Raw genomic sequence first — 115,343 nt, 5'->3', positions numbered from 1 at the left:
ACTAGATATATCTCTTACACCAAAGGCATTTTTAACAGATGATGTCATGGTTAGTTCAACCAGAGCCGGAGACCATTCCCCGCTGGCATATACAACTATTGGAAATGATCTTATAAGAAAGCAGAATTCAGGTTATGATATGCCCTATTTGTTAAGTCTCACACCGTCGCTTGTTGAGACATCTGAAGCGGGTAACGGAATAGGGTATACATCTCTGCGGATCCGCGGGACCGATGGAAACAGAATAAATGTTACAATAGATGGGATACCTCTTAATGATCCTGAATCGCAGCAGGTATTCTGGGTCGATCTGCCTGATCTGGCATCGTCAGTTGAAAACATTCAGGTTCAGAGAGGAGCCGGAACATCAACTAACGGAGCCGGAGCATTCGGGGCGACAATCAGTATACAGACCACCAATCCGAAAAATGAGCCTTTCGCAGAGGTTAATTCATCTGTTGGGTCCTTCAATACATTTAAGAATGTGGTCTCGGCGGGCAGCGGACTGCTTGGAGGTAAATTTGCACTTCAGATGCGTTATTCAGATATTAAGAGCGACGGCTATATATCCAGAACAGGTTCTGATCACAGATCAGCATATATAAACGGAGTTGTGAGAACAGGACGGTCGATGCTGAAAGCCAATCTTATACTTGGTGAAGAACACACCGGAATCGGCTGGTGGGGTGTACCAAAAGAGATGCTCTCAATTGACAGAAGGTATAATCCTGCCGGCGAATATACTGACCCGGATGGAGTTACGCGCTACTATTCAAATGAGAGCGATAATTATACACAAAACCATCTTCAACTCATTTATAGTTTGAAAATAAATGATTTACTGTCATTCAATACAGCACTTCATTATACAAAAGGTAAAGGATACTATGAAGAATACCGCGAAGATCAGTCATTTTCAAAGTACGCATTGCCTTCGGTTACCATAGGCGATTCGGTAATAAAATCAACTGATCTTATAAGAAGAAAATGGATGTCAAATGATTTCTATGGTGCTGTTTATTCACTCAGGTATCAGAAAGATAGGGTTGAAGCAGTTGCAGGAGGAGGAATAAATGTTTATCATGGTGATCATTTCGGAAGAATCATCTGGATGAGGAATGCAGGTAATACTGAGAAGGATTACCGTTGGTATATAAACAATTCCTCTAAAGCTGAAATAAGTCTTTATGGAAAGATAAACTATTCCTTAACAGATAAAGTAAGTGTATTTGGAGATCTTCAGTACAGATATATCGATTATCTAATGGTTGGTCCCGATGATGATCAAAAGGATATTACCCAGTCACATCGTTTCAGTTTCTTTAATCCCAAGGGCGGCCTTTTTTATTCTATATCAAAGAACCAGGATGCATATCTCAGTTTCTCTGTTGCTAACCGGGAACCAACCCGTTCCGATTTTAAGGAAGCTTCAGGAGATGCAACTGCTACTCCGGAATCAGAGACCCTTTATGATACGGAAATCGGATATAAATTGCGTACAGAGAAGAGTATTATCGCTGTAAATGTGTATGCCATGATATATAAAGACCAGCTTGTCCCAACAGGTGAACTCAGTGATGTTGGCTATTCAATAATGACTAATGTATCAAGAAGTTACAGAGCGGGAGTTGAGCTTGCAGCGGGTGTTAAGCCTGCTGAATTTATTGATTGGAATATTAATATGACACTCAGCAGAAACAGGATCCTCGATTTTACTGAACATTATGTCGAATATAGCACGACAGACTGGTCTGAGGCAAATAAGAGCAACGACCTGGGGCAGGTTGATATTGCATATTCACCTTCCGTAACAGGGTCAAGCGACCTCTCCTTCAGGATCGCAAAAAATCTCAATACCCATATTATAAGCAAATATGTAGGACTACAGTATATTGACAATACAATGGATCCTGAGCGGGCAATTGATCCCTATTTCGTTAATAACCTTAGGATAGACTTTAATCCTGATATAAAAAATCTGAAGGGGCTTGAACTTCAGTTGCTTATAAATAATATTCTGAATAACAGTTATGAAAGTAATGGCTATGGAGGCAACTGGTATGAGGATGGGGTTGAAAAAAGCTGGTCGTACTACTTCCCTCAGGCTGGAATTAATTATATGTTCAGAGTTGGCGTAAGATTCTGATAATCAATACATTATAATGGTTGTAAGTAATTGGATATCAGATAATTACATAGAGGTCTTCGGTGCAATAACCGGAATAATATATGTATTTCTCGAGATCAGGCAGAATATATGGCTCTGGCCTGTCGGGATTGTGACATCAGCTGTTTATATACTTGTCTTTTTTACAAGTAAGTTCTATGCCGATATGTCGTTGCAGGGGTATTATCTGGTGATAAGTGTTGTGGGGTGGTATTGGTGGAGAAGGGCTAAGGGCGAAGGGCACGGAGCACAGGGCAAAGAGCAAGGGCAAAGGGCCAATGGCGCAATGGCGCAAAGGCCTAACGGCAGAAGAGGAGAATGGGAGAGGGGGAGACCCGGAGACGGGAGACAGAAGACCGCAGACCAAAGCGACAAGGGGATTGGTTGTTAGCAGATTAAAGCTGAAAACCGGATTAATTCTGGGGTTAGTGTTTGTTTTTTTATACACCGGAATGTGGCTGGTTCTGTCGAAGCTTACTGATTCGCCTGTACCGGAATGGGATGCTTTTATTACCTCTTTATCGATAGTTGCAACCTGGATGCTGGCCCGCAAGATATATGAACACTGGTATTTGTGGATTATTGTTAACTTCGTTTCAGCAGTTCTTTTTATTACACGGGGACTTTACCCAACAGTAATTTTATATCTGGTTTACGGAATTATGTCGTTTGCCGGACTTATAGCATGGAAGAAAACAATACTAAAATGAGTGCACACACGATAATTATCGCCGACGGAACTTTCCCTACCCACGCGATTCCTCTCAGCTATATAAGGAATGCGGAGAAGATTATCTGTTGCGATGGCAGTGCAGATAATACGGTTCTGTCCGGATTCACTCCCGATGCCATTGTGGGCGATATGGATTCGCTCAGCAGTGAGTTGGCTGACAGATTTGCTGACCGTATATTTCCTGATGATGACCAGGCAACAAACGACCTTACAAAGGCAGTCACCTGGTGCAGGGAGAGTGGTCTGAAAGATCTTGTTATTGTTGGTGCTACTGGTAAACGGGAAGATCATACAATAGGAAATATTTCACTTCTGGCAGAGTATGTCGAAGACGTTAAGGTAATTATGGTTACAGATACGGGTCTGTTTATGCCACTGCTGAAAACCACATCAATTAGTACTTTTAAAGGTCAGCAGGTTTCGCTTTTTGCTATTGATCCTGATACAGAGATAACAACCCATGGATTAAGATATCCGCTTAACAGAACAAAAATAAAAAACTGGTGGTTTGCTACTCTGAATGAAGCCCTTGGAGATACATTCACTATAGAGTTCAGTTCCGGAAGAGTGATTGTTTATCTGAAATTTGCCCCCATGCCCCCCTGAAGGGGGGTTAATTCGACTCATTATTTTAGCAGGTAACAAATAGTATATAAGAATGTTAGCCCCCCTTTAGGGGGGTTGGGGGGCGATTAAAAGAAATTGCTTCCTTCACCAGATTTATCAGCTGTACCCTGCTTTTAACATTAGTCTTTATGTAAATGCGGTGGGTATGGTCTTTAACAGTCTGGAGACTTATAAAAAGCTTATCCGAGATCTCTTTGTTACTTAGCCCGTTGCATATTTCACGTACGATATCTGTTTCCCTGGGTGATACTTCGAATTGTTTGCAGAATTCTTCAAATGATAAATCTTTCATTGGCTCTTTGATGAATGCTGAAAGAAGTGTTCCGTAGTTCAGGTAGATGGGCAGGAAGGTATTTCCTGCGAAAAAGGCCAGAATGAAAGCAGCTGCAAGTGAGATCTGTGTTGTGTAAAGGAGAAGAAGCACACACTGTATTATCATGATCATGATTATTACAGGGGCAATAATCCGGCGGTCAAAATCGTGAATAAACGATTTCCCTTTATTCGGAAAGTATATTATCAGTGCAGTAATAATTGAATAGAGCATATTCATGACAATAAAGTAATTCCTGATAAGCGATACAGGTTTTACGTCATTTGCTTTTGCAATAAAATATCCAACAACAATTATGATAGTGAAATTAAAAAGCAGAAACCAAAGTACCAGCCATTTATTACTTTTTCTTCCCGAAATACCGCATGCAAACTGAATAAGCATTAGCCATGCAAAAACCAGGAATGGGAGACCAAGAAGCATGGCAATATCGGAAAATCTCGACATAAGGTCCTCAGAAATATATGATTCAAGCAACACTTTGATAACCGCTTGTCCCCAGATCCCATAAAACCCGAAAGCAAAAATAAAGACCTGAAAATATAGAAGTGTTGAGAATATTTCATGGTGGAATTTGTCACGCAGTCTGGTGGAGAGCACTATCCCCCCGGCAGCCATGGCAACTGATAAAATGAATATTAAATAGATAAAATACTGCAACATTATATAAAGGTATAAAATTTGGTTAACCAACGGTTCAAAAATAGACACAACCAAAGTAGTGTACTAAATACTAAAGTAGTATATTTTAAAATCACTACTATAGTATGAAGGCTGAGAATAAGAGCAGATGTAAATTTGCTTCATAACAACCGGTTTATACTTTTAAAAAAAATGAAAAAAATGGAAACAAATAATGATTACAGGTTAGTACCATCTTTTGGAAACAGTTTTGGTACAGGATGGCAGGTTATGTTTGATAATTTTCTCAGGTTATTCCTGGTGATTATTGTATTAGCTATAGTTACTGCCCCATTTAAAATGTTCAACTGGCATATGGATATGTCAGATCTGCACAAATTGCCTTTTAATTTTGGTAATGGATTTGACTTTGGCCACAATATGAAAAGTGCATTAACTTTAGGTTCGCTTGGCATTTTTGCAGCATTTTTTGTACTTATCGGAATTCTTTATGCCTTTCTTATTGCACCAGTATTTGAGTTCGGCGGAGATATGATATTTGTTCAGGCAGTGAGAAAGATCAAACCCGATTTTGAATATCTTATTAAGGGCTTCATGGAGAACTATCTGAGTATTGTTCTTGCCAACCTTCTGGTCTTTGCTCTGGTTGTAATGGGATTCTTTGCATTGATTATACCGGGTATCATAATCGCATGCAGGCTGGTATTTGTATCATACATTATTATGGACAAAAAACTTGATCCCATTGAAGCAGTTGAAATGAGCTGGAGGCTTACAAGGGGACATGGATGGCAGATCTTCTTTATGGCTATTGCCTCATTCTTTATCTGCATATTCGGATTGATGTTGCTTATAGTTGGTATTTTCCCAGCAATTATCTGGATATCAAGTTCATTTGCAGCACTTTATGAGTCAGTATTGAGAGAAAAGGAAAAGCCTGCTGAAGCTGTTGCAGCATAAAAACTGATTAATCTGAGCCCCTCATCAAAAAGTGAGGGGCTTTTATTTTGGTACAAGGTTTGTATGTGAAAGGAAAAAATCTTTAACTTTATCTTGAATTTTAACTTATAAAAAAAATGAAAACCAGAACTCTATTCTTATTATTTGCCTGCATGCTTATTCTGCCTGCAACTTCGAGTGCCCAGGTCGGAAATTTGCTCAAGAACAAAATGAACAAGGTAGTAAATGCAGGTGCTAAAACCGTTAATAAAGAAATTGATAATCAGATCGATACGGCCGTTAACAAGGAGGCTGACAAGGCACGGGAAAAAGCTGCTGTCAGAACAGAGGAGAACAAAGCCAAGAACCAGCCTTCACAGCCATCAGGCGGTAATACAGGACAGGACGAGCAGGCTTCTGGCGGTGCTGCTTTGAGCGGTCTATTCGGTAACAAAATAGACCTTAAATACAAAGAAGATTACAGCTTCACTTCAAGGATATATATGATAACTGAGGTGTATGACAAAAAGGATGTAACCAAGATGGACTTCTTTATGTTCTACAGCAGTAGTACACCAAGTATCGGGATTGAAACAAATACTATAAATACCAAGGAGGAGGGTTCAATACCTGTGGTTGCCCGGATGGTTATGGATGGTGAAAATAAGTGTTTCATTATGCTGACTGATGTTAACGGAATGAAAATGGGAATCATCTCTGCAATACCAGATGAGAATAGTGCCAACGGCCAGGATGGTAAGAAGAAAAAGGATAATCCTCCGAATTTTACAAAAACAGGTAATTCAAAAGTAATTGCCGGGTATAAGTGTGATGAATACACTTATAAAGATATTGATGATAATTCCACAGGTAAAGTATGGTTCACAAAAGATGCAAAGCTTAAAATTGATAAGAAAGGCTGGCAGAACTCAAACATGGCAGCATATTATGGAAATCCCGACTTCAATGAAGGTATAATTCTTGCCAGTGAATCATATGATGACAAGGGTAAACTTACAGCAAAAACAGAAACCAAGGAAATCAATGAAAATTTCCCTCAATCTATTTCTGTAAAAGGATACACCCTGCGTCAGATGAATATGGGGAAATAATTTAAATTCAGACTGATTCTATCCTTAAACCTTACAAAGTACACTTGAAAAAAATGTACCAGAATCAAGGAGATTCCTCGCTATCGCTCGGAATGACAGAGCTTTAGTTGTGAGGGGGGAAAAGAAATGGCGATTCGCAAGATAAATTTGAACTGTCCGAAATTATCAGCGAATCGCCATTTCTTTTCCTCTTATGATTCCATAAGAACCTGTCATCCTGAGCGATAGCGAAGGATCTCCAGGATTCATATGAATTTGTCATAGACCTATAATTTCTTAAGTTTCGCAAACCGCAGCAGAAGTTTTTTACTTCCCTCTTTTTCAAATTCGACAGTTGCCGTGGTATTGGGTGGCTGACCTTCAATGGTAATAATAACTCCGTTCCCGAATCTTTCGTGCTGAACAGAATCGCCTTCTGAAAACAGAGAGGCATCACTTGCAGCAAATACTTCTCCTGATCCGGATGAAGAAACCGCCTTACTTATCTTTTTCAGTTTATCTTCCCTGAGATACGACTTTGGTTCCTCTCTGATTATTATGGGCTTATCAGTTTTTTGATTGTTGCTGTTAAATGGTTTCCCCCCGGTTTGAGGATATTGAAGATATTTCTGATCTATCTCTTTAAGGAAGCGGCTCGGACTGCATCTTTCAAGATTACCCCATTTATACCTGTTGAGGGCATAACTCAGAGTAGCCTGCTTTTCAGCCCTGGTAACTGCTACATAGAATAACCGTCTCTCCTCCTCAAGCTCCCGTGCACTTCCCGACGACATTGGTGAGGGAAACAGGGTGTCCTCCATTCCCACTATGTATACATGTTTGAATTCCAGACCCTTGGCAGAATGCATAGTCATAAGCGTGATTTTGTTGCGGTCCTCATCATTCTCAGTATCCTGATCTGTGAGCAGTGCCACATTCGCCATATATGCCTCAAGGGTTGCAGGATCCCCGTTCGTCTCGGCTGCCTCGGTAAATACCTTTATAGCATTGAGAAGTTCTTCAAGGTTTTCATAACGACTCACTTCTTCCGGAGATTTCCCCTCCTTCAGTTCTCTCATGATGCCAGACCCCATTGCTATCTCCCTTGCTTTGGTAAATGCATCGGTTGAATCAGAGTTGAGACGGAGGTTATTAATAACATCGGCATATAGCTTTAGTTTTTTAGCTGTTCCCTGATTGAAATGGTCGGGGTATTTTGCTGCCTCACCAAGTATACTCCAGGCTGTTACATTCAACGATGCCGAGAGCTCAAATATTTTCTGAATCGAAGTATCTCCGATACCCCTTTTAGGATAGTTTATAGATCTTTTCAGTGCCTCCTCATCTTCAGGATTAATGACCATTCTGAAATAAGAAAGAACATCTTTTATTTCCTTTCGCTCGTAAAATGACAAACCGCCATAAATCTTATATGGTATGTTCTTTCGGCGCAAAGTCTCCTCAAAGATCCTCGACTGCGCATTGGTCCGGTACAGAATAGCAAAGTCTGACCAGTTGAGCTGTTGTGAAAACTTCTTTTCAAATATGTCTGAAGCAACATTGAATCCCTCTTCTGAGTCTGTGACAGACTGAAAGACCTGAATCTTTTCTCCGGTCTCATTCATTGAAACAACATTCTTCTGGATCTGTGCTTCATTATTCGCTATAATCGTATTTGCAGCATTGACGATAATCTGTGTCGACCTGTAGTTCTGTTCAAGCTTAAAAAGCTGATAGTCGGAATAATCGTTCTTGAACTCAAGGATATTTTCAATACGTGCTCCCCTGAAAGAATAAATACTCTGGGCATCGTCGCCTACAACACAGATGTTATGATGAGATGCTGCAAGTTTTTTAACTATCAGATATTGAGAGTAGTTGGTGTCCTGATACTCATCAACAAGTACATAATTAAATCTCGACTGATATGATGCCAGTACTGCCGGGAAATCCCTGAACAGTATGTTTGTATTCAGAAGCAGATCGTCGAAGTCCATTGCATTTGCCTTGAAACATCGCGCTGCATAAGTTTTGTAAATGTCAGCCAGCAAGGGCATCCTGCTGGCTCTGTCATATTCCTGTAAAGAACTGTCAGCTGCATACATGTTTGCGGTAACAAGGTTGTTCTTTGAGGCTGATATCCTGGATGATATTGCTCCCGGCTTGTAAATATTGTCATCGAGATTTAGTTCCTTTATTATTGAGCGGATCAGACTTTTTGAATCTGATGAATCATATATTGTAAAATTTGATTTATATCCGAGTTTATCTCCCTCCATCCTGAGGATCTTTGCAAAAATAGAATGGAACGTGCCCATCCATAGATACCTGGACACCTCAGGGCTAACGATCCGGGTGATCCTTTCCTTCATCTCTTTGGCAGCCTTATTTGTAAAGGTGAGCGCAAGTATTTTCCCTGCGGGAACACCCTTCTCCAGGAGATGTACAATACGGTAAGTAAGAACCCTGGTTTTGCCTGCGCCAGCTCCTGCTATGACAAGGGATGGCCCCTCAGAATTTATAACTGCTTGTTTCTGAGATTCATTCAGATCGTTTAGGTAATTGCTAGTCATGTTTAATTTTGAATTACAGCATTCAGGGTCGGCAAATTTAGCAATTCCATGGTTTTTATTAATATTGTGTTAATATTTAACTGATTAATATTATGAGACGATTTGGCCAGGTAATAGGAGTAAGACCCGAGCACTTTGAAAGGTATAAGAAATATCATGCAGCCGTATGGCCTGAAATACTTGATATGATCAAAAAATGCAACATGCAGAATTATTCCATCTTCCACAAAGACGGGATGTTATATGCATATTTTGAGTATACAGGTACTGATTTTTCTGCCGACATGGCTAAAATGGCTGCCGATCCAAAAACACAGGAGTGGTGGTCAATCATGGAGCCAATGCAGGATCCGGTTGCCAACCGCAAAAAAGGTGAATGGTGGGCAAATATGGAGGAGGTATTTCATCTTGACTGATCCCTATGAGACAAATCTATGGATTGATAATTGCTGCTTCACTTATATTTTCAGGCTGCAGTAAGAAGAATAGTCCGGAAACTCCCGTGAGTTTCAGCGGAATTTATCCTCATCTTGCTTATTATAATAATGAAGGCGAATGCGGTACAGGAGCTGTTGTTCCATGGGCCGGCAAGCTGTGGGTAATTACCTACGGACCTCATCTTCCCTTTGGCTCGTCGGATAAACTTTATGAAATCTCTGAGGATTTTGTCAGGCAGATTCGCTCAGAGAGTGTTGGAGGGACGCCTGCCAACAGGATGATACATAAGGAAAGCAATCAGTTGTTCATAGGCCCGTATGTTATTGATAAAGAAAAAAATGTAAGAGTCATCTCTCCATCGGTTATGCCCGGCAGGCTGACCGGTAATGCCCGGCATCTTACTGATCCTTCCGGCAAAATATATTATGCCACCATGGAGGAGGGTTTGTATGAAGTTGATGTTAATTCTCTTGCGGTAAGCTGTCTCTTCAGGGACGGGAATGTGAAATCTGAAAGTGATAATCCTACAGCACAGTTTCCCCTTTCACTTTTAAAGGGAGCTCATGGGAAAGGTGTTTACTCCGGACAGGGGGTTCTTATTTATTCTAATAACGGAGAATTATCAGACAAGGCTCAGACCCAATTTGATATAGAATCAGGATCATTGAATGAGTGGGATGGTAAAGAGTGGAATATTGTAAGACGCAATCAGTTTGTGGAAGTAACAGGTCCTGGAGGAATTTATGGAAATCCTGATCCTGCTGCCGATCCCATCTGGGTTACCGGCTGGGATCATAAATCACTGCTTGTGGGGGTACGTGATATTAAGGGATGGCGATTCTACAGGCTCCCCAAAGCAAGTCACAGTTACGATGGTGCCCATGGCTGGAACACTGAGTGGCCACGGATAAGGGATATCGGAATACCTGGCAATCCTTTCTATCTTATGACAATGCACGGAATGTTCTGGAGATTTCCTGCAACCTTCACATCTGCAAATAGTTCAGGTATTCGTCCTATGTCGGCATTCCTGAAAGTTATCGGTGACTTTTGCCGTTGGAACAATCTCCTGGTTTTTGGCTGCGACGATTCAGCAAATAAAGAATTCCTGAATAAGCGCGGGGAAAAAGGAACTATTGAAGGTCCGGGTCAGTCAAATTCTAATCTGTGGTTTATCTCACCCGATAAGCCTGGTCAGCTTGGTCCGACAACTGCAGAAGGCGCAGTGTGGGTTTCAGAGAATATAAAGGCTGATGAATATTCAGAGCCATTTATCTTCGGCGGCTGGGAACACAGATCATTATGGCTGAAGAATGAAGGGAAACAGACTGTTAATTTCACTCTTGAAACCGATTTAAATGGGTCAGACACATGGAAGTCGTTGAGGAAGATAAGCATAAAGCCAGATGAATCTTTATTAGTACCGTTTGAAGCTGCTGATAAAGGTGAATGGATAAGGCTATTCGCCGACAGACCGACAAAAGTAACTGCACAGTTCTGGTTTTCAGGAAGTGATTCCAGGTCAGATATTCCCGCTTTAATTTTTAACGGACTTACTGATGCAGAAAAGCTATCTTCAACAGGCGGATTGATCTGGGGCATGGGCGGAAATAGTCATAAGCTTGGTGTCCTGTCAGGGACACTCTCTGACAGTTCATTCACTGAATCAGGTTATTATGAGCTTGATTCACTCATGAATCTTGAAAAAAAGGAGAATGCTGAGGCAGCCAGACTGATACGCGATAAAGTATCAATTCCGCATAATGTGGTTACAATCGACAGTGCATCGGTTGTTATTGATGATGACCAGGGAAGACGCTGGCGATTGCCAAAAGGGAAGAGAGAATTCACCAATCTTACAAATAATTCATTGTTACGCATTTGCCGTGAGGTTGCTACTGAACGTGACCTTTTCAACTGCTCGGGTACATTCTACGAGTTGCCTGCTGAAAATGCTGACGGATTCGCGAAGATAAGACCTGTCTCTTCTCATAATTTCAGGATCCACGATTATGCATCATACCGGGGTATGCTTATAATGACAGGAATAGATATTAATAATAATGAGGTGAATAATCATATCGTCAGATCTGTTGATGGAAAAGCAGCCGTCTGGGCCGGAACGATTGACGACTTATGGCTGATGGGAAAACCAACCGGAGAGGGAGGTCCCTGGTACAATACCATAGTAAAGTCAGGGATTCCGTCTGATGCATATCTTATTGGATTCTATGATAAAAGGAGACTTCAGTTATCTCATCATTCCGGAGAAAAGGTAAAATTCCGGATTGAGGCAGATCCGGTAGGAAACGGACATTGGATGAAGTATAGCGAAGTCGTTGTGAATCCGGGAGAAACTTACAGATTTGAGTTTCCTGCAGCATTTCAGGCACGGTGGATCAGATTTATTGCCGGTAATGATTGCATAGCATCAGCTGTTTTAAAGTATGAATAAACGGATCTTTACCTCATCCTCAAGACAGATATATCAGAAATTTACAGGTTTTTATTATACTTGCAGAAGAATATACCAAAGGTTGGGAGATTTCGTTTTTCTTACTAAGAATTGATTACCAGTGCGTTATTTTTTTCTGATCATTGCATTAATACTACCTGTTCTTTCTGAAGCACAGCTTTCTGCGCCCGGGATGAGTGCAATAAGGTATTCTTCGTATCCTTCAGCTCCAACAGCCAACGATCCTGTATTTATCTATTGCAATACTTCCGGAACACAACAGGGCGCACTTACAGCAAATAGTCCTGGCGGAACCGGACCATTCAATTTTACCTGGAACAAGTGGAGCGATATTACCAAAAGTTTTAGTGAATTTATAAAGACTGAAACTGGAGTATTTACATCATCACTGACAAATCTTGATGAAGGAGGCTACAGGGTTACTGTTAGTGGCGGATATAGCGGGACATTAACAGGCTGGATTCATATAGATAAACCATTCTCTCTTGCTCAGCTTCAGAACAGAACCTGCGATTATGTTGCACTTAAGGGGAAGGCGGCTATCGATACCTTTTATTACAGAGATCCTGCAAACGGCATTTCAATTAAACTACCCAATAAGGTAAAGTTTCTCTGGACCTCTGATCCAATATCATCGATCCCATTTCCCGACTTTGAGATTAATCCGCAGACATTTCTGCCGCCACTGGTTGACGTAACATATAAACTTCATGTAAGCGACAGCTTCGGATGCATAAGTGAGTCATCATTCTTCTATGAATCAATTCATGTTAAGGCGGAGTTTTCTGTTGATCCCGATAAAGGTGAAGCTCCACTTGAAGTCTCTTTTACAGACAAGTCGATAAGGGGTGATATTTACAAATGGGAATTTGGTGATGGAAAAGACAGTATATCAGATCTGAAAAATCCCGACCCGCATATCTATTACAAACCAGGGGAGTACTCTGTTAAACTTACAATTGAAAGTCCTCTTCATTGCATTGACTCTATGAGGTTTGATAAGATTGTAGTTGATCCGTCAGATCTTGAAGTCCCTAATGTTTTTACACCTAATGGAGATGGCCTGAACGACTACTTCATGGTTAAAAAAACCTCTCTTCGTCGTATCAGTGTAGAGATATTCAGCAGGAGCGGAATTAAGGTATATAGCTTTTTCGGTGAGGGGGAGGCTCTTAGAACATGGCAGGGTTGGGATGGGAATATCAATAACTCATCAATAAAAGCAGCTCCCGGCATATATTTTTATCTTGTTCGTGGCTATGGCTGGGATGATATTGATTGGAACGGTGAAGAATACAGGGGCTTTTTCTACCTGTATAGGTAGGGGCTCAAAGGCGTAAAGGCACAACGCCTTTGCGCCATTACGCCTTTCACTGCCACACCCCGATAATTAATCCCATGATGGTAAGACTGATTACACTGTAACAAGCGTTTATCAGGAAATGGGCAAGTGATCTTGATTCAAAAAGATAGCTTATTCCTATAAAGGTAAATACCCAACCAAAACCAGCCATGAATCCGGCAAGTGCGCCAAAGGAAGCACCGGCATCAGATCCGATGAACATTGCAAGGAAAAAAGCGGCAATGAATGAAAGGAGGAAAGCAAATCCGAAAAGCTTCACCATGTTGGTATTCTTTGTTGATTCTTCAGTAATACCAGTCTCTTTCATCCATCTCTTTGCAAACATAACGGGTGAATACCATAATCCACCGAGAATAAAAGCACTTACTGCTGCAACAGTAATTGCCAGCCAGTTAAGGTTCTGAAAAGCATTTTGCATATCCATAAAACTAATTTTTAAGGATAACAACTGTTTCAGAAAAATGTTTAGTTATTAAGAAGGGAGATTTTTTTCAAGGAAGTGTATAAAGTTAAAGCTCATTATATTATGAATATCATCTTCCGAATATCCAATATTTTTCAGCATCGCCGGAACCTTCTGAAGATCGGCAATAGTGTCAAGGTCATATGGGCACTGTTCTTTTCCGAAAGCACCATCGAGATCCGATCCGATGCCTGCATATAAAGAGTTTCCGGCAAGCTGGCAGATATGGTCAATGTTATCAACCATCTGCTTAAGTGATACATTCATCATAACCGGATCCGATTTTCCCCTTATCCATCCCGGCACCATCATCCAGGCATCGAGGGCCACACCTATTACTGCCCCGCGACTTATCAGCTCCTTTATCTGGTCATCAGAAAACTGCCTGTTGTGCTCAACGAACGCCCTGCAGTTATTATGGCTTGCCCAAACCGGACCTTTAAAGATTTTCAGCATTTCACGGAAGCTATCTTCTGATAAATGTGTGGCATCCATAATAATACCAAGTCTTTCAATCTCTTTAATGAGCTCGCGGCCCTTGTTACTGAATCCACCTGTGGAGTCAGTACCCTGTGCATAAGTGCCTGGTCCATAGTGAGCAGGACCGATTGCTCTTAATCCATAATTAAAGGCTTTTTCGAGATGCCCGACCGAAACGAGGGAATCAGCTCCTTCGAGACTCAGCACATATCCTATAGGTGAATCAGGTTTTGGGTTTTTCCATGTCTGAAGATGTTTCTTAAGCTCTCCCTTAGTTGCTATTTGGACCATTTCACCTGATTCTTCCATTGTTTTGTACCAGGCAAGCTGGCCCTGGGTTTGTGCCCATGCCTGTTCCGGCGAATTCCATCCGGGAAGTCTGTTGCCTCTCTTAACATATCTTCCTATCTGAGTGGCGACACAAATACCGATGTTTCCCTCGCGCAATGAGGGCAGACTTACAGTCCCCTTTGCCCTGTCGGGTTTATCATTCATACCTTCCTCGCTTTTACGGATCTCCTCCACAGTCCATCTGAGATCGCGGTTCCATTCCAGTGCATTCATCGAAAGGTCGAGGTGAGCATCAAATATTAATTGTTTTTTATGCATATGAATCCTCTTAGATCAAATAGTTATTTTTCTTTTTCTCGCGGCAACAATCCATTGTCCTACAGCACGATTATTTGTAACAATTGTTACATTTTCATGTCTGTCTACGGTCGGGCATATATGCCATGGAATACCATACAAATGGTCCCCTATATTAAACTTATCAGCCTCATTTGTTTTTATAACCATATGTTCTTCATTATGACCAACTACTGAATAGCTTTTGAGTCCCAGTAGTTTAACTCTCGGCTGTGCCATTTCTGAAGCCAAAGCCTTGTGGCCAAGATCAAGACATAAGAGTTCTTTTGCAGGTTTGCTTACTATTCGTGTAAGCAGTATTGCAGCATGTAGAAAATCCATGTCGGTGAAGGATGTACTGTAACCATAATCCCATAGAAGTATTGTACCCGGACTAAGTTCAACACCTTTTCTCTGGGCATGTAAAGGAAAGGAGGGTGTTCCTCCTGCAATAATTTTAACTGGAGTAATCCCTTCATGCTTAAGCTCTTCTATCATGCTTTCAATCGGAGAAAATGCCTCGTCACAAATCAGTTTGCGTTTAGCCGGGTCTGGTTCATGAATATGTCCGTCGTAAACGTGAAGACCCTCTGCCACAAGCATTGGCGAATCAACGATCCTGTTAAATAATCTGATTGTTTTTTCACCGGGAATGACACCGGTCCTGTTCATCCCCACATTGATATCGACCCAGACGTGAGTTTCAAGTCCGGTTTTTCTGGCCATATCAGAAAGCTGTATAATAGTCTCGCCATTGTCAGCAATACAGGATATTTTTATGTTTTCGAATGTTTGTTTAAGCTTAAAAAATCTTTCAAGGTTTGGACCCACAGGTTGCATTGCCAGTAGTATATCAGGAGCTCCGCATTTTGCAACCATCTCTGCTTCAGAGATAGTTGCGCACTTGAATTTGGTAATTCCGTGTTTCATCTGAAGCATAACAACCTCAGCCATCTTATGAGTCTTTACATGTGGCCGGAGGTGTTTTGCCCCTTTGGCAATTTTTATCATTCTGCGTATGTTCTCCTCAATCCTGTCGGGGTATACCAAAAGGGCCGGGGAGTAGACTTCGGTCACGTTTTCGACCTCATACCAGCGATCATTTATGGTCACAGATTCGTTCATTTCAATTCTAATAGAGTTCAAACATAGCTTCAATTTCTACCGCAATATTTGACGGGAGTGTCATTCCAACCGCACTTCTTACCCCAACGCCATTATCCTCCCCGAAAACTTCTGCCATCAATTCGCTGAATCCGTTGATCACTGCAGGTTGTTGTTCGAATGTAGGTGCACAGTTAACCATACCGAGAACTTTAACGATACGCTTTATCTTTTTTAAATCTCCGAAATGAGTTTTTATAGTCGATAACATCGTCAGTCCGACCTGTCTTGCTGCAAGCTTTCCTTCAGCGGTATCGAGGTCAGCACCCACTTTCCCTTTCATCAGTGTGCCATCGGTGTTTATAGGTCCCTGACCTGAGACATACAGGAATTTATCAATTACCAGAACAGGTTTGTAAACGCCTGCAGGTTTTGGAGTTGGCGGTAAAACAAGACCTAACTCAATAATTCTCGATTCGGGATCATACTTCTTTTCCATAGTTTTGTTTTTTACTTTTGTCTTTTGTCTTTTGTCTTTTGTCTTTTCCTCTGTGTCACTCTGTGTCTTCTCCTGAACTCCTCTGTGTAATGTTTTTCTGAAGAACTGACACAGAGATCCACAGAGTAGTCACAGAGTAGTCACAGAGGTCCACAGAGGTGTAATCCTAATATTATACAAATAGTTCTCCTTTCATAATAGTTAGAGCCTGACCTGATATTTCAACCCGGTCATTCTTTAATGATACCTTAAGGATCCCTTCACGTTTCGAAACCTGATGGGAAAGAAAATCTTTCTTTCCTGTTTTTTCCACCCAGAATGGAACAAGTGCGCAATGTGCAGAACCGGTTACAGGATCTTCATTAATGCCTAGTGCCGGAGCGAAACATCTCACACAGAAGTCGAAGTTCTTATCAGATGAAGGTGCAGTTACAATAAGGTCACCGAAAACCGAATCTTTCATTCCGGCAAAATCAGGCATCATATTTTTAACTTCAGATTCATCTTTTAAGAGAGCAAAAGTCCAGCCATGGTCTGTCCGGTGCAGTTCAATTGGTCTTATTCCTGTCAGTGTTTCAAATTCATTTGTTATTTCCATTGCCCTCAGGTGATATGCCGGGAAATTCATTATTATCCAGTCGCCGTCCTTTCTGATTACCAGCTCACCTGCTTTTGAAGAGAATTTAATTTCTTCACCAGTTTTTACCTGCCCCGTTTCATATAAAATATGTGATGCGGAGAGAGTAGCATGTCCGCATAAAGGTATTTCAGCTTCGGGAGAATGGAACCTGATATTTCTGCAATCTTTTCCCGGGAAAACAAATGCAGTTTCAGAGAGATTCATTTCCATTGCTATATTTTGCATCCATTCCTTTTCCGGTTCATTCTCCAGAATACAGACTGCTGCCGGATTCCCCTTAAATGGGCGGGTTGTGAAAGCATCAACCTGAAAAATTGTTTGTTTGTATTTCATGTCTGTCGAAAGTAATTTGACTATAAAATTAAGATGAATTGTTTTTAATGCAACATTTCCACATTGAATTCGTCATTCACCGGTCGATTTTACCCTTTCAGCTAAATTTTACGGTAATTTAACCAATAAAACTTTGTAAACTAATAAAGTTTTCACATTTTTGCATCGTTTATTTTAAAAATGCATGGATAACAGAGATAGAATAATAGAAGGCGCTGCAGAGTTGTTCAAGACTTACGGGATGAGGTCAGTAACCATGGATTTCCTGGCAAATCATCTTGGCATGTCCAAGAGAACTATTTACGAAATCTTTTCTGATAAGGACGAACTTTTGATAGGAGTGTTGAAATGGATGGCCAAGCGTCAGAGGGATTTGGTGAAAAAGATCCTCGATGAATCTGAGAATTCCATTGTTGCAATTTTCAGGATGCTTGAAATAAACAGGGAATACCTTCAGAATATGAGTCCTGCATTTCAGGCCGACCTGAAAAAATATCACCATGATGTTCTTATGAAGAAAGCAGATAAGTGTGACATGCCTGATTACAGGAATAATCAGCAGGTGATTGAGAGGGGGATAAAGGAAAAACTTTTCAGGGAAGATATTAATCCTGATCTGGCTAACAGGTGTCTTTATAATCTGGGCAGCACAATAATGGATGAGCAATTATACCCTTTTGATCTTTTTTCACGACGGGATGTAATCAAAAATATTTTCATCAATTACCTGAGGGGGATATCAACAGCAAAAGGTCTTGAACTTATAGGTGTACTGGAACAAAAGATTTAAATAATCAATAGAATAATAGAGAATAACAGAAAACAATTTATAAACATGAAAAACAAACAATTACAAGCAATTATCATGCTTTTCTTTCTGACAGGGAATCTCGCTTTTTCTCAGTCAGAAAACAGTGAATTAAAATTATCTCTCAAGGAAGCTCAGGATTATGCATTACAAAATAATAAGATGGTAATCTCAGCCCGGATGGAAGTTGCGGAATCTAAAAGAGCTGTATGGGAAACAATTTCTGCCGCATTGCCTGAGGTTAGTGCTTCAGCTTCATTTGCAGATAATCTAAAGCTGATGACAACCCTTCTGCCGGGAGATTTTTTCGGACAGCCCGGGGTAAAGGTTCCTGTTACCTTCGGATCGCAGTTTAATTCAAGTGCAACTATACAGGCAAGCCTGCTCCTTTTTAATGCACCTTTATTAATAGGTATAGAGTCATCAAAACTGGCCGGGAAATTGAGTCAGCAAAACCTCGAAAAATCAGAGCTTGATACAAAGGAATCTGTGAGTACGGCTTATTACCTTATTCTTGTTACGGAAAAATCACTTCAGATTCTTGAAGGTAATATTGCCAACCTCAATGAAACCCTCAAGTCTACTAAGGCAATGTTCTCAGCAGGGATGGCTGAATCGACAGATGTTGACCAGATGACATCAAATCTGACTATGATTGAAAATTCGCGCAGCTCGCTTCAGAGAACAATCGAACTTAATTATAATCTGTTAAGATTTCAGCTGGGAGTGCCTGCCACGACAAAAATCAGCCTGACTGAGACACTTGAGAGCCTGACATCTGATATCAATGTGGAGACGCTGCTTTCACAGGCATTTGATATTAATCAGAATGTCAACTATAAGCTTATTGAGGGAGCAGAACAGATGTCGTCACTCATGCTTAAGACTCAGAAAGCTGCCGTATTACCAACATTAGCCGGATTTTATAATTATGGTACTAATGGAATGGGTGACAAAGTGTCTGAGCTTCAATGGTTTCCAAACTCTATGACAGGACTTCAGCTATCTGTTCCAATTTTTGCAAGCGGACAGAGATATACCAAAATTAAAAAGGCACAGATTAGTCTCGATAAAGCCCGTAATACAAAAGAGATGGTAACTGAGCAGCTTCTTCTGCAGGAGAAACAGCTTCGCTACAACCTTGTAAATGCGAATCTTCAATATAAAAGCCAGAAGGCAAATGTTGATGTATCGAAAAGAGTTTATACCAGTACTGAAAACAAATTCAAGCAGGGTATGGCATCCAGTTTGGAGCTGACACAGTCTAACTCACTTTATCTTCAGGCGGAGAACAACTATGTGTCTGCCCTGATGAATTTGCTGCAGACTAAGCTTGCACTTGATAAGCTTCTGAATAATATGTAGAAGAACTGAAAAAGGTAGAAATATAGAATTAAACAAAAACAAAAATAAAATTACACACGAATGAAATACTTAAGAACACTTCCGGTAATACTGATCAGCGGGCTGTTACTTGCTGGCTGCTCTGCAAAAACTAACAATGCTGCTGCTCCTGCAGGTGATTCAACAGCTGTTGCTGAAAAAGCTGCTATCCCTGTAAAAGTAGCTGTACTGGCGAAGACTAGGATTGCCAGGACAATTGATTATACAGCTACAATACTACCATTCGAGGAGGTAAATATGGCCCCTTCAACTCCGGGCAGGGTAGATAAGATCTATGTTGAAGTAGGAGACAGGGTAAATAAAGGCGATGATCTTTTCCTGATGGACAGGACACAGCTTTATCAGCTTAAACTTCAGCTTAGCAGCCTGGCCAAAGACCTTTCAAGACTTGATACTCTTTTAAGATCCGGAAGTGCAAAGCAACAGCAATACGATCAGCTCAAGACGCAGTATGACGTTACAAAAACAAATGTTGACTTCATGGAGGAAAATACTCTTATGAAGGCACCATTCTCCGGAGTTATAACCGGAAAATATTTTGAAAATGGAGAGATGTACTCAGGAGCCCCGACAACTGCAACAGGCAGATCTGCAATTGTAACAGTAATGCAGGTTAACCCTTTGAAAATTAATGTTAATATTTCGGAACAGTACTATCCTTTAATAAAAAGAGGTTTGAAGGCTGAAGTTACAGCGGATGTTTATGAAAATGAGTTATTTGAAGGAAAGGTTTTTCGTGTTGCCCCGACAGTGAATTCCGGTACGAGGGCATTCATTGCAGAAGTAGAGCTTCCTAATAAAAATGACCTTCTGAAACCTGGAATGTTTGTAAGAGTATCAATGGATCTCGGTGAGGTTGAAACCTTTGTTGTCCCTGCTTCCAATGTTCTTGTCCAGGAAGGAACAAACATCAGATATGTATTTGTGGCGGAGAATAATATTGCCAGGCGGATTGAGGTCTTAATAGGTAAGAGATTTGACGATAAGCTTGAGATAATCTCTGAAACGCTCAAAGAGGGCAGTAAACTGGTAATTGAAGGACAATCAAGACTTATCAATGACGATAAGATTGAAATAGTAAAATAGATAAATAATATAACAATATGAGTATATATAGTACTTCTGTAAAACGACCTGTAACTACCATCCTGATATTTGTCGGTCTGATGGTAATGGGTCTCTATTCCCTGGTTCAGCTTCCGGTTGATCTTTATCCCGAAATGGAACTTCCATTCGTAGTTGTAATGACCACCTATCCGGGGGCAAGTGCATCTGATATTGAGTCAAATGTTACCAGGCCAATTGAAAACACTTTAAACTCAGTAAGCAAGTTGAAGGAAATAACATCAACTTCAAGTGACGGAACTTCAATCGTCTTCATGAACTTTGAGTATGGTACGAATCTCGATGAAGCCTCCAACGACATCAGGAGCAGCCTTGGTTTTGTCGAGAGAGCTCTCCCCGAGGATTGTGAGAAGCCGGCCATTATTAAGTTCAGTACAAGCATGATGCCAATAATATTTTATGCTATAACTGCTGATGAGAGTTATGCCGGACTTGAAAAAATCCTTGATGAAAAGATTGTTAACCCCCTCAACAGGATTGAAGGAGTAGGATCGGTTGCATTAACCGGAGTGCCCGGAAGAAAAGTCTATATTGATGTTGATCCAAGGAAAATGGAGGCTTATAATCTGACCATTGAACAGATCGGAAATATCCTCAGGGCAGAGAATATGAATTTGCCCGCAGGTTATGTTGAGATGGGTGAAACCGATTATCCCTTGCGTATTCAGGGCGAATTTCCCGAGAGTGATGTGGTTAAGAATATTGTTGTCAGCAACTTCAATGGCGCCAGTGTATACCTTAAAGATATAGCCGAAGTAAGGGATACTATCCGTGAATCGAAGTTTGATACAAAGATTAATGGTGCCAAGGGAATGTCGATGTTTGTTCAGAAACAATCGGGTGGTAATACTGTAAAGGTAACCAGGGAGATAGAAAAAAACCTTGAAATCCTTAAGAAGGAACTTCCTCCGGATGTTAAAATTGAGAAGCTCTTCGACAGTGCAACATTTATAAAGGACTCAATAAGCAACCTTTCAGAGACCCTGATGTATGCTGCTATATTTGTGATCCTGGTGGTCTTATTCTTCCTTGGCAGATGGAGGGCTACATTTATAATTATTCTTACAATTCCGATTTCACTAATTGTAGCATTTATTTACCTTTTTGTAACTGATGCATCTATTAATATTATCTCACTTACATCATTGTCAATAGCGATCGGTATGGTGGTGGATGATGCTATTGTGGTTCTTGAGAATATAACAAAACACATTGAACGGGGAAGCCAGCCCAGGGAAGCTGCTATTTATGCAACAAATGAGGTATGGCTTGCTGTTATCGTTACAACATTAACAGTAGTGGCAGTTTTCTTCCCGTTAACATTTGTTACCGGTCTTACAGGAGTACTCTTCAAACAGCTGGGTATGATCGTTACAATTACAATCGTTACATCTGTTTTTGCTGCTATTACTCTTACCCCGACTTTAAGTGCTCTTTTACTTAAATGGTATCCCATTAATAAAAATGCAAAATTCTGGACATATGACGGAAGTATCAGAAAAGGTCTGGATAAACTCGACCACTTTTATGAAAAAACACTCAGGTGGTCACTTCGCCATAAGACTATGGTTTCCATTCTGTCTCTGATAATTTTTATTGCCTCTATGAGCCTATTCAGTGTTATAAAAACTGAATTCTTTCCACAGGCCGATGAATCACGTTTATCTGCAACAATTGAGCTTCAGACTGGTACAAGAGTTAGTCAGACTCTGATTACATCAGAAAAAATAGATCAATTGCTTAAGACCAAATATCCGGAGGTTCAGATTATCTCAACTGCAACAGGTTCGGACGATCAGGGAGGATTCGCATCAATTTTTTCAGGAGGTGGAAGCCATAAGATTACATACAGTCTGAGTCTTGTTCCAATCGAAGAGAGAAGCAAATCCAGTTTTGACCTTGCGGATGAATTGAGGGCTGATCTGGCTAAAATGCCTGAAGTTGTTGACTTTACTGTAAGCACAACTGATAACATGGGAAGCTTCGGAGGAAGCACAGTGGATGTTGAAATATATGGTTACAACATATCTGAGACTAACCTTGTTGCTGAAGAACTTGCAGAAAAAATCAGAAATATTCCAGGGGCAAAGGATGTTACAATCAGCCGTGATAAATCCAAACCTGAACTCCAGATAGTATTTGATCAGAACAAGATGGCCGCTAATGGGCTTAATACGGCGATGGCTTCTATGGCTGTTAAGAACAGGGTTGATGGTATGACTGCAACCAGACTCCGTCAGTTTGGTGACGAGTACGATGTTGTCGTAAGATTTAAAAGAGATGCCACAAGTACTATTACGGATATAGAAAATATTGGCATTACTAATCCGATGGGTCAGATTGTCAGACTAGGTGAGATTGCAGAAATAAAAGAGTTCTGGTCTCCGCCAAGTATAGAGCGTAAACGAAAAGAACGAATAGTAAGGGTGTCATTTACTCCATTTAAAAGATCATTAACTGACCTTCAGGTGGATGTTCAGAAAGCAATCGACGAAACAGTTAAACCCGCTGGAGTTATGGTACAGATCTCAGGTGCAATTAAAGAACAGATGGATGCTTTTATGGATATAGCCATGCTGATCCTAATAAGCCTTGTCCTGGTATACCTTATTATGGCTTCACAATTTGAATCTTTAAAGATGCCTTTCATTATCATGTTCTCAATACCGTTTGCATTCTCGGGAGTGGCAATTGCACTGTTTGTATCCGATACTGCTCTTAGTGTAATTTCCGGTATCGGAGCAGTGATGTTGATTGGTATAGTTGTTAAAAATGCTATCGTACTTGTCGATTTCATTAACCTAATGCGTGAAAGAGGCTATGAACTCTATGAAGCAATTGCGATTTCAGGCCGTTCACGACTCAGACCGGTAATTATGACCTCTGCAACAACTATACTTGGTATGTTCCCTCTGGCGCTTAGTACAGGCTCGGGTTCAGAACTATGGAGCCCCATGGGTGTAGCTGTTATCGGCGGACTAGTATTCTCAACAGTTGTAACACTTGTCCTCGTTCCTGTTATTTATGCTATATTTTCAAAGCACGGGGAACGAAATAAGAACCTAGCTGTCTATTCTCATTTTGATTTCATGAATGGCGATGGGGACAAAAAACAATAATTGATAATTATAAATAATTGATTATGAAAGCAATAATGATAATATATAATCAGGCTCATACCGAAAAGGTTGAATATATGCTTGATAAGCTTGGGATTAAAGGTTATACCCTTTGGGAGAATGTACAGGGGAGGGGTAGTAATACCGGTGTACCTCACATGGGAACACATACCTGGCCTGAAATAAACAAGAGCGTCCTTACTATAGTTGAGGATGATATTGTTGATACAGTCCTTGATAAAGTAAAAAGGATAGATGCTATAAATGAAGAAGTAGGTATCAAAGCATTTGTCTGGGATATACTCAAGATGGTATAGGGTTACCAATCTGCTTTTTTAAAGGCTGACATTAGTGTCAGCCTTTTTTTATCTTTATAAGGTGTACATCAACAGTTATTTATACAAAAAAAGCAACAGTTGAATATGAATAAGTTTGAAAAAAGGGGGTATGAGTTGAAAATAATATAAAATAAGACGATGTACCCCCCTTGAGAAAGGGGTATAAAAGCAAAAAAAGATATAAAATAGATATTGTACCCTAATTTAAATAGGGTCTAAATAAAAAAAGACTATATTTGCATCGAAGTTTTATTAATAATTTAAAATTTAAGAAAATGGAAAAGAAAAAGATGTTTTTTATGGGGTTGGTTATGATGTTGATTTGTTCCTCAATCGGAGTTCAGGCACAGGAAACCATTCAAAAGTCTAAATTCACTGCCGGTGCAGATCTCTACTCTAATTATATATTCAGGGGAACCAAGTTTGGTAAAGGACCATCTGTCCAACCCAGTGTAAAATACATCAACGGAGGATTTACAGCAGGTGTTTGGGGGGCATTTGATGCAAGCGGGTATGCAGAAGCAGATCCATATGTTTCTTTTGCATTTCCCTTTGGATTGAGTTTGGGAATAACAGATTATTACTATCCCGGACTTGAATTGTTCGATTTCTCAGAAGCTACGGGAAGCCAGGCGATAGAGATTAACTCAGGTTTTACAAAAGGAGGACTTTCACTTAGCGCCAACTATATAATTAATGAAGCTGGTGGTGCAGCCTCGGCTGGTGGCGACATGTACTTTCAGGCAGGTTATGCTTTTACCAGTTTCAGCCTTTTTGCAGGTGGCGGTAACGGATGGCATACCAAAGACGGTGAATTTGACCTGTGTAACGTAGGTTTAAGCACATCTAAAGAGATCAAGCTTTCAGACACTTTCTCAATTCCGGTTCTTGGACAGATAATTGTTAATCCCGACAGAGAACAGTTATTTATTGTTGTCGGTTTTTCATTTTAGCAAATAATATAATAGTATATAAACGCTTTACCTGAACCTAAACTATGCAAAAGAAAAGGCTGTCCGATGTGGGCAGCCTTTTCGATATAAAATATGTTGTAGTGTAGGGTCGCGACCCTTCCTTACATATTATTCTTCATCCTCTTCAGCTGAGTAAGCTTTGATAACAGCATCCTGAACATCGCCCGGAACCTGTGCATATTCAGCGAATTTCATTGTGTACATCGCGCGACCGCCTGTAATTGAACTTAAAGCAGTTGAATACTTGTTCATTTCTGCGAGAGGTACTTTCGCCTTTATGACTTCAAAGCGTTTTTCGCTTGCCATACCCAGAACCATTCCGCGACGGCCCTGAAGGTCGCTTATAACATCACCCATACGGTCTGATGGAACAAAGATCTCAACATCATAAACCGGTTCAAGGATCTTCGGTCCGGCAATTTTAAATGCCTGACTGAATGCATTTCTTCCGGCCAGACGGAAAGATATTTCGTTTGAGTCAACCGGGTGCATCTTACCATCATAAACATATACCCTGATATCGCGGGCATATGAACCAGTAAGCGGACCGATCTCCATTTTTTCCATAATACCTTTAAGTATAGCAGGCATAAAACGTGCATCAATAGCTCCACCAACAATACTATTGACATAAACAAGTTTACCTCCCCACGGAAGTGTTATCTCCTCCTTGTCGCGTACTGATATTTTTATCTCTTTGCCATTGATCTTCTGCATTGTGACTTCTTTTGAACCCTCTTCAAATGGTTCAATAATCATATGTACCTCACCAAACTGGCCTGCACCTCCTGATTGTTTCCTGTGACGGTAATCAGCTGCCGCCGATTTCGTAATTGTCTCGCGATAAGGAATTTTGGGTGCATTGAAGTTCGTATGTATCTTATATATATTATCAAGGTGCCACTTCATAATATTAAGATGGTATTCACCCTGGCCATGAACTATAATCTGTTTTAGTTCTTTTGAGTATTCAATTATGATTGTCGGATCTTCAAGGTGTATCTTATTCAGTGCTTCACCAAGTTTCTCATCATCACTCTCACTCTGAGCCTTAATGGCAGTCCGGTATTTTGGCTCAGGAAACTTAACACCTTCAAATTTCCAGTCATTTCCAGGAACACTTAAGGTATGTCCGGTTTTTGTGTTCTTCAGTTTAACAAAAGCACCTATATCACCAACATTAAGTTCAGGAACCCTTGTTCTGTTCTTGCCTGCGCAGACATATAACTGTGAAAGTCTTTCTTTTGAACCGTTGTTTGAGTTGACAACATCAAGGTTCTCAGTAATCTTACCTGAGAATACCCTGAAATAGTTGATCTCACCGATATGCTCTTCAATTGATGATTTGAAGACATAAACTGAGGCTGCTCCGGCAGGATTTGGTTTTATTTCGGCTCCCTTGTTGTTTTTCTGTGCAGGCATATCTGCGATTGACGGGGCTTCATTTATTATAAACTCCATCAGACGATCTACACCAATGTTGTGTTTTGCTGAGATACATAGAACAGGAAACAAACCTCTTTTTGCAATACCTTTTGATATGCCTTTCTTTATTTCATCCTCTGTGAGAGTATCATTTGTAAAGAAAAGCTCCATAAGTGCTTCGTCACTTTCAGCTGCCTTTTCAACAAGCACTCCATGCAGTTCAGCTGCTTTGTCAGCCTGATCTGCTGGAATATCAAGTATTTCAGCTTTGCCGCCGTCTTTTGCATAACGGAGCATCTTCATTTTGAAAACATCAATTACTGAATTGAATCCTACTCCTTCATTTACAGGATATTGTACAATCACAATATTTGAACTCAGGCGTTCCTTAAGCATCTCTATTGCTTTCTCGTAGTTGGCTTTTTCGTGATCGAGCCCGTTTACCACAAGTATTACCGGTTTGTTATCTTTTTCAGTATGTCTGAAATGGATCTCAGTACCAACTTCAACACCATTCTGAACGTTGATTGTCATAACAGCACAATCTGAAGCGAAGAGTGAAGAGATAACCCCCCCGCTGAAATCATCAAGACCCGGTGTGTCTAAAATGTTTATCTTACTATTCAGAAATTCGGTATAAAGTACAGTTGAGAATAATGAGTTTCCATTTTCGTGTTCGATCGGACGATAATCAGAAACTGTGTTTTTTCCTTCGATAGTACCTCTTCTTTCAATTACACCTCCGTTAAAAAGCATTGCCTCTGCAAGAGTGGTTTTACCTGATTCGGAGTTACCCAGCAGTGCAATGTTTTTAACCTGGTCCGCCTGATATGTTTTCATATTTTTCTGTAGATTATATGTTATACTTATTTATTATATATCAAAGTGAGGAGGGACAAAAATAATAATTTTTTAAAAACAGCATAGGAAAGAGGTGATAATTCGAAATTTTTTATTTCCTTTGCACCAGTTTTTTGAAATACAGGAGTACCGGTTTTTCTTTCATCGTAAGTTTACAAAACGTTTTTCGCAGGGAAAGGTCGGGAAGGAACCTGTTAATAACTTACATTTTTAAGTAAGATATATTGTTTTTGATCATGCTCTAATACCTGAGTATTGGCTGTAATCAGGTGTGTGAAACATGCGTAATGGATTGTTTTAAAAAAAATTCCAAACTTGTTTGTGAATTAAGAAATAAAAACAATACCTTTGCAAACCATTTTTTTGAGTAAAATTAATGCTAAAATAAATTGGATATATGCCGACAATTCAGCAATTAGTAAGAAAAGGCAGGAAAAAACTGGTAGATAAAAGTAAAGCACCTGCATTGGATTCATGCCCACAGAGGCGGGGAGTATGCGTGCGTGTTTATACCACAACACCAAAGAAACCTAATTCAGCAATGAGGAAGGTAGCCAGGGTAAGGCTTACCAACCAGAAGGAAGTTAACGCCTATATTCCGGGAGAAGGTCACAATCTCCAGGAACACTCTATCGTACTGATAAGGGGTGGCAGGGTTAAAGACCTTCCGGGCGTTCGTTACCACCTTGTGCGTGGTGCGCTCGACACATCAGGAGTTGATGGCCGTACTCAGAGAAGATCAAAATATGGTGCCAAAAGGCCTAAGAAGTAACAGTTAAAGGTATAAGATAATGAGAAAGTCAAGACCAAAGAAGAGGATTCTGTTACCGGATCCAAAATACAAAGATCCGTATGTAACAAGGTTTGTGAATAATCTTATGTTCAGTGGTAAAAAGAATCTTGCTTTTAAGATTTTCTACGACTCACTTGATATAGTCGGAGATAAGTTTAAAAGCGAAGGCAAGACTCCGCTTGAAATCTTCAAGCAGGCTCTTGATAATGTAACCCCGCAGGTTGAGGTTAAAGCCCGCAGGGTTGGTGGTGCAACTTTCCAGGTGCCGATGGAGATCAGAACCGACAGGAAAGTGGCTATCAGCATGAAAAATATGATATCATTCGCACGAAAGAGAACCGGTCATTCGATGGCTGAGAGGCTTGCCGCAGAACTTATGGCAGCTTACAAGCTTGAAGGCGGTGCATATAAGAAGAAAGAAGATACTCACAGGATGGCTGAAGCTAATAAGGCTTTTGCTCATTTCCGGTTTTAATTGAATAAAGAGGCAGAAGGAACAGAGTAGATGGATAAGAACCTGAAATATACAAGAAACATCGGAATCATGGCTCACATTGATGCCGGTAAGACCACAACTACAGAACGTGTTCTGTTTTATACTGGTCGTACCCATCGTATGGGTGAGGTACATGACGGTAATGCAACGATGGACTGGATGGTTCAGGAGCAGGAGAGAGGAATAACAATTACATCTGCCGCTACAACAACTTACTGGAAATACAGGGGTGATGATTATAAGATTAATATAATTGACACTCCCGGTCACGTTGATTTTACAGTGGAAGTTGAAAGATCATTAAGAGTACTCGACGGTGCTGTTGCAGTTTTCTGTGCTGTTGGTGGTGTTGAGCCGCAGTCTGAAACAGTATGGAGACAAGCAAATAAGTATGTTGTACCAAGGATTGCATTTATTAATAAGATGGACCGTGCAGGTGCTGATTTCTTCAGTGTTGTCCAGCAGATCCAGGAAAAACTCGGAGCTAATCCGGTACCTATACAAATTCCGATAGGTGCAGAGGAGAACTTCAAAGGGTTTATCGACCTTATTACAATGAAGGCAACCGTTTATTATAATGATGAGAACAGCGCTACAAGCTTCCAGATAGAAGATATTCCTCAGAATATGAAAGAGGAAGCCGAGGAGTGGAGAGGCAAGCTTATTGAAGTTGTTGCCGGTGTAGACGATACACTTCTTGAAAGATATCTTGAAGATCACGAATCAATTACTGAAGAGGAGATAATGACTGCTCTGCGTAAAACAGCTATCAGTGGTGTGGCAATCCCTGTTATCTGCGGTGCGGCTTTCAAAAATAAAGGTGTTCAGAGTCTTCTTGATTCTGTTATCGCTTATCTTCCGAGTCCTGTTGACAAAGGCTTTGTAACAGGTATCGATCCCAGAAATGATGAAGAGATTACACGCGAGCCTGACGATGAAGCTCCATTGGCAGCTCTCGCATTTAAAATAGCTACAGATCCTTTTGTTGGTCGTCTTGCTTTCCTCAGAATTTATTCAGGAACACTTAAAGCAGGCGATACAGTATTAAATGTGCGCACAGGAAAAAGAGAACGTATAAACCGTCTTTTCCAGATGCATGCCAACAAACAGAATCCGAAAGAGAGTATTTCGGCTGGCGATATTTGCGCAGGTGTTGGATTTAAAGATCTCAAGACCGGCGATACATTATGTGCCATCAACAAGCCGATCTTACTAGAAACAATGGATTTTCCGGAACCGGTTATTGGTGTGGCAATCGAGCCTAAAACTCAGGCTGACGTTGATAAACTGTCAATGGCCCTCAATAAACTTGCTGAAGAAGATCCTACATTCCAGGTCAGAACTGATCCGGATAGCGGCCAGACTGTAATACACGGTATGGGTGAACTGCATCTGGAGATTCTCGTTGACCGTCTGAAGAGGGAATTTAAAGTTGAATGTAACCAGGGAGCACCACAGGTTGCGTACAAGGAGGCTATTACAACTGTTGCGGAATTCCGCGAAGTATTCAAGAAGCAGTCAGGAGGTCGCGGTAAGTTTGCCGACATGACTTTCGACTTAGGTCCGACTGATGAAGGTGTAAGAGGTCTTCAATTCGTAAATGAGGTTAAAGGCGGACATATTCCAAAAGAGTATATCCCTGCTATTGAAAAAGGATTCCGCGAAGCAATGGTCAACGGACCGCTCGCAGGCTTCCCGCTCGATAACCTTAAAGTAGTACTCAAAGACGGTTCATACCATCCGGTTGACTCTGATGCACTTTCATTTGAGATTGCTGCCAAACAGGCTTTCAGGAAATTCGCATCAAAATGCAATCCTGTTATCCTCGAGCCAATTATGTCTACAGAAGTTGTTACTCCTGAAGAATATGTTGGTGATGTTATCGGCGATTTCAACAGAAGAAGAGGCAGGGTGGAAGGTATGGAATCGAAAGCAGGCGCAAGGGTTGTTAAAGCAAAAGTACCTCTGGCCGAGAAATTCGGTTATGTTACAGTACTTAGGACCCTTACCTCGGGAAGAGCAACTTCAACAATGGAGTTCTCTCATTACGAAAAGGTACCTGCAGAAATATCAAACAAGATTGTAGAAATTACAAAAGGAAAAATTCTTTAAAAGATGAGTCAGAAAATTCGTATTAAACTGAAATCTTACGATCACAACCTGGTGGATAAGTCTGCCGAGAAGATCGTAAAAACAGTAAAATCTACTGGTGCAGTGGTTAGCGGTCCTATTCCGCTTCCTACCCACAAAAAGATTTATACAGTTCTTCGTTCGCCGTTTGTTAACAAGAAAGCAAGAGAACAGTTTCAGCTTTCATCGTACAAGAGGTTGCTTGACATTTACAGTTCAACACCTAAAACAATCGATGCACTGATGAAACTTGAGCTTCCAAGCGGAGTTGAAGTAGAAATTAAAGTGTGAAACCAGTAAAGGAATAAAGAGATGCAGGGATTAATTGGAAAAAAGGTAGGAATGACATCCATTTTTGATGAAAATGGAAAGAATATTCCATGTACGGTTCTGCAAGCCGGTCCATGTGTTGTTACACAGATTAAAACAGTGGAAAAAGACGGCTACTTTGCTGTGCAGTTAGGATTTGAAGATAAAAAGGAAAAGCATACTACAAAAGCTGAACAGGGCCATTTCAAAAAGGTCAATACAACACCAAAAAGAAAACTTGTTGAATTCACAGGTTTCGGTGTTGATCAGTGTAAGGAAGGCGAAGTACTAACAGCAGAGCTTTTCTCTGCCGACTCAATAGTCGATGTAAGAGGATGGTCAAAAGGAAAAGGTTTCCAGGGTGTTGTTAAACGTCACGGCTTTGCCGGTGTTGGCGGACAGACCCACGGACAGCATAACAGGGGCAGGGCACCCGGATCACTCGGAGCTTCATCTTTCCCTTCAAGAGTATTGCCTGGCATGCGAATGGCCGGACGTACCGGAGGAAACAAGGTGATGTCGATGGACCTTAAAGTTGTAAAACTTATGGCCGAGAACGATATAATTATAGTAAAAGGATCAGTCCCGGGTCCAAAAGGTGGTTACGTAATAATTACAAAATAATGGAATTAACGATTCTTAATACTAGTGGTAAGGAAACCGGAAGGAAAGTTAATCTTGACGATTCAATTTTCGGTATTGAACCTAACGACCATGCCATTTATTTGGATACAAAGCAGTTTCTTGCCAATCAGAGGCAGGGTACTCATAAAGCCAAAGAGCGTGGTGAGGTAGCTGGAAGTACCAGGAAGATAAAGAAACAGAAAGGTACCGGTACTGCACGTGCAGGTAATATCAGAAACCCACTCTTTCGCGGCGGAGGCCGTATCTTCGGTCCTAAACCAAGATTCTATGGTTTTAAACTTAACAAGAAGGTTAAACAACTGGCCAGAAAATCAGCACTTTCTTATAAGGCATCCACAAATAATATTATTGTACTGGAAGACTTCTCATTAGAGACTCCTAAAACAAAGGAAATCATCAATATGGGGAAAAACCTGAATTTTACAAATAAAAAATCAGTATTTGTTTTACCGGAACAAAATAATAATATATATTTGTCATCCCGAAATGTACAAGGGGTTGAAGTTGTAATTGCCAGTGAATTAAGCACTTACAAGATAATGAAGGCTTCAACTCTGATACTGGTGGAGAGTGCAGTTGACGTTTTGCAGGCAACTTTTGATAACTAGAAAAATTTGAGTGATGAATATTTTGCTTAAACCGATTGTAACGGAAAAAATGACAAGCCAGGGCGATAAATTTAATCGCTATGGTTTTCTCGTTGCTAGAAACGCTAATAAATTGCAGATTAAGAAGGCCGTGGAAGAATTGTACTCTGTTACAGTTGACTCGGTTAACACCATGCGTTATGGCGGAAAAATAAAATCCCGTAATACAAAATCGGGTCTTCTCATAGGAAAAACAGCAGCAACTAAGAAAGCTGTAGTTACCCTTGCAGAAGGAAACAAGATTGATTTCTATAGCAATATTTAATATCCTATATGGCAGTCAGAAAGATCAAACCTGTAACACCAGGTCAGCGACACAAAATCGCAAGCACTTTTGACACAATCACAAGTGCTACGCCGGAGAAATCCTTACTTCGACCGCTGAGTAAAACCGGAGGAAGGAACGTTAACGGCAAACGGACTATGAGATACATCGGAGGCGGTCACAAGAAGATGTACAGAGTAATCGATTTCCTCAGGGAAAAAGATGGAATGCCTGCAACAGTGAAAACAATTGAATACGATCCTAATCGTACTTCAAGAATTGCACTTGTTGTTTATAAAGATGGTGAGAAGAGATATATTGTAGCTCCTACAGGGCTTCAGGTCGGTCAGACTCTGATGTCAGGTGCAGAAGCTTCTCCTGAAATCGGAAATACATTGTTCCTGAGTGATATACCTATGGGTACTATCATTCATAACATTGAGATGAAACCAGGAAAAGGCGGAGCAATAGCCCGCAGCGCAGGAACATATGCACAGCTTTCTGCCCGCGATGGTAAATACGCTACTATCAAACTCCCTTCAGGTGAAACAAGAATGATCCTTACAACTTGCCGTGCTACTATTGGTACAGTATCGAATGCCGACCATAACCTTGAGAGATCAGGTAAGGCAGGCCGTTCACGCTGGCAGGGACGTCGTCCAAGGGTTAGAGGTGTTGTTATGAACCCGGTTGATCACCCGATGGGTGGTGGCGAAGGAAGAGCTTCCGGCGGACATCCAAGATCACGCAAGGGAATTCCTGCAAAAGGTTTCAAGACCAGAGACAAGAAGAAGTACTCTGCAAAACATATTATTGAAAGAAGGAAAAAATAACTGATATATTATGAGTAGATCAATTAAAAAAGGCCCTTTCATTGATTTCAAACTTGAGAAAAGAGTTGTTGAAATGAATGCAGGACAGAAGAAATCAGTGGTCAAGACATGGTCAAGAAGATCAGTAATCTCACCTGATTTTGTAGGACATACTATAGCAGTTCATAACGGGAACAAGTTTATCCCCGTTTACATTACCGAGAACATGGTAGGCCATAAATTAGGCGAATTTTCACCTACCCGTACTTTCAGGGGTCACTCTGGTAATAAATAAGTAATGTAAACATTGAAAAACATTTAGAAATGGGTGCAAGAAAAAGAAATACAGCTGACCAGAAAAAAGAGGCCGCCAAGAGCAGATATCAGGCGATCCTCAGAAACTGTCCGACTTCTCCGCGGAAAATGAGACTCGTTACAGATCTTATAAGCGGAATGGAAGTTAACAAAGCACTTGATGTCCTCAAGTTCAGTTCACAGGAGGCATCTCGCAGAATGGAGAAGCTTCTCCTGTCCGCTATTGCCAACTGGCAGTCGAAAAATGAAGGTATCAGAGTCGAAGACAGCAACCTGTACGTAAAACTGGTTCATGTCGACGGCGGACGTTCACTTAAAAGACTCCAGACAGCACCGCAGGGTAGGGCTTACAGGTTGAGAAAAAGATCAAACCATGTAACTCTCGTGCTTGACAGTAAGATTAATGAAGTTGAAAAAACATCAAACTAGAACAGATGGGACAAAAAGTAAATCCGATAGGTAACAGATTAGGTATAATCAAAGGATGGGATTCAAACTGGTACGGTGGAAAAGACTTCTCCGGCAAACTGGTTGAGGATACAAAAATCAGGGAATACCTGAATGCCAGGCTCGCAAAAGCCAGTCTTTCCAAGATTATTATTGAAAGAACACTGAAGCTTATCACTGTAACTGTTAACACTGCACGTCCGGGTATTATCATCGGAAAAGGCGGACAGGAAGTTGACAAGCTGAAGGAAGAACTCAAGAAAATTACAAAGAAAGAGGTTCAGATAAACATCTTTGAAGTAAAACGTCCGGAGCTTGATGCCAATATCGTTGCAAACAATATTGCACGTCAGCTCGAAGGTAAAATCTCTTACCGTCGTGCCATCAAAATGTCGATCGCCTCTACAATGCGTATGGGTGCAGAAGGAATAAAAATTATGATCTCCGGTCGTCTGGGCGGCGCTGAAATGGCCAGAAGCGAATCATATAAGGAGGGTCGTATTCCGCTTCATACATTAAGAGCAGATATAGATTATGCTCTTGCTGAAGCTCATACAAAAGTAGGTCTCCTTGGTGTTAAGGTATGGATCTGTAACGGTGAAGTTTTCGGAAAGAGAGATCTCAGCCCGAACATCGGAGCAAGAAATGCCAAGAGCAAGAGCCTTAAAAGGAAAACAAAGAAGTAAGATACTTAGTAAATAATTTTATAACAATATTTGAGCAATGTTACAACCGAAAAGGACCAAATTCAGGAGAGCCCAGAAGGGAAGAATGAAAGGCAATGCACAAAGAGGCAACCAGCTGGCATTCGGGTCATTTGGTATCAAAGCACTTGAAGAGCATTGGATCACAGGAAGGCAGATCGAAGCAGCTCGTCAGGCCGTTACACGTCACATGAAACGTGAAGGCCAGTTGTGGATCAGGATATTCCCCGATAAACCTATAACAAAGAAACCTGCAGAGGTTCGTATGGGTAAAGGAAAAGGAGCACCTGAAGGATTTGTGGTACCAATAACTCCGGGCAGAATAATACTCGAAGCCGAAGGTGTACCATACGAAGTTGCAAAAGAGGCTCTCCGTCTGGGAGCTCAGAAACTTCCGATAACAACAAAATTTGTTATAAGACGCGATTACGTACAGGAATAATAATTAGAGAATAATGAAAACTTCAGAAATAAAAGAATTAAGCACCCCCGATCTTCTCGAGAGGATCGATACAGAGAGGACAATGCTCGTTCGTATGAAGCTTAACCATGCAATCACTCCGCTTGATAATCCACAAAAGGTTAAAGAAGTGAAACTTACGATTGCACGCCTGCTAACCGAATTGCGTACAAGAGAGTTGAATAAAAAATCAAATAGCTAGTCAGCAATGGAAGAAAGGAATCTTAGAAAAGAGCGAATTGGTGTGGTTGTCAGCACAAAAATGGACAAGTCCATCATCGTAGCCGTTAAAAGGAAAGTTAAACACCCTATTTATGGCAAGTTTATTAACAAGACAAAAAAGCTGATGGCGCACGACGAAGAGAATACATGCGGCGTTGGTGATACCGTACGTATATCAGAAACCAGGCCTTTGAGCAAGAACAAGGCTTGGAGACTAATTGAAATAATCGAAAGAGCTAAGTAATCATGATACAACAGGAAAGCAGATTGTCCGTAGCCGATAATTCAGGTGCTAAAGAAGTTTTATGCATCAGGGTACTCGGTGGTAGCAAGAAAAGATATGCTACCGTAGGTGATAAAATTGTTGTGAGTGTGAAATCCGCACTTCCTTCAGGTGAAGCAAAAAAAGGTACTGTGAGCAAAGCAGTTGTCGTCAGAACAACAAAAGAGATCCGTCGTCCCGATGGTTCCTATATCAGATTTGACGATAATGCTGTGGTTCTCCTCAACAACGTAAATGAAGTACGCGGAACTCGTATCTTCGGGCCCGTTGCAAGGGAACTCCGCGATAAGTACATGAAGATTGTTTCATTAGCACCTGAAGTGTTGTAATATATTAAATACACAACGATGCAGAAGAAGACACATATAAAAAAGGGAGACACCGTTATGGTTATAACAGGTGAATCAAAAGGCCAGAAAGGCCGGGTTCTGGAAGTCGACAGAGAAAAGACAAGAGCAATTGTTGAAGGTGTTAACATGGTATCAAAACATACCAAGCCAAACGCAAAAGCTCCTCAGGGCGGTATTGTTAAAAAAGAGGCACCGGTGCATATTTCAAATCTTATGCTCATCGATCCTACTTCAGGCAAACCTACCCGCGTCGGCAAGAGACTGAACGAAAAAGATAAATTAGTGCGTTATTCAAAAAAATCAGGAGAGGAGATCAAGTAATGTACATACCTGCGCTAAAAACCAAGTATAATGACGAGATCGTCCCTGCATTGATGAAGGAATTCGGATATAAATCGATAATGCAGGTTCCCAGGTTAGAGAAGATTGTTATCAACCAGGGTGTAGGACAGGCTATTGCAGACAAGAAGCTGCTGGAATATGGTGTGAAGGAACTATCTGATATAGCCGGACAAAAAGCTGTTCAGACTTTCTCTTCGAAGGATATTTCAAACTTCAAGCTGAGAAAGAACATGCCCATCGGCATAATGGTGACATTACGCAAAGAGAGGATGTATGAGTTTCTTGAGAGATTGATCTCTGTGGCCCTGCCACGTATCCGCGACTTTAAAGGGATAAATTCAAAACTCGACGGAAGAGGTAACTATACTCTCGGAGTTACTGAACAGATCATCTTTCCGGAGATTGACCTTGACAAAATTGCAAAGATCATGGGTCTCCAGGTAACATTTGTGACCTCAACAAACTCTGATGAGGAAGCTTTGGCTCTGCTCAAACATTTTGGATTACCATTTAAAAACAATAAAAACTAGTAATATGGCTAAGATATCCATGGTAGCCCGCGAAGTAAAACGCGCAAAACTGACTGAGAAATATGCTGCTAAAAGAGCAAAGCTTAAAGCCGAAGGAGATTATGTCGGATTAAGCCGTCTCCCAAAGAATTCAAACGCAAACAGAATGCACAACCGTTGCAAACTGACCGGACGTTCAAGAGGCTATATGAGACAGTTTGGTATAAGCAGGATTACATTCAGGGAAATGGCATCATTCGGTCTTATCCCGGGTGTGAAAAAAGCCAGCTGGTAATAAACAGAATAAATTAAAAACTATATTAAATAACAGAAGATGACTGATCCAATTGCAGATTTACTGACCAGAATAAGGAACGCCATTATGGCCGGTCATAAGGTTGTTGAGGCTCCAGCATCCAATCTTAAGAAAGAGGTTGCCAGAATTCTTTTCGAAAAAGGTTATATCCTCAGTTATAAGGTTGTTGAAGGTGATGGACCACAGGGTGTGCTGAAAATTGCTCTCAAATATAATGCAAAGAGCAAGAAACCCGCAATCAAAGAAATTCAGAGAGTCAGCCGTCCGGGACTCCGCCAGTATACCGGATTTGAAGAGATGCCAAGAGTACTTAACGGACTCGGTATCGCAATTATCTCAACCTCAAAAGGTCTTATGACTGATAAAGAGGCTAAAAAAGAGAAAATAGGCGGTGAAGTATTATGTTATGTTTACTAATTAGGAGGATAGCTTAATGTCACGAATAGGAAAATTACCTGTAAACCTGCCAAAAGGCGTTACTGTCAGTGTCAGTGACACCAACATGGTTAGTGTGAAAGGCCCCTTGGGAACGTTAACTCAGGCAGTTGACCCCGACCTGAAGGTGGAAGTGGTGGAGAATGAAGTAATTCTGTCGAGACCATCAGAATCAAAAAGTCATAAATCGTTGCACGGTTTGTACCGCGCACTTATCCACAATATGGTGGTAGGTGTTTCAGAAGGTTATAAAAAAGAACTTGAACTCGTTGGAGTTGGTTACAGGGCAGAGGCAAAAGGACAAAATCTTGAGATGAGCCTTGGTTTTTCTCACGAAGTAATTCTTCAGCTTCCGAATGAAGTTAAAGTTGAGACTAAAACTGAAAGAAGGGCAAATCCGATTATCACCCTTACATGCATCGATAAGCAGCTTATCGGACATGTGGCTGCAAAAATCAGATCACTCCGTCCGCCGGAACCTTACAAAGGAAAAGGAATCAAGTTTGTTGGAGAACAGCTAAGAAGGAAGGCTGGAAAATCTGCTAGTGTTTAATCTGGTAAAAGTAAAAAATCATGGCCTTAACTAAGTTGGAAAGAAGAACAAGGATCAAAATGAGGATCCGCAAGAAAATAAACGGAACTGCTGAAGCACCAAGACTGGCAGTATACCGTAGCAATAAACAGATATATGTTCAGGTTGTTGACGATCTGAATGGTGTTACTATACTGTCGGCATGCTCTAAAGAGAAAGATATTGCTGCCCAGACAGGTATTAAGAAAATTGAACAGGCTAAACTCGTGGGAAAACTTCTTGCTACCAAATGCAAAGAAAAAGGTATTGAGAAAGTTGTTTTCGACAGAAGCGGTTATAAATATCACGGCAGAGTAAAATCATTGGCTGATGCAGCCCGCGAAGGCGGATTAAAATTCTAATGAATTATGGGAAACGGTATAAGAAAAGTTAAAACCAGCGATCTCGAGCTTAAAGACAGGCTTGTTAGCATTCAGAGAGTAACCAAAGTTACCAAAGGTGGTCGTACATTCAGTTTTTCTGCCATAGTTGTGGTGGGAAATGAAGATGGAATCGTCGGACATGGCCTTGGTAAAGCAAGTGAAGTTACTACAGCTATTGCAAAAGGTATCGAAGATGCTAAGAAGAATCTGATAAAAGTACCTGTTCATAATGGTACTATACCTCATGAGCAGATTGCCAAATTCGGCGGTGCTAAAGTATTCATCAAGCCAGCGTCTCCGGGAACCGGTGTTAAGGCTGGTGGTGCTATGCGTGCAGTTCTTGAAAGTGTTGGTGTGCATAATGTGCTTGCAAAGTCGAAAGGTTCATCAAACCCTCACAACCTTGTGAAAGCAACATTCGCTGCTCTTCTCGAAATGAGAGATGCATTCTCGATTGCTGAACACAGAGGTGTTGCAATGGATAAAGTTTTTAACGGTTAGTAAAGAAGATTACGATGGCAAAAATTCGTATCACCCAGGTGAAAAGTAAAAACGGAAAACCAGAAAGACAGAAGAGAACTCTCGAAGCTCTCGGTATCCGTAAATTAAACCATAGCGTTGAACATGAAGCTACTCCCCAGATCTTAGGTATGGTAGTGAAAGTAAGCCATTTGGTTAAAGTTGAAAATATTTAAGGTATTAAACACATTTATAATACAAAGTTATGGATTTGAGTAACTTAAGACCTGCTAAAGGATCGGTTAAAAAAGGTAAGCGTCTCGGTAGGGGCCAGGGCTCCGGTAAAGGTGGAACTTCCACCAGAGGACATAAAGGCGCGAAATCCAGATCAGGTTATAGTAAGAAAGTAGGATTTGAAGGAGGCCAGATGCCACTTCAGAGACGTGTTCCAAAATACGGATTCAAAAATGTTAACCGCAAAGAGTACAAAGGTATTAATATAAGTACCCTTCAGACTATTGCAGATCAGCATAATCTTGAAAAAATCGATTTTGAGATACTTGTATCGGCTGGATATGTTTCAAAAAATGCACATGTTAAAATCCTGGGAAAAGGAACTCTTGAGAAAAAACTCGAAGTTCATGCCCACGCATTCAGCAAATCAGCAATCGAAGCAATCGAAGCAAAAAAGGGAACCGCTGTAATACTGTAATTTCATGAGACTGATTCAGACTATAAAAAATATCTTTAAGATAGAAGACCTCAGGGCGAGGTTACTCTATACTTTTGGAATCATTTTATTGTACAGACTGGGTAAATACATTACCCTTCCGGGCATCGACCCATCACAACTAGCAGGTCTTAAGGATCAAACATCTTCCGGTATAATGGGACTGCTCGATATGTTCTCAGGAGGTGCATTCTCGCAGGCTTCAATTTTCGCCCTGGGTATCATGCCTTATATTTCTGCATCCATCGTGGTACAGCTGCTAGGTATAGTATTCCCTTATTTCCAGAAGTTACAGAAAGAGGGTGAGAGCGGAAGACGTAAGATGAATCAGTATACAAGATATCTAACTGTTGCTATCCTTGTTTTACAAGCTCCAACGTATCTTTTAAATCTTCAGGCACAACTTGACCCATCTGCGTTTGTCCTTTCAGGATTTTTCTTTAAGTTCTCCTCTGTTGTAATTCTTACTGCAGGTACAATGTTTGTGATGTGGCTTGGAGAAAAAATTACTGATAAGGGTATCGGAAACGGTATCTCACTTATAATAATGATTGGTATTGTTGCCCGTATGCCGGCAAACTTCGTTTTCGAAGTAGGTGCAAGGTTAAACGGTGCTGGCGGATTTATTGCTGTAATTGTTGAGGTTGTGTTTCTGTTTGTTGTTGTACTTGGTACAATACTTCTTGTACAGGGAACACGCCGCGTACCGGTTCAGTATGCAAGAAGAATTGTAGGAAACAAGCAGTATGGAGGCGTACGTCAGTATATACCTCTTAAGGTTAATGCTGCCGGTGTTATGCCTATCATTTTTGCCCAGGCAATCATGATGCTTCCTATAATTATTGCCGGATATGCAGATTCTAGTTCAGCATTTGTTGTTGCATTCTCCAATATGTACGGATTCTGGTATAATCTTGTAACTGCAATATTGATTATTGTCTTTACTTATTTTTATACCGCAATTACTATCAATCCGGTTCAGATGGCAGAAGACATGAAGAAAAACGGAGGATTTATTCCGGGTATCAAACCGGGAAGAAAGACTGTGGAATTCTTCGACACAATTATGTCGAGGATCACTTTCCCGGGTTCTATCTTCCTTGCTATAGTAGCTATACTTCCTTCACTGGCGGTAAAGGCTACAGTAACTCCTCAGTTTGCTCAGTTTTTTGGAGGCACATCTCTTTTAATCCTTGTAGGTGTTATTCTTGATACTTTACAACAGATTGAAAGTCATTTGCTTATGCGTCATTATGATGGTCTGATGAAATCAGGCCGTGTTAAAGGCAGATCAGGCGCCGTAACATCGGTATAATATAGTTTAGCGTTCTTTGATGTTGTATTTTAAGACTGATGAAGAGGTAGGGTTGTTAAGAGAAAGCAATTTGCTGGTGTCGAGGACACTTGCTGAAATGGCTTCAATTATCAAACCGGGGATTACCACTCTTTATCTCGATAAAATTGCTGAATCGTTCATTCGCGATAATGGTGCGACTCCGGCTTTTAAGGGATATGGTGGTTTTCCGAATACACTCTGCACATCTGTCAACGACGAAGTGGTTCACGGAATCCCGTCATCCTATGTTCTTAAAGAGGGTGATATAATATCAGTCGATTGCGGAGTGATATTAAACGGATGGTATGGCGACAGTGCTTTTACTTTTCCGGTTGGTGAGATAAGTGAAGAGATAAGACGATTGCTCGATTTTACCCGGGCTTCTCTTGAGGAAGGAGTTAAGGAGGCTGTTGCCGGAAACAGGATTGGAGATATCTCCAGTGCAGTTCAGACTAAAGCAGAAAGCGGAGGTTACTCTGTAGTCAGAGATCTGGTAGGGCATGGGCTGGGGAAGAAATTACACGAACCGCCTGAGGTAGCTAACTGGGGAAAAAAGGGAACAGGACCGAAGATGGAAAAAGGTCTTGTAATCTGTATCGAGCCGATGATAAACTCCGGGAAAAAGGAGACTATACAGATGAAAGATGGCTGGACAATTAAAACAGCCGACGGCAAACCATCAGCACATTTTGAATATGCCGTTGCTGTTGATAAAGGAAAAGCAGACGTATTAACCACTTTTGAGTTTATAGATAAAGTTTTAAATAAATTGTAATCGTATGGCGAAACAAGCATCAATTGAGCAGGATGGCACAATCATCGAAGCCCTGTCAAATGCAATGTTCAGGGTGGAGCTCGAAAACGGACATGTGATAACAGCACATATTTCGGGAAAGATGAGAATGCACTATATCAAGATTCTGCCAGGCGATAAAGTAAAAGTGGAAATGTCACCATATGATTTAACTAAAGGAAGAATAACATTCAGGTATAAATAAGAAATATTAACGGTAATGAAAGTAAGAGCATCTGTTAAAAAGCGCAGCGCTGACTGTAAAATCGTCAGGAGAAAAGGTCGCATTTACGTTATTAATAAGAAAAATCCCAAGTTCAAACAGAGACAGGGATAATTTTAACTAATTTTGCAACTCATTTAAGAAAAGTTTTATATGGCACGTATTGTTGGTGTAGATTTACCAAGAAATAAAAGAGGCGAAGTTGGCCTGACTTACATCTACGGAGTAGGCAGAAGCATAGCTCAAAGGGTACTCGATGAGGCTGGTGTTGACCGGAATGCAAAGGTTCAGGAATGGACCGATGATCAGATCAACAACATCCGTAGAATTCTGAATGATAACTATAAGCTGGAAGGTGAGCTCCGCTCGGAAACTCAGATGAATATCAAAAGGCTTATGGATATTGGCTGCTATCGTGGTGTTCGTCATAGAATTGGTCTCCCGGTAAGAGGACAGAGTACCAAGAATAATGCAAGAACCCGCAAAGGGAGAAAGAAAACTGTTGCAAACAAGAAAAAAGCTACTAAATAAATAGATTATGGCAAAGAAGACTGGAGCATTAAAAAAGAGGGTTGTTAAGGTTGAACCTACAGGCCAGGCACATGTTCACTCATCATTTAATAACATTATTGTTACACTGACAAATAATTCAGGTCAGGTTATTTCATGGGCATCTGCTGGTAAAATGGGATTCAAAGGTTCAAAGAAAAACACACCTTATGCTGCACAGATGGCATCCGAGGAATGTGGAAAGGTTGCTTATGATCTTGGATTAAGGAAAGTAAAGGTATTCGTTAAAGGTCCGGGTTCAGGTCGCGAATCAGCTATCAGATCAATCAGCAATGTTGGTATTGAGGTAACTGAAATCGTCGACGTTACACCAATGCCTCACAATGGTTGCCGTGCTCCCGGAAGAAGAAGAGTGTAAATAATTGCGGAATGCGGATTTGGGATTGCGGATTTTGAAATCCGAAATCGAAAATCCGAAATCCGAAATAATAATAAAAGTAACTAAGTTCAAAAATTTTATACAAATGGCAAGATATACTGGCCCAAAAACAAGAATAGCAAGAAAATTCGGCGAAGCCATTTTCGGTGCCGATAAGCACCTGGAAAGGAAGAACTTTCCCCCCGGGCAGCATGGAATGAACAAGAAGAGAAAGAAGACTTCTGAATATGGCGTTCAGCTCAGAGAAAAGCAGAAAGCAAAATATACTTATGGAATGCTTGAGCGTCAGTTCCGCAATACTTTTGAAAAAGCTTCAAGAAGTAAAGGCGTTACCGGTGAAGTACTCCTTCAGTTGCTCGAAGCACGTCTCGATAACGTGGTATATCGTCTGGGTGTTGCTCCTACAAGAGCAAGCGCACGTCAGCTGGTTTCTCACAGACATATTACTGTGAACGGATCAGTTGTAAGCGTTCCCTCTTTCCAGCTTAAACCGGGTGATATAATTGGGGTTCGCGAGAAATCAAAATCTCTTGAGAATATTGTTGATTCACTTACAACAAGAAAATTTACTAAATTTTCATGGCTCGAGTGGGACGATACACAAATGGCAGGTAAATTTATGAACGTGCCTGAACGTACTGATATTCCTGAAAACATCAAGGAACAGCTTATAGTTGAATTGTATTCCAAGTAATAATATTAAGAAAAATTCTATGGCCATTTTATCATTCCAGAAGCCTGATAAAGTAATAATGCTGGAAGCGGACGAAAAGTACGGAAAATTCGAATTCCGTCCGCTTGAACCTGGCTATGGTATTACTGTCGGCAATGCACTGAGAAGAATTCTTCTCTCTTCGCTTGAAGGTTTTGCCATTACAACTGTTAAGATCGAGGGCATAGACCATGAGTTCTCTACTATAACCGGTGTTATGGAGGACGTTACCGAGATAATACTTAACCTTAAACAGGTACGTTTTAAGAGAACTGTTGAAGATGTTGATCATGAAAAAGTAACAATAAAAGTCAGTGGTCAGGAAGTATTTAAAGCAGGCAACCTTAATAACGCTCTCAGCAGCTTTGAGGTCCTGAATCCAGAACTGGTGATCTTCAGAATGGAAACCGATGTAAAAATGCAGATCGAGGTTACCATAAACAAAGGAAGAGGTTATGTGCCAGCTGAAGAGAATGAACCTGCCGACAGCGAATTCGGTCTCATCGCAATTGATGCTATTTTCACACCTATTAGGAATGTGAAATACTCTGTTGAGAATTATCGTGTTGAGCAGAAGACTGACTACGAAAAACTTCTTTTCGAAATAGAAACTGACGGTTCAATTCACCCGAAAGATGCTCTTAAAGAAGCTGCAAAAATCCTCATATATCATTTCATGTTATTCTCAGATGAGAAAATTACTCTCGACTCAGACGACAAGATGGCTAATGAGGAATTCGATGAAGAAGTACTGCATATGCGCCAGCTGCTGAAAACCAAACTGGTCGATCTCGACCTTTCTGTGAGGGCTCTTAACTGCCTTAAAGCAGCTGAAGTTGATACACTTGGCGACCTTGTAAGGTTTAACAAGAACGACTTGCTTAAATTCAGAAACTTTGGAAAAAAATCACTTACTGAGCTTGATGAGTTGCTCGAAAATATGAGTCTTTCATTTGGGATGGATGTAAGTAAATATAAGTTAGAGAAAGATTAATTTGAAAACTGGTTAAGGAAATAGAGAAATGCGACATTCAAGAGTTATTAACCATTTAGGAAGAACAAGTTCACACAGGAAGGCGATGCTTGCTAACATGGCAACATCACTTATCCTTCATAAAAGGATTACAACAACAACTGCTAAAGCAAAAGCACTGCGTACCTATGTTGAACCTCTTATCACTAAATCGAAAGAAGATTCAACACACTCAAGAAGAGTGGTTTTCAGCTATCTGAAAGATAAGACTGCAGTTGCTGAACTGTTCAGAGAAGTATCCCCGAAGATCGGCGAAAGACCAGGCGGATATACTCGTATATTGAAAACAGGCCACAGGATCGGAGATAATGCCGATATGTGTATTCTCGAGCTGGTTGATTATAACGAAGCTATGCTTGGCGGTGAGGCTGCCAAAACCAAAACTACCCGCAGAAGGAAGACTTCAAAGAAAAAAGATGAGGTAGAAGGCGAAGTTAAAGCACCTAAGGCTGCTAAGGAAAAAGTAAAAAAAGCAGATGAACCTGCAGCAAAGAGTAAAGAGAGTGCCGAAGAGGCCGCTCCTGAAGAGTAAAAAAATGTTTGAAGAAATATTTTAAAGGAAAGGGATAAGTCATAAAGGCTTTATCCCTTTTTTTGTATATTGCATTATTGTTTAATAATAAATAAAAAATTATGGGTCAGATAGTTAGTGTTCATGCTCGTGAGATTCTTGATTCCCGCGGCAATCCGACAATTGAAGTTGAAGTATCAACAGCCAGCGGCTTTTTTGGCCGTGCTGCAGTACCATCAGGTGCATCTACTGGAGAAAATGAAGCTCTTGAATTACGTGATGGCGATAAGGCTCGTTATCTAGGAAAAGGTGTCCTTAAAGCTGTTCATAATGTTAATAACGTTATAGCTGAAGAGGTTATCGGTCTCGATGTAACCGATCAGGCCGGCATCGATAAGAAAATGATCGATCTCGACGGCACCAAAACAAAAAGTAACCTTGGAGCAAACGCTATTCTTGGTGTATCTCTGGCGGTCGCTAAAGCTGCAGCTGCTTACCACGGACTTCCATTATTCCGTTATATAGGTGGTGCAAATGCAGTAACTCTTCCGGTACCTATGATGAATATTATCAACGGCGGATCTCACTCTGATGCCCCAATTGCTTTCCAGGAATTCATGATCAGACCTGTTGGCGCTTCTTCTTTTAAAGAAGGTCTTCGCTGGGGTACTGAAGTTTTCCATTCATTGAAGAAAGTCCTTAAAGAGCGCGGATTAAGCACTGCAGTTGGTGACGAAGGAGGTTTTGCTCCAAAACTCGACGGGACTGAAGATGCTCTGGAGACTATTATCAAGGCAATTACAGCGGCAGGTTACAAGGCCGGTTCCGATATTACTATCGGTCTCGACTGTGCTGCATCTGAATTCTATAAGGAAGGTCTCTACAACTACTCAAAATTCGAAGGTCCCAAAGGTGCCAGAAAAACCTCAAAAGAACAAGTTGATTTTATTGAACAGCTAGTTACAAAATATCCTATCGATTCAGTTGAAGACGGTATGGCAGAAGGTGACTGGGACGGCTGGAAAATGCTTACAGACCGGATTGGAAAGAAATGCCAGATTGTAGGTGATGACCTGTTTGTTACAAATGTGGAATACCTTAAAAAAAGGTATCGATATGGGTTGCGCAAACTCAATCTTGATCAAAGTAAACCAGATTGGTTCACTTACTGAGACCCTTCAGGCAATTGAAATGGCTCACAGGGCTGGCTATACAAGTGTTACTTCACACCGCTCAGGTGAGACAGAAGATACCACTATAGCTGATATCGCAGTAGCAACTAACTCAGGTCAGATTAAAACAGGTTCTGCTAGCAGAACCGACAGGATCTGCAAGTACAACCAGCTTCTCAGAATTGAAGAGGAACTGGGTGCACTGGCTGTATACGGCTATAAAAAATAGACCATATTAAATTCAGATAGAAAGGCTGTCCTCAGGGATGGCCTTTTTTTTGCCCCACAACCCCCCTGAAGGGGGCTAATTCTCAATAAATGAGTAGATTAAGATATGTGACGGAGTTAGTCCCCCTTTAGGGGGATGGCCGCATTGCGGCCAGGGGGCGCACATCCCGACGTTATTAACAATTGTTGATAACATCTGTTGAAACCAGGTTTATAACAACGACCATCTTTCTATTGTTTTTTAAGAATCCTGATGTAAATTTGATTCTATCAGGTGAGCGATAAAAGACTGCTCGAACGATGTGGAAACGGAAAAGGTTACTTAATTGAGACACGATCCGTTTCGGTCAGACCTCCGGGTCTGCGCACCATGAGAGCCGAAGCCTGAACTTAGAGGACTCAACGTCCGCGATGTTCAGTAGGTCAACGAAAACCGGAAACGTTCTTTCAGCGATTGAGTCACAGGGCTTCAGACTGCGACGGGCTTCGGCCCCGGGCTAACTGAAACTGATGCCTGATCCTCCGGGAAATAAGCAACAGCGCCTGAATGACACTTCGTCCCCGAAGTCCCGCCGCAAGGCAGGAAAAAAGGACAGCCCGACGGTTCTGCTGTAACAGGCAAAACCCGAAAGCCATGGGTTGCAAAAAAGGATCCCGTATCCTGAGTAAGCAGCCGGTCACAATAACAGTAATCTGACATCGTTAGCAGCCTCGGCTGAAAACGGTGAATGGGAACTACTCCTAGCGAATAGTTCCCATTATTGTTTTATATATCTTTGAGATTCAATTGTAGACTTATATGGCTTATCCGGGACTGATAACTTTCATCAATGCTCTTGAGAAAAAAAATGAACTCCTGAGAATAAATACATTCGTCGATCCGGTTCTGGAAATAACCGAGATTACCGACAGAATAACTAAATCCTCAGGAAAAGCTCTCCTTTTTGAGAATAACGGTACTGATTTCCCCGTACTGATTAATGCTTTTGGGTCTGACAGCAGAATGGCAATGTCAATCGGAAGAGCAGATCTCGACGATGCAGGAGCAGAGATTGAAAATCTATTCAGCAGGATGACCGATAACAGTGGCGGTATCCTTAAAAAAATATCATCGCTTCCCTCTCTGATCAGGCTGGCAGGTATATTGCCTTCACGTTTACGAAGAAAAGGATCATGCCAGCAGGTAATCCACATGAATCCCGACCTGGGAATACTTCCTGTTCTGAAATGCTGGCCGCATGATGGCGGAAGATTCATTACCCTACCTATGGTGCACACCGTCAATCCGGAAAACGGTAAGACAAATGTCGGTATGTACAGGATGCAGATTTTAGATAAGAATACAACAGGAATGCACTGGCAGCGTCACAAAACAGGAGCAAATCATTTTGAAGCCTGGAAAAAGACCGGAAAAAGGATGCCTGTTTCTGTTGCTCTGGGCGGTGATCCGGTTTATACTTATGCAGCTACAGCACCTCTTCCGGAAAATATTAATGAGTATATTCTTGCAGGATTTCTCAGAGGTAAAAAAGTTAAAATGGTCAGGTGTCTGACAAATGATCTGTACGTGCCTTATGATGCAGATATTATTATTGAAGGGTATGTTGACCCGGCTGAGGAACCTGTGTGGGAAGGACCTTTCGGTGACCATACCGGATTCTATTCTCTGGCAGACTGGTATCCAAAATTCCATGTGACCTGTATCACCCATTCCCGTAAAGCAATATATCCGGCTACAATAGTTGGTATCCCGCCACAGGAAGATGTTTGGCTTGCAAAGGCAACTGAAAGGATCTTCCTCTCTGCTGTAAAAATGGCAATTCAGCCTGAAATAGTTGATTTTCACATGCCGGATGCAGGAGTAGCTCATAACCTTGTGATAGTGAAAATAAAAAAATCATATCCAGGACAGGGCATGAAAGTACTGAATTCTCTGTTCGGGGCCGGACAAATGATGTTTTCAAAATACCTGGTAGTTGTAAGTGGCAATATTGATATAAGAGATTATTCCGGATTGCTCGTTCATATCTTTGAAAATACAGATCTTGGTAAAGACCTGTTATTTACAAAAGGACCTCTCGATGTACTTGATCATTGCTCCGATAACTTCTCATTTGGAGGTAAGGCAGGCCTCGATGCTACAATTAAACATCCGGAAGAACTCAATGGAAGGAAAGCAGCCCCGGATAGGATTAATGAGCAAATCTCAAATTTCAAAACTGATTTTCTCAGAACAGACTTAATTAAAGATTATAACTCCCACCTGGTTTCGTCTTATATTCCTGTTCTGATTCTGTCGGTTAACATTTCTGAGGATGCCGGTGTTATCGACAAAATTCAAATCCTTCTGGAGTCCAATGATCCTGATTCCATTTTCAAACTTGTAATTGTTGTTGATCATACTGTAGATACTTCAGATATCCATACTGTTGCATGGCAGCTTCTTGGCAACTCTGATCCTCAGCGCGATCACAGATATTTTTCCAATGGAACTCTGTTACTTGATGGAACTATAAAAGCATTCAGAAAGGGAGGATTTCCCAGAAAATGGCCGAATGTAGTGTGCTCTGATCCCGATACGATTTCTGCAGTTGATAAGAAATGGAATACTCTGGGAGCAGGAAAATTAATTGAGTCACCATCCGTTAAATACCGCTTATTGCTTGGAAAAGGTAAGGATGAATTGTACATTAGTTAGTTATCATACTTATTTTCAGCGAAGGCAGATAAGAGGTACGGATAAATAGTCTATTTTTGTACTATCTGATGGGACTCTATTTAAGTACATATAGTTACACTCATTATAGCGGCTTTTATTTGATTTCAGCCTTTGGTACTGATGTCAGCACAATTGGTTCTTCCGGCTCTCCGTTCCGTTTTATACTTTATGGTGCTATTGTAATAGCCCTTGTTTATTGGCTGGTTAAGTCGCAGACCAGAATGCTTATCAAGACTAAAAACCTGCTTAAAGAAAAGGAACAGGCCCTGTTGATGATCGAGCAACAGAAAGTAGCACTTGAGTTGCGCGACAAAAATATCACCGACAGCCTTATTTATGCGCAAAGAATACAGGAGGCATTGCTTCCTTCAGAAGAATATTTCAGGAGCCATTTCTCTGATTCTTTCATTCTTTTTAAGCCTAAGGATATTGTCAGCGGAGATTTTTTCTGGATAGGAGAGAAAGGCAATAAAGTATTTGTTGTTGCAGCCGATTGCACTGGTCATGGTGTTCCCGGCGCACTCATGTCTATGATCGGACTTGAAATTATCGAAAAGACTATCAATGAAGACAACATAGAATTACCCTCTCAAATACTCGCTATACTGAATAAAGGATTGGAAAAGACCTTTAGCAGGGAGAAAAATATCGGAACAATTATCAGGGACGGAATGGATATTGGGCTTTGTGTTATTGATAAGGAAAAGAAGAAACTAAATTTTGCAGGTGCATTTTTCCCTCTCTATCTTATCCGTAATGACAGCTTGATAGAGATTAAAGGTGATAAGATCATTATTGGAATGAATCCTGACGGGGTATCATATAACGACAGTGAGATTGACCTTAAAGAGGATGATATAATTTATATCTTCTCTGATGGTTACGTAGACCAGTTCGGAGGATCAGAGAATAAAAAATTCATGTACCGCAGGTTCAGGTATCTTCTGCTTACTATTCACCACTTCCCTGTTAATGACCAGAAAGCGATTCTTGATGAGAATATTAAAACATGGATTGGGCGCAATGAACAGGTTGATGATATTATGGTAATCGGGTTCCGCCCTATGGTTAAATCAACTAAATAATCTTCTTTATTTTTTCAAGAAGAGCTGCAGGCTGAAATGGTTTGCTGATGTAATCATCTATACCTGCAGAGAGGCATTTTTCTTTATCACCTATCATGGCGTTAGCGGTTATCGCAATTATCGGAACATGAGAATTAGTAGTCGATTCCAGTGCCCTGATCTTTTCGGCAGCTAAGAGGCCGCTCATTATCGGCATCTGTATGTCCATAAGAATAAGATCATAGTTTGATGTGCCGAACTTATCAAGTGCCTCTTTACCATTGGAGGCAGTGTCTATACTGTTTACAAGCGGGCTGAGAGTAAGAAGGGTGATCTTCTGATTAATCAGGTTATCTTCAACCAGGAGTATTTTAATGTCTTTCAACTCTTTATGGGTTTTCTCCTTTGGAATAAGCTCTTCCATCTTCGGGGAAACCGTTTTTTGTCGCGGCTCAGTTGCAGAATTAGTGAATGGAAGATATATGTTCAAAATGGTATGATTTGTACCGATCTCCTGACTGAATGTTCCATTGCCTGAAGAAATGAGCCGCGCAGTAAGATTATTGTTTCCGGCCGATTCATTTATAAGCACAATACTCTTATCAGTTTGAATTCTGAATGCAATAATATTTTCCAGTTCACTCTCCCTGGTCTTTTTGAGATTAATTGTAACCTTTATAGCTCTGTCAGAAACCTGGTCCTCAATAGTATTGAATAGATCAAGAAATATTTGTTTGAGTATAATAGGATCTCCTAAATATTCCTGATCGATGAAATCTTTTTTATTCAGTATGAAATCGATGTTTGCTTTATCCTTAAGACTATAGAGTTCGAATGTGTTCTGGATAGTAGATAACAGGTTGAATCTGATTGCTTTTCGCGGTTCATAACTAAGATTACCGGCAGATTGCATCGATAATTCATTCACAGTGGTGACCATGTTATTGGTTGATGCAATAAAAGTCTCAAGCAATTCTTTCTGTTTTTTCTGAAGACCCGATTCCATCAACATATCAGCAATGATAACCAGATTGTTAAGGGGTTCCCTTATCCTGTGAGAGAAATCTGTAATTACATCATCCTTTTTCTCATTCAGGGAATAAAATTCGGAAAAGGAGTCTTTAAATTTCTTATTTACTTCAATTGTTTTCCTGAAAACCATTATTCCCAAAACTGCAGCTGCTATTATCAGACATCCGGCAATTAGCCTCTGGTCAACCGAAATAAGAAGGATTGCCGCGATTAGGCAAAAGAGTGCAACAATTGAATATGTCTCAATTTTCTTCCGGTTCCTGTTAAAAATTTCCTCAGAAGATCTGTTCAATGAATCTGGAATATCTTTTTGCCCGGTTTCGCTAACCATGTATTAAAACATTTAAGGTTCTGTAAAAATAATCAAAATAAGTAATAAATATACATCAACTGATTTTAACAACCTTTAATGGAAAACATTAAATTTGCCCTTTTCGGTACAATATTTGAAATGAGAAGGTAAAACATAGATTAACATGGCAGTTGGGATAAGGAATATTTTGGTTATAAGCTTTTTCATTTCAGCATTTGCATATTTCCCGGTTTCTGCACAGGAAAAGGAGGGAATGGTCAGATATACACCCGATTTCAGGTTCAAAGATGGTATTTATCTGAACTTTGACCAGGTTCGATTGAATAGTCCTATACCTAAAGCCAAACTCTTAACATCTGTTGATTATAACGACAGGGAATTCTTTAAGAAAGTCATGGAGATGGACAAAATCTATTTCTACGATAATATGGGCATCAGACAGGAGATCGCCAAGAACATGATATGGGGTTATTCCCGTAATGGAGTATTATATGTTCAGATCCAGGAGAACTTCAACAGGATAACTTTTGTAGGGAGTATCTGCCATTTCGTTGCCGATATCACAACTTACGATTCGCGTTACAATAATTCTCCGTACGGTTATTATGATCCTTACTATTCCCCTTACGGATACAGTAATTATTATTCACCCTACTCATACTATTCGCCTTACTCACCTTATTCACCATACAGGCAATCAAATGTGAGCCGGAATGAGCTGAAACAATATTTAATTGATTTTGAGAGTGGTAAGGTTATTGAGTTTGACATTGAGAATACTGAACTTTTGCTGATGAAAGATAATCAGCTGTATGAGGAGTATATTCAGCTGTCGAGGAAAAAGAAAAAGGAACAGATGTTTGTTTATATCAGAAAGTTCAATGAGAAGAATCCATTGTATATCCCAGTAAATTAATACGCCAGATATGAAAAAGATTTCATTTGCCCTTGTATTGTTTTTTTACTCACTGTTGCTTACTGCACAGGCCCCTTTCCCGAGTAAAGATGAGATAAAACAGTTTACTGCATCCAAAACCTGTGTTGTTCTGGAAGATGATCCTTTCTCCACGTACAATGCTTATATAACAGAAGCAGTAAAAGCTTACTGGAAAATAACTCCTTATGAGATCATTTCAATTGCAGATTTTAATGTCAAGAGGCTCAATCCTGCATATTCATTTATTGTACTTACACAGACCAATTTTGAGAAGGACAAAACAAATGGCCTTTTTAATTTTGTTAATCTGCTTCAGGGTAAAAACGTTAACAAGCTGGGAGAGAATCCTGAAATCTGTGCAATTCCACTCTCTTTCGCAGGCGAGGACGACCTTGATTACAGCTATAAGCTTGGTGCTATACTTGCTTTTATGCAAAAACATGCTCAGATGATTTCAGAAGATCCTTCATTAACAGGGAGAAAGTATCTGAAGTATTATAATAAGTATATCCCCGAAGTGCAGAATAAAACAATACTTGTAAAACTGGAGGATCTCGCACCTGAAATTTCCTCAATCGATAAAATAAAATCTATTTATAATAATAAGATTGAAATTGTTACAGAGGAAGATATTGTAAAAGCTATTGATAATAAGAGTGCCAATACAGTAATCCTTCATAAAGTCGGTCCTGTTGGCGAAAGAAACTCAGGTTACTGTTTTAAGATGCTTATTGGTACAGATGATGCAAACATGTATTATTATAACCAGCACCTGATAGATAAATCTAATCCAAATGGCTTGTTACCTGCCGATCTTAAGAGGCTTGCTAAATAGAATTGATGCAGCATTGGGGAAATAGATCCGTCTTTTAATAAAACTTGAAGGTCATGGAAGAGAATAAGATATTATCCGAAACAGAAAGAAACTGGTCAATGCTGTGCCACTTGTCAGCTTTTGCAGGTTTCTTCTTCCCTTTTGGGGCAATTTTAGGCCCGATGATTTGCTGGTTATCTAAAAGAGATGAATCCGCCTGGGTTAATATTAACGGTAAGGCATCTATGAACTTTCAGCTCTCTATACTTCTGTATATGGTGCTTGTAGTTCCATTATGCTTCATTATTATAGGCTTCCCGCTGCTTTTTATCCTTCTTACACTTAAAGTTGTCTGTATCACAATTGCAAGCATAAAAGCTTCAAAAGGAGAACTCTTCAGATATCCTTTATCTATTCCGTTTATTCAATAGTTAGGTATTGCGGATTCCTGATTGCGGGTTGCGGATTTTGAAATCCCAAAATTATTTGGTATATTTCTTTCTTATTTTAATATTCTGAATCATGGGACATTCAAAAGGAAAGAAACCCGCTAAAGCAAAAGTTGCTGAAAAGGTTGGTGAATATCGTGATATTGAACCTGAAAAAAGGAAAAAAATCGACAAGAAGGAATATGAAGAACTTCTTCTTAAACAGGAAATTGAGCTGGTTAAGCTCCAGGAATGGGTAAAAGCCAAAAAGCTGAAGATCGTTGTCGTTTTCGAAGGACGCGATGCAGCAGGTAAAGGTGGAGTAATAAAAACAATTGCCGGCTGTCTCAATCCCAGAATATGCAAAATTGTTGCTCTTGGCATTCCTACCGAAAAGGAGAAAACCCAATGGTATTTCCAGAGATATGTCTCCCAGCTTCCCGCAGGAGGAGAGATAGCTCTTTTCGACAGAAGCTGGTATAACAGGGCAGGTGTTGAGAAAGTAATGGGATACTGTACAAATGATGAATATGAGGAATTTCTGCGCTCATGCCCTGAGTTTGAAAGGATGCTAATAAGATCAGGAACAATCCTGATAAAATACTGGTTCTCAGTAAGTGATCATGAACAGGAAAAACGATTCCAGGACAGGATCAAAGACCCCACAAAACGATGGAAAATCAGTCCGATGGATGTCGAATCACGCGATAAATGGGTTGAATATTCTATGGCCAAAGACAAAATGTTTGCTTTCACCGATACCAAACAGGCTCCATGGCATGTTGTTCATGCTGATGACAAAAAACGGGCCCGTCTGAACACTATTGATCACCTTCTTTCGATGATTCCTTATGAGGATCTGACACCAAAACCGTTCAAACTGCCGCCATTAAAGCACAATACGGCTTATGTAAGGCCTCCGGTTACCGACCAGACATTTGTGCCTGAAAAATACTGATTAATCAGGAAATTTATTTGTAGAGACGCCATGCATGGCGTCTCTGCTTATTTTTATACAGATCTCTGCTTGTTTTTATATCAATCTTAGACGCCAGGCAGGGCGTCTCTACATGTGTTATATCAATCTTAGACGCCAGGCATGGCGTCTCTACATGTTTTGACCCAATCTGCATTTCTCCCTTTTAGATTCTGGTTATCTTTTATACTTTTGTCTTTGTTCTTTTATCTTTTATCCTTTATCCTGATAATATGTCCTCAAAACCATCCATTCCTAAAGGAACCCGCGATTTCTCAACAGAGGAGATGCTGAGACGTGAATATATTTTTGAAACAATCAAACAGGTATTCAGATTGTACGGTTATCAGCCTATCGAGACTCCTGCCATGGAGAACCTTACAACCCTTATGGGAAAGTACGGAGAGGAGGGTGATAAGTTGTTGTTCAGAATCTTAAATTCGGGTGATTTCTTATCTTCAGTTAATGATGAAGAGCTGCTTAAGCGCGAAGGAGCAAGACTCTCTTCAAAGATGTGCGAAAAAGGCCTGAGATATGACCTTACAGTGCCCTTCGCCAGATATGTGGTTCAGCACAGGGATGAAATAACTTTCCCGTTCAAGAGGTACCAGATTCAGCCGGTATGGAGAGCCGACAGACCACAAAAAGGAAGGTACCGTGAGTTCTTTCAGTGCGATGTTGATGTAATCGGCAGTGACTCATTATTAAATGAATACGAACTAATAAAGATTATTGATGAGATCTTTGGCAAGCTGAACGTCTCTGTCGTTATAAAAGTCAATAACAGGAAAGTCTTATCCGGTATTGCAGATTTTATAGGTGAGGCTGAGAGAATTACCGATATAACTGTAGCCATTGACAAAATTGACAAAATAGGAATAGATGCTGTTAATGCGGAATTGATTTCCAAAGGTCTTTCTGCTCAGGCAATTGCAGCTCTTAAACCTCTTCTCGAACTTAGCGGTAACACAGCTGTAAAACTTGAAAAATTAAGTCATCTCCTGGCAACCTCTGAAGCAGGCATGAAAGGAATAGCGGAGCTTACTACTCTGTTTAAATACATTGAGAGCTCTCATATGAATTGTCAGGTAGAACTTGATCTTACTCTCGCTAGAGGCCTGAACTATTATACCGGAGCAATTATTGAAGTTAAATCTAAAGATGTAAGTATAGGAAGTATCTGTGGAGGAGGCCGGTATGATAATCTTACCGGAGTATTTGGAATGGAAGGTGTTTCCGGCGTCGGGGTCTCTTTCGGTGCCGATAGGATATATGATGTGATGAATCAGCTCGGTCTTTTTGAGCATTTAAAAGTCTCAGCTACAGAAGTGCTGTTTGTAAATTTCGGGGATAATGAATCTCTTTATGCCATCAGTATCCTAGATCAGCTGCGTATGATGGGTATCCGATGTGAGCTTTATCCTGATGCGGTAAAGTTAAAGAAGCAGATGTCCTATGCCGATTCCAGAAAGATACCGTATATTATAATTGCCGGAGAAGATGAAATAAAAACCAGATCTGTAACTGTTAAGGTAATGTCTACCGGTGAACAGAAAAAGATGTCTGTTGATGATTTAAGTTCATTTATAAAGAATGAGCTTGGTTCCTGATCTTTAATGATTGCTTGAAATTCAACCTAAAACAAAAATCTGATGAACTTCAATATTTCACCTGAAAATCTTGCTCTTGAAACACTCTGGGATATTCTGAATAAAGGTGGAAAACTTTCACTTTCAAAGGAATCAGCAGTTCTTATAAACTCATGCAGGACGTACCTCGACCATAAACTGGAGAACAATAAAACGCCAATTTATGGGATCACAACCGGTTTCGGTTCGCTGCATAAGAAAACAATCAGCAGCGATCAGCTGAATAAGCTTCAGGAAAATCTCGTTATGTCGCACGCCTGTGGAACCGGACCTGTTGTAAAAGAGGAGATTGTACGATTAATGCTTCTTCTGAAGATACATGCCCTGAGTCTTGGAAAATCGGGTGTTCAGATTGAGACTGTACAGAGGTTGATAGATTTCTTCAACGAAGGAATCTCTCCCGTCATTTATGAGCAGGGCTCCCTGGGTGCATCGGGCGATCTGGCGCCTCTTGCTCACCTTGTACTGCCATTGCTTGGTATGGGAGAGGTGACATACAAGGGGGAAACCTGTGAATCGGAAGTTATCCTTAAAAAATTCGGATGGTCACCTGTCGAACTCAAATCAAAAGAGGGGCTTGCTCTTCTTAACGGGACACAGTTCATGGCTTCCTATGGCGTTTATATTATTTCTATGGCTGAGAGGCTTTCATTGTTCGCCGACATTGCTTCAGCAGTTTCGCTGGAAGCATACAATGGAAGACCCGACCCGTTTTTTGAGATAGTCCATACTATCAGGCCGCATAAGGGACAACTGGCTACCGCAAGGGCGATAAGGGAAATGTTAAAGGGAAGCGAGATCTTTTCGCAATACAAAGAACATATTCAGGATCCTTACTCTTTCCGTTGTATACCCCAGGTACACGGGGCCAGCAAGGATGCGATAAGCTATGCCAAATCAGTTATTGTTACGGAAGTTAATTCTGTTACAGACAATCCGACAATTTTCCCGGAAGAAGATCTGATTGTCTCGGGAGGCAATTTTCATGGTCAGCCTCTGGCCCTCATTTTCGATTATCTTGCGATCGCACTTGCAGAACTTGGAAGCATTTCGGAGAGAAGGGTTTACCGGTTAATTGCCGGACAAAGGGATATGCCCGAATTTCTTGTTGCAAATCCGGGCCTGAACAGCGGATTCATGATCCCGCAATATACTGCTGCATCAATTGTAAGCCAGAATAAACAGCTCTGTACACCAACTTCAGTTGATTCAATTCCCTCCTCTAATGAGCAGGAAGACCATGTAAGTATGGGAGCAAACGGAGCAACCAGATTATTAAGGGTAGCGGACAACCTTGAAAGGATACTTGCAATTGAGTTGTTTACTGCCATTCAGGCATTTGAGTTCAGAAGGCCCCTCAAATCTTCAGACTTCATTGAAGATCTGGTAAAATCATACAGAAAAACCGTACCATTTATTAATGACGATAAAGTAATGTATGGTGAGATTGCCAAATCAGTGGAGTTCATCAGGAGTTATAAGGTTAACCTATAGATCGCTTCCGGGATTTAACCTTTGTTGCTGCCTGCCCTGCAATTCATTTAAAAGCTGGACTTTGTACTGATTTTCAGCCTGATAAAATCTGATAACCTTTGCCGGGGGGAATACCTCCTTCAGCTTGTTATGAAAAGTAACTGCCAGAGCCGATTCCTGAACAATTGTAGCAGCAAGTTTGTCTCCCATTTCACTTAGCTGGCTGTCGGAGAGAGTGCCTGCGCTTTGATTGAATTTTCTGATTATCATATTTCTTTCAAACTGAATCCTGGTCTTTTGATCCTGGTAATCATTATATACAGGCCAGAACTTTTCTGCTTCGGCGGAACTGAGATCAAGTTTCTTTGTAAAGAATCCGATCTTATAGGCATTTAATTTCTCAAGATTCTGACCCTGGGCTGAGATCTTAACTAAAGGGGCGAACAGAAAAATTAACAGTATTGATAATCCTTTTTTCATGATTCACTGTTTATAATTGTTCAAAAATATCATTTATATCAATGTTTTCGGAGATAAGATAATCAATAATCTCCTCATTACTTATACCTGATTCCATTTCTGAGGTGGATGAGAGAGCTGCATTTTCTTCAAGAGAATACAGATCTATATCATTAATATACAATTCGGGACTCCCTTCAGACACAATTTCAGAGATATTCAGAATTTGTTTTTTTGCTGTTAATAAATTAACAGCAGTATAAGTAATAATAATAAAACCTGCTATAGATGCTGCAATGGCCAGATACGGTCTGAATCTGATCAGCAAACCACCATTTTTTATTACCTGTATTTTGTCAGAAGTGTCAGTAAGAATTTTTCTGTTTACCTCTTCGAAATAGTTTTCAGGTACTTTAAAAGGACTTTTCCCCGGTATGTCATTTAACTTTTTCATCTTTTATTTAGATAGTCAGAAATTAAAAAGGTTTAATCTTCTTCAAGGATTTTTTCAATCTTTTTTACTGCATGATGGTAAGATGCCTTGAGCGCTCCTTCTGAAGTCTTAAGCACTTTGCTCATATCCTCATATGTCATTTCATCAAAGTATTTAAGGTTAAATACAATTCGTTGTTTGTCAGGAAGTTTGAGTATAGCATTCTGTAGTTTTATTTGCGCTTCATCTCCATCGAACCAGGTATTACCCTCATGGGAATTCTCAAAGTAGCTCCCAAGGTCGTCGATTGATATCGCAGAGTTCCTCTTTCTTTTGTTGATAAGAGTAAGGGCTTCATTTGTTGCAATCGTATAAAGCCATGTGTAAAGCGAGCTTTCGCTCCTGAAATCACCAATACTTCTCCATGCATTTATGAAAGTATTCTGAAGGGCATCATCTGCATCTTCGTGCAGTATTACCAGCCGGCGGATATGCCAATACAGTTTTGAGCTGTATTTCTCAACTAAAAGCCGGAATCCCTTATTCAGATCGGTCTTAAGTAAATCAGCAATATTATCGACAGGCTTAAGATTACTCAATTGCAATTCAGATTTTACTCTTAGATGAAGTATATATTAAAAGGTTTAAAGATAATCCAGGTTTTCGATAGGAAAAAAAATTTTGCCACCAAGACACGAAGTTACGAAGTCACGAAGTCACAAAGTATCACCAGAAGAATTATTCGTATTAGCTTTGTGTACCTTGGCGTCTTAGTGCCTTGGTGGCAAAAAAAATCAGAATATCATAATGTTCCATGTTTTTTGTGATAAATTTGCACCTTAACAAAATAATCTGCTCTGATGGCTTTACAATGTGGGATAATTGGGATAACGAATGTTGGTAAAACAACAATATTTAACTGTATTTCAAATACAAAGGGTGAAACTACCGCTTTTGCCTATAGTGCAACCAAATCAAATATGGGTGTTGTGCAGGTTCCCGATCCAAGGCTGTATGAGCTTGAAAAACATCAGGTTACCGACAGGATTGTTCATGTAACAGTCGAGATTGTAGACATTCCAGGTTTGGCTAAAGGATCTAACAAAGGGGAGGGAGTAGGAAATAAGTTTCTGGGCGATATCCGAAACACCGATGCCCTTATTCATGTGCTGAGATGCTTTGATGATGAATTACTTCCGCATATTGATGGCTCGGTTGATCCGGTAAGGGATCTTGAAACAATTGATCTTGAGTTACAGGTAAAAGACCTTGAGTCGGTAGAAAAGAAAATGCAGAAACTTGAAAGAGCTGCAAAAACAGGGGATAAGGATGCTAAACAGGGTTTGGAAGTGCTGACACGTTTCAAAGATCATTTTGAAAACTTTAACAATGCACGCACACTTGAAATTCGCGATGAAGACAGAAAGTATATTGATGATCTCTTTCTTCTTACAATAAAACCAGTGATCTATGTATGCAACGTTGATGAAAAATCAGCCATCAGCGGTAACAGCTATGTAGAAAGGGTAAAAGAATTTCTCAAGGGCAAAGATGCTGAGATACTTGTAATTGCAGGAGCGATAGAGGCAGAAATTGCCGAACTGGAGAACAAAGAAGACCGTCTGGCGTTTCTTAAGGATGCAGGACTCACAGAACCGGGGGTTGATAAACTTGTCAGAGCAGCATATAAAATGCTGAATCTGCAGACCTTTTTCACAGTCGGACCTATGGAGATCAGGGCGTGGACCATAAAAACCGGAATGACAGCGCCTCAGGCAGCCGGTGTAATTCACAGCGATCTTGAAAGGGGCTTTATCCGTGCAGAGGTTATGAAGTATAATGATTTTATCAGACTTGGATCAGAGCATGCATGTAAGGAAGCAGGCAAATTTTATGTTGAAGGAAAAAATTATATTGTTGAAGATGGTGATATCCTGCATATAAGGTTTAACGTATAAAGTATTTATGATAAGGCGTTTGATACTTATTTTGTTTATTGCACTCTTCCTGGCGCCGGGGAGCTATTCCCAAAATACGGACAATGATAAACGACTTCTTGAAATTGTTAAGCAAAAAGGCGAGGTTCTTGTCACAATACCATACTCCGACAGAAAAAGTATTGACATCCTGACACGCAATGTCTCAATTCTGTCTGCCGATGGGAAAACTATAAATGTAAGTTTATCACCTATTACCGCAGATTGGTTTATAAGTCAGAAATATAACTATGATATTCTGTTTGATTCCGGTCATAAGGGCATAGTTTCTTCAGCAAGTTTAGAGGAGGCAATGGCCTGGGAGACCTATCCATCCTACACACAGTATGATTCTATAATGCAGAGCTTTGCTGCACTTTACCCCGCATTATGTAAGCTTGAGACAATAGGAACCAGTATTTACGGAAAGAAGGTATTTGCAATAAAGATTTCTGATAATGTCTCTTCTGATGAGGACGAACCTGAAGTCTTTTATAGTTCCACAATGCACGGAGATGAGACAGGCGGCTTCATTCTTATGTTACGTCTCACAGATTATCTGCTTAAGAATTATAACACCAGCAGCAGGGTGAAAAATCTTGTTGATAATCTCGAAATCTGGATAAATCCGCTTGCAAATCCTGACGGCACATATAAAACAGGCAATACGATGAGTTCTCCGGTCAGGTATAATGCCAATGGGTATGATCTTAACCGTAATTTCCCTGATCCGGTTACCCCGAATACTGTTAAGCAGAAAGAGACAATCGATATGATTAAGTTCATGCGTAACCACAGGTTTGTACTTTCATGCAACTTTCATGCAGGTAAGGAAGTGGTTAACTATCCATGGGACAGATGGTTATCGAAGTTTCATGCTGATGATATCTGGTTTCGGAACATTAGCAGAGCCTATGCAGATACTGTTCATGTATATTCCGGACCGGCATATATGAATTTCCTCGATAATGGAGTTACCCGCGGCGCAGTCTGGTATGTGGTTTACGGAGGCAGACAGGATTTTGTAACATCAGAATTACAGGGTCGCGAAGTAACTATTGAACTTGATGATATTCATGTTACTCCGGCAGCACAGTTATCGCTTCTGTGGCAGAATAACTGGCGTTCATTACTAGGTTACCTTGAGAATGCATTATATGGAATACATGGCAAAACAATCAACTCAGTAACATCAGCTGGTGTACCGGCTAAGGTTTTTATTACCGGTCATGATAAGGATAGTTCTCATGTTTATTCAGATACACTTAGCGGCAGTTTCATAAGAATGCTTTCACCCGGTTCGTGGAACCTTACATTTTCCGCTAATGGATATAAAGACACTACGATAAGCGATCTTATTTTGCAGGCCTCACAGAGACTTGACCTGACTGTGGAAATGGAACCCAGAACAAGCAGTATCGACACTACAACACCTGGCTCTCCTGCTCTTTATCCCAATCCTGCCAAAAGCGAAATAAAAGCCTTACTCCATGAAATAACAACAGGATCTGTAAATGTCAGAATCTTTAATCAGACAGGTATGCTTCTGAGTGAATTCAAGACCTTTTCCCAGCCGGGAATTCCTGTCAGGATTGATATCAGCAAATTGCCTGCCGGTATCTATTCCGTTGTTTTTACTAATATAAATAGCAGAGCTTCAGAGCATGGCAGGTTCGTGGTTATAAAATAATCTCCTTCATTTGGTTCTGTAATTAAAACAAGTATTTTTGCACCTTACTTCCGTATTAAGAAGAAGCTGTTTAAATAATTCCTATAAGAATTTTCGTTGTCAGTTATGAAAAATCAAGAAACGATAATAAAGAGATTTTCAATTGTTATTTTATTGATATCCATACTTTTTAAAGTGTCCGGACAGGGTGCATATCTGCCTCCGGATAAGCCCCGTCTGGTGATAGGTATAGTTGTTGAACAGCTTAAATACGATCAGCTTGAGAAATTCAGGGACAGGTTAAGCGAGAACGGAATTAAGAGATTAATTAATGAAGGTACTTATTTTAAAAATGCCTCATTTGAATACATGCTTACACAATCAGCCCCTGGCCATGCTACCATATCAACGGGAGCAGAACCATCGTTCCATGGTATAACATCAGACAACTGGTACGTTCCCCTGAAAAATGAGCTGATTTACTGTTCAAAGGATATTGAGGTAAATCCGGTTGGAGGAAGTTATGAGTCAGGATTACATTCTCCGGTGAATCTTCAGGCTTCGACATTTTCTGATGAGCTGGAGATGGCTACAAAAACAGGAGCAAAAGTTTTTGGCATAGGAATGAAAGAGAGTTCTGCAATTTTTTCAGCAGGACATGCTGCTGACGGGGCTTATTGGCTTGATAATACTACCGGAACATGGATGTCCAGTACATATTATGTTGATTCGTTGCCAGTGTGGATAAATGATTTTAATGCAATGAGTTACTCGGGAGGTTACATTAACAGCGAATGGAACCTGTTTCACCCTGTTGCTGAATACAAGGATTGCCTTGCTGACTCCAATCAGTTTGAAGCCGGTTTTAATGGTGTGAATTATTTCCCTTATGATCTTAAGAAAATAAGAGCAAAGGGTTTCAATAATTCCAAAACCGATTACTCATTACTGCGTGAGACTCCCTTTGGTAATTCTTTTACAACGGATTTTGCAATAAGACTTATTGAGAAGGAGAAGTTAGGAAAGGATGAAGTAACAGACTATCTTTCAATATGCTATGCTGCAACTGATAATATTGGACACAGATTCGGACCATCCTCTGTTGAGATGGGTGATGCCATTCTGAGACTGGATGATGAGATAAAAGAACTGTTATCATTTCTGAATGACAGTATCGGAAAAAGAAATGTCCTTATCTATTTCACATCTGCTCATGGTGTTTCTGAGATACCATCTGTCCTCGAAAAGAACCGCATCCCTGCAGGATATTTCAAACAAAATCAGGCATTGCAGCTGCTCAGAAGTTATCTGAACGCAGTTTACGGAGAAGGTGACTGGGTAAAGGGTTATTCTGAAAGGCAGGTGTTCCTTAACCGTACTCTGATCGAAGATGCAAGGTTATCTCTTGAAGAGGTTCAGAAAAAGGTTGCCCGTTTTTTGGTACAGTTTACCGGGGTGGCAGCAGCTTATCCGTATTATGCATTTGAGGCAAATGATTTCGGAAACGGTAATTTGAAGAGGATCATTAATAATTTTAATCCGCAACGATCAGGAGATGTTATTGTTACGCTTAATCCGGGTTGGGTGGAAAAGGAGGTTGATTTTGTGACAAATCATAATTCACCTTATGAATATGATTCTCATGTGCCTCTGATATGGTATGGATGGACAGTAAACAGGGCAACTGTAACACGTAAAGTTAACATGACGGATATTGCTGCTACATTATCTTCGCTTTGCAAGATTCCTTATCCGAATGCCTGTACCGGTGAACCAATGTTTGAATTATTTCGGTAAAGGACTTCTTAAATTGTCCCTTATTTGGCACGCGTCTTTAAGAAGGTTAGGATTTTTCTCAACGCCATTGCCAAGAATTATCATATCGGCACCTGATTTGAATAGATCTTCAACCTCATTAGCTGTTTTTATTCCACCGCCAACAGTCACTGGAATTGATACATTTTCCCTCACAGCTTTTACAATACCTGTTGGTACAGTACTGGTTGCACCGCTTCCTGCTTCAAGATAGATCATTTTTAATCCGAGCATCTCACCTGCAAGAGCTGTGGCAACAACTATATCCGGTTTATCACATGGAATAGCTTCAGTCTGACTTATATATTCAACTGAGGTCTTGTTTCCGCAACTGATAAGAATATATCCAACAGGCAGGAGTTTATCTTTGACATCTTTGAGATATGGAGCAGCAATTACGTGATTACCAATTAGTAATTCCGGATTTCTTCCTGAAATAAGGGAGAGAAGAAGGATAGCATCAGCTTTTTTTGTGAGCTGCAACAGGTTCCCGGGGAAGAGGATTACCGGAATTGAGCAGAGTTTTCGTATGTTTTCAATTAAAGTATCAATACTGTTAAATGTAATGCTTCCGCCTGCAAGAATATAATCAGTATTGCAGTCTGCGGCAATTTTCAGGACATTGACAAGGGAGTCGCCCTTAGCCTTATCAGGGTCAAGTAAAAGAGCAATACTCTTTTTAGCTGGAAAATTGTTTGTTTTCATAGTTTTTCTTTGTCCATACTATTGCGTAATTATCATATTTTGAATAGTAAAGATCAAACGATTCATTTATTTTATCAGTCCGGACCTGACCTTTAATCTCTCCTGATTCCTGAACTTTGAAAGGTTCAATTGTAATGTTTTTTCTGATACTGATTCCCTCTTTGTCGCAAATCTTATACAGTGCTTCTTTAGCGCACCAGTGAATATAAAGATGATATTTTCTCTCTTCCTGTTCCTTTGTGACTTTTTCTTTTCTGTTGAGGAATTTGAATGCAATGGCTGCAATATTGGTGCTCATGTATTCAAGATCTATTCCTACTTTCTCGTTCGTGCTCAGCAGAATGGCAGTAAGTTTATGTGAATGAGATATACTGATAAACCTGGAGCCGTCTTTTAAAAAAGGTTTGTTATTTTTATTATAGACTATTTTTGCTTCTTTCCCTATTAAGTCTGCCAGCAGGGCTCTTACACTCAGAAACTCAAGTTTTCTGGAATTACTGCTGAAACTTTTATATTTTTTCTTTTCATCATTATCAAGTACAACAAGCTGGAGAAGAGAGTCAAGATCTTCCTCTATTTTCCAGACCCCGAGAATGGAGTATTCATTCAGATAATGTTTTGTAATACAACCCATTAATTTAAAATAAGTGTTAGTTATTCCACTTCAGAGTTTCTATAAGATGTATTATATCCTCTCTGAAGAACTCAATTACAGGTGCCAGGGAATCTGCATCAGGCTCGGCAGAAAAGTATAGAGAACCTCTCAGATAGTGCTTAACGCTGTCGGTGGCATAAAACTGAACTGCGGAAGCAGTGTTCCCTTTCAGATCATACAAGACCCCGAAAACTCTGTTTTCCAGGTTATTAAACTGTTGTTCATTAATTGCATCCGCTTTAGCTATATGATTTTTAACGTTCATCTTATATGTCTGTTCCATCAGTCCTGCGAAATCATTCTTTACATCCTTATAAGTAAGATAAATTTTAGCCCTGTATCTAGGAAATTCAATGTCAAACCAGCCTGTCTCATCATTGTTTTCTGTCTGAAAAGAGAGATTCCCGTAAGCCGGGTATTCAAAAGAGAACGGCGTATTACTTTTATCAGACATCCCTGAAAACTTTGTATAATTCTTAGCTGGCAGGTCTATTCTGAAATGGCCTTTAGGTTTTGGAACAGAGACTTCCCTGCAACTGTATGTTGCTAAAAGAGAAACAATTATCAGCAGCAGGTTACTCTTGATTCTTTTCCTCATCATTTTTGACTATTTCAACGCGTATCTCCTTAATCCTTCTCCGGTCGGCCGATTCAATTCTGAAAATAAAACCGTTATGTTTTATTACCTGGTCTTTTTGAGGAATCTCACCTGTTAACTCAAGTATTAGTCCTGCAAGAGTTTCCGACTCACCCCGTACTTCTTCAAAGATTTCCTCCTCAATTTCAAATACTTTGCAGAAGTCGTTTAAGAGTATTTTTCCTTCAAAGATATATGTCTTGTCGTCGATTTTCCTGTACAATAATTCATCCTGATCACTTTCGTCAGTAATCTCACCGACAATCTCCTCGAGGATATCTTCCAGAGTCACAATGCCGGAAGTTCCTCCGTATTCGTCAATTACAACAGCCATGTGAATTTTCCTTGTCTGAAACTCCTTCAGCAACTCATTTATCTTTTTTGTTTCAGGGACAAAGTAGGGGGGCCGGAGAAGTGCCTGCCACTTAAATCCCGAAGGATTATTTACATAGGGGAGAACATCTTTTGCGTATAATATTCCTTTAACAGTATCGAAGGACCCTGAATAAACAGGTATCCTGGAAAAGCCTGATGAGATTATTACAGGCACTATTTTATCGAAACCTGATCTTATGTCAATTGATGTCACGTCCATTCTGGGACACATTATTGCACTTACATTGATATTGCCGAAATTAACAATGCCTTTAAGGATCTTATCATCTTCATTATTCTCATCAGAAGTAAGTTCCAGCGCATCTGAAAGATCATCCATACTGATATTTGAATGTCTGTTGCCGGTTCTTTTTCTTACAAATGATGAGGATAAGATCAGCAGGGAAGTAATAGGCAGAAATAGTTTCTGTAAAAACGTAAGAGGGTATGCCATAAAAAGTGCTACAGCAATATGATTCTTTGAAGCATAAACCTTGGGCATTACCTCTCCAAAAAACAGAAGCAGGAATGTAATTACAATGACATTTACAATAAACCCGATTACAGGTTCACTGCTGAAGTCAAACATTCTGGAGCTTATGAATGCAGCAAGCAAAACAATGGCAATATTGACTGTATTGTTCGCTACCAGGATTGTACTCAGAAGTCTTTCAGGTTTGTTATATAGCTTTAAGGCACTCTTTGACTGTTTGTTTTTGTTTGATTTAAACCGTTCAATATCTTCGGGTCTGAAAGAGAAATAAGCAACTTCAGAGGCAGACATCAGCCCTGAGGCGAATAATAAAATCAAGAGTACTATAAGCCCTGTAATTGTTTTAAAATCAAGAGCATTTACCGGAATGGTTGTAAAAATTGATATAACAGATAGTGTATGGTCAGCTTCCAATTGAATATTTATTTGTGAAATACTCTAAAATGGCAGATCATCTTCATTCTGCGCTCCAGAGTTGTATTCTGCAGGAGGTTCGTTAACTGACTGACCGGGACTGCTCTTGGCCTGCACATCATTTCTTGTAGCTTCCGGTTGCGGAGAACTGCTTCCTGCGCCCTGTTTCTTCTCCAGAGTCAGCAATGTATCTGCAAGAATCTCAGTGATATACTTATTAACACCGTCTTTATCCACATATGACCGTGTTTTTATCTTCCCAACTATATAAACCTGTGCACCCTTCTTTATTGTTTTCTCTGCCACTTCGGCAAGAGCACGCCACAGGACTATATTATGCCATTCTGTTGAAGTTATTGTTTCCCCCTGCTGGTTGGTATATGTTTCGCTTGTGGCAAGAGGAAATGTCGCTTTGGCAACACCTTTGTCAAAATACCTTACAACAGGATCTTTTCCGACATTGCCAACAAGTATAACTTTATTGATTGACATGTAGTTATATATTAATTAGTAAATATGTTACAGGATTGTAAAGTTAAGAAAAAAACCACTTTCTGCAACCACCGGTTATAATTATTGATTAATGCTCAATGCATCAGTTCCTTATGTTCTGTTTTTATGTTTTGAAATTTGATCTGAGTGTATGTTATATATATATAGTACTCCATCTATTTCATTGTATTTAAGGCATTAATAAAAAAAAATTAAAAAAATTATTCTGTAAGTGTTTCTATTTAAACAAATAATATTTTTATATTTGCACAGTTGAAAAAAACGTATTCTCAAAATAATTTGTTGAATTTTAAACTTCACGAAAAATGACTAAAGCAGACATCGTAAATGAAATTGCCAAGAACACTGGTATTGAAAAGGTAACAGTTCAGAAAACTGTTGAAGCCTTAATGGAAACTGTTAAAGATTCTATGGTAAAAGGTAGTAACGTATATCTCAGAGGTTTTGGAAGCTTCATCGTTAAGAAAAGAGCTAAAAAAACAGCAAGGAATATTTCAAAAAATACAACTATTATTATTCCAGCACATAACATTCCTGCTTTCAAACCAGCAAAATCTTTCATTACCAAAGTTAAATCACACGTTAAGAAATAATCCTCTATGCCAAGCGGTAAAAAAAGAAAAAGACATAAAATGGCCACTCACAAACGCAAAAAGCGTTTGAGGAAGAACAGACATAAGAAGAAGTAGCAGATCAGCAAGTGGTCATTCATTGATTATATTAAACCTAAAGATCTGATGGTCTTTAGGTTTATTGTATCAGTATGTCGTGTGTGGTTGGTACATATTAATCCAGATTAATATAGTGAAGTGGTAAACAAGGATTTAATCATTGATGTTGGTGATTCCGAGGTTTCTTTAGCGTTGTTGGAAGACAAGCAGTTAATTGAGTTAAACAAGGAAAAGCGTAATGTTAGGTTTTCAGTTGGGGATATTTACCTTGGAAAGGTAAAAAAGATTATGCCCGGGCTCAATGCTGCATTTATTAATGTAGGCTATGAGCGCGACGCATTTTTGCATTATCTTGATCTTGGTGCCCAGTTCAGAACTCAGCACAAGTACTATCTGACTGCTCTTCAAAAGCAGGGTAAAGTACCTCCTGTTCATAAGTTTAAACCTGAACAGGATATTGACAAGGATGGTAAGATAACAGATGTACTTACCACAGGTCAGACAGTTATTGTTCAGATAACCAAGGAACCTATTTCAACAAAAGGGCCAAGACTTGCTGCTGAGATCTCTCTCGCTGGCAGGAATCTTGTCCTGATGCCTTATTCCGATAAGGTATCCATATCATCTAAAATAGAGAGTGTTGAAGAGAAAAGTCGACTCAAGGCTCTTCTTCAGAGTATTAAGCCGAGAAATTATGGTGTTATTGTCAGAACAGTCGCCGAAGGTAAAAAGGTAGCTGTCCTCGATGCTGAATTAAGAGAACTGGTAAACAGGTGGGAATCAGCTTTTGTGTCAGTTAAAAAGGAAACCAAGACACCAAAACTGTTTATCGGTGAGATGAACAGAACTTCAACAATCCTTCGCGATATGCTGAATGTTACATTTAACAGCATTCACATTAACGATGCTTCCCTGGCTGATGATATTCGTAAGTATATCAGGGAGATAGCACCCGAAAAAGAAAAAATCGTTAAGGAATACAAGAGCACTCTTCCAATATTCGACCACTTTGGTATCAATAAACAGATTAAAGCCCTTTTTGGAAAAACAGTCTCCTTTAAACATGGTGCATATCTGATAATTGAACATACTGAAGCCCTCCACGTAATTGATGTTAACAGCGGAAACCGGTCCAGAACTGGCAATGACCAGGAATCAAACGCACTGGAGGTTAATATGGAGGCAGCAACTGAAATAGCCCGACAGCTAAGACTAAGAGATATGGGAGGGATTATTGTTGTTGACTTTATTGATATGCAGTCGGGTGAGCATAAACAGCTGTTATACGACAAGATGAAGGAAGTGATGGGTAATGACAGAACCAAACACAATATCCTTCCTCTTACTAAATTTGGACTGATGCAGATCACACGCCAGAGGGTCAGGCCGGAAATGAACATTGTAACAGACGAAAAATGTCCTTCCTGCCAGGGCACCGGTGAAACAAAACCGACAATCTTATTTACAGATGAACTTGAGAGAGGCCTATCTTTCATTGTTGATAAGATCAAAACAAGAAAAATAATCCTGAATGTCCATCCATTTGTTGCTTCTTATCTTAAAAAAGGACTTATTCCTGTCTGCAGGAAATGGAATTTTAAATACAAGATAAGTCTTAAGGTTCAGGCAGTTACATCATATCATATGCTCGAATATCATTTCTACGACCGATATGATAATGAGATAGATCTGGCCTGATAGAAGCGTAGAGCGTAGAGCGTAAAGCGTAAAGCTCAGAGCATGGGGGCCAGGGGCTCAGGGCAAAAGGCAAATCACTATTTTAATTTTTCTGTATACCTCTGTGTAACTCTGTGTCTCCTCTGTGTAACTCTGTGTAAGTTCTTTTTTTATCTTTCTTTACGTCCTTTGCGAAAAAACTTTGCGACCTTTGCGGTTAATCGATTTTTTGAATGTTTATAAACCAATACAGGAATGAAAAGGAAATTACTACTTATATCTTTTGTTCTGTTTGCCTCATATGCATCAGGTCAGATCTTCGATCCCGCAACCTGGGATTTCACTTATATAAAGACTGGAGAGAAGCAGTATGAATTGATATTTACTGCAACAATTGAGAAGCACTCGCATATTTATTCGATGGATATCCCCGACGGCGGACCGATTCCAACATCATTCAGGTTCGATTCAGTATCAGGGTATGAACTGGAAGGTAAAACTTATGAAGCCATTGAACCGGTAGAAATGTTCGATGAAGCATTCGGTTTCAAAATAAAGACATTCAGTGACAAAGCTGAATTCCGTCAGAAGATCACTGCAATAGATCCTTCTTTTACTGTTAGAGGTGCAGTAAACTACATGGCATGTAATAACGCCACCTGCTCACCGCCTAAAGACGTTGATTTTGATATTGTTATTGCTGAAAAAGGTACCTCAGTCGCTGCCACAAAAGATAGGGCAGGTGTTGAACCAAAACAGACCGGTACTGACAGCGGACTTCTGAAATTCTTCCTGATTTCTTTACTGGCTGGATTTGCCGGTGTGCTCACACCTTGTGTTTTTCCGATGATACCAATGACTGTAGCCTTCTTTTCACAAGGCTCGCAGGATAGAAGTAAATCCATTTTTAAGGCACTTATTTTCGGGATTTCGATAGTCCTGATTTATTCTTCACTCGGGATAATTGTTTCTCTAACCAGTGCAGGTGCAGGTTTTGCAAATGCCTTAAGTACACATTGGATTCCCAACACCTTGTTTTTCGCTCTTTTTGTAATATTTGCCACTTCATTTTTCGGAGCCTTTGAAATAATTTTACCAAACAAATGGGTTGCAGGAGCCGATTCCAGGGTTGACAAGGGAGGAATGCTGGCTGCATTTTTCATGGGTCTTACAACTGTTATTGTTTCATTCTCCTGTACAGGTCCAATAGTGGGAGCTCTTCTTGTTGAGGCTGCCAGCGGCGATGTGTTAAGACCAACCATCGGAATGATTGGTTTTGGTGTAGCTTTCGCCCTTCCGTTTACCATATTTGCATTGTTCCCCTCTGTGATGAGCAAAATGCCAAAATCAGGCGGCTGGCTTAACTCTATTAAAGTGGTTCTTGGATTTATTATGCTGGCTTTCAGCATGAAGTTCTTAATGACTGTTGACAGTGTTTATTCCCTGGGACTTTTATCGCGCGATCTTTTCCTGGCAATATGGATCGTTCTTTTCTCCCTGTTGGGATTCTATCTTTTAGGTAAGATTAAATTCTCACACGACAGTGATCTTCCCTACATTGGTACTTTCAGATTATTCCTTGTCATAATTGTCTTCTCGTTTGTAATATATCTGATCCCCGGACTGTTTGGTTCTCCGCTTAAGGCTTTATCATCATTCCTACCTTCAGCTTCAACTACAGAACTGAATATCCCGCGAATCATCTCAGAGAACAGATCATTTTCAGGACCAGTTTCTGTTCAGGCAGTGAGTACAAGCGAATTATGCTCCGAGCCAAAGCATTCAGAATTATTTGACATGCCTTTAGGATTGAAAGGATATTTCGACTATAAGCAGGGCCTGGCCTGTGCAAAGGAACAGGGGAAGCCTGTCCTTATCGATTTTAAAGGTCATGCCTGTGCCAACTGCAAACTAATGGAAGCAAAGGTTTGGTCCGATCCGGAGGTGCTCCGCCGGCTGAGGGATAACTTCGTGATTATTGCTCTGTATGTTGATGACAGAACACAGCTTCCTGAAAATGAATGGATTGTATCTTCACTTGATGGTAAACAGAAAAAGACTATTGGTAAGGTAAATGAGGATCTGGAGATCTCATTGTTTAAAACCAATGCGTTACCGTTATATGTAATTGCTGATCATGACGGGAATCCTTTAAATACGCCAACACCTACAAATCTCAATGTTGAAGAATACAAAAAATGGCTCGATGAAGGATTAGCAGCATTCAAGAGATGATTTTTCTCTGTGTAACTCTGTGTCTCCTCAGTGTAACTCTGTGATAGTTCTTTTTTTTATTACACAGAGAGCCACAGAGGAGACACAGAGAGCCACAGAGAAAAGGATCAGAACTTTCCGAATTTTAATGACATTGTGTAACTCATTCCTTCGATTGATTTAGCGTTGGCCGTCGGAGTTCCTGATAAGCCTACATCAAAAGCAGTGGGAAATCTGTAAGAAGCCCCAATGGCTATCCTGAAGAATTTTGTAAGGTTTAGTTCAATCTCTGCTGCCGGTTCAACAATAAGAAATGCCTCAGAATCCTCGATAAGGTTGTTGTTCATATCTGATTCCTTTGATACATAGGAGATTCCTCCTGCACCGAATAATACAGGAAACGACAGGTGAACCGGTAACCTGGGAAGTAAAATCGGTTCAATATAGATACCACCATACCCTCCGGCAAGAAATACATCACGGTCGAGTGATGGTTCATAATGGAATTCATTTATAAATCCGGTTGCTCCCATGCCTATTCCGATTGAGTGACTTGCAAGCCATCCGAATCGTCCACCGAAAAGCACTGCATGATTGTCGTCAATTACTGAATAACCTGCTGATAGCGCCGTATACCCGCCACCAGCCCTGTTACGGCCAAGTAATGTTTTTATTTCCCTGCTTTTATAGTATTCAAATTCAGGATCCTGTGCTGAGGTTGCCAAAAATACAAGGGATAATAATGCTGATAAAATTATACTCTTTTTCATTTATGATTATTTTAAGGTGCTAGAAAACATATGAAACTGAAATTCCCACATCTCCGGGCATTACTTTTACAAAAGATGGAATAGTGAGCTCAACAAAAGGTTTGATGTTTAAACTTATATTGAGAGGGATGTCGTGGAATCTGTATTCAGCCGCTACCCAGCCGTCAGCGCCGACAAGCGGGCAGAATCTGTCTCTCGGGAAATTATATCTTTCTCCCAGAAAACCTATATGGTCAGTGTAAACAAATCCAACATGGCCTCCATAACCCCATGCAAAGTACAGATCAGGTGAGATATCTGTCAGCGGAGTTTCGTAAATTATTTTAAGTCCGGTCAGTTGTATGCCGTTATTATTAAAGCTAAGCAATGCCTGATAGCCTATTTCGGCATTTCCTGACTCACTTGTTACCTGATAGAAAAATCCACCCCTGTAACCAGTCCTGAGTCCGGCCTGTTTATTCAGATACTGTCCATTTACTAAAGATGTTGAGAGAAATGCAAGGGTAAAAAATATAAAATAGAATTTTTTCATATTAAGTATTTTGATCATTTTTTGATTAAAGACACAGGAACTAATTCAAAGTTGCATTTCCGGAATATTATTTCAGATAAATATTACCCCTGGTGGCGTCGATTTTCACTTTTGCATCCCTGGGATTTTTACCAATAGTACCGAAAGTCATGTACTCCTTCTTATCTTCGTTGATCACCTTCTTCTCAGTCTTTGTGTTCTTGTCGGGCAGTACAACGAAAGCATTAATATGCCTTATATCAATGTTGTAAGATGCTCCGTCATCAAATTCAAGTGAAAGATCAGAGTAGCCTGAATTAATGTCGATAGACTCAAATCCCTTATCTATAAGATCTGAATTTACACTTCCATATTTTGTAGTAAGATCTATCTCCCTCTTGAGGTTGTCAATCCTGAAGTCGGTGAAATATGAGTTTCCCTTAAGAACTTCTATACTTCCTATATAAAATTTATCACGGCGCGATTCAGTGCTTATTAAACCAACATCCTTAATATCAAACCTTGATGAAATTGAGTTAATAGTCAAATCTTCTGATTCACCTATTGCTATCTCGCTGAAATTGGCATCGATTCTGCCTGAAACCATTGAGTTGATAGTGGCATCGCAAAATACAAGGTTGAGATCAGATCCTTTGCTCAGTGAGTTGGCTTTAAATGAACCATTTGAGACTGAGACAGAAAAGTTACCTGTTACATTCTCCATATACACATCTCCGTACCTGTTGTCGATGTTAAGATTCATATAATCAGGTATATTGATATAATAATTGATCTCTACTTTTGAATCATAGGGTATCAGTTTACTTGTCATCCCTTTGAAACTTTCAAATAACATATTTATGTTCTGAGTGAATTCAGTATGAGCCCTGATTGACAGTTTAGAGTCTGTGATGTCAATTGAAATCCCATCAAATATTTTTCTTAGTCTTTCCTGGCCTGAGCCTGTAGCTTTTACTTCAACCCTGATAAGTGCAGAATCCTTTTTCCAGGGAGTGATTTCAACTGTACCATATTTATTGATAACTTCAAGGGAAGTCTCCTTAGTTACAGAAAATGATTTTATGTAACTTCTTGTCTCTGAATCATTCTGGGCTGACAAAGGGTAGGCCATGAATAATATCAGACTGATGCATATAATTGATTTATAATTCATAATTTTTCTTTTTTTCAGGATTGGTTTCATTTTCCTTAAGTATCGTCAGGATATCCTCCAGAAGACGGATTTTTATCCTGTAATTCTGGATCAGAGCTTCAACAACCTCCTTATTGGCAACATTGTCCTTTAGATCTTTTTTAATCTCCAGACAGAGACTGTCAATATGGGAGATATCATAACTTAGTTCTTTTTGTACTTCCGGATTAGCAGTCAGCAGCGGTGTTGCTTCGGTGTAAAGTGAATTCAACAGGTTATTATAGTAGATTTCTGATTCCTTCAGCTGTGAATTTCCTTTTGAAGAATTTATATTATTATCCGCTGATAAATTGTAAGTGTTATAGTAGCGTTGTTTGATTATAATCAGTGAAGTACCCAGGATAACAATCACCATAGCAGCAATAGATAACCACCTGGTATAAGGTGAATATCCTTTTCTTATTTTTCTTCTGACTTTAGTCCAGACATTTGAAGAGGGTGTGTATACATCAAACTCCTCTCTGTTCTTTCTGATATGATCTTCTAACTTGTCCATATCTTATTTTGTTAAAATTATACTCCTTAGTTTATCCTTGGCTCTTGAATACTGAGACTTCGAAGTTGACTCCGTGATCCCGAGAATCTGTGCTATCTCCTGATGGTCGTAACCTTCAAGCAGATAGAGTGTTAATATCACCCGGTAGCCATCAGGAAGCTTCTCTATTCCCTTAAATATCTTTGTTGTATCATATATTACCTCATTGTCTTCTTCATGAATATCGACTGGTAGATTTTCGTAAAGTGTCAGATCAATTTTTTTCTTTTTTAACTGGTTAATACATTTATTCACAATTATCTTTTTAAGCCAGGCACCGAAGGTTGATTCAAACCTGAACGTATTCAGGTTCCTGAAACAATCAACGAATGCTTCCTGAAGAATATCTTCCGCATCTTCCCGGTTATTCAGGATCCTGTAGGCAAGGTTATACATAGCTTTAGAGTACTGGTTATAAAGCCTGAACTGAGCCCTGGTACTACCTTGTCTGCACTCCTCAATGAGCGGGGCGTTTATATAAACATTTAAATTATCCACCTGATAAGCTTACCTGATAACAAAGACAACAAGATATTTTAAGAGTTGCACAGATGCATTAAAACATTTTTAATTTTTTTCTTGCAGGTATTGCAATGAATATTACCAGAATGATAATAATTGAGAGCAGAGTTCCTATCCGCAGCAGGTAATCTCCATATCTGACATATGGAGTAACAGCAGATTCAGGAAAAATGTCACCCTTAATAACGTCGCGTGTCCACCATTCGGTCTCCTGCTCTCTTTTTCCCCTGATGTCAATTATACATGAAACTCCGGTATTGCCGGCTCTGGCAACTGGTCGCCTTGTTTCAATTGCTCTGAGTGAGGCATAGGAGAGGTGTTGTTTATAGCCATAAGTACCTTTCCACCAGCCATCATTGGTAATTATAAAAAGCGAATTGGCTCCGTTCCTGACATATCCGGTTACATATTCACCAAAAACTGATTCATAGCAGATAATCGGGGCTGTTTTACCCGAAGTTGTATTGTTTTCAAAAACTGACCTCTCCTCCTGAATACCATAGCCCCATTTCGTACCTCCGAGTTTGGGCAGAATAGCTGCAATAAACCTTCCAGGACCGGTTGAAAACTGCATCTCTATCCCCGGGACCAGCTTAGATTTATGATAAACCTCAATTATATTTCCGGTATCTGTTTTCAAAGCTGAATTGAAATGATCATAGTATAAACCTGTTGAATCGATTTTTCTTGCACTGATTGTCGGGGCTGAGGCTGCCGGCGGATAGATTCTGTATGTGACCAGTCCGGTAACAACCGATGCGGCAGGAAATCCGGTAACAAGATCCTTTATCATCTTTATATATTCGTCGTTATTCAGATCATCAAGGTTAACCGGATCATCAACAGTGGTTTCGGGAGTAATTATCCACCTGGTTTTATCAGTTGCTCTGGTTCCCGCAAGAAATACAACATTGTTAAGCTGTTCTTTAAAGGGGATTTCGAATTTCTGTGTATATGGATCTATATTGGGTTGTACAATTACAACCTCCTCAGGTGCGCCTCTGTTATATTCTATCGTTTTATATCTGATTAGTGAGATTGACGACGGAATAATGATTAACAGGATCCAAAGTGCCAGATACAGACTGGAGCGTGATTTACTTTCCATCGATTTTAAAAGGAAAGTTGCCAGCAGAAGGTTTGAAGCGAGGATCCATATTGTACCTCCTGCAGTTCCGGTAACCTCATACCATTGAATGAATGCTATATCCTTTGCCAATCCGTTTCCAAGATTCAGCCACGGAGATACAATATTGACATTCAGACTCAGATATTCATAGGCAAGCCAGAATGAGAAAAATGAAATCAGACCAACAGTATTGCCGCTTTTTATTCGTGCCACATGAGCCAGCCATAGTGAGAATGACATCAGGAAGGATAGTCCCATGATAACAGCGATTGCCCCGGTGATGCTTGCAACCCTCATCCATCCGATAGCTATTATGCTGAAAATGACAAAACCCGGAAGCAGATATATGAAAAATGCATTTATGCTGAATTTACGGGGGTTATGGAAAAGGTGGTTCTCTATCAGAAAGAAGGGTAAAAATGAAATGAGAAGAATGAGGCCTGAACACCAGCCTGTCCAGGCAAGTCCGGTAAGTATTCCTCCGGTAAGTGACAGTGCTACAAGTACATACTTATTCATTTCTTTTTACCATCCTCATAAGAAAGGCGGGCCTGTTAATAATGTACACCCCGATAAAAATTACACTGACTGAAATAAGCATTGAGTAAGAAAATTGCTCATTATCCAGAAATCCCCAGATAGTTGCCACGATTGGAATGAAATAAGTAACTGTGGCTCCGAAGATTGGAGAAGTATCTCTTATCAGAACATAAAAAAGAGCTAGGGCGAAAGCACTTCCGAATACTGCAAGAACTGCAATATAGCTTAGATTCATCACCCAGTTTGGAGTATGTACTGCCGAGGATATGTCAGAAAACAGCAGGTAAATTATTGCTATTGGACTGGTTAAAAAGAAAGATAAGGCGGCAATCTGAATTCCGTTCATATTCTTTACTTTGGATACTTCATTTGAGCTGAAACCATACATGAGGGTTGCTAAAACAACAAATAAGCCATAATAGTTAATGGTCATGGAACCATTGTAAAGCAAACCAGCTGCTCCGATAAGTCCAAGAAAAATCCCTGCTATCTGTGTTTTTATTGCCTGACGTTTGTAGACAAAAATTCCAAGCAGAAGGGTAAATACAGGAGAAAGAGCATTAAGCATGCCGGCCAGTGAGCTGCTGATCCTTGTTTCGGCAAGCGGGAAGAGAAATGCAGGAATAGCGCTTCCCATGAGCCCAATGAGAAAGATTGATAATATATTTGATCTGTTAAGTTTGCTGAGATTTTTAAGAGCTATCGGCAGCAGACACAGGAACGTGATGAGGATTCTCAGGGACCCGACCTGTAAAGAAGTGAATGACTCAAGCCCCTTTTTCATAAGTATATAACTTGTCCCCCAGATCAAGGACAGAAGAGCCAGTACCAGCCAGTGCCATATTTTTCTTTTTTCAGCCATATAATGAATTGACAAAAATAGCAGATGTTTCTTAAACTCTGTTCATCATTACAATTATGTGGTTCACATAAATTTTTAACATGCCTGTGAAAATCGGTTTGAATTAATTGTTTTTTGGATATAAATAATATAATTTTACAGTGATGATAATTAGATATTGAGAAAAAACCTCATCATGAAACGGTTGATTTTCATTTTATTTGCGATGTTTTCTGTATTCTCTGTTTATGGTCAGGTGAAGCAGGAAGTTATTGCAAGTGCAGGAGGCTATAACACTGGTGGCAACTTATCCATAAGCTGGACACTTGGTGAAACAATAATTCCTACATTTCAGAACGGAAATCTGATTCTGACACATGGGTTTCAGCAACAGCTTATAATCACATCGGTTGAGGAGAATATTGATATCCTTGTAAATATTAAGGTTTTTCCTAATCCGGCCAGTGATAATCTGAATATCAGATTTGAAGAACCGATCGACGGAGAGGTAGTTATTACTATCATTGATTCGCAGGGGAGATTAATTAAAACAGAAACAATTGAGGCAACAACAACAGAAAAGCAGATAAGTCTCCAGGAACTGGGAGGAGGAGTCTATTTTCTCAGAATGACAAAAGGTAAACTTGTAAACGTATATAAAGTTGTGAAACTTTAAAGAAGCTTTTTACTGTCCAAAAGCAAATTTTCCATTCTTTTCATGGCTGCCCCGACCTTCATAAGTCGGGGCTTTTTTTTAGCTCAGATACCCAATTTTATCTGCCAGATAAGTAAGCAGTAGCGCCAGGCTAAATGCGATTATTGGAGAGATCAGCCACATCAGGAAAAACTTCCTGACTTCTGTCTTCCTGAAAATATGATTAGGCCCCAGTTTAGCAACTCCAATACCAAGAATTGCAGCTACATTCAACTGGACGAGTGAGGTAGGTATACCCTTGCTTAATGATGCAAAAAGTAACAGGCTGCCAGAGACAAAAGCAATAATAACAGCCTCAAACTTGCCGAACAGAACTATTTCTTTTCCTGTATTCTGAAGGATCTTGTTTCAAAATATAGAGCTTCCTATTGCAAAATTAGGAGCAATAAGCAATGTGGAGAGTATAAGTATTAATATGAAATTCTTTTCACCGGTAATATTCAGTTCGTTTGCTGACATCGTTGCAATTGGTCCCGAGGCGTTGGCAACATTATTTGATCCTATCGAAAAGGCAACGTATAAAGACATAATAAGAATTAATCCATTCCAGATAGGCTTGAGATTTGCATTTTGAGCTCTCGATTGTGTCAACCCTTTTCTTCTCATTGGTCTGTAAATATATCTTCCTGCAAGGAAACTGATAATATAAGCAAATAGCGGAAGGATAAACCAGGCAGGAATAACTTCAAAAAAAAGTTTATCGCTGTTAAAACTGTTGAAGTATACTGCAGGTGCCACAACTGCAAGAACTGTAGACTGGCTTGTGGACTGTGGAATCCCGGCAAGGTTAGCTATAAGAAGTGAAATTGATACAGAAAAAAGGATAATTGAAACAATCGGGAATGTCATTAGTGCCGGATCGATTATCTCTTTTCCTATAGTTGTTGCAGTATGTTTCCCGGCAAAGATTGCACCCAGAAATACCATTATACCAAATAATCCGGGTATAAGATTTCTCTTAATCACGTTAGCCCCGTAAGCTACAGAAAAAGAAGGCCCTGTTCCGCTTCCTCCCATGTTTATTGCCAGGAACATAGCAATGATGAAAGGTAAAAGAAGATGGTTCATTAATGGTGACATACTTATCAGTTTTACTGGTTATCTGGTTTTACTGATTATTTCACAAAATAGGCACATGCGATTACTTTGCAGTAAGTAAAATGACTTAATACCTGTATGTATATCCTGTCATTTTTGCATCAGTCTTTTGCATTACAACCCCCAGGCGAATCATGGAATGCTTAAGAGAAACAAATCTTGACATTAAGCCCTGATTTTTTGTTATAATCCTTTAGTTAGTATTTTGAAAATGGTACGATTATTGAGGTTTAGAGTAGTCTTATAATTATCAGCAAAATGAGAAAATATATTTTCCTGTTGTTAATTGGCTTTTCAGTCATTTCGTGCAAAAAAGAGGATAACGGAGAATCCGATAATACATATTTCTGGAGTCCTGCAATTAAGATTGAAAAGGGAGATAAAGAAGTAAAATTGTATTTATCTGATCCACGACCATATACCGAGTATTTAATACCGCCTTCAGATCCGGACTATTTTGAGATCTATTATTCTGATGACTTGTCCTCTTTTTCTTTATTTAAGAAAGTGGATATAACCACTACTTCGGTTAGCATAAATAACCTTGTTAATAATGAACCCTATTATATATATGTTACCAGTAATAAGAAAAATTTCGAACCTGGTTTTTCTGATACTCTGATGACAATTCCCTCAGCATATACAGAGCCGGTGGTATTATCACCGGACGTAAATTTCACTCTTAATAGGGTAGATCTTTCTCCTGATAAAGATTATTTTTCGTTTGTAAGTTATAATTGTCCGGTTCAGAATACCAGCACAGACAATCTTTATTATAAATCGATAACCACAGGCTCGATCGGTGTAATAGAAGAGGATGTTTACAATTCAGACTGGTCGCCAGTTTCAAATACTGTAACATATTTAAGCAATATACGAGTTGGAAACTGGATCTATCCCGATGAGCTTAAAACATTCGATTTAGCGACAAAGACGGGAAATGTTTTATTGAAGATTGACTATGATAAATACTATGTTTCATCTCCGGTATTTTCGAATAATGGTAATCTAATTAGCTATTTATCAAGTGAAAACAGTTCCTCAAAATACAATTATGATCTCTGGACAATTGACCCTGCAACAAAGGTTAGGACTAAGATTTCAAACTTCGAAGCAATTGGATTAACAATAAGCGGAACATATACCTGGTCTTCAAATGGGGAATACATATATTTAAGCGGCTATTTTAACAGCGGAAACAGCCGTAATGCGATTTACAAATTCAATGTTTCAAACAGAGAACTATCCCGTGTATTATCATCTGACTGGAGTGATAGTTCACCGTCGGTTTCACCCGACAATACCAAAATTGCGTTTATTTCATCAAGGACAGGAGATGGTGAGATCTGGTTATTTAACTTCGTTTCAGGAAAATATAGTCAGATAACAGGTAATTCCGCATACAACTTCGACTCACGTTATTCTAATGTTCAGTGGATAGGCAACAATGAAATACTTATAACAGCCTATAAGGACAGTACATCGAAAGCATTAAGAATTCATATAGAATAGACCTTTTTAAAACGTACTTTATTTGTCTTCCACAATTCAATGGTTTCTATTCCTGATACTTATAAAATTATCTGGCCGGCTTTAAGAAGGAACTTTCAAGTGAGTCATTTAGATCTGAGACTTAAATAATACTTATTCAAAAAGGTTAACCGGCTTTGTTAAAATAGGTTAAATAGCCTCTGATCTTTATTCACCTGTTTCATTTTAATTATATTGCATCCGAAAAAATAAAAGGATGAAAGTACTCGTATATATTTTTATTGGTCTGTTTTTGCTTTCAGGCTGCCGTTCAAGCGATGAGCAACTTACAAGGAAGGCTGACAGAATTCATGCATCAATTCTCACCGTGGACACACACTGTGACACACCTATGGATTTTTCAGATCCCAATTTTGATCTTGGTGTAAGGCATGACGAAGGGTGTGTAGATTTTCCAAGGATGATCGAAGGTGGTCTGCACGCAGAATTTTTTGCTGTTTTTATTGGTCAGGGACCACGTGATGATTCATCCTTTACAAAAGTGCATAATCAGGCACTTGATATCTTTAATTCAATACATAAGAATGTAGAAAAGAACTCAGCTGTGGCAGAAATGGCATATACCGCAGATGATGCATACAGAATAAAGAAAGATGGCAGGATTGCAGCATTTATTGGTCTGGAGAACGGGTATCCTATCGGAAATGATATTTCCAGAGTGAAACAGTATTACGATCTGGGAGCAAGGTATATAACATTATCACATTCAAGGAACAATGATATTTGTGACTCATCAACCGATCCCGAGGGACCCGAGAGCAATGGCCTTTCCCCGTTTGGGATTCAGGTTGTAAAAGAAATGAACAGGCTTGGTATGATGGTTGATATCTCACACATATCAGATAAATCTTTTTTTGATGTACTGAAATACTCTACTGCTCCTGTAATTGCATCACATTCTTCATGCAGGGCCCTTTGCGGCAGTCCGCGTAATCTTACCGATGATATGCTTCTTGCTCTTAAAGAGAACGGAGGTGTAATACAGATTTGTATCCTCGGAAACTACCTCAGAACCCCCGAACCTAATCCTGAGCTCGATGCGAAGCTAAAGGAGCTTCAAACTAAATATGGTGATTATGGTGCCTTATCGGAAGATTCTAAAAAGATTGTTAGAGCAGAGTACAGGGCAATTCAGAAAAAATATGAGAAGCCGGCAACTGTAATGGATGTTGTTGATCATATCGACCATGCAGTGCAAATAGTTGGTATCGACTATGTTGGTATAGGAACTGATTTTGATGGAGGGGGAGGAGTAGAGGGCTGCAGAACAGCTGCTGAAATGAAAAACATAACAATCGAATTACTTCGTCGCGGATATTCCAAATCTGAAATCACAAAGATCTGGAGCGGCAATATTATGAGAGTAATGCGGAAGGCAGAAGAAGTTAGCTCTTCACTCTCGAGAACCTCAGCGTCTTAAGCATCCAGTCGGGAAGAGATTTGTGAGGATCCCTTTTTCTCAGATCAAGGAATATTCCAAGTTTTTTAAGGACAGGCATCTTGTGAGTCTCAACAAACTCAATCAGAGTACCATCAGGGTCTGAGATGTATGAGAAGTGACCCGCTGCTTCTCCCATATCAAAGCTGTTCCCGTCGTGGCTTTTCTTGCTGTCTACAGTAAAAGGAAATCCCTTACTCTCACAGAATGATTTCAGTTCATCCATTCCACGCATATCATAGCAGAGATGAATGAAACCCGGATCGCCCCAGAATCTGCCTTCATAAATCTTTTTACCCGGTTTCCCTGTTGTGCTTATAAGTTCAATAACACTCTGTCCGAGCATTTTGCTGAAGGGTCCGGCAAATGGTACAGATCGCCTCAGGAGTACACGGCGGAACTCACCTGTTCCACCAGGAAGATCAGCAAGATCAGGAAAAATGCCGGTCTTATCATAAACTACTTCATCATAACCAAGAATGTCAGAATATACTATTCTTGATTTCTCAATATCGGAAACGCCGATTACAGCGCCATAGGATCCGCCTGTATTTTTGTTTTCATTGCTGAACCAGTCAGTTGCTTCAACAAGCTGAAAAATGTTTCCGTATGGATCTTTCATGAAGAAAGACATTTTGCCTGCAGGATCCTCAGTAGTCTGTTTAGGAACAACAATGCCATCAGCGTGATATTTATTAAGTGTATCCTGTACACTTCTTACTTTCATCTTGCAGGCTATAATACCAAGGTCACCGATCATGATCTGCTCCTTGATCTTAAGAGGATCTCTTCCTTTGTATTGCCATATCTCAAATCCTCCTCCGCTCTGAAGGTTCAATGCCAGCACTGCATGCCTTTTTCTCGGCTCTCCACCTGTATAAGGCAGCATCAGGTTAGCAACCGCCTCCTCTTCAAACACCCTGATATCCATTCCAAACTGATCGATATACCATTTCCAGGCCTCTGCCAGATTCATCACTCCGATTCCCATCTGCTGGATCCCACTGATAACATACCCCTTCATAGTCTGAATATTAAAATTTGTTTTATATCTAACTAGTGCCTAAAGTGCCTAAAGTGACTAGAGTGCCTAAAGTGCTTTAAGTACTTTTCACCTTATCTGCAATTCTGAAGAAGAGCCATGGCAGGTATCTCCTTATATGCAACATCAGCATCTCTCCCTGCCCGACAAGTATCTCACGTTTGTTCCTTAAAATTCCTTTAATGATTATTTTTGCAGCTTTATCAGGCAGTAGACCTTTTGCGAGTCCGTCATCCATCTTTCCATGTTCCTTGCCATCGGAAGTTAATGCATGAAATGAAATAGAGGTCCTTACTCTTCCTGGAATAATAACAGAGGATCTGATATTATTTTGTTTGTTTTCGAGATAAAGTGTTTCAAAGAAACCATGCAGCGCCTGTTTGGATGCTGAATAAGCTGAACGCAATGGGAATCCAAATCTTCCAGATATACTGCTTGTTGCAAGTACATGTCCCGATTTCTGATTAATCATATAAGGCAGTACAGCTTTTGTAAGAGCAATTGTTCCAAAGTAATTGATTTCAAATATCTTCCTGTCGAGCCAGATTGGCGTCTCTTCAATTCTGGCTCGCTGGCTTATACCTCCGATATTAAGCAGAAAATCAATTCTCCCGGTCTCGCTTATCACTCTGTCTGCAATCTCATTTATCCCGGAGGTTTCCGAAAGATCAAACGGAACACAAATAATCATAGCTGATCTGTCACCGCAGGCTGCTTTAACTCTCTCCAATCCCGGAAGATCGTTTGAGGAAGCCACTACAAAGGCCCCCCTGTTTATAAAGGCATAAACCAGCGATTCTCCAATTCCTGAAGAGGCACCAGTTATCCACGCTACCTTGTCTTTAAATATTATTTTATTCCCCATTCTATAAAGCTGCAACCAGATTTACCAGTTCATTGTGGCTCTTTTGGAGCGACAGTAAGTTAATGTTTTTCTCCCTGATAAGATTTCTTATCCTGAAACCGCCTTTAATTCTTCTGAACTGTAAATAATAGTTCCAGGCAAACAGACCTGATGCTGGCAGTGTAAAGAATATAAGCAATCCAAGCCACCATGATGAGAAGATAAAAAGAGAAAGTATTAAATAAACCGGAAGAAAAATAAATGCCAGTATTAATGACACAGTATATTTTACAGAAGAATGAAACTGTGGATCCTTAATTTTTCTGATCTGCAGATTTGGAATCTCCAGGAATGTAAGATTAAAGATATTCCCGTAAATGAAAATAGGGAATGTCAGAATAATTCCAACCATTCCGGCAATCAGCCAGCCCAATGGATGTTTCTTTTTTTCCAGCAATCTGTAATCAGTATTAAGTTCTTTGGCTTTATTCTTAACTTCCAGACTAAGGGCACATATTCTCTGATACAAAGGAAGATCTGAAGATTTCAGATTGTTTAACTTGCTGATGAGAATCCTGTCGCGGTTTATTTTCGGGAATTTGATATCATCGCTGAACTTTCCGTTTATCATACTTCTTAGTTCATCAATAGCCTCATAATCCTCTTCTGACTCGATGTGAATCATATTCTTTTTCATCTCCTCCGAAAGTTTAGCCCGCAATTCGTTAAGGGCCCTTTCAGGACTGACTTTGTAAAGTTCATAGAACTCTGACACTTCAACAGGCTTACCGTATACCACTGTCAACACCTGCCTGTACCGGTTGTAGTGAGTATATTCAATACCTACAGGTATTATTTTCAGGTTTAGCTTGAAACCTGTTGCTTCATCTGATTGAAAAGCGAGACGGCAAATTCCTTTTTTCAGCTGTCTGAGTCTTCTGAATCCTGCATGATCGCCCTCCGGTAAAATGACCAGCCCGTTTTTCTTCTGAATTACCTCAATTGTCCGGGCAAAAGTATCATCATTTCCCTTGAGGCTGCTGTAACCGTCGCGCATTCTGTAGACGGGAAGAATCTTCAGGAAATATAGAATTGAAGCGATAAATTTCTTTTTGAATATGTCACCTCTGGCGAGGAAAATAAGCGGCTCTTTCTGTGTGAAGAGAACAGCAAGTGCATCCATCAAAGCATTCTGATGATTAGGAGCAAAGATCTTATGATCTTCAGGATGGATATTTTCTTTTCCCAGAGCAATTACTTTTCTGTAAAAAACATTGTTGTGCCAGAATCCTGCAGTGGCATTAAGCAATGCATACCCGACCGAATAGTTTTCAATATTTTGTTTCCCCATGTAACGAAAAATCTTCACCTGGCTGTTTAACAGTATACAGCCGGCTTTTTAGTATGAGTGCAAGTTAAAAAAAATGGGAAGTTGATGATAAAATCAGAAATATTTTAACTCAGTTTACGGCAATATTAAGTCTTTATACCACCATAATTAATTGTCGTTAAAGCCGTCGTTCAACTTATCAATAAGCCGTCTCTCTTTTTTTGTCGGACGTCCGGTTCCCTTATCGCGGTATCCAATTGCTATGGATTGTTTGATATCGAGTTTTGCTTTTTCCTCTGCAGGTGTAATATCCTCAGCAAACTGATTCACAAGTTTTGCTCCGACACGGTTTTCGATAGGTTCAATTACTCTGTATGTAAAAACAACAGGAGGTTTTTTAACCGTTATTATTTCGTCTTTTGCAATAAATCTAGAAGGTTTCACCTGGATATTGTTGATTGAAACCCTTCCTTTTCTGCATTCATCGGAAGCAATACTCCTGGTCTTGAATATTCTTACAGACCAAAGAAACTTATCAATTCTAACAGATTTATTTTCTGCCATAATACAGGTTATTTCGAAGCTGCTTCCGGAGTGGTTGTCTCTGGCGGGGTGAATTTACCGACTTTGTTAAAAGCTGTCATTGTGCGCTCCAGTCCGGTAAAGGCAAACGACTTTATCATCTCAACAACAATGGAAACCCGATCATCCATTATTTTCTTTTCGTCAGCCGACCATGTCCCGAGTACATAGTCAACCTGCTTTCCTTTGCTGAATCCGTTCCCGATACCTATTCGTATGCGAGGGTATTCAGTTGTGGCCAGTATGCTGCTGATATGCGCCAGTCCGTTATGGCCGCCGTCACTGCCTTTTGGCCTCATTCTTATAGTACCGGTTGGGAGAGCCAGATCATCCACAATAACCAGCATATTTTCAACAGGGATATTCTCCTTTTTCAGCCAGTAATTTACTGAGTTGCCGCTAAGGTTCATATAGGTTGATGGTTTGAGCAGAATAAGCTCGCGGCCTTTATATTTCATCTGACAGACAGCCCCGTAGCGCTTGTCCGTAAAAAAAATATTGGATGCCATAGCCATGGCATCCAATACAGTAAATCCTATGTTATGACGAGTATTCTTATACTCTTCACCTATGTTGCCCAGGCCAACTATCAGATATTTCATCAAGCCTGATTATAGTTAGAACGTGATGGTTATTTTTCTTCAGCAGCAGGAGCAGCGGCTGCATGTGCAGCAGCGTTTGTAGCTTCAGTAGCAGCTTCCGCAGCAACTTCTTCTTCACTCTTCGCAGCAACCCTTGAAGTTGCAATAGTAAGAACCATCGATTTTTTCGGATCAAGTAATTCTATCTTGTCAAATGAGAGATCGCCAACTTTTACTCCTTCATGAATTTTAAGGTTGGTGATATCTATTGTAAGATGCTCAGGAAGATCTTTTGGTAAACCTTTTACTTTTAGGTTCCTTCTTTTAATACTCAGTTTACCTCCGGCGATAACACCAACTGAATCTCCGGTAATTTTTATTGGAATACTTATTACAACTGGTTTGTCGTCAAAAATCTCAACAAAATCGGCGTGTAAAATTTTATCACTTACAGGGTGAAACTGCATATCTTTCAACACAACATTAAACTCTTTATTATCGATAACCAGTTTAACAAGATGTGCTTCAGGTGTATAAACGAGGTTTTTGAAACTCAGTTCAGGTGCCTGGAAATGAATGTTTTCCTCTTTACCATAGATAACACATGGTACATTACCGGCTTTTCTTGACTGTTTAGAGCTTTTTTTTCCTAATTCTGTTCTGAATGAACCTTTGATCTCAATTGTCTTCATTTGTCTTAAAGTTATTGTGCTACTAAATCCCGCTTAACGGGACCCCATTACACGTTTGACATTTCTTATTTTTTTCGGACTGCAAATATAGAACAAAGGAATCAGAATACAAAATTTGTACTTATTGACTGATTTGTTGTAACAGCATCGATTGTTTTTGCGAATATATCGGCAATAGAAAGCACTTTTATTTTTGGAGAAGTTGTGATAAATGGCACCGAGTCGCTGACTACAAGTTCTTCAATAGCAGAATCATTGATCCTCTCCACTGCATTACCTGAAAGAATCGGGTGAGTTGCAAAAGCCCTGATACTGGTTGCGCCTCTCTCTTTCATCATATCCGCAGCAAGTGCAAGAGTCCCGGCTGTATCTACCATATCGTCAATAATTACAACATTTCTACCTTCAACTTCTCCGATTATTGACATCTCTTCTATTACATTCGGCTTCTTTCGAAGTTTATAGCATAAAACCATTTCAGACTGAAGGTGCCTTGAATAAGCGTTAGCCCTTTTTGATCCGCCCATATCGGGTGCAGAGATTGTAAGATTTGAAAGCTTAAGGTTCTCTATGTATGGTGCAAAAACAGCAGATCCGAAAAGGTGGTCTACCGGAACATTGAAGAATCCCTGGATCTGATCAGCATGAAGGTCCATTGTTATTACCCTGTCTACACCCGCTGTACTGAGAAGGTCAGCAGAAAGTTTTGATCCAATTGAAACTCTTGGCCTGTCTTTCCTGTCCTGACGTGCAAAACCATAATATGGTATTACAGCAATTACTTTATAGGCAGAGGCTCTTTTAGCCGCATCGATCATCAGAAGAAGTTCAAAAAGGTTGTCGGCCGGAGGATTTGTCGATTGCACAATAAAAACCATGCAGCCTCTTACAGACTCGTCGAAACATGGTTGATATTCTCCGTCGCTGAATTTGGTAACGGAGCTCTTGCCCAGTTCAATCCCGAGCTTATCAGCAATAGCCTGAGCCAGATGCTGTGAGGATCTGCAGGAAAACAGTTTCATTGGTGCATGTCCAAACATAATCCTTAAATATTAACAGTTATTTTTCCGATCAATTATGTGTACAAAATTAAAAAATCCCGACGATATCAGGCATCATTTGAAAAATTGTTGATAGATTCTTCAATATAGTTCAGAATACCATCTCTTCCTTCTTTTGTTACAGCTGACGAAATAAATGTTTCAGGGAGCGATTCCCAGTTTTCGAACATTACTGAATTGTAACGGCTTATTGAGCTTTCAAGTTCGGTTTTTGTGAGTTTATCGCTCTTGGTAAAGACTCTGGCAAATGGTATCTGATTATTGCCGAGGAACTCCATGAAATCAAGATCAGAAGGCTGTGGTTTATGACGTATATCAAGAAGGACAAAGAGGCACACCAGGTTTTCCCTTTTAAGGATATAGTTCTCTGTCGCCCTTACCCATATCTCTCTTAATTTTACCGGAACTTTAGCATATCCGTATCCAGGAAGATCGACAAGATACCATTCTTCATTTACATAAAAATGGTTAATAGTGCGGGTTTTCCCGGGCTGAACAGATGTTTTTGCCAGCTTAGACCATCCGGTAAGCATATTTATAAGTGATGACTTACCTACATTTGACCGGCCAATAAAACCGAATTCCGGTTTTAATGTTGGCGGACAGTCTTTCAGGGCAGGACTGCTTTTAACAAATGTGGCAGAACGGATGATCATATCTTCAGGCTATTTAAGATCGTTATAAGGGAGATCTATTCTTTTGTAGACCAGATAGTTGTTCCCGAAGCCTGTAAGGATCTCTGCTATTATCCCAACATACTCTGATTTGGCTGATGCTGATTTTTTAAGGTCAAGATATCCAATTCCTTTCACAGTTTTTATTCTTTCGCATCTCGATGTGTCGAAGACGCCGCTGTAAAGTTCACCCCTGAAAAATCTTACTTTTTCCGATTTGTCTGAAAGTTTCAGAGTGATTCTGAATGTGCCGTTTGTCTTATAATTGTCAGTGGTTCCAACAATGAGCTCCGGGTAACCGCCAACCAGTTTGCCCTCTGCTGTAAATTCCTGGAAGAAGGTGGTTCTTAAGCCTTTTTCATAGCCTATTTTTGCTTTAAGTTTACCTGTACGGTAAAATTGTTTCTGAATACCATCGATCGTATCATTCTTATAAGGTGTGGTACGAAATAACTGACCCTCTTCAAAATACCATCTCGAGGAGTCCTGTCTTAAACCATTCTCATACCAGAATGTCTGACGCATTTTACCGCTCTGATAAAATGTCTTCTTCAGGCCATGCCTGACTCCGTTTTTGTAGGTTGTCTCATTTACAATGTATTGTCCGCTCATTCCCTGTGTGATCCCTGTGAATCCGGTGTCCGCAACGGTAGTTGTATCAGTCTCTGCAGAAGCATCTTTCTTTGAATTTCCACTGCCATTGCAACCCGTAATCAGGATAATCGACAGAATTGTAATAATTGATAAATACGTAATTTTCATATTTTCGTTTTTGTGTTTTGTCTTTTGTCACCGGTCTTCGGTCTTCGGCGAAGTCACGACTTCGCCCTACATAATATATATTTCCAGTATCTCCGCTTCCCCGATGGGCTCAAGAACAACCTCTTTTATCATTGCAGGAAGCAGTACCGTCTCACCTTTCACCATGGTTTCTGTCTCTCCGTCCCACCGGATAATGAACTCCCCTTCGGTGCAAATGTACACAACAAATGAATCAATAGAGTAATATTCTTTGGTTAACGTTTTGCTGAACCTTATCAGATTAGTGTTAAAAAATTCACAGCTGACCAGATTTTCAGATTCATTTAATACCGGTGTTTTCCTGATTTTACTTTTGCCATTTGCATTGAAGTCAATGGCATCAAGTGCCAGATCTGTATGGAGTTCTCTTTTTTCTTTACCTGTACTCTTCCGGTTCCAGTCAAATATCCTGTACGTAATATCTGAAGTCTGCTGAACTTCAACAAGTACTGTTCCTGCACCTATTGCATGGATTCTCCCTGCCGGAATAAAGAAGGTATCTCCGGGTTCAGGGTGTTCAACATTTAGCAGATCTGCCATTGTTCCGTCATTTACTGCAGACTGGTAGTTCTCTTTTGTTACACCTTCACGGAATCCTGTATAAATCTTTGATCCTTTTTCACTTTCAAGTATATACCACATCTCAGTTTTTCCATATGCCTTGTGCCTTTCCCTGGCAAGTTTATTACCCGGATGGACCTGGATAGACAAATCTTCGCGTGCTTCTATGAACTTGATAAGCAGGGGGAACTCATTACCGAACTTTTCATAAACCGCATCACCGGTTATATCGCCCATATAAACCTCAATTATTTCCTCAAGATTGTTTCCTGCCAGAAATCCATTGCTGATTACAGACTGTTCACCGGAAACAGCTGATATTTCCCAGCTTTCACCAACATTTGCGGGTTTTGCAGGTTTCTTGTTATAGCGGGAGGCAAGGGCATTTCCTCCCCAGACCTTCTCTTTCAGAACAGTTTCAAACTTTATTGGATATAATTCGGCCATTTGCTATTTTTGATAAATTTTAATTACTGCAAAAATATAAAATTTATGCTGATTGTTGGGATTGCCGGCGGGACCGGATCCGGAAAAACGACCGTTGTCCGAAAAGTTGTGGAAGTATTTCCAAATGACGAAGTTATAGTAATTCCTCAGGATTCCTATTACAAGGACAATGGAAAAATCTCACTTGAGGAGAGGCAGAAAATCAATTTTGACCATCCTGATTCTGTTGAATTTGAGTTACTGATCGATCATCTCAAAAAGCTTAAAGAGGGTGAGGAAGTAGAAATGCCAATCTATTCATATATTACATGTCTGAGGTCTAAAGAGACAATTCCTGTTAAACCCTCCAGAGTCGTAATCATTGAAGGAATTCTGATACTCACCGATCCGGGTCTGCGTGAAATGATGGATATCAAGGTTTTTGTCGATGCCGATGCCGACGACCGCCTTGGGAGGGTAATAAACAGGGATATTGTTGAAAGGGGCCGGTCGGTTCTTAAGGTTCTTGAGAGATACCACGATACCGTAAAACCTTCTCACCTTCAGTTTATTGAACCATCAAAACGATATGCTGATATTATAATTCCCGGCGGTGGTGAAAATCAGGTGGGCATTGAAGTCCTGATCTCAATTATTGAGAAACATCTTTTAAAAAGTAAATCATAAAACCATGCTTGACAATATAAAGGTTGAGGATGTCTTATTCCTTGATATAGAAACTGTTCCCGGGTCTCCTTCCTATGAAACACTTGATCCTTTGTTTCAGACTCTCTGGGAGAAAAAATCAAGACAGTTCAGATCACCCGAACAGGTTGCTGCTGATGTCTATGAAAGGGCAGGTATTTACTCGGAATTTGGGAAGATAATATGCATTTCAGTAGGATTGATAAAAGAAAAAAATCCTTACAGTTTCAGGTTGAAATCATTTTATGGTGATGATGAGAAGGTGCTTCTTTCAGAATTTTCTGACATGCTTTATAAGTTCTGCCGTACGAATAAAGAGGCTCTTTTATGTGCCCATAACGGTAAGGAATTTGACTATCCCTATATTGCACGGCGGATGATTATTAATGGTATGATCATTCCTGAGATACTCGATAATGCCGGGAAAAAACCATGGGAAATAAAACTTCTGGATACTATGGATCTCTGGAAATTCGGTGATTATAAGAACTATACATCACTCGACCTTCTTACATCGATTCTGGGTATCCCCAGCCCGAAGGATGATATTGACGGCAGTATGGTAGCAGGGATTTATTATGTTGAAAAGGACCTGAAAAGGATAGTACAGTATTGTGAGAAGGATGTTCTGGCTATAGGACAGGTTCTTTTAAGATTTATGAATCTGCCAGCGATCAGCGACGATAAGATAGAGTCTGTAACATTTTCATAATAATCGCTTTATATTTTTTATCACCTCATCAGGTCTGTCAGCATGGATCCAGTGACCTGCTTTCTCTGCAATAGCAAACTCTGCAGCGGGAAATATCTTTAAAATATCACCAAAATCCGATGGGAGAATATAATCTGAATCACCTCCTTTAAGGAATATAACAGGAAATCCGGTTATTGATTGTGAATATAAAGCACCTCTGTCTACACCAGACATAATTTTATCAAGATTTTTTAGAAGGGAAGATGCGTTTAACTTCCAGGTAAAATTATTTTTGGTACTCCTTTGAAGATTCTTTAATACAAATCCCCTGATTTTTTCATCACTTATCTTCTCCCTGAGGTTCTCTTCAGCATCATCCCGCCTGGAGATACCAGTCAGGTCAATTGATAACATAGCTTCCAGAATCGATTTATGCTGGCTGTAAGCAACTTTATTATGAGCTTCGCTTATGAATGGAGAAATATCTGCAATAAGCAGACCATTAAGCATTTCCGGATATTTTAAAGCAAATGAAATTGCTGTTTTTCCTCCCATGCTGTGTCCGGCAAGAAAGAATTTTTTCAGTGACAGATCAGCTGCCAGCTCAAAAAGATCTTCGCGCATTGAGTCATAATCATGGATGTCGGAATGAGGTGATTGTCCATGATTTCGCTGGTCAGGAAGATACACAGTGAAAATGTCACTAAGATTTTTAGCAATTGTCGCCCAGTTATCAGATGATCCGTACAATCCGTGAAGTATGATAAGCGGCGGTCCTTCGCCATATTTCCTGCAGAATAGTTTCATACAAGATTAATCAGGCAAGCTGTCTTTTATACATCTGGATTGTATTTTCGAGACCAAGGTACAGAGCGTCTGAGATAAGTGCATGTCCTATTGAAACCTCCTCTAGCCATGGGATGTTCTGATGGAAATATCTCAGATTGTCGAGGTTGAGGTCATGACCTGCGTTTAAACCCAGTCCGGCATTGCGTGCAATCTCTGCAGCTTTTACAAATGGTTCAACTGCTTCCGGAGCATTAACGCTGAATGCTGTTGCGTATGGTTCGGTGTACAGCTCAACTCTGTCGGTTCCTGTTAATGCAGCATTCTCAATGTTAACAGGATTTGTGTCCACGAAGAGTGAGGTTCTGATCCCGGCCTTCCTGAAAGTTGATACAATATCAGTGAGGAAAGCCCTGTTTCGTAATGTATCCCAGCCTGCATTGGAGGTAATTGCATCATGGGCATCAGGTACAAGTGTAACCTGATTTGGTTTAACAGCGAGTACAAGACTTATAAAACCGACAGAAGGATATCCTTCAATATTGAATTCGGTAGTAATAAGAGGTTTTATTTCAAGTACATCATTATATCTAATATGTCTTTCATCGGGCCTGGGATGGACGGTTATCCCGTCGGCTCCGAAAATCTGGCAATTAATGGCGGCATTCAGTACATTTGGAATGTTACCGCCCCTTGCATTTCGGAGGGTTGCTATCTTATTGATATTAACGCTTAACTTTGTCATTATAATAAATGTAAGATTTAACCGTATTTGTAATTGTGTGGCAAAATTACAACAACTGGCTTTTTTTTTACTATTTTAGTTGAAAATAAAAATCTTTATGGTTGCTAAAGACTTAATATCTGAGGTAATTCCTTCACTTAAGACATCAGATCTCGGTCAGACCGCGCTGAATTGGATGGAGATATTCAGAGTGTCGCATCTGCCGATTGTGAATAATCAGGATTTTCTCGGACTTATCTCTGATGCCGATATTTATGATATGAATAAGCCTGATGAACCAATTGGTAATCACGAGCTTACATTATTTAAACCTTATGTCGGTGATGAACAGCATATATTTGAAGTGATAGGACTTGCCTCGCGGCTGAAACTTTCAGTTGTACCGGTTCTTGATAACAAAAACCATTTTAAGGGTGTAATAACAACAAGCGACCTCATACGGCATATAGCTGGCATTTCTTCAATGGATCAGCCCGGCGGCATAATTGTACTTGAGCTGATAGAAAGAGACTATTCTCTGTCGCAGATTGCACAGATTGTTGAAGGTAACAATATCAAGATCCTCAGTATGTACATTACTTCTCCTCCCGAATCAACAAAACTGGAAGTGACACTTAAAGTAAATACCGGCGATCTGGTTTCTGTGATAAAGACTTTTGAACGATATAACTATGAAGTTAAAACATGGGTTACAACAAACGATTCGATGGATCGGTTTTATTCAGAGAGGTTCGATCTTCTCATGAAATATCTTAATATCTGATAATATGCTGAATAAAGTTGCAATTTACAGTAAGGACAGCAATCCGAAAACCAGAGAAGGTGTTAGCAGGCTGGTAACTGAATTCTGCAGGAGAGGTATAAAGATGCTTATTCATCAGAAATCGGAAGATCACAAAATTTGCCAGGGAGGTGATCTTATTGAACATTTTTCTGAACTTTCAGATCTCACCGAGCTTCCTGAGATGGTCTTAAGTGTTGGCGGGGACGGTACTTTTCTTGAGACTGTTCTGAAGGTGAAGGACCTTGAGATTCCTATTGCCGGTGTTAATACAGGGAGAATGGGTTTTCTTGCCAATATACCGGCAGAAGACATATCACATTCGATAGATATGTTATGCAGTGGAGAGTATGAAATTGTTGAAAGATGTCTGCTCGAATTATCACGTCCGTATGGTTTGTTTGAGGGAAATGCTTCATCCGCACTCAATGAGATCACTGTTCAGAAAGCTGATCTCAGTATGATAACTATAAATGTCTATGTTGATGATATTCATCTGAATACATACTGGTGCGACGGACTGATTATATCCACGGCAACCGGCTCAACTGCTTATAATCTGAGTGTTGGCGGACCGATTTTATCACCTGAGGATGAAAGTATTATTATTTCTCCCATAGCTCCTCATAACCTTACCATAAGGCCAATTATTATATCAGGAGAGAGCAGACTCAGGATGGTAATTGAGGGGAGAAGTCATGAATATATGACAACATGCGACTTCAGATCAGCAAGAGTTCCGTTCACTGAAGAGATCCATATTTACAGGGCTCCTGTCAAACTTAAAACAGTTATGCTCAAGGGAAGAGATTTCTATAGTACACTCAGAAATAAGCTGATGTGGGGTGTAGATAAGAGAAATTGAAAAAATTATTATATTTGTAAGGCAATAAAAAGGAAATTATTATGAAACGGTCCCTTCTGATTATATTTCTGGTTTGTCTTATTTATGCGATTAACGAGGGTCAGTCACAGGGTCAGCTATGGAAAATGAGACGATATGAAGCATCTGCCGGATTCGGACCAACCCAGTTTTTTGGCGATATCGGAGGTTTTTCAAAGACTAAAAATATACTTGGGATAAGAGATTTGAGTTTTCTACAGACCAGGTTTGATTTAAACGTCAATTTTAAATACAGGATCACCCAGGATATAAATGTAAGGCTCAGTGGAACATTTGGTTACCTGCATGCTTCAGATGCCAGGGGTTCAAATGAAGCCAGAGATTATGAAACCTCAATTTCTATATTCGAACCTGCTCTGATTGGTGAGTATTATTTTATTAAAAATAAGGCAGAGAACAGTTATCTTTTCGGGAAAGGAAGAAAGCCTGGTATTGGTGGTTTAATAAGATCACTTGATTTTTACGTATTTACAGGTATAGGTGGATTAGCATATTCAGGTAATCCAAATGATAAACTTAAAGCGAAACAAGCCCTTGAAGGGTTTAAACCGTCAGGCTTTACTGCTGTTATTCCTGTTGGACTAGGTACAACACTTGTATATTCACCTGATTTTAACTTTGGAGTTGAAATAGGAGGCAGGTATTCATTTTCTGATAATCTTGATGGCTATACTTCACAATATTCCAGTTCAAATGACGTTTATTATTTTTTCAATTTCACTGTTACGTACAAGCTGAAGACCGGAGCAAACGGATTGCCATCCTTCAGATGATAATGAGCTGGATCAGTTTTGATGAAAAGATTACATTGGTTTTTATTATTCTTAAGTCTTTCTCTTGCCCTATCAGGTCAGCGGAATGCTGATTATGGGCTGTTTGCAGGTGTTTCATCTTACATGGGAGACATAAATCCTGATCGGTTAATGTACGCACCGGGTCTTGCAGGTGGCCTCATCTACCGCTATAACCTGCATCCCCGTCAAGCAATCAGGGCTAGTATTTTCTTTGCAGGGCTGAAGGCTGACGATACGGATTTTAAGAACGAGTTTCAAAAAGAGAGACAGAGTTCGTTTAAGGGAACAGTTGCCGAGTGGGCACTCCAGTTTGAGTTCAATTTTTTCCCGTATTCAACCGCCGGGAAACTATGGGATTATACACCTTACTTCGCTGCAGGTGCTGGAATAGCTTTTATTAATGCATCCACATCATCATATGTACCGGTTCTTCCGGCTGCTGCTCCTGCGGGGGGCCGGACTTTAATGACCAATGAGACATTTACTTATGTTCCCGTTATACCTTTATCGGTTGGTTTTAAAGTCAATATTTATAAAAATATGGGATTGGAAGCTGAATATGGTTTTCGTAAAACATTTTATGATAACTTTGACGGCTTAAAAGATCCGGTAGATCCTTCCGATTATGGATGGATTCATAATAACGACTGGTATTCATTTGCAGGAGTATCAGTTACCTGGAAGCTATTTAACAATCTGGTGGGATGTCCTGCTTACGAGGAAGATAATTCCAGAAAAAAAAGGTAGATTATGCAATTGCGGAACGAGATAAATATCAATAAATTACCTTCCCATGTGGCAATCATAATGGATGGTAATGGCCGTTGGGCAAGGCAACGGGGTCTCGACAGGATTTTCGGACACCAGCAGGGAGTAAATGCACTGAGGGATGTTATTGAAGCCGCTGCAGAAATTGGTATCAAATACCTCACCTGTTATGCATTTTCAACTGAAAACTGGGGCCGGCCAGATGAAGAGGTTTCGGCTCTTATGGGAATAATGGTGCAATCGCTTAGTAAAGAGACAGATACTCTGACAAAAAATAATATAAGACTTATTGCAATTGGTGATGTTGACAGGCTGGCTGATGATGTCAGAAACAGACTCAATGAAACAATTAATCTTACATCGGTTAGTACCGGACTTAATCTTGTTGTTGCACTGAGTTATAGTTCCCGGTGGGAGATAACTGAAGCAGCAAGAAAAATAGCATCAGATGTTAAAAAAGGAATTCTGTTACCGGAAGAAATCAACGAAGATGATTTTGAAAAATATCTTACAACATATGATATTCCCGACCCTGAATTAATGATAAGAACAAGCGGGGAGCTGAGAATTAGCAACTTCCTTTTGTGGCAGCTTGCATATACTGAATTATACTTTACAGAAAAACTTTGGCCCGATTTTGGTAAAGATGATTTCTATACAGCTATAATTGACTTCCAGAAAAGAGAAAGAAGATTTGGAAAAACTAGTGAACAAGTTTCGGAAAAATAATGAAATAATGGTGATTAAGAGATTTAAAAGGACTTTTGTAGCAATATTCCTGACTCTGATGGGTCTTTCGCTGTATGCCCAGGAAGAGCAGGAGATTTATGATTATATGTCTTCCGATGATTATATTATAGGTGGAGTAACAGTTAGCGGTGTAAGATTTCTTGATACTAATGCACTTATAGGTATATCTGGACTAAGACTCGGACAGGAAGTTACAATTCCGGGAGAAGCTGTTACTGCTGCTGCTCAGAAACTTTGGATGCAGGGACTATTTTCAGATGTCAGGATTTCAATAACAAAGGTTTCATCAGATACGGTTTTTCTTGATATTGCTCTGCAGGAAAGGCCAAGGATCTCTTCAGTGAAGTACAACGGGATGAAAAAGTCAGAGACCCAGGATCTTGCTGAAAAGATCAATCTTCCGGTTGGCTCACAGGTAACTGCATTTCTTCTGAATACTGCCAAGAAAATCATTAAAGATCATTTTGTTGAAAAAGGATTCCTCAATACAGAGGTGGAATTCATTCAGAAAGATGATCCCGATCAGCCTAACAACGTGATTCTTAACATTAATGTCGATAAAAAGGATAAAGTTAAAATCGGTGATATAACATTTGTCGGAAACGAGTTTTTTGAGACTAAAAAACTGCGCCGGCAGATGAAGGATACAAAGAAGAAAAACCTTAACTTCTTCAGGGCTTCAAAATATATAGGTGAGAAGTTCAGCGAGGATAAAGACAAGTTATATACATTCTATAACGATAACGGTTTCAAGGATTTCGCAATTCTATCTGATTCTATCTATAAGATTTCAGAGGACCGGATAGGACTGGTAATTAAGGTAGAAGAAGGGAATCAGTACTTTCTCAGGAATGTAGACTGGGTCGGAAATAGTGTATACAGGAAGGAAGATCTGGAAAAAGTCTTTAACATAGAGAAAGGAACCGTTTATAACCAGTCGCTGATAAACGACAGGCTCAATGGAAATTCCGGTGCACAGGACGCTGTTAGCGGTATGTACCAGAATAACGGATACCTGTTTTCCAGACTTACACCTGTTGAGGCCAAGGTAGACAAGGATTCTGTCGATCTGGAAATAAGAATATATGAGGGTGATCAGGCATACCTTAATAATGTTATTATCTCAGGAAATACAAGAACAAATGAGCATATTGCCAGAAGGGAACTTTACACTTTACCGGGCGATTTGTTCAGCAAAGACAAGATTATTAGGTCGATAAGGCAGCTTGGAGTACTTGGACATTTTGATCCGGAAAAAATTAATCCGGTACCGCTGCAGGATATAAACAATGGAACCGTTGACCTGTTATATAAGCTTGAAGAAAAAGCAAACGACCAGTTTGAAGTATCGGGAGGCTGGGGAGCTGGTATGCTTGTAGGTACCGTTGGCGTTAGGTTCAACAACTTTGCAATGCGCAATTTCTTCGACCTTAAACAATGGAAACCTTATCCTTCAGGAGATGGACAGTCGCTCAGCATCAGGGCACAGTCGAACGGAAAGATCTATTCATCATTTAATGTCTCTTTTGTTGAACCATGGCTCGGAGGCAAAAATCCCAATACATTCTCGGTTTCTATGTACAGGTCAATAATGAGACAGGAGGGCGGTCATTCAATGATAATTGACGGTGCTTCGGTGGGTCTTGGTAAACGACTCGAATGGCCCGACGATTTCTTTTCACTCTATGGGGAGTTAAGTTATCAGCGGTATAACCTTGATAATTTTACTCAATACAGCTTCCTGTTCGATGATGGTGTATCAAATCTTATTAGTCTCAGTGCAAAACTGACAAGGTTCTCTACAAGCCCTAACCTTATTTACCCGAGAAGAGGTTCTTCATTTACTCTTTCAGTCCAGGCCACTCCGCCATATTCTTCGATCAGCGGAAAGGATATGTCGATTGCATCTGATCAGGTTAAATACAATTATATTGAATTCCACAAATGGACTTTCAAAGCGGATTATTTCTTCCCGCTTGATGCCAATGATAAACTGGTGCTGAATGCCCGTTATGCATTCGGATACCTGGGGCATTATAATAATGATATAGGTCCATCTCCGTTTGAGAATTTTTATGTCGGTGGCGATGGCATGACAGGCTATAGTTTTTATGGTCGTGAGGTTATATCCCTGAGGGGCTATACCAATGGCTCTCTTACTCCTTATAATCCAAGTATGACAGCGCAGTCTGGAAACGTATACTCAAAGATCACATTCGAGCTCAGATATCCTATTTCCCTTAATCCCCAGGCTACAATTTATGGTCTGACATTTCTTGAATCAGGAAGAGCATGGTATCAGCTTAAAGAATATAACCCTTTCAAAATGAACCGTTCGGCAGGTATCGGCTTAAGAGCTAATCTTCCAATGTTCGGATTACTTGGTATCGACTGGGGATATGGGTTTGATCCTGTTCCCGATCCGGTAAGGTTTACAAATGCTAATAAATCACAGTTCCATTTTGTTATAGGTCAGCAATTTTAATAAGTATATTTTAAATTTGAAGTTATGAAAAAGTTAGGTGTTTTAATAAGTTTACTGGTTCTGACTTCAGCTATGGCTGTAGCTCAGAAATATGCATTCGTCGATTCTGAATATATCAGGAAAAATATTCCTGCCTTCACAACAGCGCAGGAACAGCTTGATAAACTTTCTGTACAGTGGGAGAAAGAGATTGCAGATGGCTATGCTGTTGTTGAACAGATGTATAAATCATATCAGAACGATGCAGTACTGTTATCGCAGGACATGAAAACCAAGAGGGAAGAGGCTATCATCGCGAAGGAAAAAGAGATGAAAGAACTCCAGAATAAATACTTCGGTATGGAAGGCGATCTTTTCAAGAAGAGGGAAGAACTTGTTAAACCAATTCAGGACGAAATAATAAAAGCTATAAAAGAGATGGCTGTTGAAGGTTCTTATGCTGTTATTTTCGATACAGCAGCGGGAGGTAATATTCTGTTTGCCAATCCGAAATTTGACCTCAGTGACCAGGTTCTCGAAAAATTAGGTTATAAAAATTAATTAATTACTTTTGCATTTATTCTTTAAAAAATTATTATGATGAAAAGATTTACAGGAATAGCGGCTTTGATAGTACTGCTGGTGTTTGCGGGAAATAGTGCGATGGCTCAGAGCTTTAAGTTTGGACATATAAACAGCGAAGAACTGATTACTGCTTTGCCGGAATTTGATTCTGCAAATGTCAAACTGGAAGCATATCGCAAGGAGCTTATTAATTATCTCGAACTGATGTCAGTTGAATTAAATAATAAGAGTGACGCTTATAACAAGGAACTCAAAAACCTTACCGATCTCGTAAAACAGACCAAAGAGCAGGAACTTATTGATCTGAACAGGAAAATTCAGGAGTATCAGACTAACGCTCAGGAAAAGCTTCAGCAGAAGCAGGTTGAACTCTTTCAACCGGTATATGCTAAAGTAGATAAGGCAATTAAAGATGTTGGAAAAGAAAACGGATTCCTTTATGTTTTTGACATATCAAAGGGATCACTTCTCTATTTTGATGAGACCAAGAGTACAAACGTTATGGCTCTCGCAAAAGCTAAATTAGGATTAAAGTAATTTACATACCTTAAACAAGTGACCATCCGCCACTTGGCAGATGGTCATTTTTTTAAATATACGGGCAAAGTGAAAGAACAACCTATAGGAATATTTGATTCAGGAGTTGGCGGACTTACCGTTGCACACGCTATTAAGCAGATCCTGCCGGGAGAGAGCCTGGTTTACTTTGGCGACACAGCACACCTTCCTTACGGTGATAAATCGGCTGAATCGATCAGATTCTATTCACAGCGTATTACCGAATTCCTTCTGGATCATAATGCAAAAGTCGTTCTTATTGCCTGTAATTCTGCATCTGCATCCGCTTTCGAATCGCTTAAAGACCGTTTCCGCGATAAGACTATCCTGATAGACGTGATTGATCCTGTGGTTGAGTATATTGGCACAAAAAACTTCAGTAAAATAGGGGTGATCGGCACAAAACGAACTGTCAGCTCCGGAACATATGAAACCAAGATAAAAGAGATCTCACCATCAACATCAGTTGTATCTGTAGCTACACCGCTGCTGGTTCCAATGATTGAGGAAGGTTTTATTTTTGATGATATCAGTAATGCAATCATACGTTCATATCTTTCGAATGAATCACTGGCAGGAATTCAGGCATTAATTCTTGGTTGTACTCATTATCCGATAATCAAGAATCAGATTAGCAAAATTTTCAATTTTAATGTAGAGGTTGTCGATTCGGCAAGAATAGTCGCTATGATTCTCAGGGATACCCTCGAGAAGAATAACCTTCTCAACGATAAAGCCCTGGTAAAGGATCAGTTCTTCATTTCCGATTATACTGATTATTTTGAAAAAATAGCCAGAATGTTTTTTGAGGGTGAGATAAACCTTAAAAAGGCTGATATCTGGAGCTAGTATCAGCGCCGGAGGTAAAACATGATCAATATCATACGGTAAAAGTAGTTTCTATACTATTTTTCATTTTTTAAAAAGCTAATTTTGAGCTTTGTAAGACAACCTACTTAGTTTAATAAATTATTTCTTATATGGGTAAAAAATCACAGGTTATCGAAAGAGAAGAGGTGGTTATCCGTTTTTCCGGTGATTCAGGAGACGGAATGCAGCTGACAGGGACACTCTTCTCCGACACAGCAGCCTTATTTGGAAATGACTTATCCACCTTTCCCGACTATCCGGCTGAAATCCGGGCTCCTCAGGGTACAGTTGGCGGGGTATCAGGATTCCAGGTTCATCTGGGGCATTCCGAAATAAATACTCCCGGGGACTTTTCTGATGTTCTGGTGGCGATGAACCCTGCTGCTATAAAAGCAAATGCAAAGTGGATAAAAAGAGGTGGTACTGTAATTTACGATAAAGATAACTTCACTGAGAAAAATATCGAAAAAGCTGGTTATAAGAAGGATCCTATCGGAGAAGAAAAGCTTGATCATTGTGTTATCATAGATGCGCCAATTTCATCAATGGTGAAAGAAGCGCTGAAAGACTACGGACTTGATCCTAAATCTGTTCTGCGGACAAAAAATATGTTTGCCCTTGGAATGGTGTACTGGCTCTTCGACCGCAAATTAAAATATACCGAGGATTATTTTGATAAAAAATTTCAAAATAAGCCTGGCATTGCCGAAGCAAACAAAGTTGCCCTGCGCACAGGTTATTACTATGCTGAAACAATTGAGGCACTTAGTCCTGTTTATAAGATCCTTCCGGCTGAAATAGCTAAAGGAACATACAGGAACATTAATGGAAATACATCCACAGCATGGGGATTACTGGCTGCTGCAGAAAAATCTGGACTTGACCTGTTCATTGGTTCATACCCTATTACACCTGCAACAGGTATTCTTGAAGAGCTCGCTGCACACAAAGATCTTGGAGTAAAAAGCTTTCAGGCCGAAGACGAGATTGCAGGGATCTGTACATCCCTCGGAGCAAGTTTTGCCGGCAAACTGGCAGTTACTTCTACTTCCGGTCCCGGACTGGCACTTAAGTCAGAAGCTATAGGACTGGCTGTGATGGCTGAATTGCCGATTGTGATTATTGACGTTCAGAGAGGAGGACCTTCTACAGGATTACCTACCAAGACTGAACAGGCCGATCTATTGCAAGCCCTTTACGGACGAAATGGAGAGTGTCCGGTTGTTGTAATTGCCGCAAGTACTCCTTCTGATTGTTTCCATTTTGCTTTTGAGTCAGCCAGAATTGCTCTTGAGCACATGACCCCGGTTTTACTTCTTTCTGACAGCTATCTTGCAAACGGCACTGAACCATGGAGGATACCTTCAATGAAGGATCTGCCAAAAATAAATCCGCCGATCGCTGTTAAGAGCGACCAGCCTTACCACCCTTATCACCGTGATTGTGAAAAACTTGCACGTTCATGGGCTATTCCCGGAACACCGGGGCTTGAACACAGAATAGGAGGATTGGAGAAAACAGCTAAGGGTAATGTTTCTTATGTCCCTGAAAACCATGAAATGATGGTAAACACAAGGGAGGAAAAAGTGCAAAGGGTTGCTAATGAAATCCCTGACTTAAAAGTCTTCGGAGCTCCGAAAGGTGATCTGCTCCTTGTCGGGTGGGGAGGATCATACGGATATCTGATTACTGCTGTGCGTGAATTGCAGGCTGAGGGTTATGATGTAAGTCTGGCAAATTTCAATTATATAAATCCGCTGCCAAAAAATGTTAAGGATGTGTTTAATAACTTCAAGAAGATAGTTGTAGCTGAGCTTAACCTTGGTCAGTTCGCCAATTATCTGAGGATGAAACACCAGGAGTTTACTTATGAACAGATAAATAAGGTTCAGGGTATCCCGTTTACAATAAATGATATAAAGGACAAATGCATTAATATGCTGGAGGGTATGTAATATGGAAGAGACTGTAGTAAATAAATATACTCCTAAAGATTTTAAGAGTGATCAGGAAGTAAGATGGTGCCCTGGTTGTGGTGACCATGCAATATTAAGTTCTGTTCAGAGGGCACTTCCCGAATTGGGAATACCTAAAGAAAAATTTGCGTTTATTTCAGGAATTGGCTGCTCATCGAGGTTTCCTTATTATATGGATACCTATGGCTTTCATAGTATTCACGGCCGTGCTTCCGCTATTGCCTCAGGTGTAAAAACAGCTAATCCTGAGCTCTCAGTCTGGCAGATCACAGGTGATGGTGATGCACTTGCAATTGGCGGAAACCACTTTATCCATGTAATAAGAAGGAATATTAATATCAATATAATTCTCTTTAATAATGAAATCTATGGGCTCACAAAAGGCCAGTATTCACCTACTTCAACAAAGGGGATTGTGACAAAAACTTCACCATACGGGACAGTTGAAGAGCCGTTCTCAGTAGGTGAACTTGTTATTGGCGCTAAAGGCAAATTCTTTGCCAGGACTATCGACACCAACATCGCTCTTTCAACTCAGATTTATACCGAGGCAGCCAGACATAAAGGAACATCCGTTGTGGAAGTACTCCAGAACTGTGTCATCTTCAACGACGGTGTACATGATACCGTTGCGGATAAAGAGGTACGCGACGACCGGACCCTTATCCTCAAACACGGGCAACCAATGATCTTTGGAAAGAATAATGACAAAGGTCTTATACTCGACGGACTTAAACTGCGTGTTGTAAAGATTGGTGAAGATGGCATTACCGAAAAGGATATAATTGTACATGATGCCACAGAACCTAATCCGGGTATTCAATATATGCTGGCAAATATGAGATATCCTGAATTTCCTGTAGCTCTGGGAGTTATCAGAGCTGTTGAGGGTGTCACTTATGATAGCGCAATGACAGAACAGATATCTGAAATTAAGAAAACTTCCAAAATCAAGTGCATGGATGATCTGCTTATGCACGGATCAACCTGGAAAGTGGAATAGATTATTAGTGTAATTATGACACTTATTATATGCTGGCGCGGATCTGTGATCCGTGCCAGTTTTGTTTTTAAATAGCACGGCAGGGATTATAAATTCGCCCCAGCAACGTGATACAAGTAATTTTCGTAATTTTAAAAACTGATCCAACATATTTCTGAATGGTTGATTCAAATCATAACAGTCCCGAATACAGGCGTCTTCTCCATGAACAGCAGGAGAGACTAAAGGAACTTGGCTGTATCAACCGCACAACATACATTCTCAAGGAAGGAAAACCGATTGAAGAATCACTTCAGCAAATAGTGCTTCTTCTTCCTGCCGCCTGGCAATATCCTGAATACACCGTTGCGAGGATCAGATTCATGGGTAAGGTATTTGAGTCAGTTGATTTTGTTGAAACAAACTGGAGAATGGTTCAGGAGTTCGATTCGATCAATGGTGAAAAGGGATACATTGAGATCTTCTATACCAAAGAGTTCAGTCCCGAAAATGAAGGTCCATTCCTGAAAGAGGAAAGAGACCTGATACAAAATATAGGCAGTCTCATGACCGGGTATATAAACAGTTATCTGGCAAGAGACATTATTAGGCTGGCTCAGTCACCGAAAGAGGAAGACGATAATGTAAAAGATACTTCAAGCAGGAAACTGTTGCAGAAATTTCTCGATCGTCACAATGCGGAAAGAGATGTATTTCATGATCTGATGCCCTTCAAAGTAAAAGAGATATTACTTGTGGCAAACCTTTATGATGCCTATTCAATTGAAGGTGAGGGCCGGTTTTCAGATCATATACTTGGTGAGTATTATCAGATGAGCCTTACTTCAATACCCAGGGTTACAGGGGTTTCTGGTGAAGATGAGGCATTTACCCGGCTTAAGGCAAGGCATTATGACATGATTTTTATTATGATCGGCGTGGATAAAGAGAGCCCCATGCTGCTTTGCAAGAAAATCAAGAATAAGTATCCTTACATTCCTACATTCATTTTGCTTAATAACCATGGCGATGTACATTTTGTAAAGAAGCAGAAGGCCCTGGGAATACCTTTTGATAACTATTTTGTATGGACCGGTGAATCGAAGGTGTTTTTTGCAATGGTTAAGCTCCTGGAAGACAAGGTAAATGTCGATAATGATACTAAGAAAGGCCTCACTCGTGTAATTCTTCTGGTTGAGGATTCTGCTGAATATTATTCAAGCTATCTACCGATGCTTTACACTCTTGTAATGGAGCAGACTAAGAATCTGATTGAGGATGTATCAACCGATGAGTTGTATAAGGTGCTTAAACTCAGGGCAAGACCAAAGGTCCTTCTCGCCTCCAACTATGAAGATGCAATAACAATTTATGATAAATATAAGGAGAGCCTTCTGTGTGTCATATCTGATATTCAGTTTCCGCGGAAAGGGGAAATGAGCGATACTGCAGGATTCGATCTTATTCAGCAGATCAAGAAGGATTTGCCTAACCTTCCTGCAGTTCTCCAGTCATCAAATCCGGAAAATGCCAGGTTCGCTCATTCACTTAAATGCAATTTTATAAGTAAAAACTCTGAAAGTCTTCTTCAGGACCTTAAATCCTTCATAAACTACTACCTTGGATTTGGCCATTTTGTTTACCGCGATAATACCGGACGGCAGATAGCCGTTGCGAAGTCAATGAAGGAGTTTGAAGCTTATCTTCAGACAGTTCCTGAAGATTCACTGGTTTATCACTCCATGAAGAATCACTTCTCATTATGGCTTATGGCTAGAGGGGAAGTGAAAATAGCCAAGATGATAAATCCGATCAGAGTCACTGATTTCAAGAGCATGAAGGAGTTAAGGGAGTTCCTGCTCAACATCATCCGCAAGCGCCGTCGGGAAATGAATAAGGGCAAAATTGTCAATTTTGAGGAATCTGCTGTTATTGATGAAACAAATGTAGTGAGTCTTTCAAGCGGATCGCTTGGTGGAAAAGGCCGAGGTCTGGCCTTCATCAATACACTTATCTATAGTTTTGAACTTAGTCGTCTCACACCTGGAATTAACATCAAAACACCTATTACTGCTATTATCGGTACAGATGAGTTTGATATGTTTATGGAGCGTAACCATTTGTGGGATAAGGTAAAAGAGGAGAAGGACTTTGAGAAACTTCAGAACCTGTTCCTTAACGGAAGCCTGAGCTATACTCTTGAAAAAGAACTGAAAGTATTTATAAGGCTTATTAAGACACCTCTGGCTGTGCGTTCCTCAAGCCTCTTTGAAGATTCAATGAGCCAGCCGTTTTCAGGCATCTTCGGTACTTATTTGCTACCTAATGTAAATCCCGATCCTGAGAAACGGCTTAAGCAATTGTCTGATGCAATTAAACTGGTATTCGCTTCAATATACTCCCGTAATTCCCGGACATATTTTGAAGCTATAAGCTATAAGATTGAACAGGAGAAAATGGCCGTTGTAATTCAGGCTGCCGTTGGTAACAGGTTTGAGAATGTGTTTTATCCGCATATCAGTGGAACGGCACAATCATTTAATTTTTATCCTGTGGCACATATGAAGCCTGAGGACGGATTCTCTGTTATCGCTGTAGGACTGGGTCAGTATGTTGTGGAAGGGGAGAGGGCTTATCGCTTTTCACCTTCTTATCCTTCGCTTGACATTGTATCGCAAAAAGACCTTTACAAAAACTCCCAGGTGATGTTTTATGCTGTTGACATGTCAAAAAATGATTTTAACCTCCTTGAGGGGGAGGATGCCGGACTGATATCCCTTGACATCAGTATTGCTGAAAAACATGGAACTCTTAAACATTCAGCTTCGGTATTGAACACTGATAATGACACAATTATACCGGGACTTGACATGCCCGGTCCGAGAGTAATAAATTTTGCTGATATTCTGAAGTACGATTATATTCCTCTGGCTTCAACACTGAAGATTGTTCTGGATGTTGTTAAAGAAGCTTTCGGGACACCGGTGGAAATTGAGTTTGCTGTAGACCTTACAAAAGATGAAGATGGGAAAGCATCATTTTATTTGCTTCAGGTAAAACCTCTTGCAGGCAGCGGAGCGGGGTATTCAATTGATCCCGAAACTATTTATACCGATGACTTGTTACTTGTTACGAAGAAGAGCATGGGGAACGGTGTAATTAGTGATATCACTGACCTTATTTATCTCGAACCCGGGAAATTTAACAATATGCTTACTAACCAGATGGCCTCTGAGATAGATCTGATGAACGAAAAAATGCTGGCAGAAAACAGGCAGTATGTTCTTATTGGTCCGGGCAGATGGGGAACAAAAGACCGCTTTCTGGGAATACCTGTTGTATGGCCGCAGATTTCGAATGCAAAAGTAATCGTTGAAGTGAGCCTGCCTGACTTTCACCTCGATGCATCACTTGGTTCACATTTTTTCCATAATGTCACATCTATGAATGTTGGCTATTTCTCAATTAATGAGGGCACCAAAGATGGAACAGTACTATGGGATAAATTTAAAGATCAGAAAGTTATAGAGAAAGGGAAGTTTTTCAGACATATCAGGTTTGAAAATCCGCTTCTTATCAGAATGGATGGCAAGAAAGGCATGGCTGTGATATCGACACTCCAGGCACTTTAGGCATTTTTAAAATGAAAATTACTATATATGACAATTATAGAGGGAATACTGGATCTGCAGAAATATGACTTTACCGATACCTCATTTGATCTGCTTATGCAGAAAAGAATCCACAGAGTGCTGGTAATATGCAGTAACTATGATAATTACATGCTGGAGGAGGATGGCCGTATTGATGAACAGATTTTCAATGAATATGCATCTCTGAACCTCAGATATCCTCCAACATTTGTCCAGACTGATAATGCCGAGGATGCGTTCAGGATCCTTAAGGAGGGAAATATAGATCTGGTAATTTCAATGCTTAGTCTTAAGGGCACAGATGTTTTTGCACTTGCCAAAAGGATAAAAGCCCAGTATGAACATATTCCGATTGTAGTACTTACATATTTTTCACGGGAAGTCTCTTTGAGACTTGAGGGAGAGGACCTTAGTGCGATAGATTACGTCTTCTGCTGGCTCGGGGATGCCTCGCTTATCCTTGCTATCATTAAGCTGATTGAAGATAAAATGAACGCTGATTATGATATTGAAAAGATTGGTGTTCAGGCTATTATACTCGTAGAAAACTCTATAAGATATATTTCATCCTATTTGCCTAATATTTACAGGATTATTCTCCTTCAGTCTCTTGATTTTCAGCGCGAAGCGCTTAATGAACATCAGCGTATGCTTAAGCTGAGGGGGCGTCCGAAAATTCTCCTTGCCAGCAATTTCAACGATGCTCTCGATCTCTATAAAAAGTATAAGTATAATGTTCTCGGGGTAATATCAGATATAAGTTATAAGCGCGATAATGTAGTGGATGAGGGGGCCGGAATTGAACTCTGTAAGGTTGTTATGGCTGACGATGATAAAGTACCTTTTCTGATCCAGTCATCGAGCTTAACTCATAAGAAGGATGCCGAAGCTCTGGGAGCTGGATTCATCAATAAATATTCAAAATCGTTATCGCTTGAACTAAGGAATTTCATAATTCAGAATCTTGCCTTTGGTCCGTTTGTTTTCAAAAACCCTGATACACTGGAACCTATAGCTATTGCAACTGACCTTCAGAGTCTTCAGCAGAAACTGCTTTCAATTCCTGACAATACACTTGAATATCACGCTACGCGAAACCATTTCTCAAAATGGCTGAATGCCCGTGCTCTTTTTCCGGTTGCTCAAATGTTCAAATATATCCGGAAAGAGGATTTTGAGACTATGGATGAGATGCGAAGATTCCTATATATTGCCATTTCAAGCTTCAGGCTGGGTAAGGGCAGGGGGGTAATAGCAAAATTCGATAAAACAAGTTTTGATGAATATCAGACTTTCTCCAGAATAGGAGAGGGATCAATCGGAGGAAAGGCAAGGGGACTCGCTTTTATTAACAGGATTATCAAAAACAATAAACTGTTTAATAAATTCCCCGATGTACTGATTACTATTCCCAGAACGGTAGTACTTAGTACCGATGTCTTTGACGAGTTCATGGATCATAATAATCTCTATTCAGTTGCCCTGTCTGACCTTTCTGATGATGAGATCCTGAACAGGTTTATTAACGCAGAACTTCCCGGGCATGTTTACCAGGATTTTTATGCATTTCTGGCAGTTTCAAGGAACGTCCCTATTGCAGTCCGTTCTTCAAGTAAGCTTGAAGATTCGCATTATCAGCCATTTGCCGGAATATATTCTACTTACATGATTCCGCGCATCCCTGATAATAAAGAGATGGTAAAGGTTCTGTCCGATGCTATAAAGGAGGTTTATGCCTCCGTTTATTACAAGGCAAGTAAAGCCTACATGACAGCTACTGCAAATGTGATTGATGAAGAAAAGATGGGAATTATACTTCAGGAGGTTTGCGGAAACAGACATGGAGATACCTTTTATCCGACCTTATCGGGTGTTGCCCGTTCAATCAATTACTATCCTATCGGATCAGAGAAAGCCGAAGATGGAATTGTGAATGTTGCTTTCGGTCTTGGAAAACTAATTGTCGAGGGTGGATTATCACTCAGGTTTTCGCCTAAATATCCCCGGAAGATTCTTCAGCTTTCAACTCCCGATACAGCTATCAGGGATACACAAAAAGAGTTCCGTGCTCTTGACCTTAACATTGATAGCTTTGTACCATCAACTGATGATGGTGTGAATATTCTTAAAATCGACATCAAAGATGCTAATAATGAAGCTGCAATGAAGTTTGTAGCTTCAACCTATGACAGGAACAATAACGTACTGCGCGACGGAATCACCCTTCCCGGCAAACGCGTTGTTACCTTTGCCAATATTCTCCAGCATAAGACATTTCCTTTAGCTGAGATCTTAAGTACCCTTCTTGAGATTGGCCAGAGGGAGATGAATAACCCTATCGAAATCGAATTCGCTGCCAATCTGGAGACACCTCCGGGTACTCCCAAAATATTTAATTTCTTGCAGATAAGGCCAATAGTTCATACTGAGGAGTCGCATCATATAAATATTGATCACATAAAAACGGAGGATACTATAGTCTATTCAGACTCAGCACTTGGGAACGGGGTATTCAAGGGTATTCACGATCTGGTTTATATAAAACCCGACTCATTTAATGCAGCCAATAATAAGAATGTGGCAGGTGAAATTGAAAAAATTAATATAAAATTTGTAAAGCAGGGTAATGGATATGTTCTGATAGGTCCAGGAAGATGGGGCTCTACCGATCCATGGCTGGGAATTCCTGTTAAATGGCCGCAGATATCTGCTGCAAGGATAATTATTGAATCGGGACTAAAAAACTACAGAATTGATCCGAGTCAGGGTACTCACTTTTTTCAGAATCTTACCTCTTTCAGAGTAGGTTATTTTACTATTAACCCATATATAAACGAAGGACATTACGATGTCGAATATCTTGATAAATTAAATGTTGTTTATGAAGATGATTATATCCGGCACGTCAGATTTGACCAGCCTCTTGAGATTATGATAGATGGGAGGAACCATAAGGGAGTAATACTAAAACCTTTAATGTAATGGAAACAGCAAAGACAACATACGTAGGAGATCTTAGGACTGAGATAACACATTTAAGATCGGGGAGTGTAATAGTAACAGATGCTCCTGTTGATAATAAGGGAAAAGGAGAAAAGTTTTCTCCGACAGATATGGTTGCATCTGCTCTGGGAAGCTGCATTTTTACAATTATGGGTATAGCTGCAAGGGAACACGGATTTTCAATTGACGGCAGTACCTGTGCAATCACAAAGATCATGACTGACAACCCCAGAAAAATCGGTGAGATAAAAATTGAATTCGACTTCACAGCAAATTCATACACCGATAAGCAGAAGAAGATCCTCAATTATTGTGTAAAAACATGCCCGGTATCACTATCGCTGCATGAGTCGGTTTTTCAAAATGTGACTTTAATATTCAGTTAGAAGAAAACGGCTTAACCGTAAATCACCCTTAGCTCGGCGAAGTCTCCCGACTTCGTCGTAAAATATATGCAGTCTGGAGACTGCAGTTTAAGAAAAGCGAAGTCAGGAGACTTCGCTTAGCAGGGGCAAACCAGTCAATACCATTAAGCTAAAGCGCCTTAAATCTGTAATGCCGTAACGCCGTAACACCGTAACACTGTAAAACCGCTATATCACCGCTGCTTCAGTAACCATATCTTTATTCACCTTCTTAATAAGTCCCTGAAGTACATTTCCCGGACCGACCTCAGTAAATGAGGTAGCTCCGCCGGAGATCATATTAATTACACTCTGGGTCCATTTAACCGGTGATGTCAGCTGCAATACAAGGTTTGCCTTTATTGCAGAGGGATCAGAGTAAGACATTGCGCTAACATTCTGATATACAGGACATATTGGTTTGCTGAATGTAGTATTTTTTATTGCTTCTTCAAGCTCAAGACGTGCAGGCTCCATTAAAGGAGAGTGGAATGCGCCTCCGACCGCAAGTTTAAGGGCTCTTTTAGCACCTTTTTCCTTAAGCATCTCTATAGCTTTGTCGATTCCTTCATTAGAGCCTGAAATAACTATCTGGCCCGGACTATTATAATTTGCCGGTACCACAACCTCTTTAACAGCTGAACAAACTTCTTCAACTATCGAGTCGTCAAGTCCAAGTATCGCAGCCATTGTTGATGGTGTTTTCTCACAGGCTTTCTGCATGGCAAGGGCTCTTTTTGATACCAGCACCAGACCATCTTCAAATGAAAGTGTTTTGTTGGCAACAAGAGCTGAGAATTCCCCCAGTGAATGCCCTGCTACCATATCAGGTTTAAATGAATCTCCAAGTACAGCGGCAAGTATAGTTGAATGAAGAAAGATTGCGGGTTGTGTGACTTTTGTTTGTTTAAGGTCTTCATCAGTACCGGCAAACATCAGATCGGTAATCCTGAAACCAAGTATGGTATTGGCCTTTTCAAACATCTCTTTTGCAACAGGTGATTTCTCGTAAAGGTCCTTACCCATTCCTATAAATTGCGCTCCCTGTCCGGGAAATACATAAGCTTTCATAATTTAAAAATTAGTGATTTTTTTGTGGCACAAAAATATAAAAATTCTATTTACAACCCACCCTCTCTAATTCCTCCTAAGCAGGAGGTTATAGCTCCTTCCCCCCTGGGGGAAGGCTG

The 115,343-nt window shown here is 40.1% G+C and carries 118 protein-coding genes and 2 pseudogenes (1 of these 120 running past the window's edge); 82 read left to right on the top strand and 38 right to left on the bottom strand.

Going from position 1 to position 115,343, the window contains the following annotated elements; all coding sequences use genetic code 11:
• The 4 genes in view from IPJ16_04960 to IPJ16_04945 are tightly spaced (at most 16 nt apart) and all read left to right on the top strand, a layout consistent with a single transcriptional unit that may run on beyond the window.
• On the top strand, positions 1-2,146 hold the 3' portion of the coding sequence (locus IPJ16_04960; GenBank protein MBK7626540.1) for a TonB-dependent receptor. 287 nt of this gene lie to the left of the window's left edge; 2,146 of the gene's 2,433 nt are visible here — the last part of the coding sequence; the start codon falls outside the window, past its left edge; the stop codon is at positions 2,144-2,146.
• 16 nt (positions 2,147-2,162) lie between these two features.
• Positions 2,163-2,558: a nicotinamide mononucleotide transporter gene (locus IPJ16_04955; protein ID MBK7626539.1), complete on the top strand. Its 396-nt coding sequence runs from the start codon at positions 2,163-2,165 to the stop codon at positions 2,556-2,558.
• Positions 2,446-2,877, top strand: a complete 432-nt coding sequence (locus tag IPJ16_04950; protein ID MBK7626538.1) for a nicotinamide mononucleotide transporter — start codon at positions 2,446-2,448, stop codon at positions 2,875-2,877. Before IPJ16_04955 ends, IPJ16_04950 begins: the two co-directional genes overlap by 113 nt.
• Positions 2,853-3,506 (top strand): thiamine diphosphokinase, encoded by a 654-nt coding sequence (locus tag IPJ16_04945; protein ID MBK7626537.1) that lies wholly within the window; start codon positions 2,853-2,855, stop codon positions 3,504-3,506. Before IPJ16_04950 ends, IPJ16_04945 begins: the two co-directional genes overlap by 25 nt.
• 55 nt (positions 3,507-3,561) lie before the next feature.
• Here the strand turns inward: IPJ16_04945 and IPJ16_04940 are convergent, their stop codons facing one another.
• A complete protein-coding gene (locus IPJ16_04940; GenBank protein MBK7626536.1) occupies positions 3,562-4,524 on the bottom strand; it encodes a response regulator transcription factor in 963 nt (320 codons plus the stop codon).
• Between the two features lie 180 nt (positions 4,525-4,704).
• Here IPJ16_04940 and IPJ16_04935 point away from each other — a divergent pair, with 180 nt between their 5' ends.
• Both IPJ16_04935 and IPJ16_04930 read left to right on the top strand, forming a co-directional pair.
• Positions 4,705-5,463, top strand: coding sequence for a hypothetical protein (locus IPJ16_04935; protein MBK7626535.1), 759 nt, complete (start codon positions 4,705-4,707; stop codon positions 5,461-5,463).
• Positions 5,464-5,579: 116 nt separating this feature from the next.
• Positions 5,580-6,554: a hypothetical protein gene (locus IPJ16_04930; protein ID MBK7626534.1), complete on the top strand. Its 975-nt coding sequence runs from the start codon at positions 5,580-5,582 to the stop codon at positions 6,552-6,554.
• Between the two features lie 266 nt (positions 6,555-6,820).
• On the opposite strand, the gene IPJ16_04925 is transcribed toward IPJ16_04930, so the two are convergent.
• The gene (locus tag IPJ16_04925; protein ID MBK7626533.1) at positions 6,821-9,106 is read right to left on the bottom strand and encodes a UvrD-helicase domain-containing protein; all 2,286 of its coding nucleotides are present in this window, start codon (positions 9,104-9,106) and stop codon (positions 6,821-6,823) included.
• Between the two features lie 92 nt (positions 9,107-9,198).
• Here IPJ16_04925 and IPJ16_04920 point away from each other — a divergent pair, with 92 nt between their 5' ends.
• From IPJ16_04920 to IPJ16_04910, 3 genes are all read left to right on the top strand, one after another.
• On the top strand, positions 9,199-9,522 hold the full coding sequence (locus IPJ16_04920) for an L-rhamnose mutarotase (GenBank protein ID MBK7626532.1): 324 nt from the start codon (positions 9,199-9,201) through the stop codon (positions 9,520-9,522).
• 5 nt (positions 9,523-9,527) lie between these two features.
• A complete protein-coding gene (locus tag IPJ16_04915; GenBank protein MBK7626531.1) occupies positions 9,528-11,999 on the top strand; it encodes a hypothetical protein in 2,472 nt (823 codons plus the stop codon).
• 121 nt (positions 12,000-12,120) lie between these two features.
• Positions 12,121-13,344, top strand: a complete 1,224-nt coding sequence (locus IPJ16_04910; GenBank protein MBK7626530.1) for a gliding motility-associated C-terminal domain-containing protein — start codon at positions 12,121-12,123, stop codon at positions 13,342-13,344.
• Between the two features lie 46 nt (positions 13,345-13,390).
• Here the strand turns inward: IPJ16_04910 and IPJ16_04905 are convergent, their stop codons facing one another.
• The 5 genes from IPJ16_04905 to IPJ16_04885 all read right to left on the bottom strand — a co-directional run bounded on the left by IPJ16_04905 (position 13,391) and on the right by IPJ16_04885 (position 17,529).
• Positions 13,391-13,807, bottom strand: coding sequence for a DUF1761 domain-containing protein (locus IPJ16_04905; protein ID MBK7626529.1), 417 nt, complete (start codon positions 13,805-13,807; stop codon positions 13,391-13,393).
• A 48-nt stretch (positions 13,808-13,855) separates the two neighbouring features.
• On the bottom strand, positions 13,856-14,935 hold the full coding sequence (locus tag IPJ16_04900) for a membrane dipeptidase (GenBank protein ID MBK7626528.1): 1,080 nt from the start codon (positions 14,933-14,935) through the stop codon (positions 13,856-13,858).
• 15 nt (positions 14,936-14,950) lie between these two features.
• Positions 14,951-16,078, bottom strand: coding sequence for a D-TA family PLP-dependent enzyme (locus tag IPJ16_04895; GenBank protein ID MBK7626527.1), 1,128 nt, complete (start codon positions 16,076-16,078; stop codon positions 14,951-14,953).
• Between the two features lie 7 nt (positions 16,079-16,085).
• Positions 16,086-16,556, bottom strand: coding sequence for a RidA family protein (locus tag IPJ16_04890; GenBank protein ID MBK7626526.1), 471 nt, complete (start codon positions 16,554-16,556; stop codon positions 16,086-16,088).
• A gap of 172 nt (positions 16,557-16,728) precedes the next feature.
• Positions 16,729-17,529: a PhzF family phenazine biosynthesis protein gene (locus tag IPJ16_04885; GenBank protein MBK7626525.1), complete on the bottom strand. Its 801-nt coding sequence runs from the start codon at positions 17,527-17,529 to the stop codon at positions 16,729-16,731.
• A gap of 184 nt (positions 17,530-17,713) precedes the next feature.
• Between IPJ16_04885 and IPJ16_04880 the strand changes: the two genes are divergently transcribed.
• The 6 genes from IPJ16_04880 (at position 17,714) to IPJ16_04855 (ending at position 25,276) form a co-directional block, all read left to right on the top strand.
• Positions 17,714-18,319 (top strand): TetR/AcrR family transcriptional regulator, encoded by a 606-nt coding sequence (locus IPJ16_04880; protein ID MBK7626524.1) that lies wholly within the window; start codon positions 17,714-17,716, stop codon positions 18,317-18,319.
• 45 nt (positions 18,320-18,364) lie between these two features.
• The gene (locus IPJ16_04875) at positions 18,365-19,702 is read left to right on the top strand and encodes a TolC family protein (protein ID MBK7626523.1); all 1,338 of its coding nucleotides are present in this window, start codon (positions 18,365-18,367) and stop codon (positions 19,700-19,702) included.
• Between the two features lie 60 nt (positions 19,703-19,762).
• Positions 19,763-20,827, top strand: a complete 1,065-nt coding sequence (locus IPJ16_04870; GenBank protein ID MBK7626522.1) for an efflux RND transporter periplasmic adaptor subunit — start codon at positions 19,763-19,765, stop codon at positions 20,825-20,827.
• Positions 20,828-20,844: 17 nt separating this feature from the next.
• Positions 20,845-23,985, top strand: a complete 3,141-nt coding sequence (locus IPJ16_04865; protein ID MBK7626521.1) for an efflux RND transporter permease subunit — start codon at positions 20,845-20,847, stop codon at positions 23,983-23,985.
• 23 nt (positions 23,986-24,008) lie between these two features.
• On the top strand, positions 24,009-24,302 hold the full coding sequence (locus tag IPJ16_04860) for a hypothetical protein (protein MBK7626520.1): 294 nt from the start codon (positions 24,009-24,011) through the stop codon (positions 24,300-24,302).
• Between the two features lie 296 nt (positions 24,303-24,598).
• The gene (locus IPJ16_04855; GenBank protein MBK7626519.1) at positions 24,599-25,276 is read left to right on the top strand and encodes a hypothetical protein; all 678 of its coding nucleotides are present in this window, start codon (positions 24,599-24,601) and stop codon (positions 25,274-25,276) included.
• Positions 25,277-25,405: 129 nt separating this feature from the next.
• On the opposite strand, the gene IPJ16_04850 is transcribed toward IPJ16_04855, so the two are convergent.
• Positions 25,406-27,562 (bottom strand): elongation factor G, encoded by a 2,157-nt coding sequence (locus IPJ16_04850; protein MBK7626518.1) that lies wholly within the window; start codon positions 27,560-27,562, stop codon positions 25,406-25,408.
• Positions 27,563-27,980: 418 nt separating this feature from the next.
• Here IPJ16_04850 and IPJ16_04845 point away from each other — a divergent pair, with 418 nt between their 5' ends.
• The 36 genes and pseudogenes from IPJ16_04845 (at position 27,981) to IPJ16_04670 (ending at position 50,967) form a co-directional block, all read left to right on the top strand.
• On the top strand, positions 27,981-28,355 hold the full coding sequence (locus IPJ16_04845; protein ID MBK7626517.1) for a 30S ribosomal protein S12: 375 nt from the start codon (positions 27,981-27,983) through the stop codon (positions 28,353-28,355).
• Positions 28,356-28,374: 19 nt separating this feature from the next.
• Positions 28,375-28,851 carry a 30S ribosomal protein S7 gene (gene rpsG / locus IPJ16_04840; protein MBK7626516.1) on the top strand — a complete coding sequence of 159 codons (477 nt, stop codon included), beginning with the start codon at positions 28,375-28,377 and terminating at the stop codon, positions 28,849-28,851.
• Between the two features lie 30 nt (positions 28,852-28,881).
• Complete coding sequence (gene fusA / locus IPJ16_04835) at positions 28,882-30,984, top strand: elongation factor G (protein MBK7626515.1); 2,103 nt, start codon at positions 28,882-28,884, stop codon at positions 30,982-30,984.
• Positions 30,985-30,987: 3 nt separating this feature from the next.
• Positions 30,988-31,293 carry a 30S ribosomal protein S10 gene (rpsJ, locus tag IPJ16_04830; GenBank protein ID MBK7626514.1) on the top strand — a complete coding sequence of 102 codons (306 nt, stop codon included), beginning with the start codon at positions 30,988-30,990 and terminating at the stop codon, positions 31,291-31,293.
• 21 nt (positions 31,294-31,314) lie between these two features.
• A complete protein-coding gene (gene rplC / locus IPJ16_04825; GenBank protein ID MBK7626513.1) occupies positions 31,315-31,935 on the top strand; it encodes a 50S ribosomal protein L3 in 621 nt (206 codons plus the stop codon).
• On the top strand, positions 31,935-32,564 hold the full coding sequence (gene rplD / locus IPJ16_04820) for a 50S ribosomal protein L4 (GenBank protein MBK7626512.1): 630 nt from the start codon (positions 31,935-31,937) through the stop codon (positions 32,562-32,564). Before rplC ends, rplD begins: the two co-directional genes overlap by 1 nt.
• 13 nt (positions 32,565-32,577) lie before the next feature.
• Positions 32,578-32,868: a 50S ribosomal protein L23 gene (rplW, locus tag IPJ16_04815; protein MBK7626511.1), complete on the top strand. Its 291-nt coding sequence runs from the start codon at positions 32,578-32,580 to the stop codon at positions 32,866-32,868.
• A gap of 8 nt (positions 32,869-32,876) precedes the next feature.
• Positions 32,877-33,701 (top strand): 50S ribosomal protein L2, encoded by an 825-nt coding sequence (gene rplB / locus IPJ16_04810; protein ID MBK7626510.1) that lies wholly within the window; start codon positions 32,877-32,879, stop codon positions 33,699-33,701.
• A 10-nt stretch (positions 33,702-33,711) separates the two neighbouring features.
• The gene (rpsS, locus tag IPJ16_04805; protein MBK7626509.1) at positions 33,712-33,975 is read left to right on the top strand and encodes a 30S ribosomal protein S19; all 264 of its coding nucleotides are present in this window, start codon (positions 33,712-33,714) and stop codon (positions 33,973-33,975) included.
• A 29-nt stretch (positions 33,976-34,004) separates the two neighbouring features.
• Positions 34,005-34,424 (top strand): 50S ribosomal protein L22, encoded by a 420-nt coding sequence (gene rplV, locus IPJ16_04800; protein MBK7626508.1) that lies wholly within the window; start codon positions 34,005-34,007, stop codon positions 34,422-34,424.
• Positions 34,425-34,429: 5 nt separating this feature from the next.
• Positions 34,430-35,128 (top strand): 30S ribosomal protein S3, encoded by a 699-nt coding sequence (gene rpsC / locus IPJ16_04795; protein MBK7626507.1) that lies wholly within the window; start codon positions 34,430-34,432, stop codon positions 35,126-35,128.
• Positions 35,129-35,165: 37 nt separating this feature from the next.
• Entirely contained in the window at positions 35,166-35,588 is a 423-nt protein-coding gene (rplP, locus tag IPJ16_04790; protein MBK7626506.1) for a 50S ribosomal protein L16, read from the top strand.
• 13 nt (positions 35,589-35,601) lie between these two features.
• Positions 35,602-35,808: a 50S ribosomal protein L29 gene (gene rpmC / locus IPJ16_04785; GenBank protein ID MBK7626505.1), complete on the top strand. Its 207-nt coding sequence runs from the start codon at positions 35,602-35,604 to the stop codon at positions 35,806-35,808.
• Positions 35,809-35,814: 6 nt separating this feature from the next.
• Positions 35,815-36,072, top strand: coding sequence for a 30S ribosomal protein S17 (rpsQ, locus tag IPJ16_04780; GenBank protein ID MBK7626504.1), 258 nt, complete (start codon positions 35,815-35,817; stop codon positions 36,070-36,072).
• 2 nt (positions 36,073-36,074) lie between these two features.
• Positions 36,075-36,440: a 50S ribosomal protein L14 gene (gene rplN / locus IPJ16_04775; GenBank protein ID MBK7626503.1), complete on the top strand. Its 366-nt coding sequence runs from the start codon at positions 36,075-36,077 to the stop codon at positions 36,438-36,440.
• A gap of 18 nt (positions 36,441-36,458) precedes the next feature.
• Positions 36,459-36,782, top strand: a complete 324-nt coding sequence (gene rplX, locus IPJ16_04770; GenBank protein ID MBK7626502.1) for a 50S ribosomal protein L24 — start codon at positions 36,459-36,461, stop codon at positions 36,780-36,782.
• The gene (gene rplE, locus IPJ16_04765) at positions 36,782-37,333 is read left to right on the top strand and encodes a 50S ribosomal protein L5 (protein ID MBK7626501.1); all 552 of its coding nucleotides are present in this window, start codon (positions 36,782-36,784) and stop codon (positions 37,331-37,333) included. Before rplX ends, rplE begins: the two co-directional genes overlap by 1 nt.
• Before the next feature lie 4 nt (positions 37,334-37,337).
• Positions 37,338-37,607 carry a 30S ribosomal protein S14 gene (gene rpsN, locus IPJ16_04760; GenBank protein ID MBK7626500.1) on the top strand — a complete coding sequence of 90 codons (270 nt, stop codon included), beginning with the start codon at positions 37,338-37,340 and terminating at the stop codon, positions 37,605-37,607.
• A 39-nt stretch (positions 37,608-37,646) separates the two neighbouring features.
• The gene (gene rpsH / locus IPJ16_04755) at positions 37,647-38,045 is read left to right on the top strand and encodes a 30S ribosomal protein S8 (GenBank protein MBK7626499.1); all 399 of its coding nucleotides are present in this window, start codon (positions 37,647-37,649) and stop codon (positions 38,043-38,045) included.
• Positions 38,046-38,061: 16 nt separating this feature from the next.
• A complete protein-coding gene (gene rplF / locus IPJ16_04750) occupies positions 38,062-38,616 on the top strand; it encodes a 50S ribosomal protein L6 (GenBank protein MBK7626498.1) in 555 nt (184 codons plus the stop codon).
• A gap of 20 nt (positions 38,617-38,636) precedes the next feature.
• The gene (gene rplR / locus IPJ16_04745; GenBank protein MBK7626497.1) at positions 38,637-38,996 is read left to right on the top strand and encodes a 50S ribosomal protein L18; all 360 of its coding nucleotides are present in this window, start codon (positions 38,637-38,639) and stop codon (positions 38,994-38,996) included.
• Between the two features lie 6 nt (positions 38,997-39,002).
• Positions 39,003-39,518, top strand: coding sequence for a 30S ribosomal protein S5 (rpsE, locus tag IPJ16_04740; GenBank protein ID MBK7626496.1), 516 nt, complete (start codon positions 39,003-39,005; stop codon positions 39,516-39,518).
• A gap of 14 nt (positions 39,519-39,532) precedes the next feature.
• Entirely contained in the window at positions 39,533-39,712 is a 180-nt protein-coding gene (gene rpmD, locus IPJ16_04735; protein ID MBK7626495.1) for a 50S ribosomal protein L30, read from the top strand.
• A gap of 29 nt (positions 39,713-39,741) precedes the next feature.
• Positions 39,742-40,188 (top strand): 50S ribosomal protein L15, encoded by a 447-nt coding sequence (gene rplO / locus IPJ16_04730; GenBank protein MBK7626494.1) that lies wholly within the window; start codon positions 39,742-39,744, stop codon positions 40,186-40,188.
• A gap of 4 nt (positions 40,189-40,192) precedes the next feature.
• The gene (gene secY / locus IPJ16_04725; GenBank protein ID MBK7626493.1) at positions 40,193-41,521 is read left to right on the top strand and encodes a preprotein translocase subunit SecY; all 1,329 of its coding nucleotides are present in this window, start codon (positions 40,193-40,195) and stop codon (positions 41,519-41,521) included.
• 19 nt (positions 41,522-41,540) lie between these two features.
• Positions 41,541-42,317 (top strand): type I methionyl aminopeptidase, encoded by a 777-nt coding sequence (map, locus tag IPJ16_04720; GenBank protein ID MBK7626492.1) that lies wholly within the window; start codon positions 41,541-41,543, stop codon positions 42,315-42,317.
• A 4-nt stretch (positions 42,318-42,321) separates the two neighbouring features.
• A complete protein-coding gene (gene infA / locus IPJ16_04715; protein ID MBK7626491.1) occupies positions 42,322-42,540 on the top strand; it encodes a translation initiation factor IF-1 in 219 nt (72 codons plus the stop codon).
• Positions 42,541-42,555: 15 nt separating this feature from the next.
• Entirely contained in the window at positions 42,556-42,672 is a 117-nt protein-coding gene (gene rpmJ / locus IPJ16_04710) for a 50S ribosomal protein L36 (protein MBK7626490.1), read from the top strand.
• Between the two features lie 39 nt (positions 42,673-42,711).
• Positions 42,712-43,089: a 30S ribosomal protein S13 gene (gene rpsM / locus IPJ16_04705; protein MBK7626489.1), complete on the top strand. Its 378-nt coding sequence runs from the start codon at positions 42,712-42,714 to the stop codon at positions 43,087-43,089.
• Between the two features lie 7 nt (positions 43,090-43,096).
• Positions 43,097-43,486, top strand: a complete 390-nt coding sequence (rpsK, locus tag IPJ16_04700) for a 30S ribosomal protein S11 (GenBank protein ID MBK7626488.1) — start codon at positions 43,097-43,099, stop codon at positions 43,484-43,486.
• Positions 43,487-43,592: 106 nt separating this feature from the next.
• Positions 43,593-44,201 carry a 30S ribosomal protein S4 gene (gene rpsD / locus IPJ16_04695; GenBank protein MBK7626487.1) on the top strand — a complete coding sequence of 203 codons (609 nt, stop codon included), beginning with the start codon at positions 43,593-43,595 and terminating at the stop codon, positions 44,199-44,201.
• A 19-nt stretch (positions 44,202-44,220) separates the two neighbouring features.
• Positions 44,221-45,213 carry a DNA-directed RNA polymerase subunit alpha gene (locus tag IPJ16_04690; protein ID MBK7626486.1) on the top strand — a complete coding sequence of 331 codons (993 nt, stop codon included), beginning with the start codon at positions 44,221-44,223 and terminating at the stop codon, positions 45,211-45,213.
• Positions 45,214-45,241: 28 nt separating this feature from the next.
• Positions 45,242-45,784 carry a 50S ribosomal protein L17 gene (gene rplQ / locus IPJ16_04685; GenBank protein MBK7626485.1) on the top strand — a complete coding sequence of 181 codons (543 nt, stop codon included), beginning with the start codon at positions 45,242-45,244 and terminating at the stop codon, positions 45,782-45,784.
• Positions 45,785-45,885: 101 nt separating this feature from the next.
• Positions 45,886-47,164, top strand: a pseudogene (gene eno, locus IPJ16_04680) (phosphopyruvate hydratase).
• Between the two features lie 798 nt (positions 47,165-47,962).
• On the top strand, positions 47,963-49,861 hold the full coding sequence (locus tag IPJ16_04675; GenBank protein ID MBK7626484.1) for a menaquinone biosynthesis decarboxylase: 1,899 nt from the start codon (positions 47,963-47,965) through the stop codon (positions 49,859-49,861).
• A gap of 56 nt (positions 49,862-49,917) precedes the next feature.
• Positions 49,918-50,967, top strand: coding sequence for a SpoIIE family protein phosphatase (locus tag IPJ16_04670; GenBank protein MBK7626483.1), 1,050 nt, complete (start codon positions 49,918-49,920; stop codon positions 50,965-50,967).
• On the opposite strand, the gene IPJ16_04665 is transcribed toward IPJ16_04670, so the two are convergent.
• Positions 50,960-52,309, bottom strand: a complete 1,350-nt coding sequence (locus tag IPJ16_04665) for a response regulator (GenBank protein MBK7626482.1) — start codon at positions 52,307-52,309, stop codon at positions 50,960-50,962. The two genes, IPJ16_04670 and IPJ16_04665, sit on opposite strands and share 8 nt — an antisense overlap.
• A gap of 145 nt (positions 52,310-52,454) precedes the next feature.
• Here IPJ16_04665 and IPJ16_04660 point away from each other — a divergent pair, with 145 nt between their 5' ends.
• The 6 genes from IPJ16_04660 to hutH all read left to right on the top strand — a co-directional run bounded on the left by IPJ16_04660 (position 52,455) and on the right by hutH (position 58,589).
• Positions 52,455-53,207: a hypothetical protein gene (locus IPJ16_04660; protein ID MBK7626481.1), complete on the top strand. Its 753-nt coding sequence runs from the start codon at positions 52,455-52,457 to the stop codon at positions 53,205-53,207.
• Between the two features lie 10 nt (positions 53,208-53,217).
• Positions 53,218-54,063, top strand: a complete 846-nt coding sequence (locus IPJ16_04655) for a hypothetical protein (protein ID MBK7626480.1) — start codon at positions 53,218-53,220, stop codon at positions 54,061-54,063.
• 53 nt (positions 54,064-54,116) lie between these two features.
• On the top strand, positions 54,117-54,473 hold the full coding sequence (locus IPJ16_04650; GenBank protein ID MBK7626479.1) for a DUF4870 domain-containing protein: 357 nt from the start codon (positions 54,117-54,119) through the stop codon (positions 54,471-54,473).
• Positions 54,474-54,564: 91 nt separating this feature from the next.
• Positions 54,565-55,428, top strand: coding sequence for a polyphosphate kinase 2 (gene ppk2 / locus IPJ16_04645; protein MBK7626478.1), 864 nt, complete (start codon positions 54,565-54,567; stop codon positions 55,426-55,428).
• Positions 55,429-55,679: 251 nt separating this feature from the next.
• Positions 55,680-57,056, top strand: coding sequence for a histidine--tRNA ligase (locus tag IPJ16_04640; GenBank protein MBK7626477.1), 1,377 nt, complete (start codon positions 55,680-55,682; stop codon positions 57,054-57,056).
• Positions 57,057-57,098: 42 nt separating this feature from the next.
• On the top strand, positions 57,099-58,589 hold the full coding sequence (hutH, locus tag IPJ16_04635; GenBank protein ID MBK7626476.1) for a histidine ammonia-lyase: 1,491 nt from the start codon (positions 57,099-57,101) through the stop codon (positions 58,587-58,589).
• On the opposite strand, the gene IPJ16_04630 is transcribed toward hutH, so the two are convergent.
• The 3 genes from IPJ16_04630 to IPJ16_04620 are packed head-to-tail and all read right to left on the bottom strand — an operon-like array spanning position 58,584 to position 60,059.
• Complete coding sequence (locus IPJ16_04630; GenBank protein ID MBK7626475.1) at positions 58,584-59,048, bottom strand: hypothetical protein; 465 nt, start codon at positions 59,046-59,048, stop codon at positions 58,584-58,586. The genes hutH and IPJ16_04630 overlap by 6 nt on opposite strands.
• A 10-nt stretch (positions 59,049-59,058) precedes the next feature.
• The gene (locus tag IPJ16_04625; GenBank protein MBK7626474.1) at positions 59,059-59,481 is read right to left on the bottom strand and encodes a hypothetical protein; all 423 of its coding nucleotides are present in this window, start codon (positions 59,479-59,481) and stop codon (positions 59,059-59,061) included.
• 32 nt (positions 59,482-59,513) lie between these two features.
• A complete protein-coding gene (locus IPJ16_04620) occupies positions 59,514-60,059 on the bottom strand; it encodes an RNA polymerase sigma factor (GenBank protein MBK7626473.1) in 546 nt (181 codons plus the stop codon).
• Positions 60,060-60,320: 261 nt separating this feature from the next.
• Here IPJ16_04620 and ychF point away from each other — a divergent pair, with 261 nt between their 5' ends.
• The 3 genes from ychF (at position 60,321) to IPJ16_04605 (ending at position 64,902) form a co-directional block, all read left to right on the top strand.
• On the top strand, positions 60,321-61,418 hold the full coding sequence (gene ychF, locus IPJ16_04615; protein MBK7626472.1) for a redox-regulated ATPase YchF: 1,098 nt from the start codon (positions 60,321-60,323) through the stop codon (positions 61,416-61,418).
• Positions 61,419-61,425: 7 nt separating this feature from the next.
• Complete coding sequence (locus IPJ16_04610) at positions 61,426-63,126, top strand: T9SS type A sorting domain-containing protein (GenBank protein ID MBK7626471.1); 1,701 nt, start codon at positions 61,426-61,428, stop codon at positions 63,124-63,126.
• A gap of 105 nt (positions 63,127-63,231) precedes the next feature.
• On the top strand, positions 63,232-64,902 hold the full coding sequence (locus tag IPJ16_04605; protein ID MBK7626470.1) for an alkaline phosphatase family protein: 1,671 nt from the start codon (positions 63,232-63,234) through the stop codon (positions 64,900-64,902).
• Here the strand turns inward: IPJ16_04605 and IPJ16_04600 are convergent.
• From IPJ16_04600 to ssb, 5 genes are all read right to left on the bottom strand, one after another.
• Positions 64,891-65,625, bottom strand: a complete 735-nt coding sequence (locus tag IPJ16_04600; protein MBK7626469.1) for a geranylgeranylglyceryl/heptaprenylglyceryl phosphate synthase — start codon at positions 65,623-65,625, stop codon at positions 64,891-64,893. The two genes, IPJ16_04605 and IPJ16_04600, sit on opposite strands and share 12 nt — an antisense overlap.
• The gene (locus IPJ16_04595) at positions 65,600-66,259 is read right to left on the bottom strand and encodes a 4'-phosphopantetheinyl transferase superfamily protein (protein MBK7626468.1); all 660 of its coding nucleotides are present in this window, start codon (positions 66,257-66,259) and stop codon (positions 65,600-65,602) included. Before IPJ16_04595 ends, IPJ16_04600 begins: the two co-directional genes overlap by 26 nt.
• 16 nt (positions 66,260-66,275) lie before the next feature.
• Complete coding sequence (locus IPJ16_04590; protein MBK7626467.1) at positions 66,276-66,881, bottom strand: gliding motility lipoprotein GldD; 606 nt, start codon at positions 66,879-66,881, stop codon at positions 66,276-66,278.
• Complete coding sequence (gene gldE / locus IPJ16_04585; protein MBK7626466.1) at positions 66,856-68,100, bottom strand: gliding motility-associated protein GldE; 1,245 nt, start codon at positions 68,098-68,100, stop codon at positions 66,856-66,858. The genes IPJ16_04590 and gldE overlap by 26 nt, the downstream gene beginning before the upstream one ends.
• Before the next feature lie 123 nt (positions 68,101-68,223).
• On the bottom strand, positions 68,224-68,691 hold the full coding sequence (ssb, locus tag IPJ16_04580; protein MBK7626465.1) for a single-stranded DNA-binding protein: 468 nt from the start codon (positions 68,689-68,691) through the stop codon (positions 68,224-68,226).
• A 326-nt stretch (positions 68,692-69,017) separates the two neighbouring features.
• Here ssb and IPJ16_04575 point away from each other — a divergent pair, with 326 nt between their 5' ends.
• The 3 genes from IPJ16_04575 to IPJ16_04565 all read left to right on the top strand — a co-directional run bounded on the left by IPJ16_04575 (position 69,018) and on the right by IPJ16_04565 (position 73,295).
• Positions 69,018-69,305 (top strand): integration host factor subunit beta, encoded by a 288-nt coding sequence (locus IPJ16_04575; GenBank protein ID MBK7626464.1) that lies wholly within the window; start codon positions 69,018-69,020, stop codon positions 69,303-69,305.
• Between the two features lie 216 nt (positions 69,306-69,521).
• Complete coding sequence (locus tag IPJ16_04570) at positions 69,522-71,081, top strand: Rne/Rng family ribonuclease (GenBank protein MBK7626463.1); 1,560 nt, start codon at positions 69,522-69,524, stop codon at positions 71,079-71,081.
• 234 nt (positions 71,082-71,315) lie between these two features.
• Positions 71,316-73,295 (top strand): thioredoxin family protein, encoded by a 1,980-nt coding sequence (locus IPJ16_04565; GenBank protein ID MBK7626462.1) that lies wholly within the window; start codon positions 71,316-71,318, stop codon positions 73,293-73,295.
• Between the two features lie 107 nt (positions 73,296-73,402).
• On the opposite strand, the gene IPJ16_04560 is transcribed toward IPJ16_04565, so the two are convergent.
• The 7 genes from IPJ16_04560 to IPJ16_04530 form a co-directional block, all read right to left on the bottom strand.
• The gene (locus IPJ16_04560) at positions 73,403-74,044 is read right to left on the bottom strand and encodes a hypothetical protein (protein MBK7626461.1); all 642 of its coding nucleotides are present in this window, start codon (positions 74,042-74,044) and stop codon (positions 73,403-73,405) included.
• 19 nt (positions 74,045-74,063) lie between these two features.
• Positions 74,064-74,576: a hypothetical protein gene (locus IPJ16_04555; protein MBK7626460.1), complete on the bottom strand. Its 513-nt coding sequence runs from the start codon at positions 74,574-74,576 to the stop codon at positions 74,064-74,066.
• Between the two features lie 67 nt (positions 74,577-74,643).
• Entirely contained in the window at positions 74,644-75,729 is a 1,086-nt protein-coding gene (locus IPJ16_04550) for a hypothetical protein (GenBank protein ID MBK7626459.1), read from the bottom strand.
• On the bottom strand, positions 75,719-76,264 hold the full coding sequence (locus IPJ16_04545) for a hypothetical protein (GenBank protein ID MBK7626458.1): 546 nt from the start codon (positions 76,262-76,264) through the stop codon (positions 75,719-75,721). The genes IPJ16_04550 and IPJ16_04545 overlap by 11 nt, the downstream gene beginning before the upstream one ends.
• 3 nt (positions 76,265-76,267) lie before the next feature.
• Positions 76,268-76,801, bottom strand: coding sequence for a sigma-70 family RNA polymerase sigma factor (locus tag IPJ16_04540; GenBank protein MBK7626457.1), 534 nt, complete (start codon positions 76,799-76,801; stop codon positions 76,268-76,270).
• Between the two features lie 58 nt (positions 76,802-76,859).
• Complete coding sequence (lnt, locus tag IPJ16_04535) at positions 76,860-78,473, bottom strand: apolipoprotein N-acyltransferase (protein MBK7626456.1); 1,614 nt, start codon at positions 78,471-78,473, stop codon at positions 76,860-76,862.
• On the bottom strand, positions 78,466-79,356 hold the full coding sequence (locus tag IPJ16_04530; protein ID MBK7626455.1) for a DMT family transporter: 891 nt from the start codon (positions 79,354-79,356) through the stop codon (positions 78,466-78,468). The genes lnt and IPJ16_04530 overlap by 8 nt, the downstream gene beginning before the upstream one ends.
• 175 nt (positions 79,357-79,531) lie before the next feature.
• Here IPJ16_04530 and IPJ16_04525 point away from each other — a divergent pair, with 175 nt between their 5' ends.
• Positions 79,532-80,011: a T9SS type A sorting domain-containing protein gene (locus IPJ16_04525; protein ID MBK7626454.1), complete on the top strand. Its 480-nt coding sequence runs from the start codon at positions 79,532-79,534 to the stop codon at positions 80,009-80,011.
• 78 nt (positions 80,012-80,089) lie between these two features.
• Here the strand turns inward: IPJ16_04525 and IPJ16_04520 are convergent.
• Positions 80,090-81,130, bottom strand: a pseudogene (locus IPJ16_04520) (anion permease).
• 276 nt (positions 81,131-81,406) lie between these two features.
• On the opposite strand from IPJ16_04520, the gene IPJ16_04515 reads away from it, so the two are divergent.
• Positions 81,407-82,660: a PD40 domain-containing protein gene (locus IPJ16_04515; GenBank protein MBK7626453.1), complete on the top strand. Its 1,254-nt coding sequence runs from the start codon at positions 81,407-81,409 to the stop codon at positions 82,658-82,660.
• A gap of 235 nt (positions 82,661-82,895) precedes the next feature.
• Positions 82,896-84,119 (top strand): dipeptidase, encoded by a 1,224-nt coding sequence (locus IPJ16_04510; GenBank protein MBK7626452.1) that lies wholly within the window; start codon positions 82,896-82,898, stop codon positions 84,117-84,119.
• On the opposite strand, the gene IPJ16_04505 is transcribed toward IPJ16_04510, so the two are convergent.
• From IPJ16_04505 to IPJ16_04460, 10 genes are all read right to left on the bottom strand, one after another.
• Entirely contained in the window at positions 84,085-85,161 is a 1,077-nt protein-coding gene (locus tag IPJ16_04505) for a VOC family protein (protein ID MBK7626451.1), read from the bottom strand. The genes IPJ16_04510 and IPJ16_04505 overlap by 35 nt on opposite strands.
• Positions 85,162-85,237: 76 nt before the next feature.
• Positions 85,238-86,044 carry an SDR family NAD(P)-dependent oxidoreductase gene (locus IPJ16_04500; protein ID MBK7626450.1) on the bottom strand — a complete coding sequence of 269 codons (807 nt, stop codon included), beginning with the start codon at positions 86,042-86,044 and terminating at the stop codon, positions 85,238-85,240.
• A 1-nt stretch (position 86,045) separates the two neighbouring features.
• Positions 86,046-87,374, bottom strand: a complete 1,329-nt coding sequence (locus IPJ16_04495) for a 1-acyl-sn-glycerol-3-phosphate acyltransferase (GenBank protein MBK7626449.1) — start codon at positions 87,372-87,374, stop codon at positions 86,046-86,048.
• A gap of 147 nt (positions 87,375-87,521) precedes the next feature.
• The gene (locus IPJ16_04490) at positions 87,522-87,917 is read right to left on the bottom strand and encodes an RNA-binding S4 domain-containing protein (protein ID MBK7626448.1); all 396 of its coding nucleotides are present in this window, start codon (positions 87,915-87,917) and stop codon (positions 87,522-87,524) included.
• 8 nt (positions 87,918-87,925) lie between these two features.
• Complete coding sequence (locus IPJ16_04485; protein ID MBK7626447.1) at positions 87,926-88,537, bottom strand: aminoacyl-tRNA hydrolase; 612 nt, start codon at positions 88,535-88,537, stop codon at positions 87,926-87,928.
• A 29-nt stretch (positions 88,538-88,566) separates the two neighbouring features.
• Positions 88,567-89,208 carry a 50S ribosomal protein L25/general stress protein Ctc gene (locus IPJ16_04480; GenBank protein MBK7626446.1) on the bottom strand — a complete coding sequence of 214 codons (642 nt, stop codon included), beginning with the start codon at positions 89,206-89,208 and terminating at the stop codon, positions 88,567-88,569.
• A gap of 101 nt (positions 89,209-89,309) precedes the next feature.
• Positions 89,310-90,248 carry a ribose-phosphate pyrophosphokinase gene (locus IPJ16_04475; GenBank protein MBK7626445.1) on the bottom strand — a complete coding sequence of 313 codons (939 nt, stop codon included), beginning with the start codon at positions 90,246-90,248 and terminating at the stop codon, positions 89,310-89,312.
• 68 nt (positions 90,249-90,316) lie between these two features.
• A complete protein-coding gene (locus tag IPJ16_04470; GenBank protein MBK7626444.1) occupies positions 90,317-90,925 on the bottom strand; it encodes a YihA family ribosome biogenesis GTP-binding protein in 609 nt (202 codons plus the stop codon).
• A gap of 9 nt (positions 90,926-90,934) precedes the next feature.
• A complete protein-coding gene (locus tag IPJ16_04465; protein ID MBK7626443.1) occupies positions 90,935-91,705 on the bottom strand; it encodes a hypothetical protein in 771 nt (256 codons plus the stop codon).
• A 66-nt stretch (positions 91,706-91,771) separates the two neighbouring features.
• Complete coding sequence (locus IPJ16_04460) at positions 91,772-92,752, bottom strand: class I mannose-6-phosphate isomerase (GenBank protein ID MBK7626442.1); 981 nt, start codon at positions 92,750-92,752, stop codon at positions 91,772-91,774.
• Between the two features lie 45 nt (positions 92,753-92,797).
• On the opposite strand from IPJ16_04460, the gene udk reads away from it, so the two are divergent.
• Together udk and IPJ16_04450 are read left to right on the top strand one after the other, a co-directional pair.
• Positions 92,798-93,418 (top strand): uridine kinase, encoded by a 621-nt coding sequence (gene udk / locus IPJ16_04455; GenBank protein MBK7626441.1) that lies wholly within the window; start codon positions 92,798-92,800, stop codon positions 93,416-93,418.
• A 4-nt stretch (positions 93,419-93,422) separates the two neighbouring features.
• The gene (locus IPJ16_04450) at positions 93,423-94,148 is read left to right on the top strand and encodes a 3'-5' exonuclease (GenBank protein ID MBK7626440.1); all 726 of its coding nucleotides are present in this window, start codon (positions 93,423-93,425) and stop codon (positions 94,146-94,148) included.
• On the opposite strand, the gene IPJ16_04445 is transcribed toward IPJ16_04450, so the two are convergent.
• Entirely contained in the window at positions 94,143-94,937 is a 795-nt protein-coding gene (locus tag IPJ16_04445) for an alpha/beta fold hydrolase (protein MBK7626439.1), read from the bottom strand. The two genes, IPJ16_04450 and IPJ16_04445, sit on opposite strands and share 6 nt — an antisense overlap.
• Positions 94,938-94,947: 10 nt before the next feature.
• On the bottom strand, positions 94,948-95,661 hold the full coding sequence (locus IPJ16_04440) for a pyridoxine 5'-phosphate synthase (protein MBK7626438.1): 714 nt from the start codon (positions 95,659-95,661) through the stop codon (positions 94,948-94,950).
• Between the two features lie 97 nt (positions 95,662-95,758).
• On the opposite strand from IPJ16_04440, the gene IPJ16_04435 reads away from it, so the two are divergent.
• The 14 genes from IPJ16_04435 to IPJ16_04370 all read left to right on the top strand — a co-directional run bounded on the left by IPJ16_04435 (position 95,759) and on the right by IPJ16_04370 (position 114,135).
• A complete protein-coding gene (locus IPJ16_04435) occupies positions 95,759-96,424 on the top strand; it encodes a CBS domain-containing protein (GenBank protein ID MBK7626437.1) in 666 nt (221 codons plus the stop codon).
• A 4-nt stretch (positions 96,425-96,428) separates the two neighbouring features.
• Entirely contained in the window at positions 96,429-97,307 is an 879-nt protein-coding gene (locus IPJ16_04430; protein ID MBK7626436.1) for an NAD(+)/NADH kinase, read from the top strand.
• Positions 97,308-97,348: 41 nt separating this feature from the next.
• Complete coding sequence (locus IPJ16_04425; protein ID MBK7626435.1) at positions 97,349-98,119, top strand: hypothetical protein; 771 nt, start codon at positions 97,349-97,351, stop codon at positions 98,117-98,119.
• Positions 98,120-98,140: 21 nt separating this feature from the next.
• Complete coding sequence (locus tag IPJ16_04420; protein ID MBK7626434.1) at positions 98,141-98,887, top strand: hypothetical protein; 747 nt, start codon at positions 98,141-98,143, stop codon at positions 98,885-98,887.
• Between the two features lie 3 nt (positions 98,888-98,890).
• Positions 98,891-99,637 carry an isoprenyl transferase gene (locus IPJ16_04415; protein MBK7626433.1) on the top strand — a complete coding sequence of 249 codons (747 nt, stop codon included), beginning with the start codon at positions 98,891-98,893 and terminating at the stop codon, positions 99,635-99,637.
• A gap of 58 nt (positions 99,638-99,695) precedes the next feature.
• A complete protein-coding gene (bamA, locus tag IPJ16_04410; protein ID MBK7626432.1) occupies positions 99,696-102,143 on the top strand; it encodes an outer membrane protein assembly factor BamA in 2,448 nt (815 codons plus the stop codon).
• A 24-nt stretch (positions 102,144-102,167) separates the two neighbouring features.
• Positions 102,168-102,683 (top strand): OmpH family outer membrane protein, encoded by a 516-nt coding sequence (locus IPJ16_04405; protein MBK7626431.1) that lies wholly within the window; start codon positions 102,168-102,170, stop codon positions 102,681-102,683.
• A 36-nt stretch (positions 102,684-102,719) separates the two neighbouring features.
• Positions 102,720-103,244, top strand: a complete 525-nt coding sequence (locus tag IPJ16_04400) for an OmpH family outer membrane protein (GenBank protein ID MBK7626430.1) — start codon at positions 102,720-102,722, stop codon at positions 103,242-103,244.
• A 69-nt stretch (positions 103,245-103,313) separates the two neighbouring features.
• Positions 103,314-104,114, top strand: a complete 801-nt coding sequence (murI, locus tag IPJ16_04395) for a glutamate racemase (GenBank protein MBK7626429.1) — start codon at positions 103,314-103,316, stop codon at positions 104,112-104,114.
• A gap of 131 nt (positions 104,115-104,245) precedes the next feature.
• Complete coding sequence (locus IPJ16_04390) at positions 104,246-106,090, top strand: 2-oxoacid:acceptor oxidoreductase subunit alpha (GenBank protein MBK7626428.1); 1,845 nt, start codon at positions 104,246-104,248, stop codon at positions 106,088-106,090.
• Between the two features lies 1 nt (position 106,091).
• Entirely contained in the window at positions 106,092-107,114 is a 1,023-nt protein-coding gene (locus IPJ16_04385; GenBank protein MBK7626427.1) for a 2-oxoacid:ferredoxin oxidoreductase subunit beta, read from the top strand.
• 545 nt (positions 107,115-107,659) lie between these two features.
• Positions 107,660-110,725, top strand: a complete 3,066-nt coding sequence (locus IPJ16_04380) for a pyruvate, phosphate dikinase (GenBank protein MBK7626426.1) — start codon at positions 107,660-107,662, stop codon at positions 110,723-110,725.
• A 27-nt stretch (positions 110,726-110,752) separates the two neighbouring features.
• Entirely contained in the window at positions 110,753-113,728 is a 2,976-nt protein-coding gene (locus IPJ16_04375) for a phosphoenolpyruvate synthase (GenBank protein ID MBK7626425.1), read from the top strand.
• Positions 113,728-114,135, top strand: coding sequence for an OsmC family protein (locus tag IPJ16_04370; GenBank protein ID MBK7626424.1), 408 nt, complete (start codon positions 113,728-113,730; stop codon positions 114,133-114,135). Before IPJ16_04375 ends, IPJ16_04370 begins: the two co-directional genes overlap by 1 nt.
• Before the next feature lie 207 nt (positions 114,136-114,342).
• Here IPJ16_04370 and fabD read toward each other — a convergent pair whose 3' ends face one another.
• Entirely contained in the window at positions 114,343-115,224 is an 882-nt protein-coding gene (gene fabD, locus IPJ16_04365) for an ACP S-malonyltransferase (GenBank protein ID MBK7626423.1), read from the bottom strand.
• Between the last annotated feature and the right edge of the window lie 119 nt (positions 115,225-115,343).

The organism is Bacteroidales bacterium (assembly GCA_016709865.1).
Classification (GTDB): Bacteria; Bacteroidota; Bacteroidia; order Bacteroidales; family VadinHA17; genus LD21.
This window is presented reverse-complemented; position numbering and strand designations above follow the sequence as displayed.

Coding starts and splice junctions, on each gene's coding strand:
- map (MBK7626492.1), top strand. CDS start 41,541: ATGTTGTATTTTAAGACTGATGAAGAGGTAGGGTTGTTAAGAGAAAGC.
- rplP (MBK7626506.1), top strand. CDS start 35,166: ATGTTACAACCGAAAAGGACCAAATTCAGGAGAGCCCAGAAGGGAAGA.
- rpsK (MBK7626488.1), top strand. CDS start 43,097: ATGGCAAAGAAGACTGGAGCATTAAAAAAGAGGGTTGTTAAGGTTGAA.
- IPJ16_04665 (MBK7626482.1), bottom strand. CDS start 52,309: ATGGTTAGCGAAACCGGGCAAAAAGATATTCCAGATTCATTGAACAGA.
- secY (MBK7626493.1), top strand. CDS start 40,193: ATGAGACTGATTCAGACTATAAAAAATATCTTTAAGATAGAAGACCTC.
- IPJ16_04950 (MBK7626538.1), top strand. CDS start 2,446: ATGGCGCAATGGCGCAAAGGCCTAACGGCAGAAGAGGAGAATGGGAGA.
- IPJ16_04605 (MBK7626470.1), top strand. CDS start 63,232: ATGAAAAATCAAGAAACGATAATAAAGAGATTTTCAATTGTTATTTTA.
- rplE (MBK7626501.1), top strand. CDS start 36,782: ATGTACATACCTGCGCTAAAAACCAAGTATAATGACGAGATCGTCCCT.
- IPJ16_04380 (MBK7626426.1), top strand. CDS start 107,660: ATGACCGGGTATATAAACAGTTATCTGGCAAGAGACATTATTAGGCTG.
- IPJ16_04430 (MBK7626436.1), top strand. CDS start 96,429: ATGCTGAATAAAGTTGCAATTTACAGTAAGGACAGCAATCCGAAAACC.
- IPJ16_04415 (MBK7626433.1), top strand. CDS start 98,891: ATGCAATTGCGGAACGAGATAAATATCAATAAATTACCTTCCCATGTG.
- rpsJ (MBK7626514.1), top strand. CDS start 30,988: ATGAGTCAGAAAATTCGTATTAAACTGAAATCTTACGATCACAACCTG.
- IPJ16_04915 (MBK7626531.1), top strand. CDS start 9,528: ATGAGACAAATCTATGGATTGATAATTGCTGCTTCACTTATATTTTCA.
- IPJ16_04920 (MBK7626532.1), top strand. CDS start 9,199: ATGAGACGATTTGGCCAGGTAATAGGAGTAAGACCCGAGCACTTTGAA.
- IPJ16_04490 (MBK7626448.1), bottom strand. CDS start 87,917: ATGGCAGAAAATAAATCTGTTAGAATTGATAAGTTTCTTTGGTCTGTA.
- rplV (MBK7626508.1), top strand. CDS start 34,005: ATGGGTGCAAGAAAAAGAAATACAGCTGACCAGAAAAAAGAGGCCGCC.
- ssb (MBK7626465.1), bottom strand. CDS start 68,691: ATGTCAATCAATAAAGTTATACTTGTTGGCAATGTCGGAAAAGATCCT.
- IPJ16_04640 (MBK7626477.1), top strand. CDS start 55,680: ATGTCCTCAAAACCATCCATTCCTAAAGGAACCCGCGATTTCTCAACA.
- IPJ16_04480 (MBK7626446.1), bottom strand. CDS start 89,208: ATGAAGACAATTGAGATCAAAGGTTCATTCAGAACAGAATTAGGAAAA.
- IPJ16_04600 (MBK7626469.1), bottom strand. CDS start 65,625: ATGAAAACAAACAATTTTCCAGCTAAAAAGAGTATTGCTCTTTTACTT.
- IPJ16_04890 (MBK7626526.1), bottom strand. CDS start 16,556: ATGGAAAAGAAGTATGATCCCGAATCGAGAATTATTGAGTTAGGTCTT.
- rpsN (MBK7626500.1), top strand. CDS start 37,338: ATGGCTAAGATATCCATGGTAGCCCGCGAAGTAAAACGCGCAAAACTG.
- IPJ16_04425 (MBK7626435.1), top strand. CDS start 97,349: ATGAAACGGTCCCTTCTGATTATATTTCTGGTTTGTCTTATTTATGCG.
- rplW (MBK7626511.1), top strand. CDS start 32,578: ATGAATATTTTGCTTAAACCGATTGTAACGGAAAAAATGACAAGCCAG.
- IPJ16_04845 (MBK7626517.1), top strand. CDS start 27,981: ATGCCGACAATTCAGCAATTAGTAAGAAAAGGCAGGAAAAAACTGGTA.
- rpsH (MBK7626499.1), top strand. CDS start 37,647: ATGACTGATCCAATTGCAGATTTACTGACCAGAATAAGGAACGCCATT.
- IPJ16_04545 (MBK7626458.1), bottom strand. CDS start 76,264: ATGGACAAGTTAGAAGATCATATCAGAAAGAACAGAGAGGAGTTTGAT.
- IPJ16_04450 (MBK7626440.1), top strand. CDS start 93,423: ATGCTTGACAATATAAAGGTTGAGGATGTCTTATTCCTTGATATAGAA.
- IPJ16_04650 (MBK7626479.1), top strand. CDS start 54,117: ATGGAAGAGAATAAGATATTATCCGAAACAGAAAGAAACTGGTCAATG.
- IPJ16_04565 (MBK7626462.1), top strand. CDS start 71,316: ATGAAAAGGAAATTACTACTTATATCTTTTGTTCTGTTTGCCTCATAT.
- bamA (MBK7626432.1), top strand. CDS start 99,696: ATGGGTCTTTCGCTGTATGCCCAGGAAGAGCAGGAGATTTATGATTAT.
- IPJ16_04630 (MBK7626475.1), bottom strand. CDS start 59,048: ATGAAAAAAGGATTATCAATACTGTTAATTTTTCTGTTCGCCCCTTTA.
- IPJ16_04660 (MBK7626481.1), top strand. CDS start 52,455: ATGGCAGTTGGGATAAGGAATATTTTGGTTATAAGCTTTTTCATTTCA.
- IPJ16_04625 (MBK7626474.1), bottom strand. CDS start 59,481: ATGAAAAAGTTAAATGACATACCGGGGAAAAGTCCTTTTAAAGTACCT.
- IPJ16_04510 (MBK7626452.1), top strand. CDS start 82,896: ATGAAAGTACTCGTATATATTTTTATTGGTCTGTTTTTGCTTTCAGGC.
- rplB (MBK7626510.1), top strand. CDS start 32,877: ATGGCAGTCAGAAAGATCAAACCTGTAACACCAGGTCAGCGACACAAA.
- udk (MBK7626441.1), top strand. CDS start 92,798: ATGCTGATTGTTGGGATTGCCGGCGGGACCGGATCCGGAAAAACGACC.
- IPJ16_04860 (MBK7626520.1), top strand. CDS start 24,009: ATGAAAGCAATAATGATAATATATAATCAGGCTCATACCGAAAAGGTT.
- IPJ16_04880 (MBK7626524.1), top strand. CDS start 17,714: ATGGATAACAGAGATAGAATAATAGAAGGCGCTGCAGAGTTGTTCAAG.
- rplQ (MBK7626485.1), top strand. CDS start 45,242: ATGCGACATTCAAGAGTTATTAACCATTTAGGAAGAACAAGTTCACAC.
- IPJ16_04435 (MBK7626437.1), top strand. CDS start 95,759: ATGGTTGCTAAAGACTTAATATCTGAGGTAATTCCTTCACTTAAGACA.
- IPJ16_04905 (MBK7626529.1), bottom strand. CDS start 13,807: ATGGATATGCAAAATGCTTTTCAGAACCTTAACTGGCTGGCAATTACT.
- IPJ16_04690 (MBK7626486.1), top strand. CDS start 44,221: ATGGCCATTTTATCATTCCAGAAGCCTGATAAAGTAATAATGCTGGAA.
- IPJ16_04440 (MBK7626438.1), bottom strand. CDS start 95,661: ATGACAAAGTTAAGCGTTAATATCAATAAGATAGCAACCCTCCGAAAT.
- fabD (MBK7626423.1), bottom strand. CDS start 115,224: ATGAAAGCTTATGTATTTCCCGGACAGGGAGCGCAATTTATAGGAATG.
- infA (MBK7626491.1), top strand. CDS start 42,322: ATGGCGAAACAAGCATCAATTGAGCAGGATGGCACAATCATCGAAGCC.
- IPJ16_04955 (MBK7626539.1), top strand. CDS start 2,163: ATGGTTGTAAGTAATTGGATATCAGATAATTACATAGAGGTCTTCGGT.
- rpmC (MBK7626505.1), top strand. CDS start 35,602: ATGAAAACTTCAGAAATAAAAGAATTAAGCACCCCCGATCTTCTCGAG.
- IPJ16_04885 (MBK7626525.1), bottom strand. CDS start 17,529: ATGAAATACAAACAAACAATTTTTCAGGTTGATGCTTTCACAACCCGC.
- IPJ16_04930 (MBK7626534.1), top strand. CDS start 5,580: ATGAAAACCAGAACTCTATTCTTATTATTTGCCTGCATGCTTATTCTG.
- IPJ16_04400 (MBK7626430.1), top strand. CDS start 102,720: ATGATGAAAAGATTTACAGGAATAGCGGCTTTGATAGTACTGCTGGTG.
- rplO (MBK7626494.1), top strand. CDS start 39,742: ATGGATTTGAGTAACTTAAGACCTGCTAAAGGATCGGTTAAAAAAGGT.
- IPJ16_04595 (MBK7626468.1), bottom strand. CDS start 66,259: ATGGGTTGTATTACAAAACATTATCTGAATGAATACTCCATTCTCGGG.
- rpmD (MBK7626495.1), top strand. CDS start 39,533: ATGGCAAAAATTCGTATCACCCAGGTGAAAAGTAAAAACGGAAAACCA.
- IPJ16_04895 (MBK7626527.1), bottom strand. CDS start 16,078: ATGAACGAATCTGTGACCATAAATGATCGCTGGTATGAGGTCGAAAAC.
- IPJ16_04405 (MBK7626431.1), top strand. CDS start 102,168: ATGAAAAAGTTAGGTGTTTTAATAAGTTTACTGGTTCTGACTTCAGCT.
- rplC (MBK7626513.1), top strand. CDS start 31,315: ATGCAGGGATTAATTGGAAAAAAGGTAGGAATGACATCCATTTTTGAT.
- rpsD (MBK7626487.1), top strand. CDS start 43,593: ATGGCAAGATATACTGGCCCAAAAACAAGAATAGCAAGAAAATTCGGC.
- IPJ16_04575 (MBK7626464.1), top strand. CDS start 69,018: ATGACTAAAGCAGACATCGTAAATGAAATTGCCAAGAACACTGGTATT.
- rpsG (MBK7626516.1), top strand. CDS start 28,375: ATGAGAAAGTCAAGACCAAAGAAGAGGATTCTGTTACCGGATCCAAAA.
- IPJ16_04875 (MBK7626523.1), top strand. CDS start 18,365: ATGAAAAACAAACAATTACAAGCAATTATCATGCTTTTCTTTCTGACA.
- IPJ16_04610 (MBK7626471.1), top strand. CDS start 61,426: ATGATAAGGCGTTTGATACTTATTTTGTTTATTGCACTCTTCCTGGCG.
- IPJ16_04375 (MBK7626425.1), top strand. CDS start 110,753: ATGACAATTATAGAGGGAATACTGGATCTGCAGAAATATGACTTTACC.
- rpsM (MBK7626489.1), top strand. CDS start 42,712: ATGGCACGTATTGTTGGTGTAGATTTACCAAGAAATAAAAGAGGCGAA.
- IPJ16_04495 (MBK7626449.1), bottom strand. CDS start 87,374: ATGGGGAAACAAAATATTGAAAACTATTCGGTCGGGTATGCATTGCTT.
- rpsE (MBK7626496.1), top strand. CDS start 39,003: ATGGGAAACGGTATAAGAAAAGTTAAAACCAGCGATCTCGAGCTTAAA.
- IPJ16_04900 (MBK7626528.1), bottom strand. CDS start 14,935: ATGCATAAAAAACAATTAATATTTGATGCTCACCTCGACCTTTCGATG.
- IPJ16_04515 (MBK7626453.1), top strand. CDS start 81,407: ATGAGAAAATATATTTTCCTGTTGTTAATTGGCTTTTCAGTCATTTCG.
- IPJ16_04940 (MBK7626536.1), bottom strand. CDS start 4,524: ATGTTGCAGTATTTTATCTATTTAATATTCATTTTATCAGTTGCCATG.
- IPJ16_04475 (MBK7626445.1), bottom strand. CDS start 90,248: ATGTTTGGACATGCACCAATGAAACTGTTTTCCTGCAGATCCTCACAG.
- IPJ16_04935 (MBK7626535.1), top strand. CDS start 4,705: ATGGAAACAAATAATGATTACAGGTTAGTACCATCTTTTGGAAACAGT.
- rplD (MBK7626512.1), top strand. CDS start 31,935: ATGGAATTAACGATTCTTAATACTAGTGGTAAGGAAACCGGAAGGAAA.
- IPJ16_04485 (MBK7626447.1), bottom strand. CDS start 88,537: ATGAAATATCTGATAGTTGGCCTGGGCAACATAGGTGAAGAGTATAAG.
- IPJ16_04525 (MBK7626454.1), top strand. CDS start 79,532: ATGAAACGGTTGATTTTCATTTTATTTGCGATGTTTTCTGTATTCTCT.
- IPJ16_04555 (MBK7626460.1), bottom strand. CDS start 74,576: ATGAAAAAATTCTATTTTATATTTTTTACCCTTGCATTTCTCTCAACA.
- fusA (MBK7626515.1), top strand. CDS start 28,882: ATGGATAAGAACCTGAAATATACAAGAAACATCGGAATCATGGCTCAC.
- ychF (MBK7626472.1), top strand. CDS start 60,321: ATGGCTTTACAATGTGGGATAATTGGGATAACGAATGTTGGTAAAACA.
- rplN (MBK7626503.1), top strand. CDS start 36,075: ATGATACAACAGGAAAGCAGATTGTCCGTAGCCGATAATTCAGGTGCT.
- IPJ16_04460 (MBK7626442.1), bottom strand. CDS start 92,752: ATGGCCGAATTATATCCAATAAAGTTTGAAACTGTTCTGAAAGAGAAG.
- hutH (MBK7626476.1), top strand. CDS start 57,099: ATGAACTTCAATATTTCACCTGAAAATCTTGCTCTTGAAACACTCTGG.
- IPJ16_04945 (MBK7626537.1), top strand. CDS start 2,853: ATGGAAGAAAACAATACTAAAATGAGTGCACACACGATAATTATCGCC.
- IPJ16_04655 (MBK7626480.1), top strand. CDS start 53,218: ATGAAAAAGATTTCATTTGCCCTTGTATTGTTTTTTTACTCACTGTTG.
- lnt (MBK7626456.1), bottom strand. CDS start 78,473: ATGAATAAGTATGTACTTGTAGCACTGTCACTTACCGGAGGAATACTT.
- rplR (MBK7626497.1), top strand. CDS start 38,637: ATGGCCTTAACTAAGTTGGAAAGAAGAACAAGGATCAAAATGAGGATC.
- IPJ16_04470 (MBK7626444.1), bottom strand. CDS start 90,925: ATGATCATCCGTTCTGCCACATTTGTTAAAAGCAGTCCTGCCCTGAAA.
- IPJ16_04550 (MBK7626459.1), bottom strand. CDS start 75,729: ATGAATTATAAATCAATTATATGCATCAGTCTGATATTATTCATGGCC.
- rplX (MBK7626502.1), top strand. CDS start 36,459: ATGCAGAAGAAGACACATATAAAAAAGGGAGACACCGTTATGGTTATA.
- IPJ16_04855 (MBK7626519.1), top strand. CDS start 24,599: ATGGAAAAGAAAAAGATGTTTTTTATGGGGTTGGTTATGATGTTGATT.
- IPJ16_04390 (MBK7626428.1), top strand. CDS start 104,246: ATGGGTAAAAAATCACAGGTTATCGAAAGAGAAGAGGTGGTTATCCGT.
- IPJ16_04675 (MBK7626484.1), top strand. CDS start 47,963: ATGGCTTATCCGGGACTGATAACTTTCATCAATGCTCTTGAGAAAAAA.
- IPJ16_04865 (MBK7626521.1), top strand. CDS start 20,845: ATGAGTATATATAGTACTTCTGTAAAACGACCTGTAACTACCATCCTG.
- IPJ16_04370 (MBK7626424.1), top strand. CDS start 113,728: ATGGAAACAGCAAAGACAACATACGTAGGAGATCTTAGGACTGAGATA.
- rpsC (MBK7626507.1), top strand. CDS start 34,430: ATGGGACAAAAAGTAAATCCGATAGGTAACAGATTAGGTATAATCAAA.
- IPJ16_04445 (MBK7626439.1), bottom strand. CDS start 94,937: ATGAAACTATTCTGCAGGAAATATGGCGAAGGACCGCCGCTTATCATA.
- rpsQ (MBK7626504.1), top strand. CDS start 35,815: ATGGAAGAAAGGAATCTTAGAAAAGAGCGAATTGGTGTGGTTGTCAGC.
- IPJ16_04560 (MBK7626461.1), bottom strand. CDS start 74,044: ATGAAAAAGAGTATAATTTTATCAGCATTATTATCCCTTGTATTTTTG.
- IPJ16_04850 (MBK7626518.1), bottom strand. CDS start 27,562: ATGAAAACATATCAGGCGGACCAGGTTAAAAACATTGCACTGCTGGGT.
- IPJ16_04420 (MBK7626434.1), top strand. CDS start 98,141: ATGAAAAGATTACATTGGTTTTTATTATTCTTAAGTCTTTCTCTTGCC.
- IPJ16_04925 (MBK7626533.1), bottom strand. CDS start 9,106: ATGACTAGCAATTACCTAAACGATCTGAATGAATCTCAGAAACAAGCA.
- IPJ16_04530 (MBK7626455.1), bottom strand. CDS start 79,356: ATGGCTGAAAAAAGAAAAATATGGCACTGGCTGGTACTGGCTCTTCTG.
- IPJ16_04590 (MBK7626467.1), bottom strand. CDS start 66,881: ATGATGAGGAAAAGAATCAAGAGTAACCTGCTGCTGATAATTGTTTCT.
- IPJ16_04500 (MBK7626450.1), bottom strand. CDS start 86,044: ATGGGGAATAAAATAATATTTAAAGACAAGGTAGCGTGGATAACTGGT.
- rpsS (MBK7626509.1), top strand. CDS start 33,712: ATGAGTAGATCAATTAAAAAAGGCCCTTTCATTGATTTCAAACTTGAG.
- rplF (MBK7626498.1), top strand. CDS start 38,062: ATGTCACGAATAGGAAAATTACCTGTAAACCTGCCAAAAGGCGTTACT.
- ppk2 (MBK7626478.1), top strand. CDS start 54,565: ATGGGACATTCAAAAGGAAAGAAACCCGCTAAAGCAAAAGTTGCTGAA.
- IPJ16_04465 (MBK7626443.1), bottom strand. CDS start 91,705: ATGAAAATTACGTATTTATCAATTATTACAATTCTGTCGATTATCCTG.
- IPJ16_04385 (MBK7626427.1), top strand. CDS start 106,092: ATGGAAGAGACTGTAGTAAATAAATATACTCCTAAAGATTTTAAGAGT.
- rpmJ (MBK7626490.1), top strand. CDS start 42,556: ATGAAAGTAAGAGCATCTGTTAAAAAGCGCAGCGCTGACTGTAAAATC.
- IPJ16_04870 (MBK7626522.1), top strand. CDS start 19,763: ATGAAATACTTAAGAACACTTCCGGTAATACTGATCAGCGGGCTGTTA.
- IPJ16_04505 (MBK7626451.1), bottom strand. CDS start 85,161: ATGAAGGGGTATGTTATCAGTGGGATCCAGCAGATGGGAATCGGAGTG.